Raw genomic sequence first — 115,343 nt, 5'->3', positions numbered from 1 at the left:
GCTGAAGAAGCACTGGCCGAAGATCAAGGATGCGGATCGTCGCAACCTTGTCGGCCGGTATTCGGCGCTTCTTATCCAGTTCAGGGATGGCAGAGAGTGGTTCGAACCTGTCGATCGTGTTGTTGTCGCCAGGAAGAAAGAAAAAGCCATTGTTAAGCTCATTCCTGCCTGGGAATCTCAGGTAAAGCCGGGAAACTTCGACACCGACACGCTTTCAGAAACCTACGGCCAGCCTGTTTCGTACAACTTCAACGAACAGCCGGTCGGCGATGACGGTACCTACGGCCCGGTGCGCGGAGTTACCGTTCACCCCGATCGGATCATCATCCTCTGCGAAGGATCAGAGGATGAAAATATGCTCTCAGGCGTGCCTTTCCTGCGCGCGGGTTATAACAAACTGCTCGACCTTGAGAAGGTTTCCGGCGGCAGCGCCGAGGGCTTCCTTAAGAACGCAAGTCGCCAGCTTGGTATTGCATTTGATAAAGAGACCAACATGGCAGCGCTCAAACAGGCTGCTACGGATGCTGGCTTCAAAGATTTAGGCGATGCGTTAAACGACAAAGTATCCCGGATGAATCGCGGTACCGACGCGGCGCTCGTAATGCAGGCCGGTACGCCGTCCGTCCTCTCTGTTGCCCCGGCCGACCCCAAACCAACATGGGAAGTCACCGCCAACGAATTCGCCGCATCAATCCAGTGTCCGTTCACCATTCTGTTCGGTCAGCAGACGGGGCGCCTTGCCTCCGATGAGGATAAAACAGACTGGGCTAAGCGTTGCAATGGTCGACGCTGGGGGTTCATGACGTCGGTAATCGAGACGTTGCTGGAGCGCTTCTGGATATTTGGCGTCATTGATGCTCCATCCTCCGGTGAGGTAACTCTGGCATGGTCTGATCTGCTCGCTCCGAGCGAGAAAGAGAAGGTTGCCAACATGCAGGCCATGGCTACTGTGGCTAAAGACACTCAGCAGGCATTCGGTACACCAGCTGTAGAACCCAATGAGGTGCGCGCTGTTGGTGAACTTGAGCCTCTGCCTGATGTTGAAACGCCAGACCCAAACGCAAAGGTGACTACCGTTGATCCTCTCAACCCAACAGAAGAGAATCGGGACGCCGATCGTACCGCGCAACAAGTCTGACCCCACTCAATCCGCCAGGCAGGTTAGCCGGATGTTCAGGGATATCGAAGAGCGGTATCTAACCATCAAGCGCCAGCTCAAAGAGGTATTCGATCAGCGCCTGACCGGGCGACAGCGCGAGACTAATGGCGAAAAGTCATGGATGTTGTGCAACAACGATTCCGGTGAGCCTTCTCTTTACCGTGTGAATGCCGGCACGTACATCTATGACATGACGGCGGCGCAACTCGCTGACCTTTTCCAGATAGTGCAGGCGATACTGGATGGCTCTCTGCTTGATGGCGGGAGCCAAAACCTTTGGGCGCTTGGTTATGTCACCGCAGAGTATGAGCGCGGCACGCTTAACGCCTTCACCAACCTGTCCGTGCAGTCACCGGCTTACGCCAGCCAGACGACGCTGCCTCAACTGCTGTCGAGCCCGGCCTATCAGAACCAGATCGCAGCCGCATACGTCTCTACCTACAGCGACTGGAAAGGCATAAGCGACACCGCCCGCGCCGACCTCGCTAACGTCATAGCCGACTCGATAGGTCGGGGCGTTAACCCGAGAGAAACCGCTCAGATCGTCAGCAAGCGACTCGATGTCAGCATGGCAAAGGCGAAGAACATCGCTCAGACCGAGCAAGTCGGCGCGCTGCGTGAGGCTCAGTGGAATGAGACAGAGTGGACGCAAGAACGCCTGGGGCTCAATACCGCGATATTGTGGATATCAGCTCTCAAGCCAACAACGAGAGCATCGCATGCAGCGCGGCACGGAAAAACTTTCTCGCCCCAGGAGGTGAGAGATTTTTACTCCAGAGACGGCAACAGGTATCACTGCTACTGCGGAAACATACCGTGCTTGTTGAACGATGAAGGTAGTCTATTCAATAACGGGCTGGCGGATAAGTTGGCACAGAAGAGAAGAGGCTGGGCTGGTAATAGATAAGTTAACTTAAAGAAATTGCAACTTGATACTCTAAAAGTTAAGTGGTAAGTTTTGTTAATCAGCTGATTGGTCGCGCTGGTAAAACCTATTTAACTCATTAGAGGATTAAAAAAATGCCCAGAATTCGCATCTCTCCAGAAGGCACCGCAAAGCTCATCGTTTTGAACCTTGATGAATATGCAAAAGAAAAAAATAAGGTTATTACTCGCTACAAAATCTCTAAAGAAACGATGAGGAAAATATCTAACCGATCAAACATTCATCCCGGCTTCATTCGTGAAGTAGGAAATTCACTGGGTGAAATTGGATGGGTTTTAATCGAAAGTAATGATGATCATTATTGTTTTTTAAAGCAGGACGCCATGAATAACTGGGCCAAGTTGACAGCCAAAAGGATTAAAGGACTGAGAATGCAGGGAGAGGAAGCCATCACAGACGCATACTCTAAGGCCTACCCTGGCGATGAGTTAGATATCGACTACGAAGAATGAACAAAAACCCGCTTCGGCGGGTTTTTTATTTCCTAAATCCACCAATGAGGACCCAGCATGAAACGCAACCGCGTTAACGTGCTGACCGTCGTCAACTCCGCTTCAAACATCACCACTGAAACCATCGACGGCAAGCCACATATCGTGGTTCGCGGCATCACGCCTGTCGTGGACGATATCGTGATGAACCGGAAGTTGTACCCGGCAGCCGAAATCGAAAAGGCCTACAACACGCTTGAGCGTAACCCGATGCCGCTGGGCCACCCTAAAGTGGACGGTAAGCACGTTTCGGCGCGCGATGTCCGTGCGGTGAACAACTACCACGTCGGTGCATGGCTGCAAAACGTCAGCCATGCAGACGGCAAGGTCAGTGGTGACATGTATGTTGACCGCCAGTACGCCGAATCCAGCGAGAAGGGTAAGCGCCTGATCAACCGGCTGGATGAGATGGTGGCTGGCACCAATACCGAGGCCATCCACATCTCTACCGGGCTGCTGTATTCCGGTATCGCCGCCAATGGCGAGTCGAAAGGCAAGAAGTACAACGAAATCGCCACCAACATGATGTTTGACCATGTGGCGGTGCTGCTTGATGAGCCCGGCGCCGGTACGCCGGATGAGGGCGTGGGAATCTTCGTTAATGCCGAAGGTGATGAGACTGAAATTGAGGTCTGTAACCTTCACGACGCAATTGTTAGCGACAACCGTAAAGACGGATGGCTGAACAAAATAAAGTTCTTTGTCGCTAATGACGGCGGGATGTCCTTCGACGAGATCGCCGCATCGCTGCGTGAAGCAATTCGCGCAAACATTCCTGATTCTTGGCGCTATGTCGTCAGCATTTACCCGGACTATCTGATTTTCGAAGAAGAGAAGAAGAACGATTCTGGCCGGTCCCTCTTCAAACAGAAGTACCTCATCTCTGACGGGGCAGTATCGCTCGTCGGCGAACCTGTAGAAGTCGTGCGCAAACCAACTGAGTACGAGATTAAAACTAACGGAGAGAACGATCCGATGAAAGAACTGATTATCAATGCGCTGCAAGCCGCTGGTAAGCCGACTGAAGGCAAGTCCGACGCCGAGCTGATGGACGCATACAACCAGATGAAGGCCGAAGAAGCCACCGCCAAGAAAAAAGGCGATGAAGAAATCGACCCGGAAACCGGCAAGCCAAAGAAAAAAGAGCAGGCCACCAACAGCGAGCAAGCCCCCGCGTGGTTCGCGCCATTTGCCGACAAGCTTAACGCCATCGAAAGCGGTCTTGCTGTGAACGCCGACAAAGAGAAAGGCGAAAAGCGCGCCGCAGTTAAAGCTAAGTTCCAGCTCGACGATCTGGCAGTCAACGCGCTTGATGGGGCCGCGCTCGATGGCCTGTATGCGCAGTGCCACACCTCCACCGGCCTGAATGGTGCATTCCGCCAGGCTAATAACACTCAATCTGTCAGCGAAATGCCGGAGTAAATAATGGCTAAAGATGGAAAGCATGTGATCCACGCGGGCGGCGTATTCCCTAATCCGCTGCTCAACCGTGAAGGTGGCGCTGCCGCGTCAACTCTGCCCGGCACTATCGGCTTTTTTAGTGCGACCGACAAATTTACAGCCTCTGTGGCAGGCAACGAAGCTGCCATTCTCTACGTGGCTAACAAAGACTATCTGCGCTGCCTGGGCGTTGACGACGCTATCGCTGCTAATGAGCTTGTGATCGGCATCCAGCCGCTGCCTGGAATGTTTCTGAACGTGCGTGCCGCCGCAGGCACCTACACAAAAGGCCAGGCGCTGTCTATTGCAAATGGTCGCGTCAAAGTTGCCGCTGGCGATGAGTCTGTTCGTTGCTACGTGGAAGAAGAAAAACCATACACCGCAGCTGCAGGCGACCTGCTGCGCGTTGTAATCAAGTAAGGGAAGGCTATGTTTGTATTCTCGAAGTCTATCGGCGAAAAGACCGGTAATTTTGCAATTAACCAGGCTCAGTGGCGCGCCCTGGACGCTGAGCGTAATGCCAGTTCGCAAGCTGCAGCTGATTTCCTGGCACGTACACAGTTCCGTGGCGCCGCAGAAGATACGCCGTACCTTGATGCGACTAACGCCGTTGACGATATCCGCCGCCTGTACCGTGCTTTCGATACCACCGTTCTGCAACAGTTCGAGCCTAATACCGAGTTTACACTGCTCAACGACCTGATGCCGCTGTCGCGCTCAGTTCGCATCGAGCAGTCCCGTTACGATTATGCTCGTACCGGCGGTCGCGGCTGGGCACACACATCCATGTCTGGTCAGGTCGGCGCGGCGCTTGATGCCCGCAGCTACACCTTCGACGGAACCATGGTTCCGATCCATGATTCGGGCTTCAAGTTCGAATGGCGCGACCCGATCTTCAACAGCCCCTCCGCTCTTCAGTCTCAGGCTGATGCCCAGCGCGGATCGGTTGAAGACGTGCAGCGCCGCTACGTCGACTACATCTTCAACGGCTTCCGCGATAAAGCGGGTAACTTTGCCGTGTTCGATGACCTGACCTGGAAAGGCCTGAAAGATGATGAGCGTGTGGCGCAGATTGACCTTGGCGCTTCCGGTCTGAACATCGACTTCACGTCGCCGACTGCAACCTCTCAGCAGATGCGCGCTGGCGCAATCGCGCTGCGTGACCAGATGCGACGCATCAACAGCCAGTATGCAAATCAGACCTGGTATGTGTCTGGCGAAATCATCTCTAACTGGGAGCGCTTCTTCTCCGATAACTACCAGTCCGGCACCGTGATGGATGAAATCCTGAAGCTGACCGGCGTGGAGGCGATCAAAGAAGACAGCCAGCTGTCTGGTAACGAAATCGTCATTGTGCCGCTTGGCGCAGGCGTTATCGCTCCGATCGTAGGCCAGGCTATCGGCACCGTTGCATCTCCCCGCCCGGAGTACAACAGCGACTACATCTGGCGCACCTGGGGCGCAATGGGGTTGATGGTCAAGCAGGACATCAACAACAAATATTCCGTCATTCACGCATCGAGCTAAGGATAAATCATGGCACTGGTAGAAATCGTGGCAACCAACCTGCACGCCGGTGCCGACCTCCGCAAGCTGGGGGTTGGCTCGGTAGTTGATGTTGACGACGCAACAGCAGAGCGCTGGTTACAGACCGGCAAGGCGAAGAAGACTGACCAGAAGAAAGGCGAAAAGCTTTCCTTCGAAGTGGCTACTCCGTCCGCGCAGACCGCTGATCTGTCTGGACTGCAAATGCAATACGCCGACGCGCTGGCGCAGATCGACAAGCTGACCGCTGACGCTGAAGCGAAAGGCAAAGCGCACGCCGACGCGCTGGCAGCAGAAAAGAAACGCGCTGATGATGCAGAAGCCGCGCTGGAAGAATTGAAGAAGAAGGTGAAATAACAATGGCGACCCCGGTTACGGCTGACGACGTGAAAGGCTTCCTCTCCGAAGTGGGGTTTGCCATCCCTGACGCTTTGCTTACTCCAATCCTCTGCGTGGTGAACAAAATCATTCCGTGCCTTGAAGGTGCGGGATATGACGAGTGCACCGCGCAGCTCATTCTTATCTACGCTGCGGCGCTGATGGCCACTTCATCCGGCGCGCGACGTATCAAATCGCAGTCAGCACCATCTGGTGCGTCACGCTCGTTTGAGTATGGCGACGACGGTGTTACATGGCTGCGCGACACGCTATCCCGCCTCGATACCAGCGGCTGCACCGGCGAGTTGCCGATCACTGCCGGTAATAGCGTAGGGTTTTTCGATGTTGTCGGGGGCTGCTGATGGCCTGGGTGCCTGTAGAGGTAAAACTGCCGGCGACATTCACGCGCGTATGGGTGAAGACCGACACCGGGCGGGAGACCACCGGCCACGTCAAATCGGATGGCGAGTGGTTCATCAACTGCGCGAGCATACGGGCTACTGGCGCGAAGGTGCTCAAGTGGAAGGAGTGAGAATTGGTGTATAAAAAGCCAGCAAATGGTAAAATTAACGAGCCGGGGAATGCGTCAACATTGCCACCGGCTCTAACCATCATTACCTATTGCGGAGGTAACTCATGGCTCATCAAATCTTAAGCCATCAGCACCATAATGCGCCATCTTATAATGGCGTTGCAGGCGTATATCAGATTACCAACACCATCACTGGTGAGGCATATATCGGATCCACGGTTAACATTTCAGGACGGTGGGCGAGTCATCGCTATAAGCTGCGGAAAGGCACGCATGGGAACAGAAACCTTCAGGAGTCATGGAATAAACATGGCAAAGGTGTCTTTGATTTCTCCGTTCTGGAAGTAGTGAGTAATAAGTCAGAGCTTATTGCCGCCGAGCAGCGATTCTTTCGCGAATTAAACCCGACTTTCAATATCGCGCCAAACGCTGGGAGCTGTCTCGGAGTTATTCACACCGAAGAATCAAAGGCGAATATGGCGGAAAGTCGGCGCGGAGATAAAAACTGCTGGTTCGGCAAAGTGCCGGCCTGCGCAGGTATGAGTAGCCTGCCTGAAGTCAAAGCTAAAATATCAGCCAAGAATTCAGGCGCTGGTAACCCTATGTTCGGTGTTACCCCGTCACACGCCAAGTTTACCGATGAGCAGGTGCGCGAAATTCGTCGCGCCATTTCAGATGGTGATTCTCTTACCACTATCGCCAAAAGATATGGCGTCTCAAAGGCTAACATTGCCCATATCCGGCAGGGTCGATCATATGCGAGGGTAGTCTAATGTCGGCAACAGCTTCGTGGTCTTACACCGCCACGGCGACAATCTGGCGCAATCTTGGCAAAGATCAATACGGCGACCCTCTCGGGTATTCTGCGCCTGAGCAAATCCTCTGTGACTATGAGGGTGGGCTATCAAAGCGACTGTCGAGTCTTGGTGTTGAGCTCGTCGTTAAAAACACATTCTGGACGGAGTTCGCGCTGGCAGCAGCCGGTGATTACCTGCTGATTGGCTTGTCGACAGAAGCCGACCCGGTTGTGGCTGGCGCTGATGAGGTGCGGCAGGTTATCCGCTATGCCGACACGTTCGAGCGCCTGGCAGATGATTACGCCATCCTGACTGGAGTTTAGATATGGGCGTCAAGGTTAAGGGCGTGAGTCAGGCCGTCAAAACCATTAATCGTATAGCGAACACGATAGATGGCAAGAAGGCTCTGCGTGCCGTTTATTCGGCGCTGTATATCGTAGGTGCTGAGTCCGCAACTATGGTGCCGATCGATACCAGCACGCTACTCAATTCTCAGTTCCGCGATGTTAACGTTAATGGCACCCGCATCACAGGCAAGGTTGGCTACTCAGCGAAGTATGCCGCTTCAGTTCATGAGGCACCCGGCAAACACCTCGGTAAGAAAACGCCTCGCCCGGTTGATAAAGGGCAGGCGCCCGGTTCAAGAGGGAACATATGGGACAGGACTGGCGAGCCTGAGTTCCTGAAGAAAGCTGGCGAACGCACAACAATTCAGGTCGATACCGTCGTTAAAAAGGAAATGTCGCTATGACGCCTTTAATGTTCCAACGCGTTAGTGACTTGTTTGTTGATGCCGGGCTCACCAATGGATTTAAAGTTCAGCAGTTGATGTACGACGATCCTGGTAATTTATCGACGGCTGTCATTGTTTTCCGTCCAGACGGTGGCTCTGCAATTCGCAATGAACTCGGTTCAACATATTACGTTATGGTGGACGTTGTCGGCGCGAAGGATAAGCGCAAAGAAGCCCTGAATGCTGTACAGCGCATTATTGAGTATGTTCAGGAAAATCCGATCAGCCACCCTTGCGTTGGTCACATTGAAAACATTGGCGGCATACCGCCACCGCAACTAACGGAAGAGGGGAGGATCGTTTTTCGTCTTTCCTTCGCTTGCCTCTACGGGGAGTAAGCAAAAACACCAGGCTGCCATCAGGCGGCCTTTTTTATTTATTGAGAGGAGTTTCCCCATGGCAGCAAATTGCCCTACGGACAACACAAAGCTTTTTGGCCGCGCAATTGTCCTTGAAGTGGCTGATGGTTGTGCCGACACACTTCCTTCCGAATCCGAATGGAAATCGCTGGCAGCTGGTACCAGTAAAGGTTTCGACTTTTCGCCGAACAGCGTGACATCCGATGCGGATGATACCAAGGGTTATGTCGAAAACATCGTCACCAACGCAGACTTCACCATTTCGTTTGAGGGTGAAGTGCGCCGCAATGACAAACTGGATCAGTACGGTGTAGGTCGCCTTATTAAGTACTTCAACAACGAGATACAGGCCACTCGTCAGCCGACGTTGTGGGTGCGCATGGAATTCGGCCCGGTAACTTTCATCGGCTACATGCTGATCAACGCTCTGAGCTCAGACGGGGGCACTAACGACATCGTAACGTTCAGCACCGAATTCAAGGTGGCGGATGCCGACACCATCCAGGTAATTGATACCGATGAAACGGTACCAGCCACTGGCGTAACGGTAACCCCTGCGACCACTTCCCTGGTTGTCGGTGCAACTCGCCAGCTTACTGGTGCAGTACAGCCGTCTGATGCTACGGATAAATCGGGAACCTGGACAACCTCTGATGCTACCAAGGCAACAGTGAGCTCTACAGGACTGGTCACAGCGGTAGCCGCTGGCTCCGCAACCATCACGTTTAAATCTAACGATGGCAACTTTACCGGCACCTGCGCTGTTACGGTCACAGCTTCGTAACCATTACAAAGGGCTGGCAACCAGCCCTTGATAATGCTTATGGAGGAATTATGAAATCACGGCCGCCATTGAAAGAAATAGGCGAGATTCTTATCGATGCCGAAGGAAAAGAATACTTTTTCAGACCATCACTCATAAACATGACGCGCATAGGCGATCCGTCTGAAATCGTCGCCGCGTTCTATGACCTGCATCACGACGAAGTGGCGTCGCTTATTCAGTCTGCACACCAGGCATTCGGGATGATTCCTTCGTGGCTTATTGAGCATATAAAATCCAGCAGTTATGGAAGAAAAGCTCTCATGGCAGCGATGGAAGTTATGACCGCATGTTGTGATGAGGATGTAACGCCGCTGATTGGGGAGATGCGGCAGGCCAAAGCGTCAGGCAAGGCATTTAAAATGAAGAGCGGCGCGATGGATGCATTCGAAATAATCGTCATCGCCCAGTCACTTATAAGCCACGGCGTTATCGGCAAGGCAAAGGTGAGAAAGCTCCAGCGACATGAAAATAATCAGGCCACATCTGAATTTAATGCTTTCGAGTATATCAGTGCTGCGCGCAACCACTTTAGCATGAGCCGGGCAGAGGCAGAGCAACTCACCATGACTGAGTTTCAGCTACTGATTTCAGCAAAATACCCCGATCAGAAAGGATTCACCAAAGAAGAGTATGAATCTGTCACCGATAATCATTTCGCCAAGAAAGCGCGCAGACTTGAGAGAGAAAAGCAGAATAAAAAACAAGCAGTTCCTGGCTGATAAACGGTATAATAGTGGAAATATTTTCTTGCCGAGGGCGTCATGCGCAAAGGTGCTATTTTTCTGATTATCTGCCTGCCGTTTGCCAGTATTGCTGGAGAAAACACTTCAACAAAATGGGCTCAGACGTCCGAGGCTATTTGCTACAACCATCCTGATAAGCAACTATGTCTCGATGGTATCAAAGCTTTAATGCGAAGCGTCAAAGCCGCCAGTGATGTGAATTATTCATGCCTTCAGGTGAAGAAGGCGGGCGGTGAAATGAGCGAGATATGCCAGAACGCCGAATCCTCTCTATCCACGCTTGAATAAAAAATACTAACTTCAAAAACAAACCCGCTCCGGCGGGTTTTTTATTGCCCTGAGGATGCTTAAATGGCAGGAATTCTTAACGCTGGTAAGGTAATTTATGAAGTCGATATGGACACGGCTGGCATCCTTCGAGGCAGGCGAGAAATTGAAGCCGCACTGGCTGGTCTTGGCGGCAACCTTGGAAGAATTGAATCCAGCGTAAACCGCACTGAGCGCTCAATCGCGTCTATGGAGCGTACGCTGTCGAGCCTTGGAAGCATTGCTAAAGGTGTCATCGCGGCTCTATCAATCCAGCAGGTCGCGAATTATGCCGATGCCTGGACAGAGCTGAATAACAAGGTATCAAACAGCATCCGCACCGGCGAGACGCAGGCTGAGGTGATGCAGCGCATCTTTGATATTTCTCAGGCGACTCAATCATCCCTTAATGGCACCGCCACTCTGTATGCTCGCCTGGAGCGAGGCACCCGCATCTACAATACCAGCGCCGCCGATCTTGTGCGGCTAACCACAATCATCAACCAGGGCTTCGCGGTATCTGGCGCAACTGCACAGGAAGCGGAAAACGCGATTATCCAGTTATCCCAGGGCCTTGCTGCCGGCGCGCTGCGTGGCGAGGAATACAACTCAGTTGCGGAACAGGGCAGCCGCCTGACAAACGCACTGGCTGATTCCCTCGGAGTCTCAATTGGTCAACTTCGCGCAATGGCTGCGGAAGGAAAACTGACAACCGATGTAGTTGTAAAAGGTCTGCTTTCGCAGGGCGAAGCCATTGGCAGCGAGTTCGCCAAAACAACAGTTTCTATTTCGAAAGGCCTGCAGGTTGCGGGCAATAATGTCACTAAGTTCTTTGGCGAGAATGCGACCGTCAAATCCTTCGCCGCTGGGTTCCGCGATTCTGTAATAAGCCTGAGTGAAAATCTGGAAGGCCTTGGTACCGCATTGATTGGCGCGGCTGCAATCATGGGTGGTCGTTTTGCTGGCGCTCTTGCTATGGCAACTGTTGCTCAGGCTCAGCGAGTGCAAGGTACGTTGACATCGATATCCGCGACGCGGCAGGCAGCTATTCAGGAAGCAGAGGCTGCAGCGGTAACAGTGAGAAAAACGCAGGCAGACAAAGGCGCAGCAATGTCGGCGCTAAACCTCGCGCTCGCTGAGTTTCAGGTAGCCAAAAATACAGCGGCAGAAGCATTCGCAATGGAAAACGTTGTGCGCCTGCGTAGTGCATACATTGCAACCGCTGCCGAAGCTGCCGTTGCAGAGAATGCCCTTGCCGGTGCTCAGGCGCGAGTTGCGGCCACTGGTTTCACCATGGCTAACACCATGAAGGTGATCAGCACCGTAACCGGACCTCTTGGCGGCCCTCTCGGTGTTATAGCGATTGTGGCTGCTGGCTGGTATCTGTATGCGCAGCGACAGGCTGAAGCGCGCAAAGAGGCGATCGCTTTTGCTGACACCATCCCCGACGTGATTAAGCGCCTCAATGATATGAACCTCGCGCAGGCTCAGGGGGTCAGGGCAGACACCGTTGATTCCATAAAAGCGCAGAAAGAATCTATCGCTGATCTGAAGGGTGAAATTTCAGGTCTTGAGGCTGAATATGAAAGATATTACACGCTTGCAAAACAGTATGGTGTAACGGAGGACGAGAATAACGGGTACGTAATCAAGGCGCGCGAAGCAGCTAATGAGCTCGCGAAAAAACGCCGTGATCTAGATGGTCAAACGGCAAAGCTGTCGCAGACTGAAGATGCTTATCGCTTGATGAACATTCAGGTAAATAAAGGCATCGTAGATCAAATGAAGGCGGCCAGAGATAACGCCCTTGCACTCGCTGAAGCGGAGAAAAAAGCTTCCCTCCTTGGCGGTTCACAGGCATTCCTGGCGCAGAAGCTCGGGCAGTCGACCGAAGCGTTAAAGGCCTTCAACTCGGAAACCCTCAAGATTAACTGGGGGGGGAAAGAGGGCGAAAAGCTCATCAGGCAGGCTGAACGACGCCTCGCTCTTTCAAAGGTTGAGGGGGAGGCCAGGGCTAAGCTTCAGGCAACTTATGATGCTGAAGATTCTGGTGTTGTTGATCCGCGAGCAATCCAACGCCTTCAGGAGACGTATGTTGCCACGGAGAAAGCGACTCAGGCCAAAAAAGACCAGAAGAAAGAAGACAAAGAGGCAGCGTCGGAAGCAAAAAAGGCAGCAAATCAGCAGGAATCAATCGCTCAGAAGCTGAGTAATCTTAAGCAACAATCTGAGCTTGCCGCTGACTCCACCAGAGAATTAAGCCGCGAGCAGGCCATCCTCACAGCCCAGCAGTCTCTAGGCAAAGGCGCGAATCAGGAGCAAATCGATCTGGCTGGCAAATATGCCTCAGCCAAGTGGGATGCTGCCAACGCTATCAAGGCACAGGCGGCAGCTGAGAAGCTTTTGCCAGAGGCGCGCGAGAACGCAAGTTTTAAGCAGGATGTTCAGGATCTGAACACCGCTTTATCTGCGAAGAAAATTAGCCAGGAGCAGTATAACCAGACCATTGAGCGTCTGGAGGAGCAGCATCAGGCCAACCTCGCGAAAATACGGTCCGATCAGGTGGTCAGTCCTCAGCAAGAAGCTGCTGGCGGCGTTGACCCTGTGCAGCAACTGGCGAATGAGAATGCTCGTAAACTCGCGCTAATTCAGCAGTATGAGCAGCAGGGAATTATCACCCATCAGAATGCGCTGGCTCTTCGCGCTTCAGCCGACAAGGAGTATGAGCAGGCCCGCATCGCTGCTCAATGGGAAATCTGGCGTAACCAGAGCGCCGGCAATGAGGCGCTGGCAGCCTCATTCGACGCACTGTCAGGGAGTGCCTCAAACGCTCTGACAGGCATCATCACTGGCAGTATGTCAGCGCAGGATGCAATGCGTTCCATCGGCAACACAGTGCTGAATTCACTCATCAATACGTTTGTGCAAATGGGCGTTGAATGGGTGAAGTCGGCGATCATGGGCCAGGCGGCGCAGACGGCAGCGATAGGTACCGTTACGGCGGTGCAGACGGCAGCTGTTGCAACTCAAACCGCAACCAGCACCGCGGCGGCGGCCACAACCGCAGCAGCATGGACTCCGGCAGCAATCCTTTCATCTATCGCCTCTATGGGTACTGCTGCGGCTATTGGTATCGGCGCAGTTGCTGGCATAGTTGGCATGAGCCTGCTCGGTAAAAGGAAGAATGGCGGCCCGGTAACTGCTGGCGGACTGTATCAGGTAGGCGAGGGTGGTATGCCTGAAATCTACCAGGCCAGCACTGGTAAGCAGTACATGATACCGGGTGATAATGGCAAGGTGATCAGCAATAAGGATATGGCTGCTGGCGGAGGTGGTGGGGTGACGATAAACATCCAGAACTACACCAGTTCAACCGTCGACGCGCAGGCAGGAACGGATGCAAACGGTGGAGTGACGGTGGATGTGATCGTTGCTGATATCAACAATGGCGGGCCGATCAGCCAGTCAATTTCACGTAATCACCAGGCACCACGCCGGGCGACCGGCTAAGGAAATAATATGGCTATTCCGTACCCGGACTGGTTGCCGCTTGCCCAAAAATCGAAGTCTCCAAGCACTGACACCGGCTTCCGGACTGATTTACCGGAAGTCGGTGCTCCGATATTCCAGAAGCTGACGGACGATCTCAAGACGGCTTTCTCGCTCACCTGGATTTTGACCCAGGATCAGCACCGTGCTTTCTATCAATGGTTGCGTAGCCCATCGTATCTGGATAACGGCAATCAGTGGTTTGAAATGCTTGTAGGGACGGGGACCGGCGACACAGGACTGGAAAAGCAGGAGCTTCACTTCCGCTCATTCCCGACATGGTCTCAGACCGGATCAGTATTCACCTGGACTGGCGATGTAATTTGCCGGGAGATTGTGAGTGCTGATGATGACTATGCCGACATTATCGTCGAGCTACCTCCGCCGTGGGGCTCATGGCTGGATATTGTGGTGACGGGGTATCCGGATAACCGGGACCCGGAATCGTTGCCGAGGGTTAACTGATGCCAACTTATCGCGAGTTCAAGGCGCAGCGGCCTAACCGGATCATGTACGAGACGGTAACCTTCTATCATCCTTCATTTGGATATGTGCGCCTTGTGAACAATCAGGTTTTCCCAAAGTCACTCGGCGGCGCGGTTTACGACCCGTGTCGATTTGAACTGACAGAGAGCCAGCAAAGCAGCACGCCAGTGATCGACAGTACGCTCAAGTTCAGCCAGCTCGCCAGCGACTTTAAGCAGAAGTTGAAACTCTGGTCGGGCACCTCCCGCATCCAGCCGATCACCTGCACTATCAGACGATTCGATGCGGCAGATACCGCTACACCTGTTGATTCATGGGTGCTCTACGTTGCTGACTGCAATATGGATGGAACTGACGTTAACGTCAGCCTCTCAATGACCAACCCACTCAACCGCAACATAGGCCGGATATATGACCCGGCTGAATGGCCAGGCCTCGTTAACGGATAACCCATGGATAAAAGTGAATTCATTAAACGGATCGAGCGAGTTCCGTGGGCTGACCGCGCCTGTAGCTTTTCTGCCTGCGACTGCTGGGGACTGGTAGTTCTCTATTACCGCCATGTGCTTGGCATTGAGCTGCACAATCTCCCCGGTTACGAAGCGGGGAGTGATTTTGTTACCTGTTACCGGGATGAGGTCGTTTACTGGCAGCCGAGCGCGCTGCCGGTAGAGGATGGATTGTTCGTGGCCTATGTCGGCGAGCGGGCAGAGCACGTCGGCATTATCGTCGACGGGGCCGGCTTACACAGCAGAGGAGACGGCGGCGGGGTGATGCATACGCGACTGCGCGTTATCGAAAAGTTATTTACCAGGGTGGAGTATCTGTCGCATGCCGATTATCGAAATACAGCACATGCCGGGGCGGCCCAAAGAAAGGGTTAACCTCCCCGCCGGCAGCAGCTTTTATGAGTGGCTTGTCACGCGAGATTTTTTCGCGGATGTCATCATCGTGGTGAATGGCAGGGAGCTGGATGACAGCGATGAGCTGGACTTTCCTGTTACTGAACTGCACAGCATCCAGATCTTCTCACAGCCCAAAGGAGCGATCGGCAAGGTACTGAGTCCCGTCTTCAAACTCATATCGAAGGTCTTTGCCTTCCTTGCACCGAAGCAGAGTTTCAGCGCCTCCGATTACAACTCGAAGGAGTCACCGAATAATAAACTCACCGGGCAGACAAATGTGGCGCGTACGTATCAGGCGCGACCGGACATTTACGGACAGGTGAGGGCGTACCCGGACCTGATCCAACCATCGATGTACGAATTCATCAATAACATAAAGTATGTCACCGAGTGGATGAACTTCGGGATCGGCAAATATGATATTGAAAACGTCCGCTATTCAGAATCGTCAATAGGTTCTCTTGCCGGCGCGTCCTACCAGATTTATCAGCCTGGCGAGATTATCCCTCAGTCGGTTCTCGGATTCGAGTTTGACGATGTCGACGGGCAGGAGATATCAGGCCCTAATGAAAGCAATGACGTCCCTGTTTACTCAGCGTCTGCCACCACGGTAATTTCCGGTACGTTTTCTGGTGGCCAGGCATCAGTGAAGATTGTCAGGCAGGCGGCCTTTGATTATTTCGCCGGACTCGCGCTGCCGCATTCGGTGACTTTCGTTGTCAACGTAACCTATGGCACGGCGAGCGGAAACGTAACCAAGGATATTAAAGTCTCGGCGAACCTGATCAATGTCACTCAGACAGATGACGGATCAGTTACTAATCCTGTGAAATATTACACTTTTTATTTCAACAGCCTCTCCGGTACGGATGTCAATAACACACCGGCAAACGCCACCGTTAACACCACAAAGTTCATTCTCAATGACAACCAGGCGCTTGCTGCTGGTCCCTTCTTCTCGCCGCTTGCTGGTGATCAGCTGTGGATTCATTTCATGGCTCAGCTTGGGGATGGAGAGGGGGCGGATTACAAAATAACCCTCTGGAGGGTGAATGACGATAACAGCCAGGTGCCGGGCACCACACAAACCCTGACAGGCAATCTTTTTAACAGCCGCGGCAGATCTGACGTCATTTACAAGACTGTGAAGGTGACCCCCTCTGGCGGGTTTGGCCGGTACTCTGTAACCATTGTCAAAACCAACAACTCCAGCGACAGCAACAGCCTGCAGATCGCCGAAATTCACTCTGTGCGAATTCTGCAGAACCAGCTGCATGCTGAAGATACTCTCGTCCGGGTCACGGTTCAGGCGACGGAGCAGGCCACAGGCGTTCGTGACAGGAAATATAACGCGCTGGTGAAACGCCATACCATCAGCTACGACCTGGCGACAAGGACGGTGGATTATACACTGCGGCCTTCGCGCAATTTCGCTGATGCTGTCGCGCATACATGGCTGGTCATGGGAGAACAGCCTGAGGCAACGATCGATCTGTATGAGCTCTATCGAATCGCAGGTAGCATTACCCCGGCTCAACTTGGCTACTTCGACTACACATTTGACGATGAGGATGTCTCTCTCGGCGCACGCGTGGAGATGATCTGCAACGCCGCCCGCGTCATTGCCTTCTGGGATAACGGCGTTCTGACGTTCAGTCGTGACGAGAAGCGCACCACGCCAGCAGCGCTCTTCAACCGGTCAAATAAGAAGGGAGAAGAGTTCAGGCTCACATATGACATGCGTATGCCGGGCCAGTATGACGGCGTTGAGGTGGAGTATGTCAGCCCGCTAACCAATAAAAAGACCTACCTTCGTTACCGCATTACAGCAGCTGGCATCGTTGAATCTGCAGCGCAGACGCCATTGAAGGTAACGCTGAATGGATGCCGAAATGAGCCTCAGGCGCGCGACAGGGCTCTTCTGGAGGTGAGAAAGTTGCTTTTCTCCCGCCTGCGGATGTCGGGAAAGGTGCTCGCCGACGGCGATTATGTTTACCCCGGAGACATGATCATCTTCACCGATACGTACGATATCAACCAGCAGGACGGCTACATAGTCGCCCGCGACGGTAACAACTTCGATACCAGTGAGCGGATCACCTTTGAAGGTGAGATGTGGGTGGTTATCACCGACTCGTTGGGGAACACCACTGCGCGATATCCGGCTTCTCGCCGAGATGATACCGACTTCGGTTTTTCTGCCGCCATACCAGCCATTCAGCTCAATATCTTTGATGGGTATACGGTGCAGTCTCCGTCCCGTTATGTAATAGCCACCCAGGCAGAACTCGACTCCACTCAATGGACGATAGCCGAGAAAAAACCAAACTCAGACGGAACTACCTCCCTGACGCTGACTGAATACAGCGATCTGATTTACCCGTAAGTCTTTCCTCCAACCATCCAACCCGGCCTGGCGCCGGGTTTTTTTATGGAAAAAATATGGCTACCACACCGACAAATCTGCCAGTTCCGAGTGAGGCCCCGCGGGACCTGAAATTTAACGCGGGTAAAATTGACGAGTTCGTTACTTCACTCGTTAACACCTATGTCGACCGTTTCGGTAAAGAACATTACACCATTGAAGGTTTGCGTTGGCTGGCCCAGCAGGCGATTGCCGAATTCGGATGGATTCCTGTTGGAACATTTCAGGCAGGATCGACATTAACGCTGCCTAATCAACTCCTCAAAGATACAGCTGATGGTGAGTACTACAGATGGGATGGCTCTTTTCCAAAAACCGTACCGTCAGGTTCAACGCCATCATCAAGCGGAGGTGTTGGAATCGGAGCCTGGCTGAGTGTCGGTGATGCTACCGTGCGTCAGTGGGTGAAATCTAACTACGATGAATCAACCTACCAGCAGATCCAGACAGGTAACTTTGCAACTGGAACGACCATTACCAGTTCATTTCAGGCTGTGTATTACCCCACCGACAGTCACTGGTATCGTTACCTCGGAAACATTCCCTCAGGCGGTCTGGTAGTGGCCGCAAACAGTTCACCAGACACGAACTGGGAGAACGTCGATACTCAGCAAATCATCAGCCTCCGCAAGATAAATGAGCTGTCAACATCAAGCATTGCGGGCTATATCGGCGTTAATATCGACATGCCTGTAAGCGTTAAGGACAGCGATAATCAGGGCGCGCGCGTTGGTTCTGGTGTCACACTCTGCAACGACATACCTACTCAGAACGCCGTTAAAACAACAAAAATTCAATCAGCTTTTCGTCTTGACGGCGACAACATCAGCTTAATAGGGCTTCGTGGCGTAGGAAGTGCAGCTGCTGATAACAGCGCCACATCTGAGTTTATTACCTCGCGCATGGCATGGAGCCAAGGGAAGACGATTAGAAATATCACTGTCGATAATGCGAACGCCAAAAAATTCACTACCGGGATTCATTTTATAGGGGTCGACGGAGGAGCGGCAAAAAACTGTGAGTTTTCAGAGATGCAGTATTCCCCTGTAACTCTTGGAAGCGCGGGCGGATATGGTGTCCTCACAGCGGAAGCAAAAAATATAACCATAGACGGCATTAAGTTTATTGCCACATCGTATGGTCGGCATGCAGTTTATATTAGCAACACACAACCATTCGTTTCGACAACGCAAAGTGGAAGCCACAATATTATTGTTCGCAACAGCTTATTTGATTATACCGCTGCTGACCTTTCAACGAATGATTCAGCTTTTAATCCCATTCATATACGCCCAAGTACGAATGTTTTAATTCAAAATAATGTTTCCTATGGGGCAGCATCTTTTATTGCTTTCAGCAATGATCAAGGTGCTATCTCAGGTGTGCGAATAATTGGTAATAAAGCTACAGGAATGGTTTCTGCATTAAACAGAAACTGTGCCGCTATAAACATAGGAAGATCCGATGGTGGGGCTGCGGCAATATCCAACGTTGAGGTTTCTCAAAACTTTTTTCAGATAGGTCGTGGGACATCACAGGCAGCAGGCGGAGATATAGGTATAATCGCGGTAAATGTTTCTGGACTGCAAATTATCAACAACGCAATAAAAGTTGATTCTGGCGTCGCGATATCAATTGCAAATAGTTCAAATGTATTTATTGATGATCTGTTTGATACAATAGCTGACCCTGCAGCAAATGAGAGCGGAGGCTTTAGAAAGCCTGTTATTGCATTATCTGGCTGTACTGATGTGGTGATTGGAGCGCAGATAAAGACAAATCGCGGCACTCTTGATAATGAGCGGTTTCAAAATGGTGTTAGCGCAATCATCCAAGGGTTAAATACATGCACAGATGTGACGTGTATGTTTCCGCGTTATGTATCAATTACTCTAAGTAATGGCGCTGTATCATCTAGTAATGATCCATATGGGATTATTAGCGCTGGCGGTATTTCTTTTGGAAATGGGTTTATCACAATCACGCTAAGAACGCACGTAACCCAAACTGCCACTAACGGCTGCGTAGTGTCAACCCTAACCGCAAACGGTGTTACGCCAATCATATCCTCTACAACAGGTAAAGCCCTAACGATAAACTTTCTCAAACCAGACGGAACGCCACAAGCGATGAGTGCGTATACTGGAACAATCAGGATAAACTTCACAAAGTAAAAACCAGCATAAGGCCAAGGATCGGCCTCCATTTACCAGCTTCACATTTTACTTACATAATGAGATACTAAGTTAATTTTATTCATAACTAATGGTAACCAGGCATGAAAGATAGAAAAATATCCTCAATCGAAGGAGTTAGGGGGATAGCCTGTTTTATGGTCATAATGTCACACCTTTCATTAATTTTCCTGCCATATTTACACGGAGAGAATCCAAGTTTGGCACTTGGGTGGTTTGATAAGTTAATATACAGCATTCCGGCTGGTGTTCTTTATTCAGGTACGTCAGCGGTTTATATTTTTTTGTTCTTAGTGGTTATGTTCTTTCTTATGCCTGTGTAAGTAATGGCGATATCTTAAGAAATTGCTGCAATATGGCAGCAAGGAGATATATAAGGCTTTGCATACCAACTCTTTCTTCAGTAATAATTTGTTATTTTGCATTTTCTTTGTTTAAGGATAGTACTGGCAATCTCCCATGGATTAGTAGTTATGGTAAAAACGTTGATGTTACATTGGGTGGCGCAATAAGCAATGGTCTCTTTGACTCAATATTCTTAGGGGATAATAGATACAATTGGGTTACATGGACCATGAAAATTGAGTTTTATGGTTCCCTTTTGGTGTTTGCGTCATTACCATTGATTGTTAATTTAAAGAATAAAGTCCTTGCTCCTACGGTCATTGGAATATTGTTTTGTTTGTGCTCTCCTGGTAAGGATGGATACGGATATGCTTCATTTTATTTTGGTATCAGCATATTTTTTTCAAGAGGAATTAGTTACAGGGCGGTAGCTATAGCGATATTCATTATTGGTTCTTATCTTGCCGGCTATCACTACAGGCAGCCATCTTATTCACTTGTAACTTCATATATGACATTCGACATGCCTGGAGGAAGAATCCTTCACTACTATTTTTTTAATATGCTTTCTGGAGTTTTAATAGTTTATTCATCTCTTAGATCAGATTGCCTTTCTTTTATTACATCAAATAAATTATCTGTTTGGCTTGGAAAGCTTTCTTTTTCTGCCTATCTTCTCCAAATGCCTGTTTATTACGTGGTGACAAGCAATATATACATGCTCTGTGTTCATTCCGGATTTGAATATGTCTATAGTGCGATAATCTCATCAATATTCACAATAGTAACAATTTATATTTTTTCAATCGTGTTTTTTAAATTAATCGATTTCAATAGCATAAAAATTTCTAAGTATGCTCTAAATATGGTTGAAAATAATAAATCTAAGAAGGTCAATCCTTAGCCCAAAACTATAATTTTGGAGCAGATTCTCCCAAAGTTTGAGCATATTAAGTCCGTTAGTTTGAATGGTAAGAGTCTAGCCTCGGGCGGGGCATCTATCGATGAGGCAGTGGGGAAATCTTAGAAAAATAAGCCTTTGTGTAGCAAGAGAATCCTTATAGTCAGAAAAAATTTCCATCAAAATTCCGAACATCAATAGGATTCGCCTTCTTGATATAGCCTTGGGAGTCAAATACTGTATATAAAAACAGTATTCATTGAGGGCATATCATGCCACGCAGAGACGATATTGAGACAGCATTCAGGCAGGCCATAGTGATGGAGCCGAGCGGGCGGCGCACGGTTACAACGGAGAACTTCGTGAAGACGTTGCTTAGCTTTAACTGGGATTGGTCACCACGACAGGCTAATCAGTGGATTGAGGTCCACGTCAGCACGTTCAAGGATATCTCTCAGCAAGAGGGAGAACTCCGCACGTTCATGATGTACAACCCGAACGGTGGTCTGTGATGGGCTTTCCTTCGCCAGCTGCTGATTACATGGATGAAAAGATATCCCTCGACCATGAACTGATCCGCGTACCGTCCGCAACTTACTTCCTGCGCGCGGCGACTGAGTCCCGGCGTGAGGCGATAAAGAAAGGTGCTCTGCTGATCCTGGACACTTCGGCAACGCCAGTAGATGGCTCTCTGGTTATGTGTCACCTGGATGAGAAGATTCGGATGCTGCGGCTGCGCCTTCATCCGCGCCCGAGACTGGAAGAGCTGGACCGGACCGAAATAACCTACGCAATGACGGATGAGGATTATGACGGCCGCCTGGTTTTCAAAGGTGTGATCACCTACATCATCAACGACGCGCGCACCGGCGAGTTCGATGATAATCCGGTGATGTGAAGGATGGGGCATGGATGGGGCAAAAAATTAGCACAAAACAACTCAAAACCTCTGAAGGTGTCGATTCGTCTTGCGCTAATGCATTGCTTTCAACCTGCTTTTAGCTTACTTCATCTCACATCATAAAAATGGTCCCGTATAACATCATCAAGCACTGATAAAAAAATCCCCCTTACATCACGGGAAGTAAGGGGGAAAGTCGTTGATTGCTGAAAGTTTCCTGTCTGGGCAGGTATGCCGAAAATTTTAGTTAAGTATTGTGGAGGCACAATGGAGGAAAAAAGGAGACGCAGCCGCAGATGAGCAAAGGGCAAAAAAAGCCCGCTACAGAGAGCGGGCAAAAAATACTGGAAGCAATGTGAGCAATGTCGTACTGAATAGTTGAGTGGGTTACTCAACTATTCAGTAATGAGAAAGATAATCTTTATCATTTGAACATGCAACTCCTTTTTACATTTTTCCCGCAGGCCGCGTATAACGGGCGTTTACGGCAGATTTTTCCGACCATGGTCAAAAAACAGGCAGCCAATTGTGCTATAGTGCTGATGTTTTAACCAACCAAGAGGATGTTATGTCGAACCCACTCAACCCTACCGAACTGGCCATCGAATACCTGCGTCGCGACAAAAGCGCGCTCACCCCGGCTGAATACCTGAAGAGACTGAACCTGCTAAAACTTGAGTTTGAAGATCTGCTTACGCTCTCCCATAGTGAGCTGAAAGAGGAGATCGACTTTGCCTGGCGGCTTGGCATCCACTGATTGTCGCACCACGTTTAAAACGAAAGAGGCGTTATGCTGGCTTGTTTACAAGCAGCAGCGCCTGTTTAATTTTGCTATTAAATAGATCAGCGTCTGAATTGAACATATTAATATCGGCATAAAAAACTAAATCTTTAATTATTTAGATAAGCTTTATTCTGGCTAAATTAAATATGTAGTGCGTCAAAATTATCTCGCTAATTAAACCCTTTTTATATGATATATTGTTTTGCACGCAACCTGTTTTAGTGCGTTTTATGGGTGTTTATACTGGATGTATTACTGTAAAAAGGTTAATTTACATTACTTAAGTAAAATCTAAGGCGCTTTAAGGCAAACCTGGCATTGCGCTAAATTAGCCGTGTCAAAGCGGATTGCGAGTGTTATAACGAGGCTACCGTTCTCCGGTGTTCTGGCGAGTCTCATTATGTTAAGAAATCTCAGTGTTCGTACCTTTATATTTTTTTACCTTCTGGTCTCTTTTGTTATCGTTGATGCGATAGTGATCGTGCTCTCAAAAAATATCCCATTAATTGCTGCGGTAAGTATCGTATCGATTATTTCGCTGGCATTAATATGGATATATTTAACGCAGTATCTGGTGACGCCAATTAATACGGTGAAGAGAAGTATTGAGGCGGTGACGGCAGGTAATCTGTCGATTGTTATTCCGGAGTTTGGTAATAACTGTGCTGGCCGTTTAATTCCCGGTATCAATAGCTTATCCGCCAGTATTGCCGTGCTGGTCAAAGAGATACGCCTCTCCTCTGATAATGCGCTCGGGCTTTCCGCCCAGCTCGCTTCACGCAGTGCCGATTTGTCGGTGAAAACGGAAGAGCAATCCGCAGCACTGGTGCAGACCGCCTCCAGCATGGAAGAGATGGCTTCCAGCACCAAAAACAACGCCGATAACACGCGGCTTGCCAGCACCCGCGCCAATGACGCCTCTTCCTGCGCTGAACGCGGCGGCCAGTTGATGGGGCAGGTGGCGAAGAATATGCAATCCATTACCGATTGCGCGGAGCAGATGCGCGAAATTATCTCCATTATTGATGGCATCGCTTTCCAGACCAATATTCTGGCGCTGAACGCCGCGGTGGAAGCGGCGCGCGCCGGCGATCACGGCAAAGGTTTCTCGGTGGTGGCGGGCGAAGTGCGCAGCCTTGCGCACCGTAGCGCCGAGGCGGCGAAGAACATTAAATCGCTGATTGCCGTCACGACCGATAACGTCACTCAGGGCGCGACAGTGGTGAGCGAAGCCGGGCAGAACATGCAGGAGATTGTCTCCGGTGCCAGCATTGTCAGTAAGCTGATGGATGAGATTGCCGTCTCCACGCTGCAGCAGGAGAAGGGTATTGCGCAAATCACCCTTGCGCTGGCGGAGCTGGAGCAGGTTACGCAAAGCAACGTATCGGTGGTTGATGAACTTGCCGGTTCGTCGGATCTACTGAAACATCGCGTTGAAGAGTTACAGCAGCGCACCAGTAAATTTAGCCTGGCTGATGAAAAGCCTGCGCCTGCGCGTCAACGCGATGCGCAGCCAGAGAAGCCGCGGGCTCCGCTTACGGCGGCGGTCGGTGGCGGCCAGGAGAACTACTGGCACTCGTTTTGATAGCGCCCTAGTGGATAAAAAGCCCGCATTGCGGGCTTTTTTTATGGCAATCCGTCGTAATTTGTTAGCAAATTCAGCGCCATGATTGCTTAACCTTGGCGCATGGCTAGACTGTCATCAACTAAGACTGAATGTGGAGGCGCAGTGGAAGCCATTAAAGGAGCCGACCTGCAGGTGCCGGACGCGGTTTACGCGTGGCAGCTGGACGGCAAAGGCGGCGTCAAACCGCTGGCAGCGGATGATGATATCACCGCCCAGACACCCTGCTGGGTGCACCTGAATTACACCAACCAGGAGAGCGCGCAGTGGCTTGAAACGACACCCGTCTTACCGAACAGCGTGCGTAACGCGCTGGCGGGCGAGAGTTTGCGGCCCAGAGTAAGCCGCATGGGCGAGGGGACACTGATTACGCTGCGCTGCATTAATGGCAGCACCGACGAACGCCCCGATCAGCTGGTCGCCGTGCGCGTGTATATGGACGAACGGATGATCGTCTCGACGCGCCAGCGGAAAGTGCTGGCGCTGGATGATGTCGTCAGCGAGCTGGAAGAGGGCAGCGGGCCAACGGACTGCGGCGGCTGGCTGGTGGATGTCTGCGATTCGCTCACCGACCACGCCAGCGAGTTTATCGAATCACTACACGACCGGATTATCGATCTCGAGGATGATCTGCTCGACCAGCAGGTTCCACCGCGCGGCATTCTGGCACTGCTACGTAAGCAGTTAATTGTGATGCGTCGTTATATGGCACCGCAGCGCGATGTCTTTGCGCGGCTGACCAGCGAACGTTTGCCATGGATGAGCGACGATCAGCGCCGCCGCATGCAGGATATCGCCGATCGCCTCGGACGCGGGCTGGATGAGATTGATGCCTGCATTGCGCGTACCGCCGTGATGACCGACGAGATCACCCAGGTGATGCAGGAGTCACTTGCGCGGCGCTCCTATACCATGTCGCTAATGGCGATGGTTTTTCTCCCCAGCACCTTTTTAACCGGGCTGTTTGGCGTCAACCTTGGCGGCATTCCCGGCGGCGGCTGGCACTTAAGTTTTGCCATCTTCTGCGCCGCGCTAGCGCTGCTGATCGGTGGTGTGACTTGGTGGCTGCATCGCAGTAAATGGCTGTAAAATTTAACTTTTTTAACATTAATTGAACATTAAAACGCCACTTAAGTTGAGCGAGGTCAATAAACGTCGCGGCTATTCAGGGCAATATTCACGTCGCAGGTGAATGCAACGTCAAGCGATGGGCGTTGCGCTCCATATTGTCTTACTTCCTTTTTTTGAATTACTGCATAGCACAATTGATTCGTACGATGCCGACTTAATCAGTCGGCTTTTTTTTTGCCTCTGCGCCATGAGCTTCTACCTTTAAAGTAACGACAATGCTGAAGTGGAGATCACCATGGCTACTCTGACGTTACGCAACGCGCTCTATTCACTGCCGCCCGACCCCGTGCCGAATGACCCGGTACCAATCCCGGACCCGATCCCAAAACCGCAGCCGTTGCCGGATCCGCCGCCGGATGAAGAGCCGATTAAGTTGTCGCGTTAAGCGGGCAGATCTGAGAGGATACGCGCCTGCTGAACCGAAGCCTTTTATCGCGAGACTCTATTTTGACCGCTTTTTCAACACTGAATATGCTGCCCGCCGCCCAGATCGATAACCTTAACGAACTGGGCTACCTCACCATGACCCCCGTGCAGGCTGCTGCGCTCCCCCTGATTCTGGCCGGAAAAGATGTCCGCGTGCAGGCAAAAACCGGCAGCGGTAAAACAGCGGCGTTTGGTCTTGGCGTATTGCAGCATATCGATAGCAGCCGTTTTCAGACCCAGTCGCTGATTTTATGCCCGACGCGCGAACTGGCGGATCAGGTCGCCAGTGAACTGCGCCGTCTGGCGCGCTCAATGCCGAATACCAAAATTTTGACGATCTGCGGCGGCCAGCCGTTTGGCGCACAGCGCGATTCGTTGCAGCATGCGCCGCACATCATCGTCGCCACGCCGGGCCGCCTGCTGGATCATCTGCAAAAAAGCACGGTTTCGCTGGAGAACCTGCAAACGCTGGTGATGGATGAAGCCGATCGCATGCTTGATATGGGCTTTAGCGACGCCATTGATGAGGTGATCCGCTTCGCCCCGGCGCAGCGCCAGACCTTACTCTTTTCCGCCACCTGGCCGGAGGCGATTGCTGCTATCAGCGGGCGCGTACAGCGCAACCCGGAAACGGTGGAGATCGATACCGTTGACGATCTGCCGGCTATCGAGCAGCAATTTTTTGAAGTCTCCCGCCACGGCAAAATCCCGCTGTTGCAAAAACTATTGAGCGTCCACCGCCCGGCCTCCTGTGTGGTCTTCTGTAACACTAAAAAAGATTGCCAGGAAGTGTGCGATGCGCTGAACGCCGCAGGCCAGGACGCGCTGGCGCTGCATGGCGATCTGGAGCAGCGTGACCGCGACCAGACGCTGGTGCGTTTTGCTAACGGCAGCGCCCGTGTACTGGTGGCGACCGATGTCGCCGCGCGCGGTCTGGATATCAAATCCCTTGAGCTGGTCGTCAATTATGAACTGGCATGGGATCCGGAAGTGCACGTTCACCGTATCGGGCGCACCGCGCGAGCCGGGAATCAGGGGCTGGCGATTAGCCTCTGCGCACCGGAAGAGGCGCAGCGGGCGAATATTCTCTCGGAGATGCTGCACCTGAAGCTGAACTGGCTTTCTGCGCCAGCCAATGTTGCCATTGCGCCGCTGGTGGCAGAGATGACGACGCTCTGCATTGATGGCGGTAAGAAAGCCAAAATGCGTCCGGGCGATGTGCTGGGGGCGTTAACGGGTGAGATGGGGCTGGATGGGGCCGATATCGGCAAGATCACCGTCCATCCGGCGCATGTTTATGTCGCAGTGCGACAGAGCGTGGCGCGCCAGGCGTGGAAGCAGCTACAAAACGGCAAAATCAAAGGCAAAGCCTGCCGCGTGCGCTTGTTGAAATAACGCCAGCGCCATTAAAAAAGCCTCTCAGTGAGTGACCTGAGAGGCTTTTTTTTACTTCACTTCAATCACATTCAGCCGTAGCGCATCGAACTGGGCATCATCCTCTTCCGGCTGCCAGCCAACTGGCTGCGTCGGGATCTCTTCGCGATCGAATGCCAGGTCGCCGCCGTTGACCACTTCCGAACCATGTTTGATCCCTTTGAAATCGAACAGGTTGATATCGCTCAGGTGCGACGGCACCACATTCTGCATCGCGCTGAACATGGTTTCGATACGGCCCGGATAGCGTTTATCCCAGTCGCGCAGCATATCGGCAATCACCTGGCGCTGCAGGTTAGGCTGCGAACCGCAGAGGTTGCACGGAATAATCGGGAAGCCTTTGGCTTCGGAGAAGCGCTCGATATCTTTCTCGCGGCAGTAGGCCAGCGGGCGGATAACAATGTGCTTGCCATCATCGCTCATCAGCTTCGGCGGCATGCCTTTCATCTTGCCGCCGTAAAACATATTGAGGAACAGCGTTTGCAGAATATCGTCGCGGTGGTGGCCGAGGGCAATTTTCGTCGCGCCCAGTTCGGTAGCGGTGCGGTAGAGAATGCCGCGGCGCAGGCGTGAACAGAGCGAGCAGGTGGTTTTACCTTCCGGGATCTTCTCTTTCACGATGCCGTAGGTGTTCTCTTCAACGATTTTGTACTCCACGCCCTGCGCTTCAAGGTACTCAGGCAGAATATGCTCCGGAAAACCGGGCTGTTTCTGATCGAGGTTGACCGCAATCAGCGAGAAGTTGACCGGCGCGCTCTGCTGCAGGTTGCGCAAGATCTCCAGCATGGTGTAGCTATCTTTGCCGCCGGAGAGGCAAACCATAATCCGGTCGCCTTCTTCAATCATATTGAAGTCGGCAATTGCCTCGCCGACATTGCGGCGCAGACGCTTCTGCAACTTGTTGAGGTTGTACTGTTCTTTTTTGCTAATTTCTTGATTTTGCGACATGAAAAAGGCTCAATTCGGTTTTTTTGCGCCAGCGGTCCATAAACCACAGGCAGAGATACGCGATTAGGGCGGGATTGTACCAATGATTTACGCCTAAGGCAGGTATTTATCACCTGGCAAGGGCGGCTCAGGCGATGCGCTTTTCCCTATATTTGCCTTTCACCACGCCATCATAAAAGCGGCCTTTCGACACGACGGTAAGAAAAAGGGTAAAAATGCGCTCAGGCACCTCGTGATATTGAAAGGTGCGCTTATCGTGAAAACGGATCTCCAGCGTGCGGCTTTGCGGATCATACCCCACAGAGGCAATTCGTGATGATGTAACAGGGTGATGACGCATGAAGATGTCCTTGCCGCCGGGTTGAGTGGTGATTATTAGCCAGCTTGCCGCCCGTTGTCATGCAAAACAGTGACATAAAAAAGCCGCCGGGCGTCAACCGGCGGCTTTTATATGCTTTGAGCGTTATTCAGCCGCGCTTTTTTCAGCTTTCCCGGCCAGTTGCGCAAGGAAGTCGTAGCGTTTTTGCAGATCTGCCGCTGCATCTTTCCACAACTGCTCAGCCACCTCCGGCTGCTGCGCATTCAGGCGTTTAAAGCGCTGCTCATTAAGCAACGTTTCTGCCAGCGCATCCGACGGTGGGCGGGAGTCGAGCGCCAGCGGGATTTTGCCTTCCGCTTCGCGACGCGGATCGTAGCGATAGAGCGGCCAGAAGCCGGTGGCGGTAAGCTGGCGCATCTGATCGTGGCTCAGCGCCAGATCGTAGCCATGCTCTTCGCAGGGGCTGTAGGCGATAATCAGCGACGGGCCGGGGTAAGCCTCCGCTTCCTGAATCGCTTTCACCGTCTGGTTAAGCTGCGCACCGAGGGAGATCTGCGCAACGTAAACATGACCATACATCATCATGCTGACGCCGAGATCTTTACGCGCTTTGCGCTTACCGTGCTCACCAAACTTGGTGACCGCACCGAGCGGCGTCGCCTTCGAGGCCTGCCCGCCGGTGTTGGAGTAACACTGGGTATCGAGCACCAGGATATTGACGTTCTCGGTCAGGCTCATCACATGATCCAGGCCGCCAAAGCCGATATCGTAGGCCCAGCCATCGCCGCCAATTAGCCAGATCGACTTCTCGACCAGCGCATCGGCATCGGTCAGCAGCTGTTGCGCGCCTTCCACATTGGCAAGGGCGCTACGCAGGACCGCCACCTGATCGCGGCGCACCTCCGGCGTGGCATCGGCCCGCAGGGCGGCAAGCAGATCGGCGGGCAGCGCGTCAGCAAACTGCTCTACCAGGCGCATAACGCGCTGGCGATGCTGGTCGACGCTCAGACGGAAGCCAAGCCCGAATTCGGCGTTATCTTCAAACAGCGAGTTGGCCCACGCCGGCCCGCGCCCGTTGGCATCGGTGGTATAGGGCGTTGAGGGCAGGTTGCCACCATAAATCGAGGAGCAGCCGGTGGCGTTAGCAATCATCATGCGGTCGCCATAGAGCTGGGTCAGCAGCTTGATATAGGGCGTTTCGCCACAGCCGGAGCAGGCACCCGAGTACTCAAACAGCGGCGAAATAAGCTGCGAGGTACGAATATCAATGCGCTCCAGCTGGCTGCGGTCAATCTCCGGCAGGTCGAGGAAGAAGTCATAATTGGCTTTCTCCTCTTCGACATGCTCAAGGCGCGACATCATATTGATCGCCTTAATTTCCGGGTCCTGGCGATCTTTCGCCGGGCAGACCTCAACGCAGAGGTTACAGCCGGTGCAATCTTCCGGTGCCACCTGCAGAACATATTTCTGACCGCGCATATCACGCGCTTTCACATCCAGCGAATGCAGGCTTGCCGGCGCATCCTCCATCGCCTGCGGCGGCACGACTTTGGCGCGGATCGCCGAGTGAGGGCAGGCGGCAACGCAGTGGTTACACTGGGTGCACAGCTCCTCTTTCCAGATCGGGATCGCTTCGGCAATATTGCGCTTCTCCCAGCGCGTGGTGCCGACCGGCCAGGTGCCATCCGGCGGCAGCGCAGAGACAGGCAGGGCGTCGCCAAGCCCGGCCAGCATCGCTGCCGTCACGGTTTTAACAAAGTCCGGCGCGCTGTCTGAGACCACCGGCGGGCGATGCGCGCTTTGGCTATCCACTTCCTGCAGCGGCACTTCAGCCAGCGATTCGCGCGCCAGCGCCAGTGCCTGCCAGTTGCGCTCAACCAACTCCTGGCCTTTGCTGCTGTAGCTTTTGGCAATCGCGCCCTGCAACGCCGTTAACGCACTGTCGCCCGGCAGGATGGCGGTGAGGTGGAAAAAGGCCATCTGCATCACGGTGTTAATGCGCGCGCCCAGCCCGCATTCGCGGGCAATTTTTGCCGCATTAACCACATAAAAACGGGCGTTTTTCTGCCTGAGCACCGCCTGCACTTCCTGCGGCAGACGCAACCACACCTCATCCGCGCTGTAAGGCGTGTTGAGCAGGAAAATACCGCCCGGTTTCAGGCGCTCTGCCATCTGATATTTGTCGATAAACTGCAACTGGTGACAGCCGACAAAATCGGCCTGCGATACCAGATAGGCCGAGTTGATCGGCCTTTCGCTGACGCGGAGATGAGAAACCGTCAGCCCGCCCGCTTTTTTGGAGTCATAGACAAAGTAGCCCTGCGCGTACCATGGCGTCGCGTTGCCAATGATCTTGATATTGTTCTTGGTCGCCGAGACGCTGCCATCGCTGCCGAGCCCATAAAAGAGCGCTTCCAGTTTGGCGTGCGTCGGCAGGGTATTTTCCGGCAGCGGCAGGGAGAGGTGAGTAACATCATCATAAATGCCGACGGTGAAGCGCGGTTTCGGTTTATCGGCACGCAGCTCATTAAAGACGGCCAGGACACACTCCGGCCCAAACTCTTTCGACGACAACCCATAGCGGCCGCCAATCACGCGCGGCAACGTTTCGCGCTCACCGCGATTAAAGGCTTCCGCAAGCGCGGTCATCACATCGAGATAGAGCGGCTCCGCCTGCGCGCCCGGCTCTTTGGTGCGATCCAGCACCGCCACACTGCGCACGCTCTGCGGCAGTACCGCCAGCAGATGCGCGGCGCTGAAGGGGCGATAGAGCCGCACTTTCAGCACGCCGACTTTCTCGCCGCGTGTCAGCAGCTCATCAATCACCTCTTCGCAGGTGCCAATCGCCGAGCCCATCAGCACGATCACCCGCTCCGCCTGCGGGTGACCATAATACTCAAAGGGTTTGTAGTGTCGACCCGTGGCGGCGGCAAAATCATCCATCGCCTGCTCAACATGGTCGTAAACGGCGTTGTACCACGGGTTTGTCGCTTCGCGGGACTGGAAATAGGTGTCCGGGTTCGCCGAGGTGCCGCGGATCACCGGGTGTTCCGGGTTGAGCGCTCGCGCACGATGCTGCTCAATCTCCTGCTCGGGCATCAGCGCGCGCAGGGTGTTGTCCGGGAGCGGCACGATCTTGTTTATCTCGTGCGAAGTGCGAAAACCATCAAAGAAGTGAATAAATGGCACACGGCTTTTCAGCGTCGCGATATGGGAGATAAGGGCAAAATCCTGCGCTTCCTGCACGCTGCTGGCGCAGAGCAGGGCGCAGCCGGTCTGGCGCACCGCCATCACATCGGAGTGGTCGCCAAAAATCGACAGCGCATGGGTGGCGACGGTTCGCGCGGCAACGTGCAGCACAAAGGGAGTTAACTGCCCGGCCAGCTTATAGAGGGTTGGGATCATCAGCAGCAAACCCTGCGATGAGGTAAACGACGTTGAGAGCGCCCCGGTCTGCAATGCCCCGTGCACGGCGGCAATCGCCCCCGCTTCTGACTGCATCTCTACCACGCGCGGCGTGTCGCCCCAGATATTTTTCAGGCCGTTGCCTGCCCAGGCATCTGCCTGTTCAGCCATCGTTGAACTGGGGGTAATCGGGTAGATGGCGATAACTTCACTGGTGCGGTACGCAACGGATGCGACTGCGCCATTACCGTCGATTGTGATCATAAGGCACCCTTACATTGCTCAAAAGAAGGGACGCGTTTTACGGCGACGAGTCCTGTAGTTGTGCTTTGATCTTAGCAAACGCCCCGCTGAACAATTTTCGCTTTTGTGTCCTGACTCATAACGTGAATCAATGAATTGAGCGGTTGCGTTGCGCATGAAGCAGGAAAAATCGCAAAAAAGTGTTTCACCGCGCCACAAAGATGAGTTTCAGCCCTCGACGTATTGCGGCAGGCTGCCTATGATGCTTGGGTTTCGCTTTTTTGATGGGGGAGAGAAAGAGATGCGTTCAGCATTATGGATCGGGTGTGCCGCACTGTTATTGTCAGCCTGCAGCAGTGAACCTGTACAGCAGGCAACCGCCGCGCACGTTGCGCCAGGGTTAAAAGCGGCGATGTCTAATAGTGGGCAGGCCAACTGTGCGATGATCGGCGGTTCAATGTCCGTCGCACGCCAGCTTGATGGGTCAATGACAGGGATGTGTGCACTGCCAAATGGCAAACGCTGCAGCGAGCAGTCGCTTGCCACCGGCAGTTGTGGAACTTACTGAGCGTTCGCGGCGCGGGTGTAAATCAGGGTCTGCGTCGCGGTGGTCAGCGTCAGCTGATTCCCCGTCAGATCAACCTGCGCGCCCTCGGCGAGCATCGCATTAATGGTGTGGTCCAGTTCGTTACGCTGCGCGTCCGGGCACATCATCATCGTCATCGCCAGATGCTTCACGGTTAAGGCACCTTCAGAGAGTTTGCCCTGACCGGTAAAACCGTTACACATTTTGCCGGATACGCGCAGATCTTTATCAAAGCGGATCTCGGGTTTCGGCTCGTCTGGCGCAATGCCTTTGCCATTAAATGTAGTCAATACAAAGCGCTGATTTTCCAGTTGTTCTGGTTTCAGCTGTACGGCGCGGGAACTGACGCAGCCAGCAAGCACTGCGCTCAACGCGACCAAAGCGATCAATTTTTTCATCTTTTCCTCTGGGTTCGTTCCATCAAAACGGTGGGAATTGTACCCGGTCGAACAGCCGTGTCACCGGGGTTACTCTTAAAACGCTCCCCGGCGATGGGGAGCGGGTCTCATGTCAGCGCGTTCGGGCAGCTTTCGCCCTCATGCAACTGACGCAAGTTTTCCAGCGTTGTTTCCGAAATACTGGTCAACGCTTCGGCGGTCAAAAAGGCCTGATGACCGGTAAACAGCACGTTGTGGCAGGCGGATAACCGGCGGAACACGTCATCCTGAATCACATCATTGGATTTATCTTCAAAGAAGAGATCGCGCTCATTCTCATACACGTCCATTCCCAGCGCGCCAATCTTCTGCGTTTTTAATGCTTCGATCGCGGCCTGGGAATCCACCAGCCCGCCGCGGCTGGTGTTAATGATCATCACACCGTTTTTCATCTGCTCAAATGCGGTCTGGTTGAGCAGGTGGAAGTTCTCCGGCGTCAGCGGGCAGTGCAGGGAGATGACGTCCGACTGCGAAAAGAGTGTTTGCAGATCGACATACTCGACGCCCATATCCAGCGCCGCTGCGCTCGGGTAGGGATCAAACGCCAGCAGACGCATACCGAAACCTTTCAGAATACGCAGCGCGGCAACGCCGATTTTCCCGGTGCCGATCACGCCCGCGGTTTTTCCGTACATAGTGAAACCGGTCAGACCCTCAAGGGAGAAGTTGGCATCGCGGGTGCGTTGATACGCACGGTGAATGCGACGGTTAAGGGTCATCATCATGCCGATAGCATGCTCGGCCACCGCTTCCGGCGAGTAGGCCGGGACGCGCACGACGCTCAGCCCCAGCTCTTTAGCCGCGTCCAGATCGACGTTGTTAAAGCCGGCGCAGCGCAGGGCGATAAACTTCACGCCGAGCTTCTTCAGCTCTTCCAGCACCGGGCGGCTGCCGTCGTCATTGACGAAAATACAGACACCTTCGCAGCCATTGGCGGTTTTGGCGGTCTTTTCCGTCAGGAGAAAGTCGAAAAATTCAAGATCGTAGCCATAGTGCTCGTTTACCTGCTGCAAATACTTTTTATCGTATTGTTTTGTGCTGTATATCGCGAGTTTCATAAGACTTTTCTCCAATGATTTTCTGCCTCTATTATCACGTTTTAAAATTATTAAGTAAATGCTCAAATATTGTTTAGAGACAGAGGCGAGGTAAATGCTTCCAGATTGAGTATATGTCTATCCCGCGAACAGAGATCGGCGGCTCATCGGTTGAACGCCCATTAGGGGTAAACGCAGCGGCCAGTCTATGATTAACGAGGCGTGTGCGTTCAATATCGCGCCGCGACGTGGCACAATAGACGCCAGTTTCGCCTCAATTAGATGCAAAATCAGGATATTAGCCGCCCATGAAGGGTAAATACAAGGCCGCCATCGCACTGGCACTACTGTTTATACTGCTGCCGCTCACGCTGCTGCTGACGCTGGCGCAGTGGGTGCCAACGCTGGTCGGCATCTGGTTGCCCGCCGGCACACGCATCGCCATGAGCGACAGCCCGCGCCTCACCTTCCGCTCCCTGCATATACCCGATTTACGCTACATCGCCGGTGACTGTACGCTCGCTGAGCTCAGCAATGCCCGGCTGACCCATCCCAGCCGCTGGCAGCTGCATATCGATACGCTGGTGATTAACACCGCCTGCCTGAATAAACTCGCCAAAAATGAGGAAGAGAGTAGCGCGCCGCGTTCGCTGGCGCAGTGGCAGTCGCTGCTGCCTTACAGCTGGGTAACCGTCGATCGCCTGACGGTGTCGCCGTGGAAAACGTGGCAGGGCAAACTTTCGCTGGCACTGACGCCGCAGGTTCAGGCGCTCACTTATCAGGGTGAACGCGTCGAACTCAATGCGCGCCTGCAGGGCCAGAAGCTGAACGTCAATCGCATGGCGCTAAAGCTGTTTAGCGATCAGCCGCCATTTACCCTTGGCGGCGACTTTACGCTGCCTAACGATCCGGCGGGCATCCCGGTGAACGGCCATATGGAGAGCACCTTAACGCTGCCGCAGCAGCCGCACACTCTCGATGTCGATCTCGACTGGCGCGATAACCAGGGGCAACTGATTGTAATGGCGCGTGGCGAAGGGGAGCCGCTGCTGGATCTCCCCTGGCAGATGAGCGAAGAGCGCTTCACCATCAGCGACGGGCGCTGGAACTGGCCCTATCAGGGCTTTCCGTTAAGCGGCCGCGTCGGCGTGAACATCGACAACTGGCAAGATGGTCTTGAAAATGCACGTATCAGCGGCCGGTTAAATGTCTTAACTCAGGGCGATGCTGGCAAAGGTAACGCCGTGCTCAACTTCGGGCCGGGACGCCTCAGCCCCGGCAACAGCGATATGCCGTTGCAGCTGACCGGTGAGGCGAAGCAGGGCGATTTGATCTTCTACGCCGTGCTCCCCGGCCGTCTCAGCGGTAGCCTTGAGGATCCGCACCTGGCCTTCAGCCCTGGCGCGCTGCTGCGCTCACGAGGGCGCATTATTGATTCGCTAAATATTGATGAGGTGCGCTGGCCGCTGGCGGGCGTTAAGCTGACGCAGCACGGTATCGACGGGCGCTTGCAGGCCATTCTGCGCGCCCATGAGAATGCGCTCGGCGACTTCACCCTCCATCTTGACGGCCGGGCGGAGGATTTCCTGCCGGATAATGGATTGTGGCGCTGGCGTTACTGGGGCGATGGTCATTTCACGCCGATGCACGCTCGCTGGGATGTTGCCGGGCGGGGAGAGTGGCGCGACGAGGCGATCACCTTAACGGAACTCTCTACCGGCTTCGATCAGCTGCAGTATGGTGCCATGCAGATGAGTAAGCCGAGGCTGGTGCTGGATAAACCGGTGCGCTGGCTGCGTAATGCGGCTAAACCGCGCTTTACCGGCGCTCTGACGTTGGATGCGGGCAAAACCACCTTCAGCAGCGGCAGCGTTTTACCGCCCTCAACCCTGCATTTCAGCGTTGACGGCCCGGAGCCGACACGCTTCCAGTTCAAAGGCGCGCTGAATGCCGAAGCGATTGGCCCGGTGCAGGTGAATGGTCGCTGGGACGGTGAGCGCCTGCGCGGCCAGGCGTGGTGGCCACAGCAATCCCTGACCGTGTTCCAGCCGCTTGTGCCGCCGGAGTGGAAAATGAATCTGCTCGATGGCTCGCTCTACGCGCAGGTCGCCTTTTCCGCCGCAGCCGATCAGGGGTTTGAAGCGGGCGGCCACGGCGTGCTGAAAAATGGCAGCGTCTGGACGCCGGATAACGAGATCCACGGTGTCGACTTTGTGCTGTCGTTCCGCTACCGCGATGCTAGCTGGCAACTGGGCACGCGCCACCCGGTGTCGCTGCGCATCGGTGAGGTGGTCAATCAGGTGACGGCAAAAAATATCACCGCCGATTTACAGGGGACGTGGCCCTACAGCGAGCAAGATCCGCTGACCCTCAGCGATGTCAGCGTCGATGTGCTGGGTGGCAAAGTGACGCTGCAACAGCTCCGCCTGCCGCAGCACGACGCGGCGCTGCTGCGCCTGAAGCATATTGAAGCGAGTGAAGTGATAAGCGCGGTGAATCCGAAGCAGTTCGCGCTCTCCGGCCCCGTTGACGGCGCGCTGCCGCTGTGGCTCGATAACCCACGCTGGATCATCAAAGATGGCTGGCTGCATAACCCGGGGCCGATGACGCTGCGGCTCGATAAAAACACCGCCGACGCTATCGTCAACGACCATATGGCGGCGGGCGCGGCGATTAACTGGCTGCGCTATATGGAAATTTCGCGCTCGTGGACGAAGATTGATGTCGATAATCTGGGGCAGTTAACCCTGCGCGCGAAACTCTCCGGCACCAGTTATGCCGAAGGGAAAAGCGGGCGTGTTAATCTCAACTACACCCATCAGGAAAATCTGTTCACGCTATGGCGCAGTCTGCGTTTTGCTGACAACTTACAGTCATGGCTTGAGCAACATGCGGCGCTGCCCGAAACGCGCTGCAAAAAGGGCACGTCGTGCGAGGAAAAGAGATGAGAACCCTGAAAATCGTGCCAGGCCTGCTGGCGGTAACGCTGCTGGCTGGCTGTACGCCGCGAATTGAAGTGGCGGCACCAAAAGAGCCGATCACCATCAACATGAACGTCAAAATTGAGCATGAGATCCATATCAAGGTCGATAAAGATGTGGAGAGCCTGCTGAAATCCCGAAGCGATCTCTTCTGAGGCGATGATGAAAAAACGAGTCATAGGAGCACTGCTCGCGCTAAGCCTGGTCAGCGGCATCGCTCAGGCGCTCACGCTGGATGAGGCGCGCAGCCAGGGCCGCGTCGGCGAAACGCTGAACGGCTATCTCGCACCGCTGCGTCAGGATCGCGAGACGCTGGCGCTGGTTGAACGCATCAATAAAGCGCGTACCGAGAGCTACCAGCAGTTGGCAGACCGCAACAATATTCCGGTGGATGATGTCGCCAATATGGCGGGGCAGAAACTGGTCGCGCGGGCAAAGCCGGGTGAGTATGTGCGCGGCATTAACGGTAAGTGGCTACGTAAACCGGGCGAACAGGGCCAGTGAAACCTCTGAAAAGCGCGCAGATGAATAGCGCTTTTCACTACCATCAAAGGGTGCTCTTACCCGGAGATGATGCCCATGTACGCTTATAAAAAACCGGCACAGCCGACGACGCCTTCCGCTCGGCAAGAGCCGGAAGAGGAGGCGCCCGCCAGAAAACACTCTGTGCTACGCCGGGCATTTGAAAGAATTATCTCTCCCTTTAGACGTCGTTCATCTCAGGCAAAGAGCGGAGCAGGATCTGACGCACATGAACGCTATCGTAAAACGGAAAACCTGATCGCCACGGGCTCCATTGGCAGCGTCTATCACTATGATGATGAGTACGTGATGAAGGATTACAGCGGTATCGTCGATCCCGATCGCAAAGGGCGTTTGCGTAGCGCAATGAACAATGCGGCGGCGTTTAATCGTCTTTACGGCGCAGGCAGTGCAAACGTAATGATGAGAAAGACGGCCAATCCTCTGCAGAAAGCGGTCTCGGTAAAACTCAGGAGAATCAGCGGAGCGTCGCTGGCGGACATTCTGGCGCAGGGGAATATCGGGCTTGCAGAAAAAGCTGTCGCCAGATATGCAAAAGGGGATGTTGCCACGCAGTTAGCGAAAAAACTTGAACTCGCCGGGGTCGATCACAATGACATTAATCTCGGCAATATTCTCTACGATCCGCAAACAGACAGCTTTAGCCTGATCGATTTTGACGACTCACATCTCAACCCGCCTGGCGTGCCGCTCAATGAGTTTATGGTGGAGGAGTTGGTACGCAAGATTAACTACTACTTCAGAACCTTTACGCGCGAAGTGAATGCGCTAAAACAGGCTTAATACCTCTCTTCCACTGGGGGAAGAGAGGTATAAGGCTTACGCGACGACGATGCTGTCGATCGCCGCTTTCGCGTCTTCCTGCGCTTTTGCCGCCACTTCCGGACCGTAGGCGATGCCTTCAGCAAACACGAAGTTAACGTCGGTGATGCCGATAAAGCCGAGGAACAGCGTCAGGTAGGGAGCAACCAGGTCAGACGGGGTATCTTTATGAATACCGCCACGGCTGGAGACGATCACCGCACGTTTGCCAGTAACCAGACCTTCCGGACCGTTTTCGGTGTAACGGAACGTCACGCCAGCACGCGCCACCAGGTCAAAGTAGTTTTTCAGCTGCGTCGGGATGTTGAAGTTGTACATCGGGGCGTTGATCACAATCACATCATGCGCCTGCAGTTCAGCAATCAGCTCGTCAGAGAGTGACAGTGCTTCCTGCTGACGCGGTGTCAGCGGCGCATCGCTCGGGCGCAGCGCGCCAACTAATTCACCGTCCAGCACCGGAATCGGGTTTGCAGCCAGATCGCGCACGGTGATCTCGTCATCAGCGTGCTTTGCGCGCCACTGTTCAACGAAGTAGTCAGAGAGCTGCGAAGATTGAGAATACCCTGCCAGAATGCTGGATTTAAGAACTAATACTTTACCCATTGGGTTGTTTCCTTTGTTGTATTTACGCTGGGTTGCCCCGTGAATTCGTCACACTCTATTCACAATCCGCAATCATGAATAGCGCAATATATCGAAGCCCATGTTCGAATTTCTTGAACAAGAAAAGGGATGTTGCGATGTGCTATTCTACGCACATTGCAAACTGATCCAGTTTCCCGGCAGTGCTCTGCCCGATAAATCTATGACTGAACAACAAAAATTGACTATTAACGATCTCTACGCGCAGCTCGACACGCTGATGCTGCGCGATAAACAGCGCTTCGCCCGCCGTCTGCAGGGCAGCAAGAAAGTTAAAAATCCTGAATCTCACCAGGCCTTGTTACAACAGATCGCCGAAGAAGCAGCACAGGCGGCAGCGAAAGTGGCGCAGCGCGAAGCGTCTCGCCCGGTTATCGACTACCCGGAAAATCTGCCGGTCAGCCAGAAGAAACAGGCGATCCTCGAAGCGGTACGCGATAACCAGGTGGTGATTGTCGCCGGTGAAACCGGCTCCGGTAAAACCACACAGCTGCCGAAAATCTGTATGGAGCTGGGGCGCGGAATCAAAGGGCTGATTGGTCATACCCAGCCGCGCCGTCTTGCTGCACGTACCGTGGCGAACCGTATTGCTGAAGAGCTGAAGACCGAGCCGGGCGGCTGCGTTGGTTATAAAGTCCGCTTTAACGATCACGTTAGCGACAACACCCTCGTTAAGCTAATGACGGACGGCATCCTGCTGGCAGAGATTCAGCAGGATCGGCTGCTGATGCAGTACGACACCATCATTATCGATGAGGCGCACGAACGCAGCCTCAACATCGATTTTCTGCTCGGCTACCTGCGCGAGCTGCTGCCGCGCCGCCCGGATCTGAAAATCATCATCACCTCGGCGACCATCGATCCTGAGCGCTTCTCGCGCCATTTCAACAATGCGCCGATTATTGAAGTCTCCGGGCGCACCTATCCGGTGGAAGTGCGCTATCGCCCGATTGTTGAAGAAGCCGATGATACCGAGCGCGACCAGCTCCAGGCGATTTTCGATGCCGTAGATGAGCTGGGCCGTGAAAGCGCCGGCGACATTCTGATCTTTATGAGTGGCGAGCGCGAAATCCGTGATACGGCAGATGCGTTAAATAAACGCGATCTGCGCCATACAGAAGTTTTGCCGCTCTATGCGCGGCTCTCTAACAGCGAGCAGAACCGCGTCTTCCAGCCGCACAGCGGGCGGCGCATTGTGCTGGCAACCAACGTGGCGGAAACCTCGCTCACCGTGCCCGGCATTAAGTATGTGATTGATCCGGGTACCGCGCGCATCAGCCGCTACAGCTACCGCACCAAAGTGCAGCGTCTGCCGATTGAGCCGGTGTCGCAGGCCTCTGCCAACCAGCGTAAAGGGCGCTGTGGCCGTGTGTCGGAAGGGATCTGTATTCGTCTCTATTCGGAAGATGATTTCCTCTCGCGCCCGGAGTTTACCGACCCGGAGATCCTGCGTACCAACCTTGCGTCGGTCATTTTGCAGATGACCGCGCTGGGGCTGGGCGATATCGCCGCTTTTCCGTTTGTTGAAGCGCCGGATAAACGCAATATTCAGGATGGCGTGCGCCTGCTGGAAGAGCTTGGCGCAATCGCCACCGATGAGCAGCAGACCGCCTATAAACTGACGCCGCTCGGCCGCCAGTTGTCGCAACTGCCTGTCGACCCGCGCCTGGCGCGTATGGTGCTGGAAGCGCAGAAACATGGCTGCGTGCGCGAAGCGATGATCATCACCTCGGCGCTGTCGATTCAGGATCCGCGCGAGCGGCCAATGGATAAGAAACAGGCCTCGGATGAAAAGCATCAGCGCTTCCACGACAAAGAGTCCGATTTCCTCGCCTTTGTGAACCTGTGGAACTACCTCGGCGAGCAGCAGAAAGCGCTCTCCTCGAACCAGTTCCGCCGCCAGTGCCGCGTCGATTACCTCAACTACCTGCGCGTGCGCGAATGGCAGGATATCTACACCCAGCTGCGCCAGGTGGTGAAAGAGCTGGGGATCCCGGTGAACAGCGAACCGGCAGAGTACCGCGAAATTCATATTGCGCTGCTTACCGGGCTGCTGTCGCATATCGGCATGAAAGATGCCGATATGCAGGAGTTTACCGGCGCGCGCAACGCCCGTTTCTCCATCTTCCCTGGCTCCGGTTTGTTCAAAAAGCCGCCGAAGTGGACGATGGTGGCTGAACTGGTAGAAACCAGCCGCCTGTGGGGGCGCATTGCTGCGCGCATCGATCCCGAGTGGGTCGAACCGGTTGCGCAGCATCTGATTAAACGCTCCTGGAGCGAACCGCACTGGGAGCGCTCGCAGGGCGCGGTGATGGCGATGGAGAAAGTGACGCTTTACGGTCTGCCGATTGTCGCCGCGCGTAAGGTCAACTACAGCCAGATCGATCCGGCGCTGTGTCGCGAACTCTTTATTCGCCACGCGCTGGTGGAAGGGGACTGGCAAACCCGCCACGCCTTCTTCCGCGACAACCTTAAGCTGCGCGCCGAAGTGGAAGAGCTGGAGCATAAATCCCGCCGTCGCGACATTCTGGTGGATGATGAGACGCTGTTTGAGTTTTACGATCAGCGCATCAGCCATGAGGTGATCTCCGCCCGCCACTTCGACAGCTGGTGGAAGAAGGCGAGCCGTGAAACGCCGGATCTGCTCAACTTTGAAAAGAGCATGCTGATCAAAGAGGGCGCGGACAATGTCAGCAAGCTTGATTACCCGAACTTCTGGCATCAGGGCAACCTCAAGCTGCGCCTGAGCTATCAGTTTGAGCCGGGCGCGGATGCCGACGGCGTGACGGTACATATTCCGCTGCCGCTGCTCAACCAGGTGGAGGAGAGCGGTTTCGAGTGGCAGATCCCCGGCCTGCGCCGCGAGCTGGTGATTGCGCTGATCAAATCGTTGCCGAAACCGACGCGCCGCAACTTCGTCCCCGCGCCGAATTATGCCGAAGCGTTTTTAGGCCGCGTAACACCGCTGGAGATACCGCTGCTCGACGCGCTGGAGCGCGAGCTGCGCCGCATGACCGGCGTAACCGTTGACCGCGACGACTGGCACTGGGATCAGGTGCCCGATCACCTGAAAATCACCTTCCGCGTGGTGGATGACAAGAATAAGAAGCTGCTCGAAGGCCGCTCCCTGAGCGAGCTGAAAGAGCAGTTGAAGGGCAAAGTGCAGGAGACGCTCTCGGCGGTGGCCGATGACGGCATCGAGCAGAGCGGGCTGCATATCTGGAGTTTTGGTCAGCTGCCGGAGAGCTACGAGCAGAAGCGCGGCAGCTACAAAGTGAAGGCCTGGCCAGCGCTGGTTGATGAGCGCGACAGCGTGGCAATTAAGCTGTTCGATAACCCGCAGGAGCAGCAGAATGCAATGTGGGCTGGTATTCGCCGCCTGCTGCTGCTCAACATTCCGTCGCCGATTAAGTATCTGCATGAGAAGCTGCCGAACAAAGCCAAGCTGGGGCTCTACTTCAACCCCTACGGAAAAGTGCTGGAGCTGATTGACGACTGCATCGCCTGCGGTATCGATAAACTGATCGATGAAGCGGGCGGCCTGGTGTGGACGGAGGAGGGTTTTGCCGCGCTGCATGAGAAAGTGCGCGCTGAACTCAACGACACGGTGGTGGAGATCGCCAAACAGGTCGAGCAGATCCTGACGGCGGTGTTCAATATCAACAAGCGTCTGAAAGGGCGGGTTGATATGACCATGGCGCTGGGGTTATCGGATATCAAAGCGCAGATGAACGGGCTGGTGTATCGCGGTTTCGTCACCGGTAACGGCTTCCGCCGCCTGGGCGATACGCTGCGTTATCTGCAGGCGATTGAAAAGCGGCTGGAGAAGCTGGCGGTCGATCCGCACCGCGATCGCGCGCAAATGCTGAAAGTGGAGCAGGTGCAGCAAGCCTGGCAGCAGTGGCTCAACAAGCTGCCGCCTGCGCGCCGTGACGATGAAGAGGTGAAGGCGGTTCGCTGGATGATCGAGGAGCTGCGCGTCAGCTTCTTCGCCCAACAGCTCGGCACGCCGTACCCCATCTCCGACAAACGCATTCTGCAGGCGATGGAGCAGATTAGCGCCTAATGCCTTTGTAGGCCGGACACGCGATGGGTTTGTAGGCCGGATAAGGCACCAGCCGCCATCCGGCAGTTAACCACGGCTTAGCAAACGGAACAGTTCGCCATCCGCGCAGGATCGCCGGATGGCGCTATGCTTATCCGGCCTACGGTATCGAATTTATCCGCACGCGATGGGTTTGTAGGCCGGATAAGGCGTCAGCCGCCATCCGGCAGTTCACCACGGCTTAGCAAACGGAACAGTTCGCCATCCGCGCAGGATCGCCGGATGGCGCTACGCTTATCCGGCCTACGGTTTAATCCAACCAACGGTTTTCGAATTCATCCGCACGCGATGGGTTTGTAGGCCGGATAAGGCGTCAGCCGCCATCCGGCAGTTCACCACGGCTTAGCAAACGGAACAGTTCGCCATCTGCGCAGGATTGCCGGATGGCGCTTCGCTTATCCGGCCTACGATTTTTACGAATTCACCCATGCCAGCGTAAAGCCATCCCATCCTTTGGTGCCGACGGTCTGCATTGCCGTCGCCGTCAGGCGCGGGTTGTCGCCAATCATCTCAATAAATTTACGCACCCCCTGTACCCGGTCATCGGTGGAGGATGGATTAGTGACTTCGCCGTCGCGCACCACGTTATCGCCAATAATCAGCGTGCCGGGACGCGAATAGTGCAGCGCCCACTTCAGGTAGTTCGGGTTATTGGGTTTATCGGCATCAATAAAGATCAGATCGAACGGCGGGCGCTCGCCGAGAGATTCCAGAGTCTCCAGCGCCGGGCCTTCTTTAACTTTCACCTGGCGGGTTAAACCGGCAAATTCGACGTTCTCACGGGCAATCGCGGCATGTAACGCATCGAACTCCAGCGTTAATAATTCGCCATCGGAGGGCAACTCTCGCGCCATCCATACCGTGCTGTACGCGCCCAGCGTGCCGATCTCAAGAATGCGTTTTGCGTGCGTCATCCGCACCAGCAGCGCCAGCAACTGCCCCTGCATTGGCGAGACATCAATTTCAGGTAAGCCGGCGCGCCGGTTATTGGCGAGGATCTGCGTCAGAACCTCATCTTCAGGGAGAAGCTGTTGTGCTAAGTACTCATCTACCGCGGACCATTTCTGCTGCATAGCATAACTCCTGGTTTCGTTGAGAATTACTGCATACCGGACCAGCCTCCACCCAGCGCTCGATAGAGATCCACCTGCGCCAGTAACAGATTATTTTTCACCTGCACGGCATTGAGCTGCGCGCTAAAGAGCGTGCGCTGCGCATCAAGCACCGTCAGGTAGGAGGAGTAGCCGTTCTGGTAACGATTTTGTGCAATGCGTAGCGTCTCTTCCGCCACCTGCTGCTGGCCTTCCAGCTCGCTCAGCTGCTCGCCGAGGCGAGTGATAGCATCGAGACTGTCATTCACCTCTCTGAACGCATTGCGCACGGTGCTTTCATAGCCATAGAGCGCCTGATTGCGCTGCGACATGGAGACATCCACCTGCGCATTCAGCGCCTGGCGGTTTAGCAGCGGCGCCAGAATGCTGCCGCCAATGTTCCACAGCCGCAGCGGGTTATCGAGCAGGCCGGGCAGGGTGTCGTCCTGCATACTGCCGCTGGCGGTCAGATTGAGCGACGGCAGCAGTTTCGCCTGCGATACCGCAAGACCCGCGTCGGCGGCAACCAGCTGGCGCTGGGCCTGCACGATATCCGGCCGCCGGTTAAGCAGCGTTGACGGTAACTGCGCAGGCAGCGACAGCGGCGTCAGCGCCGAAAAATCGCCGCGCTGGATTGCGCCCGGGTTGCTGCCAAGCAGCACGCTGAGCGCATTCTCCTGCTGGCTAATCTGGTGCACCAGCTGCGGGATCTGCGCCCGCGTTGCGCGTAGTTCCGAATCCGACTGCATCAGCTCCAGCCGCGAGGTATAGCCAGTTTCATACTGACGCCGGGCGAGCCGCCACGCATCTTCCCGCGCTTTTAGCGTCGAGCGCGTGACGCGCAACTGCTCATCCAGTGATAACAGGGTGAGATAACCGGAGGCGACATTGGTGGCGACGGTTAAATCCGCCGCCGCAGCGGCGGCTTTTTGCGCCTCCAGCGAGGCTTCTGCCGCCCGCGATGCGCTGCGGCTCGCCCCCCAGATATCGACATCGTAACTGGCAGTTAAATTGCCCTTATAGAGCGTGCTGTGCACCGGTTGACCGGTGGCGGCAGATTGCGAACGGGCGCGGGTGCCGGATAAACCGATATCCACTTCAGGAAATAGCGCGCCGTTGGCAGCATAGACGCGCGCCTGGTACTCGTTAACCCGCTCGCGAGCGACCAGCATATCGCTGTTATAGCGCAGGGCCTGATCAACATAGCGGTTGAGCTGGCTGTCGTGAAAGTTGCGCCACCAGACGCTGTCGACTTTGCCCAGCGGCCCGCTTTCGCTGCGCCACGCCGCCGGGATCTGTAACGAAGGCTGTGCGCGTTCCACATCCACCGACTGGCAGCCCGCCAGCAGCAGGCTGAGCGCGATAAGTGTCGGATAGCGCCTCATTGCTGCGCCTCCCGCGTATCAATATGCACCTGCACGGACATGCCGGGGCGCAGACGGGCGATCTCATCGGCTTTGCCCTCCACCTGAATGCGCACCGGAATACGCTGGGCGATTTTGACAAAGTTACCGGTGGCGTTGTCCGGGCTGATAGCGCTGAACTCCACGCCCGTTGCCGGGGAAATGCTCTCGACACGACCATTAAAGCTGCGGCCATCAAGGGCATCAACACTAAAGGTCACCGGCTGACCGACAACGACATCGGCCAGCTGCGTCTCTTTCAGGTTGGCAATCACCCAGCGCTGGGCAGGCACCAGCGAGGTGAGATGCGTCCCGGCAGTCACATACGCGCCGAGGCGCACGCTGATCTGCCCAAGCTGCCCGTCGCGCGGGGCGACGATGCGCGTATTTTGCAGATCGATCTGCGCCAGCTCCAGCGCTGCCTGGGCATTTTCCACATCCGCCTGAAGCGAAGCGCGATTGACGATGGTGGTTTGCAGATCCTGACGCGACATCTCAAGCGTCGCCTGCGCCTGGGCGATATTGGCGCTGTTTTGCGCGGCGGTTGCCAGCGCGGCATCGCGCTCGCGAACAGAGAGGGAACCATCCGCCGTCAGCGCTTTAACGCGTTTTAAATCCGCCTGCGCCTGCAGGTTCTGCGCTTTGGCGCTGGCGAGCGCCGCTTCATTTCGGGCGATTACCGCCTGCGCGCTTTTGCGCTGTTGCAGGTTGTTTTCCAGCGCGGCGCGCTTCATCGCCAGCGTCGCCTTCGCCTGATCGACGCGCTGACGATAGATGCGGTCGTCAATCTGCATAATCAGGTCGCCCTTTTTCACATTAACGAAATCCTGCACCGGCACTTCGGTGATATAACCATTCACCTGCGGGCTGATAAAGGTCGTCTGCCCGCGCACATAGGCGTTATCCGTCGACTGCGTATGGCGCGTAAACGGCGGCAGCTGCCAGGCGTAAAGGATCACCAGCACGCCGACGATGACGATCGCCGCGGCGGTAAAAAGGGACACCACGCGCACGTTGCTGCGGGTACTTGCCTGCTCTTTAGCGGCGTCCTGCTGGCTCATAGTAAGAACTCCAGTAATGTCATCATTATTATTTGTTACCCGTTGCCCGTTTCAGGGCCAGACGAGCGGTAATACGCAGGCGCAGCAAGCGCCATACAATCCATAATAGCGTGGCGGCAGCGACGCTCGCCGTCAGCATATAAGTGTCGTTATAAGCCAGTATCGTCGCCTGCAGCGTCGAGGCGGTCTGCAACTGTGTGACTGCCTGCACGCTGAGCAGGCTGCTGTCGCCGATCATGCTCTGGTACATCTGGCTATAGAGTTGCAGGCGCTCATTGACCAGCGGGTTAAGGGTGGTGAGCTGATCCGCCAGCATGCTCGAGTGGTACTTTTCGCGCCACGTCTGAAAGGTGCCGAGGATCGCCGAACCCATCAGCCCGCCGATATTCTGGCTCATGCCAAACAGCACCGAGAAGCTGACGAGGTTGCGCGGTTCGGCAATGACGCCGCCAATCCCGGCCAGCATCGCAGGGGCGATAAAAAAGGCGCTGGCAAAGCCGAAGAGGAACTGGCTAATCATCAGCTGATCCGGGCGCGTCAGGCTGGTTGACTGGCTATCCATCAGCGAGGCGATAATCATCAGCGCCAGCGCGGTCAGGATCGGCCAGCCGAGGCGCTGCGGTTTAATGGTCAGGCAGCTGGCGACAATCCCGCAGATAATCCCGGCCAGAATCGACCACGCCAGCCGGGTCATCTGCTCGTTTTGCAGGCCAACATACTGCAACCAGCCAAAAACCCCGGTGTTCTGCTCGGCAAGCACAATGCGGATCAGCAGCATAATCAGGCCGAGGCGCACAATACTGCCGCTGGAGAGCCAGCGGGTGTTGAGCAGCGGGTTCTTCCGGTTGTGCTCAAACACAATCGCCGAGACGATTAATACCAGCGCACCGGCCAGCGCCCAGCCAAGCCACGGCGTTTCAAACCACCAGTCGAGACGCCCGAGGGAGAGCACCGCGCAGAGCAGTGCCATGCCGGGTGCCAGCAGAAAGAAGGTGATGAAATCCTTCTTCTCAAACACCTTTTTACGGTCGCCCGGCGGCAGCTTCAGTGCTATCACGCAGCCCAGCGAGATAAGCGCCAGCCCAAGCTCGAAGAGATAGAGTCCGCGCCACTCGTCGAGTTGCAGCAGTTCGGTAGAGAAGAGGCGGGCAATCGGGATCGCCAGCGTCGAACCGGTAATGCCGATGGTCAGCGCTTTCAGCCGGTGCTTCGCCGGCCAGGCCTGAATTTGATAGTAGATCCCAAGCGAGCTGAGCGCGGCGGCCACCATGCCATGAGCACCGCGCACAAACAGCGCGGAGCTGAGGTCATTAATAAAGAGGTGGAAAAAGGTGACCAGCACATAGAGCACCAGAAACCCTTCGGTAAATGCCCGCAGGCCATACTGCTGGCGAAACTTTACCAGCAGCAGGTTGATGGAGACGTTGGTCATCACGTACACCGCCGGGAGCCAGGCGATCTCCGTTGACCAGGCGGCAAAGGTGCCCTGCAAATTTTGCAGGTTCGCCGTCACCATCGCATTACCCAGTGCGCCGGTCATGGAGACCAGCAAACCGACGATGCCATAGGCGATGCGCCGCGGCGTGCTGTGCCAGGGCGTTGAGGGTGAGCCGAGCAGCATCGGCTTTTCATGAGCGGCCCATTCACGCGGCGCGTAGGGGTCGCGTTTGGGTTCAGACATTACTTTTTGACCTCATGGGTAACGATAGACGGCACAGAAAAAGAGCGAGTGTGGTTATGCATGAAGACCTAAAGATTATCTTACTGAATAGTTAGGGGGCTAACGATTCTACGTGCGCCCATAAATGCAATGCAAGTGCATAAGAAAAATATAGATTACGCGCTGCATCGCAGCAGGGGAAGGGAGTAAAAATAGTCATTTAACGTGTGACGTTGTCACGAAAAGTGTTCTTTTTGTGCGGTGCAGAGGCGGTGAAAACGCGATTAGGAGAGATCCTCTGTTCAGCTTCCGGCGTGCGGTTAGGCTTGAGACAGCAATGTGAAGGAGGTTTCCATGCTTAAAACAAGATTTCCCGCTCTGCCTGAGCCGATGCTTGCTGCCGTTAATACGCTCGGTGAATGGCTGGCGCAAAATGACTTCACCGGCAAACCGTCGCCGGTGCGGGCAGATGTGGTGATCCTGGCAGGTAATGCCGTTATTCCGACCATTGAAGCGGCCTGCGGGCTGGCGGCGGCGCAAAAAACACCGCTGCTGATTAGCGGCGGTTTGGGCCATTCAACGACATTCCTCTATTCAGCCATTGCCCGCCATCCACGCTATAACGTGATTCGTACTACCGGGCGCGGCGAAGCGGCTATTCTCGCCGACATCGCCCGACAGTTCTGGAAGATTGATGAGAGCCAGCTACTGATTGAAGACCGCTCAACCAACAGCGGCGAGAATGCCCGTTTCAGCCTCGATATGTTGATAAGCCAGCACATCGCGCCGAAAACGGCGGTGATCGTTCAGGACCCGACCATGCAGCGGCGCACGATGGCGACCTTTGCCCGCGCCAGCCAGCAGTGTACTAACGCCCCCCACTGGTTCAGCTGGCCCGGCTTTACGCCACGGTTGATCAATACGCCGGATGGGCTGGCTTTCCAGCCTCGCGTACGCGGGTTATGGCCCGTTGAGCGTTATCTTTCGCTGGTGATGGGAGAAGTGCCGCGCCTGCGGGATGACGCGAACGGTTATGGCCCTAACGGGCGCGATTACCTGGCGCATATCGAGTTCCCGCCGGAGATTGAGCAGGCCTGGCAAACCCTACAGGCTGATTCTCAGCTCACCCACGCCTTATCCCAGCGCGCGCTGTAGACCAATGCCCGTTTGCGTCAGCTGTGTCGCAAACGGGCAGCGCCATCCTTTAAACGCATAATTTTTTGTTCGCTTTTCCCGCCGCTTTTTTGCGTTCCCTCACAAAAGTTGCTCCTGAGCCTCGGCATCGCCCGCTGCGGCGATAGATTTTTAACAACACGTTAGCTTTTTAAAAACAATGCCATTACAGGAGCAGATCATGACAGCACCCGTACAACACCCGATGTTTATTGATGGGCAATTTGTCAGCTGGCAGGGCGAAGGCTGGCTTGATGTGATCAACCCGGCAACGGAAGAGGTTCTCGCGCGTATTCCCGACGGACGCGCCGAAGATGCACGTAAAGCCATCGAGGCCGCCGAGCGGGCACAGCCCGGCTGGGAAGCGCTGCCCGCCATTGAGCGTGCCGGCTGGCTGCGTAAAATCGCCGCTGGCATTCGTGATAAAGCCAGCGAGATCAGCGCACTGATTGTCGCCGAAGGGGGCAAAATCCAGCAGCTCGCCGATGTCGAAGTCTCTTTCACCGCCGATTACATCGACTATATGGCCGAGTGGGCGCGCCGTTACGAAGGCGAAATCCTGCAGAGCGATCGCCCGAATGAGAATATCTTTGTCTTCAAGCGCGCGCTGGGCGTGACCACCGGTATTCTGCCGTGGAACTTCCCGTTCTTCCTTATCGCCCGCAAAATGGCCCCCGCGCTTATCACCGGCAACACCATTGTCATCAAACCCAGCGAATTTACTCCGAGTAACGCTATTGCATTTGCCAAAATCGTTGAGCAGGTTGGCTTACCGAAAGGGGTCTTCAACCTGGTGCTCGGGCGCGGCGAAACCGTCGGTCAGGAGCTTGCGGGTAACCCAAAGGTGGCGATGGTCAGCATGACCGGCAGCGTCGGCGCGGGGGAGAAGATCATGGTGGCGGCGGCGAAAAATATTACCAAAGTGTGCCTGGAGCTGGGCGGTAAAGCGCCAGCGATTGTGCTCGACGATGCCGACCTTGAGCTGGCGGTGAAAGCAATTGTTGATTCAAGAGTGATCAATACCGGGCAGGTGTGTAACTGTGCCGAGCGTGTCTATGTGCAGAAGGGGATTTACGACCGTTTCGTCAACCGCCTCGGCGAAGCGATGAAAGCGGTGCAGTTTGGCGACCCGGCGCAACGCAGCGATATCGCCATGGGGCCGCTTATCAATGCTGCGGCTTTGCAGCGGGTGGAGGAGAAGGTGGCGCGCGCCGTCGCGGAAGGGGCGCGGGTTGCCCTTGGCGGTGAAAAAGTTGAAGGAAAAGGGTACTTCTATCCGCCGACGCTGCTGCTGGATGTGCAGCAAGAGATGGCGATTATGCACGAGGAGACCTTTGGCCCGGTGCTGCCGGTAGTCGCATTCGACACGCTTGATGAAGCGCTGGCGATGGCCAATGACAGCGACTATGGCCTCACTTCTTCGATCTACACCCGCGATCTCAACCAGGCGATGAAAGCGGTGCGCGGGCTGAAGTTTGGCGAAACCTACATCAACCGCGAGAACTTTGAAGCGATGCAGGGTTTCCACGCCGGCTGGCGCAAATCCGGCATTGGCGGCGCGGATGGCCGCCACGGCCTGAATGAATATCTGCAAACCCAGGTGGTTTACCTGCAATCCTGATAAGCCTGCCCCCGCAGTCGCGGGGGCGTTTTCACACCTTGGTTTCGATCCACGCCATCATCAACTCCGGCCAGACGGCAACCGGCAAGCCCAGCGCATCGCGAATACCAAACCCGTGTTTTCCCTGCTCAAACAGATGCATCTCCACCGGCACGCCGAGGCGGCGCAGTGCGGAGAACATCACCACGCTGTTTTCCACTTTTACCGCCGGGTCGTCGACCGCATGCAGCAAAAAGGTCGGCGGCGTCTGGCTGTTGACCTGCTCCTCGGCGGAGTAGCGGCGGATCTGCGCCTCATCGGGCGTATCGCCAATCAGCTGCTGGCGCGACATCGGATGATCAATATCGGCATGCATAGTGATCACCGGGTAGACCAGTGCCATAAACGCTGGGCGGGCGCTCTGCTCATCAATAGCATCCAGCGGCGTATAGACTGAATCACTGTAACGTGTGCCGAGACTCGCCGCCGCATGGCCGCCAGCGGAAAAGCCCATCACGCCAAGTTTGTCGCCGTCAAGCTGCCAGCGATCCGCCTGGGCGCGGATAAGGCGCATTGCCCGCTGCACATCTGCCAGCGGCGCGTCTGCTCCCTCGGCATGGCCATCGCCAGGGAAGCGGTAGGTCATCACAAACAGAGTATAACCGCGTGCATTAAAGAAAGGGGCGAGGGCGCTGCCCTCTTTATCCAGCACCACGCGGCGATAAGAGCCGCCGGGCGTGACCAGAATGCCAATGCCGTTAGGGTGCTGTGGCGCATAAACGGTGATTTCCGGTGCCCGCACGCCCGTCACCGAGCGATCGAACGGCGAGGGGCCGGTATGCTCTGTTTCCAGCTGAAATTGGACCGGGCTGACCTTCGCACCGGGCGCTTCGCCCTGCGGCCAGACGGGAAACGTGATGGCGCGCGCGACGGCGCCCTCCATCAAACTCAGTAGTGTTTGCGGCGTCAGATTATCCACACAGGCTCCTTATGTTTTGTACTTATTCACTATTCGTTGTCGGGTTTTACTGCGCAAACCACACGCGCTGCGTAAGCGCTAAGTGGCTGAAAAGTGATACAGAAAAGTTAATGAATTTTTAAGGAAACCCCGTTATGTTGAAGGCCGGTTCGTTCTTTCAGGGGTTTCTTATGCGTAGCAACTATTCCGGCCCGCAGATCGCCATCCACTGGTTGGTGGTGCTGCTGGTCGTCGGCGCATACTGCGCCATGGAGTTTCGCGGATTTGCGCCGCGTAGCTACCGGCCTTATTTCAATATCGTCCATGTCTCATGCGGTATCTCTGTTCTCGTACTGATGGTTGCGCGGCTGCTGGTAAGACTAAAACATCCGGCACCGCCTATTACGCCCAAACCCTCCGCAATGATGACCGGGCTGGCGCACCTCGGGCATCTGGCGATTTATCTGCTGTTTATCGCCTTGCCGCTGCTGGGCCTGCTGATGATGTACAACCGCGGCGGCCCGTGGATCGCCTTCGGCCTGCCGATGCCCCACGCCGCCGAGGCTAATTTCGATCTGGTCGACACGCTCAAGGAGTACCATGAGCTTCTCGCCACGCTCGGTTACTTTATTGTTGGCCTGCATGCCGCTGCCGCACTGCTGCACCATTACTTTTTCAAGGACAATACGCTGCTGCGTATGATGCCGAAAAAGCGCGAACGATAACGCCTTCTGCCCGGTGACATCCGTGACCGGGCTGCACATCCTGCGAGATTCCTTACCCGTTTTTGCGTAACTTGCCCCAGAATGCTGTGATCCCGCCTGATTTTTGTAAGAAAAAGCTGGGGAGAAATCACATTTTCTATCATCGCCTGTGGGCGAAATTCGAACAAGCAGTGTAGATAGTATATCTATTATAGAAACACTATCGAGAGCGGGAGAGGCAAATGACACAGCCAGTACAGGAATCACTCGACCGGGTGGCTGCCGATGCGCAGGCCGGCGGATCGCGCAAATTACGTAAAGTTCTGCTTGCCACCGGCATCGGGCATTTTGTGGAGTGGTTCGATTTCGGTCTTTACGGCACGCTGGCGGCAATTATCGGTCTGCAATTTTTTCAATCCTCCAGCCCCAGCGTTGCGCTGCTCTCATCTTTCGCGGTGTTTGGCGCCGGGTTTATCATGCGCCCGCTCGGTGGGCTATTCTTCGGCTCGCTGGGCGATCGCAAAGGGCGGCAGAAGGTGCTGGCGACGGTGATTTTGCTCACCTCGGGGGCAACTTTTGTGATGGGATTGCTGCCGACCTATCACCAGATTGGGATCACCGCCACGGTACTGCTGGTCATTACCCGCCTGGTGCAGGGCTTTGCCGCAGGCGGTGAAAGCTCGGGCGCCACAACGTATCTGGCAGAGTACGCCCCGACCGCCAGACGCGGCTATTTCACCTGCTGGATCGACAACTTTGGTTTTATGGCATTCGTCGTCGGCTCCGGGCTGGTGTTTCTGCTCACCGCGGCGCTCGGCGAGAGCACCATGAACGACTGGGGCTGGCGCATCCCTTTCCTGATCGCCGGGCCGCTCGGCTGGGTCGGTCTCTATCTGCGCAGGCATCTGGAAGATTCGCCGGAATTTCTTGAGGCGATGAAAAGCGGGCAGATTGAGACCGCGCCGCTGCGCAAAGCGGTAACCACCGCCTGGCGCGCGCTGCTCTTCTGTGTCGGGTTTGTGGTGATCAAAGCGGTGGGGCACTGGACGCTACAAACGTTTATGCCGAGCTATCTCGCCACGGAGCTTCATTTCAGTAAATTAAACGCTTACGCCATCACCACCATTGGCCTCTTCTCCGTTGCGGTGCTGGTGCCGTTTATGGGTTATCTCTCTGACAAGTACGGCCGTAAGCCGTTGATGCTGGCGGGTTGTGCGGGGTTTATTCTGCTGAGCTACCCGGCGATGATGATCATGGCCAATGGCGATGTCCTCTCAGCGGTGCTGGCGATGGTGATGCTCGGCGCGTTTATCGCGGCCTTTGACGGCGCATGCACGGCGGCGATGGCGGAGCTTTTTCCAACCAACGTGCGCTACGGCGGCCTGTCGATTGCCTATAACTTTGCCGTCGCCTTCTTTGGCGGCATCACGCCGTGGTTCTCCGCGTGGCTTATCACGTCGACAGGCGATAAGTTTTCGCCTGCCTTCTACGTCATGGGGGCTGCGTTAATCACCTTCATCACAGTGATGCGCGCCCGTGAAACGGCCGGACAACCTTTAAAACGTTAAAATAATGCCCGGTGGGGATTATCTCGCCGGGTTATAAAATGATCGATATATTCTCGCTGTGAAATATAATATATCCGCTGCGAAAGCGCCTAGGTGGAAAGTTTTATCCCATAGGGGCACAGCGGAAATAAGCATTCGTTTTGTTTATCACATTCGCGTAAAGAAATATTATCACTCCCTGGACATGAGCAACTATTTTTTAAAGTTTTCCAGATGGTTGGGAAATAGGGCATGGTATGGATAACTTTGAATTCATGCATTCTGCCGTCTATGATAATCCCTTTTGAATCAGTAACTAATATATTTCCCGGGCGCAGGAAATAGTGGCCCCGGTACCAGACGATCACCGCTTTGTCCTGCTGTGTCCTGGCTAAAGCAAATGCCGTACCTGTGGCAGGGGAAACTAACATATCCGTAATATTCCAGCGCATACATCTTCCTTACATAATATCTACTCATTCGCCAGGAAGAATCTTAGCAAACAATATAGAAAGAACCTAAGCGAAACGTTAATTTAAGTTCAATATGCTAAACGAGAATAATATTTAAAAATTTTTACGCTAATTTGTGCGCTGAAACATGCTAACGGGAACAGTGTTCTGTGAAATTAATAACCTGAGTTAATATATGGTTATTTTTACTGGCAGGCGAAAAGTCACTTTTAACTATTATCTTTTGTGATGCTAGCGAGGTATCAATTCATAATTAATCCCTCAGTGCATCCACCGACGAGCAGGATAATTAACACCATTTACCGCTCTGGCGCTTTTACAGCCATACTCGTTTTCTCGCCTTAAACGTTCGTTTGCATGACCATCGCCACTACGTTACCATACCCCCCTATAGTATCCAGGAGGTTCTATGCCCCATTCACCTGAAGATAAAAAACGCGTGCTGACGCGGGTGCGGCGTATTCGCGGCCAGGTTGACGCGCTGGAGCGGGCGCTGGAAAACGGCGAACCCTGCATCGCAATTTTGCAACAAATCGCCGCCGTGCGCGGCGCAGCCAATGGGCTGATGGGCGAAATGGTTGAAATTCACCTGAAAGATGAGCTGGTCGCTGGTGAGACTACCGCCGACCAACGTGCAGTGCGGATGGCAGAAGTCGGCCATCTTCTGCGCTCTTATCTAAAATAAGCAACACCGTATATATAAAAAGGAAAGCGAGATGAAATCACGTGCAGCTGTAGCCTTCGGGCCAGGCCAACCCCTCAAGATTGTCGAAATCGACGTTGCGCCACCCAAAAAAGGGGAAGTGCTGGTACGCATTACTCACACCGGTGTTTGCCATACCGATGCCTTTACCCTCTCAGGTGACGATCCGGAAGGCGTTTTCCCGGCGGTGCTCGGCCATGAAGGCGGCGGTATCGTTGTGGAAGTGGGCGAGGGCGTCACCAGCCTGAAACCGGGCGACCATGTTATTCCGCTGTACACCGCCGAGTGCGGCGAGTGCAAATTCTGTAAATCGGGCAAAACCAACCTTTGCCAGGCCGTGCGCGCCACGCAGGGTAAAGGTCTAATGCCGGACGGCACCACCCGTTTCTCCTATAACGGTGAGCCGATTTATCACTACATGGGTACCAGCACCTTCAGCGAATATACCGTCTGTGCAGAGATCTCTCTGGCGAAGGTCAATGAAGAAGCGCCATTGGATAAGGTCTGCCTGCTGGGTTGCGGCGTCACCACCGGTATTGGCGCGGTGCACAATACGGCGAAAGTGAAAGAGGGCGATACGGTTGCCATCTTTGGTCTCGGCGGTATCGGGCTTGCGGCCATTCAGGGCGCGGTACAGGCAAAAGCGGGCCGCATCCTGGCAATTGATACCAACCCGGATAAATTCGCGCTGGCGAAAGAGATGGGCGCGACCGACTTTATCAACCCGAAAGATCACGATCGCCCGATTCAGGAAGTGATTGTGGAAATGACCGATGGCGGCGTTGACTACAGCTTTGAATGTATCGGCAACGTCAACGTTATGCGCGCAGCGCTTGAGTGCTGCCATAAAGGCTGGGGCGAAAGCGTCATTATCGGTGTGGCGGGCGCAGGTCAGGAGATCAGCACCCGTCCGTTCCAGCTGGTCACCGGTCGCGTATGGCGCGGTTCCGCATTTGGCGGCGTTAAAGGCCGCAGCCAGCTGCCGGGCATGGTGGAAGATGCAATGGCGGGCAAAATCCGTCTCGACCCATTCATCACTCATCGTCTGCCGCTGGACAAAATTAACGAAGCCTTCGATCTGATGCATGAAGGCAAATCGATCCGCACCGTGATCCATTTCGGCGAAAAGTAATCTCCCTTCGCGCCAGCGGGCCCTCCGCTGGCGCAACCAAACTCCAAATCTGTGACCGCCGTTGCGCTTTTCACCATAAGAAAAATCCAATTATTGCCGATGCCTATATATCATTCCTTTGTACTTAGCAGACTAATACGAGAGTCGACGCCATGGATAACAAAGCAGCAATGCAACAAACACAAGGCATTGGTTTTATGCACAATATTCGCCTGGTTCCCCTATTTTCCTTTATCCTCTCCGGCATTTTGGTGCTATTTGCCTTAAGTTCCGGTTTAGCGGGTTACTTCCTGATGCAAGCCGACCGCGACCAGCAGGATGTGACGCAGGAAATCCAGGTGCGCATGGGATTATCTAACAGCTCCAACAACCTTCGCGTCGCCCGAATTAAATTGATTCACGCAGGTGCTGCAAGCCGTATCGCCGAAATGGAGGATGTGAAAACCAATATCGCCGAAGCGGAAAAACGCATTAAACAGTCGCAGGAAAACTTTAAACAATATATGGATCGCCCGGTGAAAACCGAGGCCGACCTGACGCTGGATAACGATCTCACTGCCCGTTTTGACGCCTACACCGCCGGGCTGCAGCCGATGCTGAAATATGCCAAAAACGGCATGTTTGAAGCGATTATCAACCATGAAAGCGAGCAGGCGCGCCAGCTGGATGATGCCTACAACGCCGTATTGTTGAAAGCGATTGAGATCCGCACCGAACGCGCGCAGCACCTGAAAGAGGAAGCCCACAGCCGCACGCAGCTTGGCCTGATCTTTATGGCCGCCGCGTTTGCTTTTGCGCTGGTGCTGACCATCATCACCTTTACCGTACTGCGTCGTGTGGTCATTAATCCGTTGCAGCGCGCCGCCCAGCGTATTTCACGTATCGCCTCCGGCGATCTGACGCTGCCGGACGAACCGACAGGCCGCAGCGAGATTGGGCGTCTGAGCCACGATCTTCAGGCGATGCAGCACTCTCTGGTTACTACCGTCGCCACCGTGCGCCAGGGTGCTGAAGAGATCTACCGCGGGACCAGCGAAATCTCTGCCGGTAACACCGATCTCTCTTCGCGTACCGAGCAGCAAGCGGCAGCGATTGAAGAGACCGCCGCCAGCATGGAGCAGCTCACCGCGACCGTGAAACAGAATGCGGATAACGCACATCACGCCAGCGGTCTGGCGCGCGACGCGTCGGGCAAAGCGACGAAAGGTGGCCAGATTGTCTCCGGGGTCGTGCAGACCATGGGCAATATCACCACCAGTTCGCGCAAAATCTCAGAAATTACCGCCGTGATTAACAGCATCGCCTTCCAGACCAATATTCTGGCGCTCAACGCCGCAGTGGAAGCTGCGCGTGCCGGTGAGCAGGGTCGCGGCTTTGCCGTCGTTGCCAGCGAAGTGCGTACTTTGGCAAGCCGCAGTGCTCAGGCGGCGAAAGAGATCGAAGCGTTGATCAGCGAGTCCGTAAGCCTGATTGAGCAGGGCTCCGGCGAAGTGGTTTCCGCCGGGGAAACGATGGATGAGATCGTGACCGCCGTTAAACGCGTCACCGATATCATGCTGGAGATTGCCGCCGCATCGGATGAGCAGAGCAAAGGCATCACGCAGGTAAGCCAGGCGATCACCGAAATGGATAATGTGACGCAACAGAACGCCTCGCTGGTTGAAGAAGCTACCGCCGCAGCCACCTCGCTGGAAGAGCAGGCGGCACGTCTGACCCAGGCGGTCGGGGCATTCCGGCTGAACGGCGTCGAGGCGCAGCGCCAGAGTAGCGCCACGCCGACGGCAAAACCTTTTACCCCGCAGCGCCCGGCACTGGCGAGCGGCGATAACTGGGAAACTTTCTGACGTTGAGATAGACGTTGAGATAAAAAAAGAGGCCGGATAATCCGGCCTCTTTTATTTTGTCGTTAAGGCACGCAGTAACTTAGCAGGTGCCGATATTGATCGCGTTGATGACGTTGTTGTAATGCTGCATCAGATCGCGAACATCATTTCCCTGTGTAGATTGCATCATGTGGAACTGCTTCGGCTCATTCGCCTCTTTTTCGTAGGTGCCATCTTCGGTATGACTAATGACATCACGACCAGTAGAGAGATAGGAGTTAGCGGTGAAGATCAGGCTTGAACACCCTTTTTTATTGCTCTCACGCATTTTGGCATCATACGCAGTCAGCGCGTCGTTGAACTGATCGAGGGATTTCTTAAAGGCGTCTTTCTTATCGCCTAAACCTTCGCCATTGATAAAGCCACTGGCGGCATCCATGCTCTCTTTCAGGTAGTAGATAGAGCCGATGCGGTAGTAAGCAGCGGTATCTTTCGGTGTTTTCTCGTATTCGGCCTTAATACGCTCGCGGTCTTTTTATCAATGGCATTTAGGAAATCTGCCTGCGCAACAACCAGCTTCTCCATGGCGCTAATAAACTTCGGCTGCAGCTCGCGGCCTTTGTCACCGTTGTCGCTTTTATAGGTTTTGGAGTTGATGTAGTTGTAGAGTTCGCGGTTAACCGGTTCAGCCTGCCCCAGCGCTTCGCTGTAGCGAGTGGCCGAGTCATCAAGATCTTTCATCGCTGGCTCCATCGCGTGGGCTTTATCTAACAGGTCCTTGACGCGAGGGATGGTGGTGTCAGAACCGGGGAAGAAGAGATCGCTCCGCGACTTTTCACCGGAGAAGGCAGGAGCAATGTATTTTTTATACTGCTCCAGCTGCTCACCAAATGAGGAGGAGGACATATTAGCCGCCTCAATATAAGAGTTATATTTTGTGATCTCAGCTTGTTCTGCCGAGCTTTGCGAGGCTTGTTGAGGCTCATCTGCTTTTTTATCGTCACACGCCGACAGCGCAAACAAGCAGGCGGCAACCGCCAGCGATCGAGCAATTGTTTTTGCGAACATTCCCTTCTCCATATTCAGCATATGATGGTGTTTTTTTGAACCCACATGGTGCGAGTGCTGCGTAGCGTAGCATCAATATATGATGCAATTTGCGCAGACTACCGGATCTGGTAGGGAGAGGGAATGTTCGCTCGCGGTGCTTAAGATTCAGTTTTAATCGAGGATCGACCCGCGATCTTGCGACCAACTTTTATCACGATGTTATAAGCAATGATGGCTGATATTAATGACAAACCGACATCGGTAAAAAACCATAAATCATCATAATTTTCCTGACTCGCGCTTCCATGAAGCCAGGCAGCAAAAGCATTAGCAGTATCGAGGCTGATAAATGCAGATGAATTAATCAACCGCGCAAAAACACAAAACAGCACAATAAAAAAGACCGTTTTAGCGGCCCGTCGGACAAACTTCGTTATAACCATTACTTTTAACCTCAATTGAGCCGCGGGCTTTAAGATATCTCATGCAGGGAACGTCCATCAACGGAGTCTCAAGCAACCTTTTGCGGAGCGTTGCAAAATCACTGCTGTTTTTCAACGTAATACAACCTTCTGAGATAACGCCTGGATGCAGGCGAAAATTTCCACGCTGAACACCTTTAACCCACGTCCAGTCATCAATTCCGATATCGTCATAATAGAGCGCAAACCAATCGGAATGACCAAACTCAGCGCCGCGAAACATTTTGTTATAGAGATCTTTCGAGGCAGCCAAGCTTCTTGAAAAAATTCCTCCCTGCTCACGATCAACGATCCAATATTTACCGACAGGCAGAGGTCCTACTGTAGGAACATTTGTGCAGCCAGCCTGGTTACGGTTAGAACCGCTTCCAGAAAAGGCCATAAACGTACCAATGCCAGAGAAAGTAAGCGGAGCATAGTCCGCTCCATTAAGAACAAATGTCCCGTGTAATGCCATGTTATCCCTTACAAATTACTCATAAATGACAGGTATGTTAGCGAAGCGCATTATCTTGACCAAACAGATATTTCCGCTTTTTACCATTCAGGTGACATGTAAACAGCACAAAACCAAACACCGCCAACATTGTCCAGGAGCGATTATAAACTCGTTATATTCAATGCATGAATCCCCTAAAAAGGCGGTTTTTCAGGATTGTTACATCGTGCCGCTTATCAACGATCGTGATGTGGCGCAGCGAAAAATCGCTGTAGAAGATGATTATTTGAGGGCAGCGCCAGAAATCTAAGAGCCGGATAACGCGGTGCTATCCGGCTCAGGAAGTGATTTAAGGGTTAAATAAAACTGTCGTCATCGTTACTGAAATCGTCACTGCCGAAATCATCATTTTGATAATCGCTAACGCTGTCAGACTGGTAAGGATCGCTGTTGTCGAGAAAATGCGTGTCGGAAGCGTTGTTAAATGCATCGGAATTAAAGGCATCGTTTTGCGTGGCGTCGCCTGCGGCAGCCGCGGGCTCCTCGATGATATTCACGATCTCTTGCGGCTGGGAGTGGTGAAACATACTGGTCAGCATATCGGCGATCACCACACCGCCCGCCACGCCCGCGGCGGTTTGCAGTGCACCCGCCATAAACCCGCTGCCGCGCGACGCGGTGGGTGCCGGGGAGGCATACTGCTGCGGTTGCTGCTGGACCGGGGGCGCGCCCCAGTTTTGCGCGGGCTGAACAGGCTGGTTTTTATTACCGCCAAACAGACCGCTGAGGAAGCTCCCGCCGCCAGATGGCTGCTGGCTCTGCTGCTGCTGTGCCAGTTGGTTTTCCAGCTCCTGCACGCGCGCCTGCATGCGTTTTAATGCCGCTTCCTGGATCAGCATCGATTGCGCCATATAGTAGGGCGCAGCCGGCTGCTGTTTGACCAGTTCGGCGATCTGGCGCTCAGCTTGCGCATCGCGCTGGCCGTTTTGTTGTTCAGCCTGTTTCAGGCGCTGAAAAAGCCCATTGATAAGCTGCTGTTCATCATATTGCATAACAATGATCTTCCTCTTGCTGTCGTGAGTACCTTTGAGTCTATCAGCGCCTTTCGCTGGCGTCCTCGTGCTGAAATGTTTGTTTAAGATTGGTTTCAGGTAAAGGTAAACAAGGCTGTCACACAGCAGATTCGAAACAGTGAAGCATCAATCGGGCAGCGTTTTACGGATATAGCTGATTAAGGTGAGCACCGCCGGAGAGAGCGGGGCGTCGACGCGGGTGATAATACCAATCGGATCGCCGATGCCCAGCGGCGGAATAGGCAGCGCAACGAGGGAGCCGAGGCGCAGATCGTCTTTCACCGCCCCGGATGGAACAAACCAGACATAGTCATACTCGACGGTCAGCTGTCGCGAAAGAGAGGCTGAAAGGGTTTCAATACAGCCGGTCGGCAACGTGCAGTTCTGGCTGGCGAGCAGTTCTTCGGCGTTCTGTCGCGGCACCGTGCCCTGCGGCAGCACGACTACTGGCCACTCCAGAACCCGGCTCAGGGTGACGGTGCTCTGCAACAGCGGGTGACGCGGGCGCACCACCAGTTTAAGCGACTCCAGGAACAGCAGCTCATAGTGTAAGCCGCACATCAGGTCCGGATCGGACATGCGCCCGATACCGACATCCAGCTCGCCGGTCTTCAACCCGGCAAGCAGCATCGGGTTATTGGCGGTCGCCACCTGAATAGTGATATCCGGCTGCTGCTTGTGCAGCTGGCCAATCACCGCCGGTAAAATACCCAGCGCCGCTGTCGGCAGCGCGCCGACGCGAATCAACTCACAATTTTTCTCTTCCTGATCGCTTAACGACTGCCCGGCAATATTGACCGCGTCCAGCACCCGCACCGCATGGCTTAAAAACTGCTCACCAACGTGGGTAAGCTGCGCGCCCATGCGTCCACGCTCAAACAGCCGTTTGCCGGTAAGCTGTTCAAGTTCATTTAAGGTCTTTGAGAGAGCAGGCTGGCTCAGGTTAAGGGTTTCGGCAGCGCGACCCAATGTTCCTTGTTGCGCGACCGCGACGAAAGTATGCAGGTGGCGCAGTCGGATGCGCTGTGAAAAGAGAGCGTTTTTTTCCATAAGATAATGTTAAAACCGAGTGGCGATGGTGGCTCGCAGGTTTGTTTAATTTTGATAACTAGTTTGCAAAATATTATTAACATCCAATCCTTTTGAGTTACAAACACATTCTGCCCGCAATGTGACGAAACCAGCATGTTTCCAGGGATTAGTCGGCGCTGCGTTCCATAATCTTTCGTTATGTTCGATTACGAGCGGAACAGGCGCGTTTTTTGCCACGATCACACTTTGTAAATTTCCCCGCACGGGCGCGGGCAGCCTTCTCTACACTCCAGAGATAACAGCGTGGAGAGAGAAGACTATGACGTACAGCATCACGGCAGATGAGATCAGGGAACAATTTTCGCAGGCGATGTCGGCCATGTACCAGCAGGAAGTCCCGCAGTATGGCACCTTGCTGGAGCTTGTGGCTGATGTGAACCTGGCTGTACTGGAACACAATCCACGTCTTCACGAACAGCTGGTGAATGCCGATGAGCTTGCCAGGCTGAACGTTGAACGCCACGGCGCGATCCGCGTCGGTAGCGCGGAGGAGCTCTCAACCCTGCGGCGCATGTTTGCCATTATGGGGATGTTCCCGGTCAGCTATTACGACCTCTCCCAGGCCGGCGTGCCTGTTCACTCCACCGCCTTTCGCCCAATCGATGATGAAGCGCTATCACGCAATCCGTTTCGCATCTTCACCTCACTGTTACGCCTGGAGTTGATTGAAAACCAGACGTTACGCGACCGGGCGGCAGCGATTCTGGCGAAGCGCGATATCTTCACGCCAGCCTGTCGGCAACTTATTGAAGTGCATGAGCTGAACGGTGGCTTTACCGCCCAGCAGGCTGAGCTGTTTGTCAAAGAGGCGCTGGAGACGTTTCGCTGGCACCGCCATGCCACCGTCGATGAAAAAACCTATCAGGCGCTGCATGACGAACATCGCTTAATTGCCGATGTGGTCTGTTTCCCTGGCTGCCATATCAACCACTTAACCCCGCGCACGCTCGATATCGACCGGGTGCAGGCGCTGATGCCGGAGTATGGCATTGAGCCAAAAATCCTGATTGAAGGGCCGCCGCGCCGCGAAGTGCCGATTCTGCTGCGCCAGACCAGTTTTAAAGCCCTTGATGAGCCGGTGCTGTTCAGCGGCGAGCATCACGGCACCCACACGGCGCGCTTTGGCGAGATTGAACAGCGCGGCGTCGCGCTGACACCGAAAGGGCGTGAACTGTACGACCGGCTGCTGAACAGTGCAGGGACAGGCAAAGATAACCTCACGCATCAGCTCCATTTGCAGGAGGTGTTTAAAGCGTTTCCTGACAGCGAGATGCTGCTGCGCAAGCAGGGGCTGGCGTGGTTCCGCTACCGCCTGACGCCGACCGGGGAGGCGCACCGCCAGGCAATTCGCCCCGGTGACGATCCGCAGCCGCTGATTGAGCGCGGTTGGGTCGTCGCGCAGCCCATCATCTATGAAGATTTCCTTCCCGTCAGCGCCGCCGGGATTTTTCAGTCCAATCTCGGGAATGCCACCCAGGCGCGCAGCCACGGCAATGCCAGCCAGCAGCAGTTTGAAGCCGCACTCGGCTGCCCGGTGCTCGATGAGTTTGCCCTCTATCAACAGGCTGAAGAGCGCAGCAAACGCCGTTGCGGTCTGCTGTAACAAGGCAAAGTCAGATTTTACGCTTTCTTTTGCATAAAAATGCATGCGCATACAGCTACGCTGTCAGGCTCTTTTCACGCCTAATAATCTTTCACAAAAGGCCGCCAGCCGGGCGGCTTTAACCTCTGATTCATATTGCCCTGGCCGGTAACTGCCCCCGTTTTAACGCTCAGTACAAAAGGGCGCAGAAAGCACCCGGCGCGGAAATCCTCTTTTAGGAAGTCTAATCGGCGATAGCCATCGCTAAGCCTTGTACATCACAAGCGTTCACGCTTTCCCTCTTCAGTGCCAAAAAACACTATGCTTAAAAATCAACCTTCTTCCATTTATGCGGAGTAACCTATGTTTGCGTACATGGCAAAAAGAAATCTGCACGCGCAGCGTTCAGAGGATGTTAATGAAGATCAAGGGGATAGTCACCTGACCGCTGGCAGGCATACAACCTTAACCGATTTACTCTACGCCGATGCGTTTAAGCGTGTGGCGATGAAATACAATGTGGTGCTCGGGATCAGAATGCCCAATCCGTTGGGTAGGACGCTATTAAGTGAAGGTTATCCATCAAAAAATTTTCATATGAAAGCGAAGTCAAGTCAGACTGGACCGACAGCAGGATTTATTGCGGAAAAGCCAATTTATTCCAAAATATCGCCGTCTTCTTACCATAAACAGAGTGATTATATCGCCTCTGCGGTTAAAAAAGGCGCTATAGCCATTGATTTAAAAATCAGCAAATACCGTATAAATGAGCTCATCAGCACCGGAAACTTAACGGAGATGGGTAATGGTCGTTATTACGCTGAATATCCCAGTGGACGCCAGGAGTTTATTATCAACAGCGATGGACAGGTGTTTGATGATAAATCCAATCCTGTGCGGGTTATGACCAACCCACCTGAATCTGGTAGTGATTATGCTGACTCCAGGCCCATCACCGCAGATTATGATTTATTTTCTATCATTCCAAATCTTAACCAATCGGTTAATGTCCGGCCATTAACATCATCACCAAAAGCCCTGCGGGGGAATTTCAAACAGGATTTTCTCAAACCAAAAGCCTTACCCGGCCAGGATGAGGATGCCAACATGGGCAACTTGCATTTTTTTGGTATGACTATTGTTCAGGCATTAAACAGAGAAATAGCGAATGAGGGATATAAGGGGGGAAAACTCGTTTGGCACAATGATGAAACGGGTAATCCTTTCAGCCCTGGTTTTGACATTGCTGATAAACCCATATTTATTCATCCTGCCGGATATGTTATTCAGATTAACTCGAAAGCCGAGTTGCTGGATTTCTATGCGCAACTCAGAAGAGAAAAATATGCGCCTGAATACAGTCCGATTTTTGGCTTTTAACTCTCTCGCCTCCGGTATGGCGTAACGACACTGTTGCGCCTAATTACCCTGAAGATATTGCAATAAAATGGGAAGTTGCATCCTGTCACGAGTAGCTGTGCCAGGGATGAGAACACCCAAGGGGAGTGTTTAGTTTTAGTGACGGACAAATCTTTACATAGTTTTCAGGCTGCTCCTAAAGCCTGGGAAAATTTCACGATTTGCTCAGATAATCAACGGCCAACAATTGGATTCTCAATGAATTTTGTCTAGAGTGGTGCCTTCATCAGTCATACGCTTTTGCCGCTGTTTCGCGATATCGCGAAATGCCATTTTACGACCAGAAGGACGTGTTACCAGGCATGAACCGCAGACGATTTATTCAAGCATCCATGGCCCTCGCGGCAACTTACGGCACCACTGGCGTTGCCTCGCTCTTTTCGCGAGCGGCATCTGCAGCGCAGACCGATATTGCCGATGGTCAAAGCCGCCGTTTCGACTTCTCCGTGCTGCAATCCATGGCGCACGATCTGGCCGAACAGCCATGGGGAGGCGCGCCGAAAGCGCTGCCGCCGACGCTGGCTAACCTGACGCCGCAAGCCTATAACAGTATTCAGTATGATGCGCAGCACTCGTTATGGAATAACGTTGAAGGCCGCCAGCTGGATGTACAGTTCTTCCATGTCGGCATGGGTTTTCGCCGCCGCGTACGCATGTTCTCGCTGGATCAGGGGACTCATCAGGCGCGTGAAATTCACTTCCGCCCGGAGTTGTTCAACTACCACGACGCCGGCGTTGACACCAAACAGCTTGAAGGGCAGAGCGATCTCGGCTTTGCCGGTTTCCGTGCCTTTAAAGCCCCGGAACTGGCACGCCGCGACGTTGTCTCGTTCCTCGGCGCGAGCTATTTCCGCGCGGTAGATGACACCTTCCAGTACGGCCTCTCCGCGCGCGGCGTGGCGATTGATACCTTTACCGATACGCCGGAAGAGTTCCCGGACTTCACCTCCTTCTGGTTCGAAACGGCAAAGCCGGGCGACACCACCTTTACCGTCTATGCGCTGCTCGACAGCGCCAGCCTGACCGGCGCGTATAAGTTCGTCATCCACTGCGAGAAGAGCCAGGTGATCATGGAGGTGGACAACCGCCTCTATGCCCGTAAGGCGATCAAGCAGCTGGGCATCGCGCCGATGACCAGCATGTTCAGCTGCGGCAATAACGAGCGCCGCGTCTGCGACACCATCCATCCGCAGATCCACGACTCCGACCGCCTGGCGATGTGGCGCGGCAACGGCGAGTGGATCTGCCGCCCGCTGAATAACCCGCAGAAGCTGCAATTCAATGCTTTCCAGGATGAGAACCCGAAAGGCTTCGGCCTGCTGCAGCTCGACCGGGATTTCAGCCATTATCAGGATGTGATGGGCTGGTACAACAAACGGCCGAGCCTGTGGGTGGAGCCGCGCAATAAGTGGGGCAAAGGCGCGGTCAGCCTGATGGAGATCCCGACCACCGGCGAAACGCTGGATAACGTGGTCTGCTTCTGGCAGCCGGAAAAACCGATCAAAGCCGGAGACGAGCTTGCCTTTGAGTATCGCCTCTACTGGAGCGCGCAGCCGCCGGTACGCTCACCTCTGGCAAACGTCTATGCGACGCGGACCGGCATGGGCGGTTTCCCGGAAGGTTGGGCGCCGGGCGAGCACTATCCGGAGAAGTGGGCGCGTCGTTTCGCCATCGATTTTGTCGGCGGCGATCTGAAAGCCGCCGCGCCGAAAGGGATTGAGCCGGTGATTACGCTCTCAAACGGGGAAGCGAAACAGGTGGAGATCCTCTACGTCGAGCCGTTTGACGGTTATCGCATTCAGTTCGACTGGTATCCAACCAATGCGTCGACCGACCCGGTAGAGATGCGCATGTTCCTGCGCTGCCAGGGCGAGGCGATCAGCGAAACCTGGCTCTATCAATACTTCCCACCCGCGCCGGAGAAGCGGAACTACGTAGATGACCGCATCATGCGCTAAGCTTTTTAATCGCCCCCGAATGGGGGCGATGTTTTTCAGGAGGAACGATGTTACAGGAACCGACTTGCCCGGATACGGTGATTAAGGTTGACGAGCAACTCACGCTCGAAATGATTGATGAGTGCTTTGTTCACGATCTTCACCAGTTGATTGTCAAAAACCGCGACAGCTTACAGCGCTATCTCGACTGGCCGCAGTATGTCACATCCATTGAGACCACCCGTAAAACCGCCCAGAGCAACCGGCTGTTACATCAGCGCGGCTACGCGAAGATGTTCCTGATCCTGCGCGATCACGTGCTGGTCGGCGTGCTCTCTCTCAACGCTATCGAGCCGACCAACAAAGCGGCCTACATCGGCTACTGGCTGGATGAAGCGGCGCAGGGGCAGGGTATCTTGTCCCGCGCGATGCAGGCGATGATGCGCTTTTACGCCGAACGCGGCGATATCCGCCGCTTTGTTATCAAATGCCGGGTCGACAACGAGGCCAGTAACCGCGTCGCGGAGCGTAACGGCTTCACCCTCGAAGGCTGCCAGAGAGAGGCGGAGTTCCTCAATGGCCGCTTCGACGATCAGAATATCTGGGGCAAAATCGTCACGCTCAATGATGAATAAGCCTTAGCTGTTCGCCTGCGAAACCGCTTTTCTAAGCCCGTTGACCGCCGGGGAGTTCAGCGGCGTAACCAGCGCATAGTTATAGTGGTCGTCGCTCCAGTACTGCGTCATCACATCTTCGGCCTTACGCTCGCCGTGGGGTAATTTCCCCGGGCTTAAGGGGCGGATATACCAGCCAACCCGCGTGCCGCGCGGATCCTGATACATAATCAGCGCCGCCGGGCCTTGCGCCGTGGCAACAAGCCGTGCGCCGACCAGCGTAAAGCCATACTGCTCCAGATTTGGCGGCTGGTTGCCGTTGATAAAGTAGCGCCCGACCCAGTGAGTCAGCTCCGTTTGCTGCGTCGTCGCCACATCCATCGGGGTGATAGCGGTGTTATCAAACAGTTTGTAGGCCTGCACCGCGTCCTCCATCGGCGCGTGGGTCAGCACCATCTGAGACTCTTTCAGCTGCCAGCCGGTAAAACCGCCAACACCGAGCGCCATTACCAGCGCGAAGGCCGTTGCCAGTTTCCATTGCCGCAATTGGCGCTGCTGGCGCCGCAGCGCGCGGGGTTCCGGCATCTCAAGCGTAGCGGTATGGCGATCCATTGCCTGGCGCAGGCGCTGCGCATCCTGCCGCCAGCCTGCAACCTCGCGGGCGGCCTGCGGGTTTTGCGCCAGATAGTGTTCAATGCGCGCTGAGGTCGCCTCATCGGTCTCGCCATCAAGCCAGGCGTGCAGATCGTGTTCATCTGGTGGCAACGTCATTTCAATCTCCTTAACGCTAACGGCGTTGGCTGGCCTTCCAGTTTTTCATGCAGCATTTTGCGCGCCCGTGACAGGCGTGACATCACCGTGCCGGGCGGAATGTCGAGGGTGTGCGCCACCTCTTTATAACTCAGCCCTTCAACGCTCACCAGCAGCAGCACGGCGCGATACTCCGTCGGCAGCGTGGCAAAGAGGGCAAGCGTATCATCGGCGATAGCCAGCGACTCGGCGGTAAAACCGCCAGGCTCTTCGCCGGTGAAAAAGGCGAGCACTTTCAGGTAGCGTTTGCGCCGCCGCTCACCATCGACAAACTGACGATAGAGAATGGTGAAGAGCCAGGCGCGCAGGCTCTGCTCGCTATCACGCTGCCGCGTCAGGGCTTTCGCCAGGCAGCTTTGCACCAGATCCTCCGCGGTGTGCGGGTTACGCGCCAGCCACAGGGCAAAGCGGTAGAGATGCGGCATCACCTCGCGGATTTCATCATCGTTCATCGTCTGCGGCTTCCCGACATGCTCTCAAACACCCCATCGCGCAGCACCAGTGCATGCAGCAGTGCGGCGGCGAGGTGCGCCATTACGGTGACAAACAGCGCCAGCGCCACCACAGAATGCAACGGACGCAGCAGCGCATACCAGTCATTATTCACCGGGACTATCGGTGGCAGCACGAATCCACCGCCGAGCGTCACCGGATAACCGGCCGCCGAGAGCATCGCCCAGCCAATTAACGGTTGTGCCAGCATCATCGCATAGAGCGCCCAGTGCGAAAGATGCGCCATCGCGCGTTGCCAGACCGGCAGGGAGGCAGGCAACGGTGGCGTGGCGGTATAGAAGCGTAACCACAAACGCACCAGCGCCAGCACAAGGATCATCAAACCCAGCGGTTTATGGATCGTCACCAGCAGGCTGTGCAGGGAGGAGACGGTGGAAACCATCACGACGCCGATAAACAGCATTGCAATAATGGCGGCGGCCATCAGCCAGTGAACCGCGCGCAGCAGCGGGTGGAAATAAGCGACCTGTTTCATCAGTGGGCTCCGGCTTGTTCGCGGGTGCGAAGGTTGTAGGATTTGGCATACGCGGATGAACGGGCATTCAGCAGCGGGTCGTTCGAGGCGGCAATACCGTCCGGCAGGATCAGCGGATCGTAATTGATGTCATTGCAGTCACCCTGCGCCTGCTCAACGGCGCGGTTCAGCACCAGCGTACCGGCATTGATCGTTTGCCGCCCGGCAGGCCAGGCCCGCGAGGCATCGCTGCCGTCATCCTGCGCGCTGGCGACGGTAATGACCAAATCCCACTTCAGCGGGGCCTGATCGAGGCGCTGGCGCAGATCGTACTGTAAAAAGTTTTTATCCTGCTTCTGCTCTGCGCTGATGGGTTGATAAGGCGTCTGCGGCACCATGCTCCAGCGCACCAGCTGCTCGTTGCCAGTTTTGTCGATCATGCGAAAGGAATTTAGGCTGTTAAAGCGGTCGCTGGCCCAGCTGCTGGAGGGCACGTTCGCTTTTGCCCATGCGAGAAAAGGCGCGGCTTCCGGGTGCTTCTCAAGAAACGCTTTTACCTTTGCCGGGTCCGGTTTGCCGGTGGCGGGATCGGGACGCGTTGCCAGCTGCATATCATAAAAACCGTCGACGCCGCGCACCGGGAAAAAGGGCATCGCGTTCATGCCGGTGCGCCACTGCTCGCCGTCCGGGAGTTCAAAGGCCAGCGCCAGGCTACGTACCGGCACGGCGTAATCTGGCGCGGCGGGGTTGCCGCCCGCAATGGCAAAACGACCAATCACCGGCGTGCTTCCCGGCGCAAACAGCGCGGCGCGCGAAAGCGTGCTGGCCTTGCCGCTGGAGATAAACTCGCCGCTGACGCAGATCCCTTTGGCGTGGTTGCGGCGAAAACCGGGATGCTCACCGCCGGACTGCTGTAGCACGTTAACGAGTTTGTCTGAGGTGAGCCGCTCGGGCGTCAGCCAGCCGCCGCCCCAAAGAAACAGCAGCATAACCAGAAGCGGCAGCAGGCCAACCAGCGCGAGGCGCACCGTTAGCTGCGTGGAGGTTAAAGGAGTGTTGTTCATCATTCGCTCATCCTGCTGATAGTGAGCAGATAAGACGAAGAGCGCGGCGCTTTATTCCCGGCGGATGAAAATAAATTTATGGATGCCCGTCAGAGCGAGCCGACCAGCGGCGTGCGGGTGATGTGTTGATCGCCGTTGACCACTTTCGGGCCGCGCAGCAGCAGGCTGCCACTCTCAGCGGCGATGATCACAGCATTGTCGGCAATCTCCACCTCGTGGGCGATAAGCACATTCCCTTCAATACGCGCATTGCCCTGAATCACCACCTTTTCATCGAGCTGTAGTGGCCCGCCGCGCAGTTGCGCATTGCCGCCAACTAATACGTGATGTTTCAACACACAATTGCCTTCGACGCGGGCATTTTCCGCCACCTGGGCGCTGTAGCGAAGGGTGGGGATCTCATCCTCTTGTCGTCCGGCAATCACCCGGGCGTGACCGTAGACTTTGGCGCAGTCGCACACCCAGACATCATTAATTTCATTCCCGTCGAGGAGGGCAAAATCGAACACCTCGGCGCGGTGCTCAATAAAGGCGTAACTGACGGTCGCATCGCCATAGATTTGCGCCTGATGAACCACCCGCGAGTGGCTGACCGTCGCGCGATCGTAAATCTGCAGCACCTGTTCGCGCTCCTGGGTTAATCCGCGCGCGGCGATGATATCGCAACCGCTTAGAATGCGCGCCTCACCGCGTAGCTGGCAGACGCCGCGCACGGTGGAGGATTGCACCGTGACGTTGTCACGTAAAATCGCGCCATGGCTTAGCTCGCAGCCATCTACCCAGGCGTTATCACTGATTTCTACATTCAGGCAGATGACGCACGATCCCGTAATACGCGCGTTACCGCGGATGCGGCAACCATCGAACACCATGCTGTTTTCGTCGTATATCCAGCAATTCCCTGCCTGATCGAGCACCTGTTCATCATCAACCCAGCCGCCCGCGCTGCCGGCGGTGACATCATTAAAATCGCGCAGGGCGATTATCTGGCGCAGCGCGACGCTCTTTTTCTCGCCGCCGAGCGGGTAACTGAAGAGGCGCGTCTCATCACTGAGGCGGTATTTGCTCATGCTTATCTTCTCCGGATGTTCTTACTTAACCGTAGCAAATATTTGGACGCTGGCTATCAACGGGTGAAATTCATAAAATGCATGCAAAATACCCATTAAAGGCTGTGAATAATGACTATGCGTGATGAGAACTATTTTACTGAAAAATATGGGATGACCCCGACACACTCGGAAGTGCTGAACGCGATGAACTACATCACGCCTGGCAAGGTGCTCGATCTCGGCTGTGGTAACGGACGCAACAGCCTCTACCTGGCGAATAAAGGCTTTGATGTCACGGCCTGGGATAAAAACCCCAACAGCCTGAGCAATGTGCAGCGCATTCGTGACGCGGAAGGGCTTAATAACCTGCATATCGACAGCGTTGATTTAAACAGCCTGAGCTTTGAGGGCGAATATGATTTTATTCTCTCCACCGTGGTGATGATGTTCCTCGAGGCGAAAACCATTCCGGGGCTGATAGCCAATATGCAGCGCTGCACCAAACCGGGCGGCCACAATCTGATTGTCGCGGCAATGGATACCGCCGATTACCCGTGCAACGTCGGCTTTCCGTTTGCCTTCGAAGAGGGTGAGCTGCGTAACTACTACGCGGGCTGGGAGCTGCTGAAATATAACGAAGAGGTGGGGGAACTGCACCGCACCGATGAGCAGGGCAACCGCATCAAACTGCGCTTCGCCACGCTGCTGGCGCATAAACCGGCGTGATAAAAAAAGCAGCCCGTTGCCGGGCTGCATTATCTTAACGGGCCGCCAGCAGGCAGAGCTGCAACGCCACGTTGTAGGAGGCTTCAAACGCGCGCAGGGGTAAAAACTCAAAGCGCGAGTGGAAGTTGTGCGCGCCGGTAAAGAAGTTTGGCGTTAACAAACCCTTAGCCGAGAGCGCCGCACCGTCCGTACCGCCGCGCATCGGCGTCGGTTTCGGCGTAATGCCGAGCGTCTCCATCGCCTCGAACATCAGATCGATGGCGCGGCGGTCTTCACCAATCGCATTACTGATATTGCTGTAGATATCGCTAACGCTGTACTCTACTTTTGCCGTCGGGTATTGCGCGGCAATCATCTCAGCGACGTCGCCAATCTGCGCTTTGCGGCGGGCGAAACTCTCTTTATCGAAATCACGAATGCTGGCGCTCAGACTGGCATGTCCCTGTACGGCTTCCATGCCGTTAAACCAGATATAGCCTTCACGGCCTTCGGTATTTTCCGGCGTCTGTTGGCGGTCAAAATGGCTGATGTAATCCATCGCCATCAGCAGCGGGTTAACCAGCACGCCTTTGGCCGACATCGGGTGCGCGGTGACCCCGGTAAAGTGGATCTGCGCGCTGGCGCCATTGAAGTTCTCGTAAACAATCTCGCCCAGCTCGCAACAGTCGATAGTCCACGCGAAATCGACGTCAAAACGCGCCAGATCCAGCGCTTTCGCGCCGCGCAATCCAACCTCTTCATCGGGAACAAAGGCCACCACAATATCGCCGTGGCGCTGTTCGGTCGTCAGGTTCTCCAGCAGCGTCACCACCACCGTTACTGCGGCTTTGTTATCCGCGCCGAGCACGCTGGTGCCGTCACTAAAAATAATCTCTTCGCCGGGATAGGCGAGGATCTCCGGGTGCTCCTGCACGCGCAGCCAGATATCTTCTTTGGCATTCAGGCAGAGATCTTCACCCTCAAAACGCAGGATTTGCGGATGAATATGCGGCGACAAACCAACATCAACGGTATCGATATGGGTGATAAAACCGATGCGCGGCGCGCCGTCAACGTTGCCTTTTTTCACCGCCGTAACCGTGGCGCGATCGTCGATAACAATCTCCTCAAGACCGAGGGATTTCAACTCGTTGGCCAGCTCGCGGGCCATATCAAACTGGCCGGGCGTGGTGGGAAGGGTGGTGGCATTTGCGTCGCTTTGACTGGTGATACTCAGGTAGCGAAAGAAGCGCTGCGTTAATTGACTGGCTAGCGGCGAGGGCATAGTGATTCCTTCTTTATTCGTATTATCAGGTGTTTGCAATTTCACTTTAATGTTATTTATGAGCAGGCAAACAACAAGCATTAAAAATAAAACAACAGGAAACACTATGATTAGCAAACCGACAACACTTGCTCTGGCGTTGACCACGTTGATAGGCACTTCTTCTGTGGCGGCGAAAACACTGGTTTATTGCTCTGAAGGCTCACCGGAAAACTTTAACCCGCAGCTTTACACCTCCGGCACCAGTGTGGATGCCAGCGCGGTTCCGGTCTATAACCGGCTGGTCGATTTCAAAGCTGGCACTACCGAGTTACAGCCGAGCCTGGCTGAGCGCTGGGACGTTAGCGAAGATGGCAAGGTCTACACCTTTCATCTGCGAAAAGATGTGAAGTTTCAGAGCAATAAATACTTCAAGCCGACGCGGGACTTTAATGCTGATGATGTGATTTTCTCGTTTATGCGGCAAAAAGATCCGAAAAACCCCTACCACAACGTCTCTAACGGTACCTACTCCAACTTTGAAAGCCTCGAATTTGGCTCACTGATTACCGCCATCGATAAAGTGGACGAGCACACAGTGCGCTTTACGCTGGCGCACCCTGAAGCGCCATTTGTCGCCGATCTGGCGTGGTATTTCGCCTCGATTCTCTCCGCCGAATATGCCGATGCGATGTTAAAAGCCGGTACGCCGCAGCGCGTCGACAGCGACCCGGTCGGTACCGGGCCGTTCCGTCTGGCGCAGTACCAGAAAGATTCCCGCATTCTCTTTACTGCCTTCGATGATTACTGGCAGGGGCGTTCGAAAATCGACCGGCTGGTGTTCAGCATCACGCCGGATGCCTCGGTGCGCGTAGCGAAGCTGGAGAAAAATGAGTGCCAGGTGATGCCGTTCCCGAACCCGGCGGATCTGCCGCGCCTGAAAGAGAACAAAGAAATTACGTTGATGAGCAAAGCGGGGCTGAACACCGGCTTCCTCGCCTTCAATACGCAGAAAGCACCGCTGGATAATGTGAAAGTGCGCCAAGCGTTGGCGATGGCGATTAACAAACCGGCGATCATCAAAGCGGTCTTTCAGGGCACCGGCACGGCGGCGAAAAATCTGCTGCCGCCGGGCGTCTGGAGCGCGGACAGCGAGCTGAAAGATTACGACTACGATCCGGAAAAAGCGAAGGCGCTGCTGAAAGAGGCCGGGCTGCCGCCGGGCACCACCATCGATCTCTGGGCGATGCCGGTTCAGCGCCCCTATAACCCGAACGCCAAGCGCATGGCGGAGATGATCCAGGCGGACTGGGCAAAAGTGGGCGTGCAGGCGAAAGTGGTGACCTATGAGTGGGGCGAATACCTGAAACGGGTGAAGAGCGGCGAACACCAGGCGGCATTAATGGGCTGGACCACTGCCACCGGCGACCCGGATAACTTCTTCGGCCCGCTTTTCACCTGTACCGCGGCTAACGGTGGCTCTAACTCGGCGAAGTGGTGTTACAAACCGTTCGATCAGCTGATTGCCGAGGCGAAGGCGACCACCGATCACGACAAACGCGTCGCGCTCTACAAACAGGCGCAGCAGATGATGCACGACCAGATGCCGGCGGTGATGATTGCTCACTCGACGATTTTCGAGCCGGTGCGCAAAGAGGTGCAGGGCTATGAGGTCGACCCGTTTGGCAAACACCTCTTCTGGCAGGTGGATCTGAAAAAGTAAACGTTTTGCCGCCTGTTCCGCAGGCGGCATTCGCTTAACAGAGTGACGGTTTGCGCCGCACAAACCACGTCTCCGGGCGGGTAAACATCACCAGGTTGCCCGTCAGGATCAGCCCCAGCCCCAGCACGCCCTGCGCATGCCACTGATAGCCTTCATAAAAGGTTGAAACGGTCAGCGCCACCAGGGGAAAGAGCAGGGTGCTGTATGCCGCTTTGCCGGGGCCGATGCGCCCAACCAGCGTAAAGTAGGCACCGAAGCCAATCACCGAGCCAAACAGGGCAAGATAGACCAGCGCGCCAAGATAGCTGACGCTCCACAGCGGCGTGAAATCCTCTCCGCGCAGCAGCGCAACCGCCCCCATAATCAGCGTGCCGTAGAGCATCGCCCAGCTATTGGTGGTGGCGATCTCAAGCCCGTTACGCTGATGGCGCAGGCTGATCATATTGCCAAACGAGAAGCCGAGCGTGCCGAGCGCCGACAGCGCAATGCCCAGTAATACACTGCTGCTCCAGCCGCTGGCCACCAGATCCTGCCAGAAGAGGGTGACGATCCCGGCCAGCCCCATTAGCGCGGCGGCAAAAAAGCGCGCGGGCGGTTTCTGCCCGAAGAAAAGGAAGCTGTTAACGGCGTTGAACAGCACCGCCATCGAAAAGATCACCGACTCCAGCCCGGTGTTAATCCACGCCGCAGCGGTATAAAAGCACCAGAAGTTGAAGCCAAAGACGCACGCGCCCTGTAACAGGCAGAAGAGGTGGTCGCGCCGCGACAGCGCGCGCAGTTTGCGCCGTGCCAGCAGCACCAGCATCATCACCGTGGTCGCCAGCGCGAAGCGCCAGAAGATCGACACCGGCGCCGCCACCGGCCCCTGCTGCAGAAAAATGGCAATCCACGTTGTGCCCCAAATCACCACCACCAGACTATAAAGTAATGCGTTCATATCGCTTCCCGTTCCCTTTCATGAACGCCCATTGTCATCTGGCGCGGCAAGGCTGGCTTGCACCTGCTTGCGGACAACTTGCATATTCTTGCGCTTTTCTTTACACAACGCTGGCTTCTGCGATTCGCTCTTCATAGACTGGGGATCTGATTGAGAAAGGATAAGTACCGCGAATGTCTGATAGCTATGACGCCTTTGAAAACCTGCGCAAACACAACGCCGTGTTGCATAACTCGGTGGCGCTGCACGACGGGATTCAGCTGGCGGCGTGGTCCAACAAACGCGATACCATCACCCAGTATTGCAACCACCATACCCTCAGCCTTTATATTGCCGACGGTTATGAGAGCTACCACAAAACCGCCTCCGGCTGGAAAAACGGCGGCGGGCCGGATCGCTTCTGTTTGATGCCAAAAGAGAGCGAATCGGTGTGGGATATTCGCGATAATCTCGCCTTTGTGCACCTCTACTGCACCGATGAGCATCTGCGTGAGGTGGGGGAGAAAGTGTGGGATCGCAGCCCGGCAAACTTCACCCTCGATGAAAAGACCTTCTCCCAGGATGCGAGCATCACCGCGCTCTACCGCCAGTTTCTGCTCGGCTGCGACTGGCAGCAAAACGCCAACCAGCTGACGCTCAGCACCGCCTCGACGCTGTTGCTGACGCACCTCGTTCAGCACTACAGCAATGTGCAGTGGCAACTGCCGACGATTACCGGCGGACTGGCGCCCGTCGCGCAGCGCAATGTGCTGGAGTATATCGAGGCGCATCTTGGCGAGCCGCTGCTGCTCTGCGATCTCGCCGCGCAGGTTTCGCTCAGCGAGTACCACTTCGCGCGGATGTTTCGCCAGTCAATGGGCGTGGCACCGCACCAGTTTGTGATGCAGCGCCGCATGGCCCGCGCGAAAGCGCTGCTGCTGAGCAGCAACCGGTCGCTGACTGATATCGCGCTGGCCTGCGGTTTCAACTCCGCCAGCCACTTCAGCAACCGCTTTAAAGCGGCGAAGGGCATCACCCCCTCGCAGCTTCGCGCGACGCAAAAACGTTAATTCGCCGCCTGCGCCGCAGGCGTTAACCCGCGCCCCGGCAGCGTGCGGCAGGCCCCACCTTGCGCCGAGGGTGCCGCATCCGGATAGATCTCATCCGGTGTGATATAGACCTGGCTTGTCGCCACAAATCCATCGCTGAAGGTCGCTTCCACAAATGTCGCCTGCCAGCCATTTTCCGGTGGCGTCAGCGCCACGCTGAGGGTATTGCCTGACATCGCGGGCGGCGGCGAGGCTTCATATCTCACGCCGCAGGCATAACGGAAATCCCGTGCCAGCGGGTTGCTCGCGCGCCAGACCACCACTTTTTCCGGCTGCGCGGAGAAATGGAGCACCAGGTTATTTGCACCCTGGCGACGCTCGGCGATGGCGGGCAGGGCTTTACGCGCCTGGAAACGGTTAACGAAGGCAATCAACGATGGCTCAGCGACGGAAAGCACCGCCTCATGGGATGCGTTCGCCACGACCCGTAGCGACTTCTCGCCCGGCAAGCGCGGGTAGTAGAAGCGGCTGTTGTCCGGCGTGTAAAAATCATCTCCGCTGGCATTAATCACATACTTCTTTATTTTCAGCCGCTCGCCCGCTTTGCTGCGCAAATAGGCCATCGGATCCAGCACGCGCATCAGCCGGGCAAAATTATCGGTGGCGATCTGCTGGTCGATCTGCTGGCGATAGTAGGGGTAAAAGGCGACAGGCCAGTTGTTGCCATAAGAGCGATACATATGATCCAGCGCGGCGCGGGTGCTGAGCAGATCCACCGCAAACGGCACCACGGCGACGACGTCCGGGTCGGCTATCGCCGCAAGCCACGCAGCCCAGCCGCGCTTTGACGCGCCGGTGACGATAAACTTTGCGATTTTCTGTTGCGAAAGCTCCCGTTTCACCAGCCGGAACGCCTGCGATACCGACGCAGCCATCGGGAGCTGCAATGGCGCATCGCCACTCTCCAGAAACCGTTTCCAGCTGTAGGCAACGCTGTCATCTTCCGTCAGCGGCGTTGAATTGCCCTGATAGTGCAGCGGCTGGTTCGGCACATTGCTGATCGAGACCACTACGGTGTGGGTGGCAAGCGCAATGCGCGCCAGCGATGCTTCATTGAAACTGGTCGCTCTGCCAGCATCATTATTCACCACCATCAGCGCAACGGTCGGTTTGGCGGCATCAGGAAGATAGATATCCACCTGGTGCTCCCAGCGTATCGGGCGCACCGCATCTTGCGGTGACCAATTTTGCGAATGGAGCACATAACGCTGCACCTTGGTGCCGGGCAGTTCGCGGGTGTCCAGCCGCACATAATTGACCGGGTGCGACGCAAGTGACTGACGATACTCAGCAAGGGTGTCGGCGAGCGACGAGGGAAGTGGCGCCGTAAGCGCGATCATAAAAAACAGGTAGGTGGCACTTTTCACCGGAAGACTCCTTTCATTAATTCATTACAGATCCGCTGTAGGGTGAGGTCATCCCATAACTAAACGGAATGCCTCTGTACGAATTATGATCAGGAGTGACGAAAAAGTCACCTGTTTCATTGCTCAGATTTTACGCGCACGGCTGAAGGTGAAATAGCAGAGACCGCCGATAACCAGCCCCCAGAAAGCCGATCCCAGCCCGAGCAAGGTAATGCCGCTGGCAGTGACTAAAAAGGTGACAATCGCCGCATCGCGTTCGCGCGGAGCGTTCAGCGCCTGGTGCAAACTGCCGCTGATGGTGCCGAGCAGCGCAAGGCCCGCCAGCATCTGCAACCAGCTTGCGGGCAACGCCGCCAGCAGCCCGGTGATCGAGCCGCCAAATACTCCGGCCAGCAGATAGAACACACCGGCAGCCGCGGCGGCTAACCAGCGCTTGCTGGCATCGGGATGCGCATCCGGGCTTTGGCAGATCGCCGCGGTAATGGCGGCAATCGACACCGAAAAGACGCCAAACGGCGAGAGCAGCAGAGCCAGCACGCCGATAAAGATCATCAACGGCGACACCGAGGGCCTGAAGCCTGCGGCCTGCATCGTGGCGAAACCGGGTGCATTTTGCGAGGCCATGGTGACCAGAAAGAGGGGTAGGCCAATACTGACCAGCGACGCCCAGTGAAACACCGGCGCGGTAAACTGTGGCGCAACGGGAGCAAGGCTGATGGCCTGCGGCATCACGTCCCCGCTTAGCCAGGCAACCAGTGCGCCAATCAGCAGCGTGGCGACAATCGCGTAGCGCGGCGCAATGGCTTTGGCGATAAGCCACGCCAGCAGCATCGATCCGCCAAGCACAATATCTCCCTGAAGGTGAGAAAATGCCTGCAAACCAAAACGTAGCAGGATGCCCGCCAGCATGGCGGCGGCAAGCGTCGGCGGAATGATTTTCATCAGGCGGGCGAACAGGCCAGTCACGCCACACAGCACAATCAGCCCATTGGCGAAGATAAAGGTGCCAACTGCCTCATTAAGTGAAACGCCCTGCAAACTGGTTGCCAGCAGCGCTGCGCCCGGCGTCGACCATGCGGTTAATACCGGCATGCGATACCAGACGCTCAGCGCCAGTGTGCTGACGCCCATTGCCACGCCGAGGGCGGTCATCCAACCAGCGATCTGCTCAGGCGTTGCCCCGGCAGCGGAGGCCGCCTGCCAGATGATCGCTGCCGAGCTGGCATAACCGACCAGCACGGCGACAAATCCCGCCAGTACCGTGTTAAAGGGAAGAGAGGAGGAGAGTGAGAGTGTGGCCGGGCGCATTTGGGTGCCTTGTGCGTTATAACATCCGCACAAGGTAGCACCGTGCGCTATAGCGCACAAGATGGTGGGCAGGATTTTGTCTATGCGCCAGAGGTAAAAATGTGAGCCATCTCCGCTCCTGATGGCGATAGCAGATTTCTCAATGTTGCTAGCAGCTAATTTCATCCGGCCCGGAATTTTCTGCGTTATGTTTCCGGTAACAATGAGGAGAAGCTGATGGATAAATTACTGTTTGGTGCCGCCTATTACCGCGAATATTTGCCGATGGAACGCCTGCACGAAGATATTAAATTGATGAAAGAGGCGGGTATTAATTATGTGCGCATCGCCGAGAGCACCTGGAGCACGTTTGAGCCGCAGGAAGGGGAATTTGATTTCAGTTCGGTGCTTACGGTACTGGATGAAATGTATAAAAACGGTATTGCCGTGATTATCGGCACGCCAACCTATGCGTTACCGGCGTGGCTGGCAAAAAAATATCCGGATGTGATGGCCACCACCAGTAGCGGGAAAAATGTCTACGGTCACCGGCAAAAGATGGATATTACCCATCCCGCTTTTTTATGGTACGCCGAGCGCATTATTCGCGCCTTATTGGCGGCAACGGCCAGCCATCCGGCAGTCATTGGTTTTCAAATCGACAACGAAACGAAATATTACGACACCTGCTCAGCCGGGGCGCAAATCGAGTTTGTGAAATACCTCAAAAAAGAGTTCAACAACAGTACGCAGAAGATGAATCACGCCTTTGGGCTGGATTACTGGAGTAACCGCATTGATGCCTGGGAAGATTTCCCGCCGATTGAAGGGACAATTAATGCCAGCCTCGGCTGCGCCTTTAAACAATTTCAGCGTTCGCTGGTGACGCGTTTTCTCGGCTGGCAGGCAGAGATTGTGAAAGGCTATAAAAACGATACGCAGTTTATTACTCATAACTTTGATTTTGACTGGCGCAACTGGTCGTATGGTATTCGCGCCGAGGTCGACCATTTTAAAACCGCCAGCGTGCTGGATATTACCGGCGTCGATATCTACCACCCGAGCCAGTTTCAGCTCACCGGCGCGGAAATTTCTTTTACCGGCGATCTTGCGAGAGTGACAAAAGATCAGCCCTATTTTGTGCTGGAAACCCAGGCGCAGGCCTTTAAAGAGTGGACGCCTTTCCCGGGGCAGCTGCGCCAGCAGGCCTGGAGCCATGTTGCCAGCGGCGCAAGACTGCTGGGTTACTGGCACTGGCACTCGATTCACAACTCGTACGAAACGTACTGGAAAGGGTTGCTCAGCCACGATCTGCAACCCAATCCGGTCTACCATGAGGCTTGCACGATTGGCGCCGAATTCAACCAGCACGCGGCAACCGTAACGCGTTTCTCACGCCGCAGCCGGGTGGCGCTGGTGATCAGTAACGACTGTTTAACCGCTATCGACTGGCACCCATACCACGGCCATCAGTTTAGCCGCGATGCGCTGCACCAATATAATGACCTGTTCCGCGACTATTACGACACGCTCTATAAGATGAATATCGAAGTGGATATTATCGCCGTCGACGATCCGCGCCTGTTCCGTTATGAAATGCTGATCTTCCCGCTGCTCTATAGCGTCAGCGACGAGCGCTTACAGGAGATTAATCGTTATATTGCGCAGGGCGGCCATGCCATTTTCTCCTTTAAATCTGCTTTTGCCGACGAGCATATGAAAGTGCGCACCTGCGCACAGCCGGGAATTATCAGCGAAGCGATCGGCGCCCACTATCAACTCTTTGTTGATCCGGACCGCACCTTATTGCATTCAGAATCCCTCGACCTTTCTGCCGACGAGGTGCAAATCAGCAACTGGATGGAATTAATCATCCCTGATGAAAACACCGAGGTGCTGGCGCGTTACGACCATCGTTACTGGCAACAGTATGCGGCAATCACACACAACCGCTACGGGCAGGGAACCGCCAGCTATATTGGCTGCCATATCACCCCCGCAGCACTGGAAAAAGTGTATCGCCATCTCCTGCGCAATACCCTCTATCAACACGACACGATGCCGACAGAAACCTTCCCGGTGATTATTAAGCGCGGCGTTGATAAAGATGAAAATATCCTCCTCTACTACTTCAACTACAGTAGTGAGCCGCAAACCGTCACGTTTACTGAGCCCGGCGGGCGACTGCTGTTTAGCGGTAAAACCCTCAGGCAGAGTGAGGTAATAACGCTCAAGGATTGGGATGTGCAAATTATTCTCGTGGAGAGTACAAAATGAGTGCATTAACGATTGAAGAGCAGCAAAGCAAAACCAGCACGCCCGGTTTTCGCGAGCGTTTTGCCTTTGGCCTGGGTGATTACGGTACGAATTTAACCTATACCCTGATGGTGACGTTTCTGGCCTATTTTTATACCGACGTGGTCGGTATTTCAGCGGTGCTGGTCGGGTCGCTGATGTTTTTCGCCCGCGTTATCGATGGCGTTATTTGTGTCTTTGTCGGGATCCGCATCGATAAAACCGATACCCGGCTGGGTAAAGCGCGCCCGTGGGTGTTGTGGACCGCCGTACCATTTGGGTTGTCAGCATTTTTAATGGCGACGGTGCCCGGCATTAGCGATAGCGGCAAGATTATCTATGTTTGCGTCACCTATTTACTGGCAAACATCTTTTTCACCGCCAACAATATTGCCTATGGCTCACTGCTGGCGCTGATAACGCGCGATACCTATCAGCGCGGTATTTTGAGCGTCTTCCGTAAAGGCTTATCAACCTGCGGTTCCCTGACGGTAGGCGCATTTACGCTGCCGCTGGTCGCCGCCTTTGGAAATAGCCACACCTCATGGGTAATTGTGTTCGCTATTTTTGGTTTCTTTACTGCGTTGTGCCTGTTATTAACCGCCGCCTGGACACGGGAGCGCATCAAACCGGTCAATAAGGAGAATCGCAACAATATCCGTGCGGGGGTCGTCGCCGCCTCGATGCTGAAAAACCGCTACTGGCTGATGATCTTCTTTTATCTGCTCATCACCTTTACCAGCTTAACGGCGCTCTCGACCACCAGCGTCTACTACTCGCGCTATATTTTGCAGGATGTCTCAATGATGTCGTGGATTAGCGTGGCGCAATATCTGCCGGGGTTGATCACGCTATTAGTTATTCCTTATCTCATCAAGCGGCTGGGTAAACGCAATTTAGCGCTGCTCGGGCTGACCATTTGCAGCATTGCCTATTTACTGCCGTTAATTGATAAAACCAGCTCGCTGTTTGTCATTCTTGCCACCGTGGTGCGCAGTATCGGTTTTTGCGGCATCGGTGCCACGATGTTCGCCTTTCTTGCTGACACCATTGATTACGGCGAGTGGAAAACCGGGCTGCGCATCGAGGGGATCTTATTCAGCGCCGGAACGTTAGGCCAGACGCTCGGCATGGGCCTGGGCAGTGCAAGCGTAGGCTGGATCCTTGGCGCGGCCGGTTTTGTCAGCGGCGGCAACGCCCAGCAGTCAAAGCATGTGCTTGATATGATTGAGTTCTTGTTTATTTTCTTCCCGTTTATCCTCGCCATGCTGAATATGGTGCTGATCTGGTTTTATAAACTGGATGGTTTTTATGACCGCGTGGCGGCCGATCTCTCGCGTGGTGTATTCGCCAAATAAATGACTCGCCGCAGGCGGCTGCGGCTTTTCCTCTTTGCCTGTGCTAGCGTAAGGACGCTCAATAATGTGGCCGCAAACACTTCCCATGAATGACGTCGATGATGAATTGCTGATCTACTCGCCTTTAATGCGCAGCTTTACCTTTAACGCCTATCTGGTGGCGGGTTATACGCCTATCGTCAAAGGCAATAAGCTGGACTTTTTTATTAACCGCCAGCAGGGGATGAAAGGCTATATTTTAAATATTACCCTGCGTGGCGCAGGGGTAATTCACCGTAATAACGAGACGTTTATCTGCCGGGAGAACGATATTTTGCTTTTCCCTCCCGGTTGCCCGCATCACTATGGCCGTGAAGCGCAAAGTACTTACTGGGATCATTTGTGGATCTATTTTATTCCACGACATTACTGGATTGATTGGCTGAAATGGGATCGTAACTGGCATCAGATTGGCCTGACGCAAAGCGCCGATGTGGTTTTCGTCGAGCAGCTAAAAACAGCGGTGAAAGAGGTGATTCGGCTTAATTCCTCGCCAGACCGCGTGGATAAGATCCTCGCCATGAATAGCCTGGAGAAAGCGCTGCTTTACTGTTTCAAACAGCAACCGGCGAGTAATCGCGCCTCGGTCGACCCGCGCATCAACGCTATTTGCCAATATCTTGATGAGAATCTGGCGGCTAAACTGACGATTAGCGAGCTTGCGGCGAAAGCCTATCTTTCATCCTCGCGGCTGGCGCATCTTTTTCGTCAGGAAATTGGCATGACGATTTGGGGCTGGCGAGAAAAGCAGCGCATGAGCCGGGCAGCGATGTTATTACAGCATACGCAGCTGACTATTTCGCAAATCGCCCAGGTCGTGGGCTATGACGACGCGCTCTATTTTTCGCGTCTCTTTCATCAGCAATACCATGTCGGGCCGCGGGAATACCGCAAACGGTATGAGCAGTTACATTCGCTTTAGTTTCGCTCTCTAAAATAGAAACGCTGCGCTATACTCGCTGCGTTTTAATTTCCCGGAGACGGTATGAATATCGCGGATTATCTGGCAAAAACCCTGAAAATGCTGCGTCAGGCGCGGGGCTGGAGCCTTTCAAAACTCGCAGAAGAGACCGGCGTATCAAAAGCGATGCTCGGGCAGATCGAACGCAACGAGTCGAGCCCGACGGTGGCGACGCTGTGGAAAATCGCCACCGGCTTGAATGTCCCGTTCTCAACCTTTATTGCGCCGCCGCAGAGCGACACGCCGCACGCTTACGATCCCGATCGGCAGGCGATGGTGATCACACCGCTTTTCCCGTGGGATGAACAGCTCCATTTTGATCTCTTCTCCATCACCCTCGCGCCGGGCGCGCTGAGTGAATCAACGCCTCACGAAAAAGGGGTGATTGAACATGTGGTGGTTATCAATGGGGTGCTGGATATGCAGCTTAACGGTGAGTGGCAGACGCTGGAGGCGGGGAGTGGGGTGCGTTTCGCGGCCGACCGGGCGCATGCCTATCGCAACAGCACCGCGCAGACCGTACATTTCCACTCGTTAATCCACTATCCAAAAGAAAAAGCCGCGAGCGAACCCGCGGCAAAAAACGACGACGATTAATACCCCATAACATCCACAACGTGACGATTTCTATTCCTGTCACCACACTATCGCGCCAGCGCCGCCGGGGGAAATAGCGATTTCGGCATAGCATTGTCGCCTGGCGCAAATTCCCGGCACGACAGGTGGTGTAACGCCCCGGTTCTGACTACAATAGCCGCCATTTTGCACATAATGGATAACGACGATTGTATGCGCCTGCACCCTCATCATCTTGAACTGCTCAGTCCGGCACGCGACACCGCCATCGCCCGTGAAGCGATCCTTCACGGCGCGGACGCGGTCTATATTGGTGGCCCCGGCTTCGGCGCCCGCCATAACGCCGGCAACAGCCTGCGCGATATTGCCGAACTGGTGCCGTTCGCCCATCGCTATGGCGCGAAGGTGTTTATCACCCTCAATACCATTCTTCATGATGATGAACTGGAACCGGCGCAGAAACTGATCGGCGATCTCTACCAGGCCGGTGTTGATGCACTGATTGTGCAGGATATGGGCGTGCTGGAGATGGATATCCCACCGATTGAGCTGCATGCCAGTACCCAGTGCGATATCCGCAGCGTTGAAAAAGCCAAATTCCTCTCCGACGTCGGCTTCAGCCAGATTGTGCTGGCCCGCGAGCTGAATCTGGAGCAGATCCGCGCCATTCACCAGGCGACGGACGCGACCATTGAGTTCTTTATTCACGGCGCGCTATGCGTGGCCTACTCCGGGCAGTGCAACATCTCCCATGCACAAACCGGGCGCAGCGCCAACCGTGGCGACTGCTCGCAGGCCTGCCGTCTGCCTTACACTCTGAAAGACGATCAGGGCCGCGTCGTGGCCTATGAAAAGCACTTGCTGTCGATGAAAGATAACGATCAGACCGCTAACCTGGCAGCGCTGATCGATGCGGGCGTGCGCTCCTTCAAAATTGAGGGGCGTTACAAAGATATGAGCTACGTGAAAAACATCACCGCTCACTATCGCCAGATGCTCGATGCGATTATCGACGATCGCCCGGAGCTGGCGCGCGCTTCCGCCGGACGCACCGAACACTTCTTTATTCCCTCAACGGATAAAACCTTCCATCGCGGCAGCACCGACTACTTTGTTAACGCGCGCAAAATCGATATCGGCGCGTTTGACTCACCAAAATTTGTCGGCCTGCCGGTGGGTGAAGTGCTGAAAGTGGGCAAGGATCATCTCGACGTGGAAGTGACCGAACCGCTGGCCAACGGCGACGGGCTGAACGTGCTGGTGAAGCGCGAAGTGGTTGGTTTCCGTGTTAACGTCGCGGAGAAAACCGCCGAAAACCGTTACCGCGTCTTCCCGAACGAGATGCCGGATGCGCTGAAAACCCTGCGTCCGCACCATGCGCTCAACCGCAACCTCGATCACAACTGGCAGCAGGCGCTGCTGAAAACCTCCAGCGAGCGGCGCATCGGCGTTGATATTGAGCTGGGCGGCTGGCAGGAGCAACTGGTGCTGACGCTGACCAGCGAAGATGGCGTCAGCGTGACTCATACGCTGGATGGCCAGTTTGATGAAGCCAATAACGCGGAAAAAGCGCTCGATAACCTGAAAGATGGCCTGGCGAAGCTGGGCACACCCGTTACTACGCGCAGAAGGTCGACATCAACCTGCCGGGGGCGCTGTTTGTGCCGAACAGCCTGCTAAACCAGCTGCGCCGCGAAACGGTGGAGATGCTGGAAGAGGCGCGTCTGGCGAGCTATCAGCGCGGCAGCCGTAAAGCGGTGGCGACGCCTGCGCCGGTCTACCCGGAAACCCATCTCTCGTTCCTCGCCAACGTTTACAACCATAAAGCGCGTGAATTCTATCACCGCTACGGCGTGCAGCTGATTGACGCGGCGTATGAAGCCCACGAAGAGAAGGGCGAAGTACCGGTGATGATCACCAAACACTGCCTGCGCTTTGCCTTTAACCTCTGCCCAAAACAGGCGAAGGGCAATATCAAAAGCTGGCGCGCGACGCCGATGCAACTGGTACACGGCGATGAGGTGTTAACCCTGCGCTTCGATTGCCGCCCGTGTGAAATGCACGTGATCGGCAAAATGAAAAATCACATCCTCAAGATGCCGCTGCCGGGCAGCGTGGTGGCCTCAATCAGCCCCGATGATTTGCTGAAAACCCTACCGAAAAACAGATAACCCGCAGGGTGGCGCAATGCCACCCTGTTTTGTTTATGGCGTTGCGGTGTAGCGCCAGTAGGGCGGCGAGCCGAAACTCGCCAGCAGAAAGTCGATCACCGTGCGTGTATTCAGCGACGGGTATTTCCCGCCCGGATAGAGCATCCACAGCGACTGTTCGCCCGGCGAATAGGAGGCGGTGAACTCCGGCAGCAGGGCAACCAGCTCGCCTCGATTAAGCAACTCGCCCACCTGCCAGTCCGGAAAGAGCAGCATCCCCGCGTCGTTGCGCGCTGCCTGCAACAGCAGCTCCGCATTATCCGAGAGAATTTTCGCCTGCGGCGAGAAGGCGTAATCATGCTCGCCGCGCTGAAAGCGCCAGCGCTGCAAGCCTGTTTTCCCGCGATAGGCCAGCAGGCGGTGGGTCAGCAGATCTTCGGGCGAGGTGGGCGCGCCGTAGCGGCGGATATAGTTGGGCGTTGCCACCAGGTGGCAAGTCTGCTTTGCAATCAGCCGCCCGTGCAGCTCCGAGTTTTTCAGCGAGGCGATACGCACCAGCAGATCGGTGCCGTCGGCAAAGGGGTCAATATAGTCATCGTTAAGATTGAGCTCAATCTGCAGGGCGGCGTAGCGCTCACTCAGTTCGCTGATGCGTGGCCCGATATGGTTCAGACCAAAGGAGATGGGGGCATTAATGCGGATACGCCCGCCCGGTTCGCCGCGCCGCTCGCCGACCTGCGTCTGCGCATCGCTTAGCTGCTGTAACATCGTGCGGAAGGTCTGGGCATAAATATGCCCGGCATCGGTGGCGATTACCGCGCGAGTGTTGCGATAGAGCAGTTGGGTTTCCAGCGCCTGCTCAAGTTGCTGCACCACGCGCGATAAGGACGAGGCGGCAAGCCCCTCGTTGCGGGCCACTTCCGAGAGATTGCCTTCGCGTACGATGGCAAGAAAGAGGTGCATCGATCGGGCGCTAATCTGGCTGAGGTTTTTCATCTGTGCGTAATCCGCAAAGGTCCATGGCGCATTGTAGTGTTTTTACGCACGAAGTTCATCGTTAAGATACGCCGACACTCAGCACGGAGACTATTTATGAGTACGCCTGTTTTAGCTTTCGATGAAACCGTCCGCCAGCGCACCTCGGTACGCGCCTTTTTGCCCACGCCGTTGACGGATGAGCAGATCCACGCCGTTCTGCAGGATGCGCAATACGCGCCCTCCAACTGCAACACCCAGCCCTGGCATGTGCACGTGGTTTCCGGCGAAACCAAGGATCGCCTTGCGCAGCTGATGATCGAGAATGATATTGCCGGCAAACAGACGCCGGACTTCACCTTCGCCTATGAGGATTTCCACGGCGACTATTTTGACCGCAGCCAGCAGCAGGCGAAGCTCTATTACGAAGCGCTGGGCATTGCGCGGGATGATAAAGAGAAGCGCCGTGAATACTACCTGCGCAACTACCGCTTTTTCGATGCGCCACACGCGGCGTTTCTGTTTATGCCGAGCTTTGGCGATAACGTTCGCGTGGCGTCGGATATGGGCATGTACGGGCAGACCTTTTTGCTCTCCTTAGCCGCCCGCGGCTTTGCCGGTATTCCGCAGACGCTGCTCGGTTTTCATGCCGATTTGGTGCGTGAAGCGCTGGGGGTATCAGATGAGTACCGTCTGCTGTTTGGTATCTCGTTTGGTTACGCCGACACCAGCAATATCGCCGCGACGCTGCGCATGCCGCGCATTCCGGTGGAAAGCAGTGTGGTGATGCACAAATAGCGGTTATTTGCCGGATGGCGCTTGCGCTTATCCGGCCTACAACATCGCTCGGTCTGCGTATGCCGGAATAGGTAGAGCCGCCATCCGGCAAAAAACCATAAAAATGGCCGGAAACAATCTGCCGGATGGCGCTTGCGCTTATCCGGCCTACAACACCGCTCGGTCTGCGTAGGCCGGATAAGGCGGAGCCGCTGTCCGGAAAAAAACATAAAAAAGGCCGGAAACAATCTGTCGGATGGCGCTTGCGCTTATCTGGCCTACAACATCTCTCGGTCCGCGTAGGCCGGATAAGGCGGAGCCGCCATCAGGCAAAAAAACCATAAAAAAGGCCGGAAACATTAACGTGTTTCCGGCCTTTGATCTTAATGGGATTTAAACCCGGCGGCTGACATCAACAGCCGGAACACCATGCTGACGGCAGCCAGCGCCAGTACGCTTCCGCCCCAGATGACGACCAGCCACATCAGCCGTTTCCATAGCGGTTGTTTCATCAATGATACCCCTCGCCATGCTGGATTTTGCCGCGGAACACGTAGTAGCTCCAGAAGGTGTAAACCAGAATGATGGGGATTATCAGCAGCGCGCCGACCAGCATAAAGCCCTGGCTTTGCGGCGGTGCAGCCGCCTGCCAGAAGCTGATATCCGGCGGGATAATGTTGGGCCAGATACTGATCCCAAGGCCGCTAAAGCCGAGGAAAATTAACCCCAGCGTCAGCAGGAAGGGGCGTCTGTGTACCTCTTCATTGCCGAGGCAACGCCAGAGCCAGATGCTGAGCGCAATCACCAGCAGCGGCACCGGCGAGAAGAAGAGCAGGTTCGGCATGCTGAACCAGCGATCGGCAATCGCACCGTGGGAGAGCGGCGTCCACAGGCTGATAACGCCCATCACCACCAGTAACGCCAGCAGCAGTTTTTTCGCCGCCGCACGCATTTTGCCCTGCAACGGTTCGCCGCTCTTCATCACCAGCCAGCTTGCACCCAGCAACGCATAAGCGATCACCAGACCAAGGCCGCAGAAGAGGTTAAACGGCGTCAGCCAGTCGAGCGCGCCGCCGCTGAAAGTGCGTCCAGTCACTTTAAAGCCATTGATAAACGCGCCAACCACCACGCCCTGCGAGAAGGTCGCCAGCAGCGAGCCGGACAAAAAGGCTTTATCCCAGAAGGGACGGTGCGCTTCAGTCGCTTTAAAGCGAAACTCAAAGGCCACGCCGCGGAAGATCAGGCCAATCAGCATCAGCGTCAGCGGAATGGTCAGCGCGTCGGTAATTACCGCATAGGCCAGCGGAAAAGCGCCAAACAGCCCCGCACCGCCCAGCACTAACCACGTTTCGTTCCCATCCCACACCGGCGCGACGCTGTTGACCATCACATCGCGATCGTGGCCGTCGCGCGTCACCGGAAAGAGGATGCCGATGCCCAGGTCAAAACCATCCATCACGATATACATCAGGGTCGCGAAGACGATAATGACAAACCAAATTAACGGAAGATCGATACCCATTATTTATCCTCATCAGCCGGAAGATGTTCACCTGCCGCTGAAAGCGGACGTGCCGGAGTGCCCTGCGTGGTGTTTTCATCGTGCGGCTGCGGCCCTTTGGTGATCAAACGCACCATATAGAGATAGCCGACGCCAAACACCGAGCAGTAGACGATAAAGAAGGCCAGCAGGCTGAGGCTCATCTGCAAATCGCCGTGACCGGAAACCGCATCGGCAGTACGCAGCAGGCCATAAACCACCCACGGCTGGCGGCCCACTTCGGTGGTCACCCACCCGGCGAGAATGGCGATCAGCCCCGCAGGCCCCATCCAGAGGGCAAAGTGCAGGAACGGCCGCGACTCATACAGCCGCTTGCGATAACGCAGCCACAGCGCCATCACGCCAAGACCAATCATCAGCATGCCCAGCGCTACCATAATGCGGAATGACCAGAAGACGATCGGCGAGTAGGGGCGCTCATCTTTGGGGAACTCTTTCAGCGCCGGGACCTGCTTATCGAGGCTGTGGGTGAGAATCAGGCTGCCGAGCGCCGGGATCTCTACCGCGTAGCGGGTGCGCTCCTGCTCCATATCCGGCAGGCCAAACAGCAGCAGCGGCGTTGCTTCACCCGGCGGGTTCTCCCAGTGGCCTTCAATGGCGGCAATCTTCGCTGGCTGATGCTCAAGCGTATTCAGGCCGTGCATATCACCGACCATCGCCTGAATGGGTGCCACAACCAGCGCCATCCACATTGCCATGGAGAACATTTTGCGGATCGCCGGCGTATTGTTGCCGCGCAGCAGGTGCCAGGCCGCAGAAGCACCGACAAACAGCGCGCTACTGAGGAAGGCGGCAATCGACATATGGAACAGGCGATACGGGAAGGAGGGGTTAAAGACTACCTTAAACCAGTCCACCGGGATCACCTGGCCATTTTCAATGGCAAAGCCCTGCGGGGTATGCATCCAGCTGTTGGACGCGAGGATCCAGAAGGTCGACATCAGCGTGCCGAGCGCCACCATGCAGGTGGAGAAAAAGTGCAGCCCTGGGCCGACTTTATTCCAGCCAAACAGCATTACGCCAAGGAAGCCTGCTTCAAGGAAGAAGGCGGTTAACACCTCATAGGTGAGCAGCGGGCCGGTAATGCTGCCCGCAAATTGCGAAAATCCGCTCCAGTTGGTGCCGAACTGATAGGCCATCACCAGACCAGAAACTACCCCCATGCCGAAGTTAACGGCAAAGATCTTCGACCAGAAGTGGTAAAGGGTTTTCCAGTCCGGGTTCCGGGTTTTCAGCCACAGACCTTCCAGCACCGCGAGATAACTGGCAAGGCCAATGGTTATCGCCGGAAAGATGATGTGGAACGAAACGGTGAAGGCGAACTGTATCCTCGCCAGGTAAAACGCATCTAAACCAAACATGCACATCCTCAGAATCAATGGTGTGGCGTCAATGTTAATGACTACGCCCGCCGACTTGCAGAGACAGTTGACAGCAATTTACATATAACAGTCCTTTACAAGGGTACGGCAGGTTGCAGGATAGTCCAGGCGAAACGGGAAATATTCACCAGAAAGTCATGGTTGTAACTGTCTATAACAGTTCGGCGCATTGCGCACTTTTTCTAAACTGATATAGCGAGATCGCCATTAGCGTGCCATCATGACGTACTCTTCGGTCACGTGAACAACCATGAAAAAATATCAGCGCCTGGCGCAGCAAATCGTTGAACAAATTGAACTTGGCGTCTGGCGACCGGGTGAAAAGCTGCCGTCGCTGCGCGAACAGGTGGCGAGCAGCGGGCTGAGTTTTATGACCGTCGGGCATGCGTATCAGCTGCTGGAGAGCCAGGGGCGGGTGATTGCGCGCCCGCAGTCGGGCTATTTTGTCGCACCGACGCCGGGGTTGACGCGCGCACCTGCGCCGCAGGTGATGCGTGACGAAGCGGTTGATATCAACACCTATATATTTGATGTATTGCAGGCAAGCTGTGACGCCTCGGTATTGCCGTTTGGCTCCGCGTTCCCCGATCCGAAACTCTTTCCGATGCCGCAGCTTAACCGCTCGCTGGCAAAGGTAAGCAAGAGTGCAGGGGCGATGAGCGTGATTGAGAACCTGCCGCCGGGCAACAGCCAGTTACGCCATGCTATCGCCCGGCGTTACGCCCGCCAGGGAATGAATATCTCGCCGGACGAGATTGTGATTACCGCCGGTGCCCTCGAGGCACTGAACCTCAGCCTGCAGGCCGTTACCGAGCCGGGCGACTGGGTGATCATTGAAAGCCCCTGTTTTTATGGCGCGCTACAGGCGCTGGAGCGGCTGAAACTGAAAGCGCTCTCGGTACCGACGGATGTGAAAGCCGGCATCGATCTCGACGCGCTTGAGCAGGCGCTGACCGAATACCCGGTGAAAGCCTGCTGGCTGATGACCAACAGCCAGAACCCGCTCGGCTTTACCCTCAGCCCGGAGAAAAAGGCGCGACTGGTCGAGTTGCTGACCGCGCACAATGTCACGCTGATTGAAGATGATGTCTACAGCGAGCTCTATTATGGCCGCGAACAGCCGCTGCCCGCCAAAGCCTGGGATAAAGAGGATATGACCCTGCACTGTTCCTCCTTTTCAAAATGCCTTGTCGCCGGCTTTCGCGTCGGCTGGGTAGCGGCTGGGCGTCACGCGCGGCGCATTCAGCAGCTGCAATTAATGAGCACCTTATCCACCAGTTCGCCGCTACAGCTGGCGCTGGTTGATTATCTCTCCACCCATCACTACGACGCACACCTGCGCCGCTTGCGCCGCCAGCTGGCGGAGCGCAAGCATCTCGCCTGGCAGGCGTTACTGCGCCATCTGCCACCGGAGGTGAAAATCTACCGCAACGAGAGCGGCTATTTTTTATGGCTTGAGTTGCCGAACGGCCTGGATGCGGGCGTGCTCAGCCAGCAGGCGCTGGCGCACCACATCAGCATTGCGCCGGGCAAGATGTTTTCCACCTCCGATAACTGGATCTCCTTCTTTCGCTTTAACTGCGCCTGGGCGTGGGGCGAGAAAGAGGAGCGGGCGGCGATGCGCCTCGGCGAGCTGATCCGCCAGATGATGCAATAACCTTTTGCCGCTGCGCTGACCGCTATTCATAGGAAATGTGAATAGCAACACAGTTCAGCACTGGCTGCCCACCCGTTCTCTCTGCGCGCCGTCTATTTTTAATAGAGTGGGGGCCTTGCGGCTAATCCGTAAACAGACTTATTGACCGGGCAGAGGGAGCGCGATGCAACATCAACTGTTTATTAATGGCGAACTGGTTAACGGCGAAGGTGAAGAGCAGGCGGTCTACAATCCCGCCACCGGCGAGGTGCTGCTGTCGATCGCCGAAGCGTCACATGCGCAGGTCGACGCGGCCGTCGAGGCAGCAGACCGGGCCTTTGTCGAGTGGGGCAGACTACGCCGAAAGCGCGCGCCGACGCGCTGCTGCAACTGGCGCAGGTGATTGAGGATAATGCGGAGATGTTTGCGCGCCTCGAGTCGCTCAACTGCGGCAAGCCGCTGCACTGCGTATTAAATGATGAACTTCCGGCGGTGGTGGATGTTTTCCGCTTCTTCGCCGGTGCCGCGCGCTGCCTGAACGGGCTGGCGGCGGGCGAATATCTGGAGGGGCACACCTCAATGATTCGCCGCGATCCATTAGGCGTGGTGGCCTCTATTGCGCCGTGGAACTACCCGCTAATGATGGCGGCATGGAAACTCGCCCCGGCGCTGGCGGCGGGAAACTGCGTGGTGATCAAACCCTCCGAAATTACACCGCTGACCCTGCTGAAGCTGGCGGAGTTAGCGCAAGGCATCTTCCCGCCGGGCGTGCTGAATGTGCTGTTTGGTCGCGGGCAGAGCGTCGGCGATCGTTTAACCGGCCATCAAAAGGTGCGCATGGTTTCGCTGACCGGATCGATTGCCACCGGTGAGCACATCATTTCCCATACCGCTTCCTCTATTAAGCGCACCCATATGGAACTCGGCGGCAAAGCGCCGGTGATTGTGTTTGATGATGCCGATCTCGACGCGGTGGTCGAAGGGGTGCGCACCTTTGGTTTCTACAATGCCGGGCAGGATTGCACCGCTGCTTGCCGCATCTATGCGCAAAAGGGCATCTATGATGCGCTGGTTGAGAAGCTCGGCGCCGCCGTCGCCAGCCTGAAGATGGGCGAGCCAAACGATGAGTCCACCGAGCTTGGGCCGCTCAGCTCCCAAGCGCACCTTGATCGCGTAGCGCGCGCCGTCGACGAGGCGAAGGCGCTCGGGCATATCAGGGTGGTGACCGGCGGCAATAAACAGCCGGGCGCAGGTTATTACTACCAGCCAACCTTGCTGGCAGGCGCAAAGCAGGAAGACGCGATCGTGCAGCGCGAAGTGTTTGGCCCGGTGGTCAGCGTTACAGAGTTTGATGACGAAGCGCAGGTGCTCGGCTGGGCCAACGATTCGAACTATGGCCTCGCCTCATCGGTATGGACCAAAGATGTCGGACGCGCGCACCGCATCAGCGCACGGCTGCAGTATGGCTGCACCTGGGTCAACACCCACTTTATGCTGGTCAGCGAAATGCCGCACGGCGGACAAAAACACTCCGGCTACGGCAAAGATATGTCGATTTACGGGCTGGAGGATTACACGGTAGTTCGGCATGTGATGATAAAACACTGAGGAAGCTTTAAGTGGCTGTAATACAAGGTTATTGTGTTGCAGCCACTATCTTCTGGGGCACGGGTGGGGCAGTGAAGTCAAGATTACTGTTGGGATAGGGAAAGGTGGCAGCGGCCGGGTTAGACAAAAAATCGGGCATGAAAATGCCGTAGCCGATGCGCTTGTTTCAGGCTCCCATAAAACGTTTCAAAGTGTCTCCGTGTCACAAAAGCGTCAATTTACAGGACTAGCGTCATGCGCAGGCAAGGTTATTGTTTGAATAAAAGGATAAAAAATGAAAGCCCGTATGACGCTGTTCACCGCTTCCCTGCTGCTTGCTCATCAGGCGATGGCGAAAGATCTCCCTTTGACTGCTGCACGCGACATCGCAAATACCACTACCCCGGCGTCGGTAAGCCAGGCATTTGATGGCCTGGAAAGCCAGTCTCTGTCCGCGCTGCGTGACGCGCTGAAAGGCGACAGTGCAAAAGTGGAGCGCGGACAACTGGAGAAAGCGGCGCAAAGCGCAAAACAGGCCGATACCGCCTGGCTGAAAGCCAGCGGCTATGACTTCAAAGTGAAAGACAACCAAAAAGCGGGCATTGAGCTGCTCTCCGCGTTCAGCAAGCTTCCTGCACCGGTGCTGGACCAGAACCTGAAAACCGTTGAGACGATTAACCTCGATGCCACCCAAGGGCTGCGCCATCAGGCGCTGGCGGATGCAGAAGGTATCAGCTACCTCTATTTTCTCTCTGACGCGCTCGGTCCTCGTCTGGGTAAAGCGTTTATCGCCGCCTATGATAAAGGCGAATTAAGCAAAGCCGCCGCGCTGATCAAAACCAGCGAAGTCAGCACCGGCGCGGCGAAGAAGCACTTTGACTACAAACGTCCGTTTCTGATTCAGGGCAATACCATTCACCAGGTCCCGGATGATGTGGTAGTGAAAGATAACAAACCATACTCGGCCGACGGCGGCTCCTTCCCGAGCGGCCATACCAATACCGGTTACACTGATTCTCTGCTGATGGCGGAGATGATCCCGGAACGCTTTGACTCACTAGTGGAGCGCGGTGCGCGCTATGGCTATTCACGCATCGTACTGGGCGTGCACTATCCGCTGGATGTGATGGGTTCAAGAATGGTGGCCCAGCGTAACGTGGCGCATTACCTCAATGATCCGGCTTATCGTAAGCTGTTTAACGAAGCGCGCGATCAACTGCGTACGGCACTGGAAAAAGAGTGCGGCACCTCCCTTGCAGAGTGCGCGAGAACGGCTGGCAAAGACGATCCATATCGTAACCCGGCGATGAAAGAGTTTTACCGCTTCACCATGACCTACGACCTTCCGCAGCAAAAAGGCAACGTGCAGCCGGTGAAAGTACCGGAAGGGGCGGAAGTGCTGCTGGAGGCGGCGTTACCGAATCTGTCGGCGTCCGCACGCCGTGATTTGATGGTGAAAACGGCACTGCCGGGTGGTTATCCGCTGTCTGGCGAAACCGCCGATCAGAACTTCTGGCAACGTCTGAACCTGCCAGAAGCTTATGCGATGGCGCATAAAGCGAAGTAAGTTTTCACAACGGTTCGGGCACGGCCAGCACAGTATTTGTTGTCAGAAGCTAAACGCGTCTGATAATCAAAAATTAATATTTAGCGTCACCAGGGACGGCAGGAAATTACTTACAAATAATGTCATTACCCCGTCACAAAAAGCGGTAATAATAGCTAGCTTTTGAATAATCAGGCAGGGGAATTAAATCATAATGAGTAAAATCGTAGTCGTACTGATTCCCGGGCGTGCTGCCGAGTTTTTGACAGTGGATGACGGCGACACAACTATCTCTTCAACACTCTCATATGGCGCAATGCCGATTGAAAGTTACTGGTGTGAAGGAGAGGAGTTTTATTTTGCCCGTGCGCCGCTCGCGCTAACAATGGAGTGTAGCGTAGCGGCACAGTAATAAAAAAAGGGGCTCAGTTGAGCCCCTTTTTTATCACACAGCTTAACGGCGCAGGAACACCTCGTTTTCGCGCGGTGCCCAATCTTTCTCTGAGAAATCGTAGGTGGGCAGCGCCTCATCTTTAATGCCCTGCGAGCGCAGTACGGCGCGGACTTCTGTCGGTAAGTTTTCGTCGCGGAACAGCTCGGCCAGCACAAACAGCGTGTCGATAAAAGAGAGCTGTTTCACTTCAAACGGCTTCCAGCCGGTACGTTTGAAGATGAGATGGTAGAGCGCCTCCTCACCGGCGAGGGGAACAAAGTTACTGGCATACTTTTCACGATGGCGCGCCAGCAGGACTTCGAGGATAAATATTTGCGCAATGCGCTGCCTCGCAGCATGGCCCCGCACGCTATCCGTGGTCCAATCGTTAAGCGTGATGTCATTATTTTCACGCACCCGAACTTCAATGGCTTGCCACAGATCGTCATATTTCTGCATAAACTTACCTTGTTTCACCTTTTCTTTGCCTGATAAAAACAATAACAGAGAAGATTCTGGCTCGCCAAATATAGCAGCACTTAATTACTGGCTTTCGCTATTAATAATCAGACTTAAGTTAAATCTCATACAGAAATGCATCTAAATAAGCTGAGTTGTTTTTAATCAATATTGAGCAGGAATAATAAGAATAGTTTTATGATTCATACCTTCACGGGATAAAAAAATGAAAATAGCGACATGGTTAGCAGGCGTTATTGTGGCTGCCAGTGTGATGGTGGCACCGCAAGGGGTGGCAAAAGGGCAGGCGCTGAGTGATGCGCAGGTCAAACAGGCAATTATTGAAGAGTCAATTGCCGAGTATCCGGGCACCTGTGCTTGCCCGTTTAATCGCGCGCGGAACGGCAGTTCGTGCGGGCGCCGTAGCGCCTGGAGCAAAGCAGGGGGTTATGCACCCATCTGTTATGCCAATGAAGTGACAAAGGAGATGATTAACGCGTGGCGCGAGCGCCAACAATAATCAGAAAAGAGACGTCCGCTGACGCTGTGTTTACCCTCCCCATCAAGGATTACTCCCGGCGGACGTTTATGAATAGATTCAGCTCGTTAGATCAAAATTGCGGCATACGGCCTGTTTTGAGAAACTATTTAAACTTGATAAAGGTCAATTAAAAGAGCATATTGCGCACGTTTTGTTACTTCTGGGTTAATGCTTGTTATGTCGTTATACCAAAAAATGTTGGTGTTCTATTGTGTCATGGCGTTGATCTGCGCCTTTATCACCTGGTTTCTGTCGCACGATCGTAAACGCATCCGCCTGCTGAGTGCTTTTCTGGTCGGTTCCACCTGGCCGATGAGCTTTCCGGTCGCGCTGCTGTTCTCCATTTTCTGATCTCTGCCTGGCTGCTAAGCAAAGCGTGACCGCCCCGACAGCATGCGGGCAAGAAAGAGAGCAGCATAGGCACTGCACGTTGGCCTATGGACAGGAGAAAGCGGATGGATCTCTACACAAAACTGCTGATTTTTTACGGGGTAATGGCGACGATTTGCGCGCTTGTCACCTGGTTTCTCACCAAAGAGAGGCGCACCATGCGCTTATTGAGTGCACTATTAGTCGGTGCAACATGGCCGATCAGCTTCCCGGTGGCGCTCCTTATTTCACTCTTTTGAAATCGCTCGCAATCTTGCGCTGAAATGCTGTATAAAATACCAGTATCACGCAAGAGGGAGAGCAAATGGACGAACTCAATTCACACCACGCGCAGTGCCGCGTTCGCTGGCACGCCTTACCGGGCGAAGGCGACCCAGTGGTCTTTATTCACGGCCTGGGCTGCGCATCATCCTTTGAATATCCGCGCATTATTACCGACCCGGCACTCGCCGGACGACGCGCCATACTTATCGATCTGCCCGGCAGTGGCTACAGTGAACGACCCGCCAGCTACGCCTATCGCACCACCGATCAGGCAAACGTCGTAGTGGAAGTGCTCGATCATCTTGGCCTGGATGCCTTCTGGCTCTACGGTCACAGCATGGGCGGCAGCATTGCCATTGAGGTCGCCTCACAAGTTAATTCACGTCTTAATGGTCTTGCCGTTTCCGAGCCTAATTTTTACCCCGGCGGTGGGCAGTTCAGCCGCGAGGTGGCGAGCATGGACGAAGGGGATTTTGTCACCTGCGGCTATGCGGCGATGCTGGCGCGGGAGACCTCGCCGTGGGCGGGCAGTTTGCAGAGCACGGCGCCCTGGGCGATGTGGCGGGAAGCGAAAAGCCTGGTTGAGGGCATCACGCCCGGCTGGATGAACCTGTTTGTCGACCTGCCGCGCCCGAAGACGCTGATTTTCGGCGCGCACTCGCTGCCGGACAGTGACGCCGATGAGGTCCGCCAGCAGGGGATCGATCTGCGCATTATCGCCGACGCCGGTCACTCCATGTCATGGGAGCAGCCATCGGCACTGGCGCAGGCGATCGGGTCGTTTATCGCGCAGCACGAATAAAAAACCCGGCGAGAGTGCCGGGTTGCGGGTTAAGGCAGCAGCGCTTTTAGCGCCGCGCGCGCCTCAGGGCTGACATCGAGCGGGTGGCGGTAGCCGATATTCTCAATCGCCCGGTTGTAGAGCGCGACCAGCCAGTCGTAGACGTAGCGGGTTGCGGCGTGTACCGGCTGCTCCCCGAGACGCGTTAACCGCTCGCCGCCCACGTCAATCACCGCGGTAGCAAAAATGGTGCTGCCTTTCTGCACGCGGCTGGCCGGGCGGCTCTCCGGCGGGAGATCGGCATAGCCGAGCCAGGCGACAAAGTTGCCGATGGCGGCATGAAGCTGCGCTGCGCAGGCGGTATCGCGCTGCATAATCTTCTGCAGGGTTTCCGGCAGACGCAGGCGGTAGCTGCTGATAATCACAATCTCGGCCATCTGGCGCAGCGTCGCCGGGCTGACGCCGAGGCGCACAGCATTGTCATCATTGCGGCTCCACTGGCGCACGTGGTTGACCCACAGAGCATGCGCCTGCTGACCGACATCTTTCGCCATTGCCTGCGGCTCGGCGCTCTCAGCCGATTCAGCAAACAGGTCGATTGACTCGTTAAACAGGCCGCTCACTTTCTCTTCACGCGGCTGCTGTACCTTCCAGAGCGTATCGAACTGCTGCATATCCGGCATCAATCCTTCCAGCAGTTCACCGTGGCGTGAAGCCTGAACCTGCAGTTCGCGCACCACGGACTCCGCCCGTTTACGCTGCTCATCCGCATCCTGTTCCGGGCTGACGACCCATGCCTGCAACAAATCACGCAGGGCGCGCTGCTGGCGGTCGCTCAGCGCTTTCAGCCGCTGCTGGCGCAGGGCGGGCGCGGTGGCTTGCGCCAGCCACTCAAGCAGACGCTGCAAACTGCTGGCATCCAGCGCCTGCAATGTGCCCCAGTGCTGGCCCGGTTTGCCAATCAGCTGCTGGACGGTTTCATCCAGATTTTGCGCCAGCGTAAAACGCGCATCCTGCGGCGTGATCGCCCAGACCAGCCCCGGTAGCGCCGACTCCTGGCCCGACTGCGTCTCTTTCACCCAGTTCAGCAGCGCGCGTGCGGTGGTGGCGGTTTCCGCGCGATCGAGCGTGGCGTTGCAGATCATCAACACATCCGGTTGCAGGCGCTGGCGGTAGTTCTCCAGCAGCCAGCGGCATTTACTGCGCCACAGCGGCTGGCCTTCACGCGGGCCGGGGGCGGGAATATCCAGAATATCGACGCCCGGTAGCAGGCTGTTTTCCACCGGCAGCACCAGCTCGCGGGTGATCAGCGCCAGCGTTGCCAGCGGAATGCTGACCGCATTTTGCAACTGCTCGTTGGCCCACGGGTGCACCACCACTTCATCCTGGATCGCCTCCTCCTGCTCAACCGCCGGGGTTAAAAAACCGTCGGTCGGCAGCGCGAAGGTATCCACCAGAATGCTCAGCGGTGCTGCGATCTCGGTGGCGTTACCGGTCTGATGCAGGGTGTGCGCAAGGGCAAACCACTGCTGGGTCAACTCTTGCTGTTCGCCCCACAGTAGCGACCAGGCGCTGGCGCGTGCGCTCAGATCAAGGGAGGGCAGTAGGGTGGCGAACTGATACCAGAGCGCATCATCCATCTGCTGCTGCGCGGCGGGCACGACAGCGCGCCAGAAGCGGGCAATAGCGCCAATCTCCTCGGCGGTGATCCCCGGCACAGCGTTAGGCTGGCGCAGCGCGCGCCATTTCGCGACCCGATCTTCAATTACCGCTTTATCAACCGCGCGCAGGTCTGGCTGCTGATGCGCATGGGCGATAAACAGCTGGACCAGCTCCGCTTCACTGAGAATGCGCAGGCAGAGCGGGAAACCCTCATCCATAAACGGCAGGCGCTGGCTAAAACGCAGCGCCATGCTGGTGAGGGCGTGACCGGGGTTGATGTGGCTGAAGTAATCCAGCGTCTTTTCGCCGGGGCGCACATGCATGCGGCCATTGCCGCTGCCGCACAGGGCGGCGAGCAGATGCGCTTTTGCCGCCTGCGAGCGACCATACAGCCCGACGGTGCAGGGAGCGTCAGCCACCTCCGCCAGCGCCTGTTCATCGGCCGCGGCAGCGGTAACGCGCGCCAGCAGGGCATCGGCGTCATCATCGAGCAGCGGTGAGTGCTGACGGTTGTTAGTGATCCATGCAGTTAAGGCTTGGGTGGTTTTTACGCTCGCACTCATTTCAGGTACACACTCCCGCTGTCGATCCAGTAATGGCTTCCGCTGTGTCGGCGGTCGGCCAGCGTATTCAATTTAAACGTTAACGCATCGGCAGGAACCGGGGTGCCATCCTGCAACCAGGCTTCACTCAGGGTAAACGCCTCCGGGCCGTGGTGTTTATTGCCGCCGCTAAACTGTAGCCGCACATTCAACACCCCGTCACCGGCGATGGTTTTCGCCAGCTCCTGCGAGTTAATACTCAGCGTGTAGAGCGGCGTGGCCGGCCAGCGGGCATTTGCCAGCTGACGGAAACCGAGCGTCACATTGCCGCGCAGCGGGAAGTGCAGCCGCGCATCCAGCTTGGCACCGGGTTTATCCAGATCGATATCGTGATACCAGATGTTCTCATCACGCAGGGTATTAACCACGTTATCCAGTACGCCGAGGTAGCGCACCGTCGAGTAGGCGCCTATATCCGCCGCTTTAAAGTTAAAGCGCGGCAGGCGCAGATCGAGCGCCAGGCTGCACAGCATCGCGCCAACGGCGGCAGTCGATTTCGGGTTACCGATTTTGCCCTGTTGGCTGAAGGGGTACCACTCATGCACGCGGTACTTATCCAGCCACACCATGCGGTTGACCGGCACCGGTTGCAGGTGGCGAATCAGCGCCTGCACGCCCGGCAGACAGCCCGGACGACCGGTAATCAGCAGTACGTCGCAGCTGTAGTGGCTGATCGCTTCACACACCGCGTGCAGCGGGGCGGTGAGGGTAAACTGCCCGGCCAGCATCGCCTCTTGCAGATCACGGAAGGTGATTTGCAGCGGTACCGACAGCACATCAAACTCCGCCGAACCGGCAGGCAGGGCGTGGTCGATCGCCTGCTTCAGGTAGTTCATCACGTTGCGCGTCGGCGTCTGCTTCAGCAGTTCGCCAAAGGTCGCATAAAGGCCAGCCAGCGGATCGTTAATGTCGCTCTCTTCCCAGGCCGCCAGAATCGCATGGCCAACCGGCATAAAGAGTTGCAGGGTGGTTTGCTGGCGCAGCACCGCCTGGGTGTCGATACGCCCGGAGTCGCCAAACAGCGTTGCCATGATCGCCGCCGCGTCGGTAATGCCCGCTTTCTGCATATGTGTTTGCAGCGCAGGCAGCACGCAGCGCTGGATCACATCTAACAGAATGTCATCGCCCGCCACTTTAAACCCTTCACGGAAGAGCAGTTGTGGGGTGATTTTGACATTACTGCCGGTGCCATCATCCAGCTGATAATGGGTGATCGCCATATCGGTGGTGCCGCCGCCGATATCGACGGAGGCCACGCGCAGCGAGCGCCCCGGCACCGCGCCCGGCGCTTCGGTGCGATCCGGGCGGGCGAGGGAGGCAAAAAAGGTTTCGGTCTGCCCGGCAAAGCGGGAGATCGCTTCGTTATAGAGCCATACCAGCTGGCCGCAGCTTGCTTCGTCCCACTCCATCTGGATATAGGGCACCGGCACCACGCTCTTTTCCTGCTGCTTACGCTGGGCAAAATCCTCATCCTGCGGATGCCAGCCCATCGCTTTCCACACCAGGGCAATTGCTTCAAACATGCGGCGGCGGAAGATCTCGCGCTCCTGCTTCGGCATCGCCGACGGCAGGGTCAGAATAATGGTGCGCAGCTGGCGCGGCGAGGCCGGGAAGCCAAGGCGCAGGCGGGTCGCAACGCTGTTGATCTGCCCGAGCGCCTGCGAAAGCAGCTCGCACAGCATATGGGTCATCAGCGTGCTGCGGCTATACTGCGGCGAGAAGACTGGCAGACGCTCATCCAGCGGCAGGCTGTAGAGCGGCTGGCCTTCGTCATTCATCAGGTTCATCAACGGGAAGGCGGTCGCCAGCGGTTCACGCTGCGTTTTGCTGTTCATCTGGCTGAAACGCCAGTCCTGCAATACCGGGGTTTCATCCCACAGATAGCGACGCGGGCTGGAGATACCGCTGTTTCCTTCGGTACCGATACGCTGCATCGCCAGCTTGCGTGCTTCATCGCCGACGCGGACGATCGACGGCCAGATAAAGGCATCTTCACGCCCGCTCTCGACCGAAAAATGCTGCTTGCCGAAGCGCGCTTCAGAAAACTCAAGCCGGCTGGTAAACAGCGGCTCGTTAAGAAATTGTGGCTCGCTGAGCGAGCGCACCTGCAACTCAGCGGTCTGGCGCAGGCCATCGTTGGCGTCGCCATGATCTTCAATAATCACGCCGCAGGTGTGCGTATTGCCGACATCAAGGATCAGATCGACCGGAATAGCAGGGGTGCTGAGCGTATGGGTGACGATTTTTACTTCCGGCACCTGAATCTGCATGCCGAGCAGCGACATCACGTTCAGCCAGTGCGCCTGGTACTCAAAACCGCGCAGGGCCTGATGAATTTCGCGCTCGCTGCGGCTTTCATGCTGGGTAATAAAGTGCAAAAACGCTTCGCGCAGCCAGCCATCAACCCACGTCTGGTCGAGAAAATCGGCCACTTCATCATCGCGCCAGGCGAGCGAAAAGCGGGTGCCGTTGAGAATGTCATTCTCCTGCGGCGCAAGGGCGGCAGGCGAGTTGCCGTTGATCTGGCTGTCGAGGGCCAGCGCCACGCGGTGCGTGTTTCCGGCGCTGTCCGGCTCGGGAAGTTTGCGGATCTGCACGCGCGCCCAGTTATCCGGGCCTTCAACGAAGGTGCGCGGCGGGTTAAAGCGCAGAAACGGGATCGGCAACCAGACGCCGTCGAGGATCGACAGGGAGTATTGCAGCGGGTGAGTGCTCTCGGGTTTGACCACTTCCGGCTGACCGCCGTCGCGGTTGGGCAGGGTATAACGCTCATTCACCACGTCGAAATCGAGGCGCAGCAGCGGCCCGTTCGCGGTTTTACGCACAAAACGGCCGCTGTTCGCCGAGTCCTGCGGCGTCAGACCGAAATCGAGAAACTGCACGCCGCTATTGGCGATCAGCGTGACGCTCTGTTTGTAGTCGCAAAGATTAACCAACATAAATCAATCACCTGTGTTTCTGAACGTCACCGGAACGGTGGTTTTTGCGTCAAAACGCGCGCTGCACTCCGCCACGTCGTTGGTGCCTGCTTTACAGGAAATATCCGGCATCGGGTAGCGCGTCCCGTCGCTGCAACGCGCATTACCGCGGCTCTTGATCAGCAACTCGCCCGTCTGATGCAGGCCGGAGAAGAGATCGGCGCGACAGGTGACGTTCTTGCCCATCACAATGCGGGCGCTGCCTTTATTATTCTGAATCTGATAACGCACGTTCGGCGCTTTGCCAGTGACCGGATCTTTAATATCCATCGCCAGTCGCCAGGTGCCGTTGAGGAATTTGGTCGAGCCCATTTTGACCTGCTGGGCATCCATTACCATTGCCCCTTTCGGGATTGGCATAATCACCACCGGCTCGTTTTCCGCCGGTTTCTCTGCCGGGGCTTTCTCTTCAGCCGGTAATACCGCGGCCTGGTGCAGCGGCAGATTGGCTGACAGGGCCGGGATCGGTTCCGCCTCAATCGGCTTCGGTGCAATGGCGACCGGTTTTGTCGGCTCGGCAACCGGCGCAGAAGCGGTTTCTACTTTCTGCTGCTGTTGTTTGAGCACAACCGGCACGGCAACGGCGGCGGCAACAGCGGCGGCTAACGGCAGCAGCCACAGCGCGGTGCGGCGACGTTTTTTCGTTTTCGGTGCGGGCGCGGCGGCGGCGGGCTCTTTCGCCGGAGCAGGCTCCTGATCGGCATCCTGCACCGCCTGATAGATCGGCGCGACATTCATCGGCTGCGGTTTAACCGGCGGCGGGGTAGTTAAGAGCGGGGCATCGGCCTGGCTGAAGCTCGCTTCCGCTGCAGGTTCACTCTGCGCTTCTTTTTCCGGCTCTGGCTCAGGTTGCGGCTCGGGCTCCGGTTCCGGCTCGATCACAATCTCCGGCACTTCCGGCTCAGGCTCGTAGAGACACTCAAGCACATTTTCGCGCGCGCTTTCATTAAGGTTAACGAAGCCCCAGAAGGTGATGACCGGTTTGCCATCAACGAGGAAAACATGGTTTTCGCCGGGGAATTGCAGCGCTTTTTCCAGCAGCGAACCGAAGAGTTGCTGTGCGGTTTTTGGCGACTGCATACATTTACGGCTCAGGGCGGCCGCGCTATCAAGCGTGCTTTCGAGGAAGCGCAATGCGCGGGCGCGGGCCTCCGGCTCAGCCGCTTTCCACGAGCGGGATTGACCGTCGATGGGCGAGTACCAGTCGACACGATCGCCTTCATCATTAACCTGCGGTATTGCCAGGCAATCCACTAACGCCTGCTGTTTACGCAGACGCAGCGCTTCCCGAATTTGTAGTGCCGAATCGAATACGGCCTGACCGCCGCCGCCAACGGCCTGGAAATCATCCAGATCGCCGCTGCGCAAGAGTGTTTTTGCCACGTTTTCATCCCATAGACTTCTTCACGCGTCTACTATACGCGTTCCCGTCGCCAGTAAAAGGCAGAGGAAAGCGCAAAACCATTGAATTCTCGACGCATTGAGCGCATCGAGACCTTATGACGGTCAAAATACGCCCTACAGTAAATTTTCTTATTAAGCATGGTGGATATTTCAGCAAAAACAACCGCTTTAGCATAACTTGATAGAGATTGGTTATTTGCCAGTTCGCCCGGCCTGTGCTGAGATTAGAACTCCATATAAAAAAAGAAGGCTCCTGCACATGACCACAGGGAAAACACTGCTCGCGCTGGCGTTGAGCACACTCTTACCGGCAAGCGCCGCATTTGCGGCTTCCAACGACACACTGATCTACTGCTCCGAAGCCTCGCCGGAGTCTTTCAACCCGCAAATTGCCAGCTCCGGCCCGTCGTTTGTCGCCAGCTCGCAGGTGCTTTACAACCGCCTTGTCACCTTCGATCCGGTGAAAAATACCCCGGTGCCGTCGCTGGCGACGGAGTGGAAAGTCTCCGACGATGGCAAAACCTGGACCTTTACGCTGCGCCAGGGCGTTAAATTCAACAGCAACAAATATTTCAAACCGACGCGCGACTTTAATGCCGATGACGTGATCTTCTCCGTTATGCGCCAGATGGATGCCAAGCATCCGTACCACAACGTCTCAAAAGGCAATTACGAATACTTCACCGATGTCGGGCTGGATAAGCTGATTAAAGAGGTGAAGAAGGTCGATGATTACCACGTTCAGTTTGTGCTCAATGAACCGAACGCCGCTTTCCTTGCCGACTGGGGCATGGATTTTGCCTCGATTCTTTCGGCCGAGTATGCCGACGCGATGCTGAAAAAAGGCACGCCGGAGAATGTTGATAACTGGCCAATCGGAACCGGCCCCTACGCGTTACAGCAGTACAAAACCGATGCGCTGATCCGCTATATCGCTAACCCGAACTACTGGGATGGCCCGGTGCCGACTAAGCACCTGATCTTCTCCATCACCCCGGATGTGCAGACGCGTCTGGCAAAATTGCAAACCAATGAGTGCCAGATTATTCCTGCCCCGGCACCGGTGCAGTTTGAGCAGATCAAAAAGAATAAAGAGTTAACTCTTCACACGGTTGAAGCGCTGAACGTCGGCTATCTGGCGTTTAACACCGAGAAAAAACCGTTTGATAACGTGCTGGTGCGCCAGGCGCTGAACTACGCCACCGATAAAAAAGCGATTGTGAATGCGGTGTTCCTGGGCTCCGCCAGCGTGGCGAAATCGCCGCTGCCGCCAAATATGCTCGGCTACAACAAAGATCTGCCGGAGTACAGCTACGATCCGGAGAAAGCGAAAGCGCTGCTGAAACAGGCGGGGCTGGAGAAGGGCTTTGAAGCGACGCTCTGGTCAATGCCGGTGCAGCGCCCCTATAACCCGAACTCGCGCCGTATCGCCGAGATGATCCAGAGCGACTGGGCGAAAGTGGGCGTGAAAGCGAAGATTGTCTCCTACGAGTGGGGCGAGTACCTTTCCGGCATGCGTAAAGGCGAGCACGACACCGCGCTGTTTGGCTGGATGTCCGATAACGGCGATCCGGATAACTTCGCCGATACGCTGCTCGGCTGCGACAGCGTGAAGACCGGCGCCAACGCCGCGCGCTGGTGTGATAAGCCTTACGACGAGCTGGTGAAAAAAGCGAAGCTGGTGAGCGATCCGGCCGAGCGTGCGAAACTCTACGGCCAGGCGCAGGATATTTTCTATAAGCAGGCACCGTGGATCCCGCTGGCAAACGGCAAAACCTTCTACGCGACGCGCAGCAAAGTCACCGGCTACAGCGTCAGCCTGATGGGCAGTGATTTTTCCAAAGCGAAGCTGAATTAAGGAGAGGGTATGTCACATCTTGATGAGGTTACCGCCCGCGTCGACGCCGCCATTGCCGACGGGGCAATTATCGGCATGAACGAACTGCTGGTTATCCTGAGCGATGATGGCGAACTGAGCCGCGAAGCGCGTTACGAGCAGCAGCAGCGCCTGCGTAACGCCATCGCCCATCATGGACGCCAGCATAAAGAGGATGCGGAAGCGCGACGCGAGCAGCTCACCAAAGGTGGCGAGATTCTCTGATAGTGCACTGACAAAACGGGCCAAGTGGCCCGTTTTTTTATTCCTCAAAACTGTCGCCGGGCGACCAGCCAGGCCCCGATCACCAGTAACACCGCGCCGCATACCGGGCCAACCAGTGCCCGCAGCGCCACGCCTTCGCTCTTCACCACATCCATCACCAGTCCGCCAATAAGCTGGCTGGCGATCAGCACGGCGATAGTGGTTGCCGCACCGACATTTTGATAGCCGCTGATGCTAGCGAAAACAAAAAAGGAGCCGAGCAGGCCGGGGATCAGCGTCCACCATTTGACGCTGCCAACCAACTCCTGAAAGCCGCCGACGCCCTGTTTGATCAAAAGAATAGAGACAAACAGCACAATGCCGACCAGCGAGTTGAGCAGCATGGCGATCAGAATGGTAGAGGAGGCCTGGGTAATGCGCACCATCAGCGTGTTCTGGATAACCAGCCCGATACCGGCGGCAACCAGAAAAGCGAGGGTCAGGGACTGGTTCATGCCGGCGCGTCCGGATCGCTGCGGTTATCGAGCTGAAGCTGCATAAAGGTGAGATCCAGCCAGCGGCCAAACTTGGTGCCGACCTGCGGCATCTGCCCGGTAATGGTAAAGCCGAGCTTCTGGTGCAGATGAATCGACCCCTGATTTTGCGCTTCGATACCGGCGACCATCACATGTTTGCCGATGCGCTTCGCTTCCTCAATCAGCCGCACCATCAGCGCCAGGCCAAGGCCTTTGCCCTGGTGTTTCGGATGGACATAGACCGAGTGTTCAACCGTGTGGCGAAAGCCGTCGAACGCGCGCCAGTCGCCGAAAGAGGCATAGCCCGTGACAACGCCATTTTCTTCGCTCACAATCACCGGATAGCCGAGCAGGGCGCGCGCCTCAAACCACGCAATGCGGTTATCGGCATCCACCGTTTGATCATTCCAGATCGCCGCCGTGTTAATCACGGCGTGGTTATAAATAGCGGCAATCGCCGCGCAATCCTCTTTCACGGCATAACGAATCGACATGGTTGAACCCCTGATCTGTACACTATAGTATGACGTTATGAATACTATCTCAGACAATATAAATCAACGGATCAGTGCGCGAATTCGCCTTGAGCGCGAGTCGCGCGGCTGGTCGCTGACGGAACTCGCCGAACGCGCGGGTGTGTCGCGGGCAATGATCCACAAAATCGAGCGGGCAGAGAGCAGCCCAACGGCAACGCTGCTGGCGCGCATCTGCGGCGCGTTTGCCATTAGTATGTCGACGTTGATTGCCCGCGCAGAGATGCAGGAGGGCAAACTGCTGCGCTTCGCCAGCCAGCCGGTGTGGCGCGATCCGCAAACCCACTATCTGCGCCGCCATGTTTCGCCGCGCAGCGACCTGCCAATCGATCTGGTGCAGATTGAGCTGCCGCCCGGCAGCGATATCCCGATGCCTGCCTCCTCTTATGCGCTGGCGCGCCAGCTTATCTGGTTACAGGAAGGCAGCCTGGTGTTTCTCGAAGGCGAAACGCGCCATGAGATGCAGCCTGGGGATTGTCTGGAATTGGGCCCGCCAAACGACTGCCGATTTATCAACGAAACCCTTGCGCCGTGCCGCTATCTGGTGGTGCGCCTCAATCATGCCGCCACGTAATGCCAACGCGCGGGCGGCGTTAACCGTCTACTATCATTAGTCAGTCCACACTGCACAGGAGAGCAAAATGAACCAACATTCACACCGCAACCGCCGCTGGGTACTGGCTTCGCGTCCGCATGGCGCGCCAACCACAGAGAATTTCCGGCTGGAGGAGGATGAGGTCGCCTCACCGGGCGAAGGCCAGGTGCTGCTGCGCACGGTCTATCTCTCCCTCGACCCCTATATGCGCGGACGCATGAGCGACGCGCCATCTTACTCGCCGCCGGTAAAAATCGGTGAAGTGATGTGCGGCGGTACCGTCAGCCGCGTCGTTAAATCGCAGCACCCGGACTTCGCCGAGGGCGACTGGGTTCTCGCCGGCAGCGGCTGGCAGGATTACGACATCGCCAGCGGCGATGATCTGGTGAAACTCGATAGCACCATTCCGCACCCCTCCTGGGCGCTGGGGATCCTTGGCATGCCGGGCTTTACCGCCTATATGGGCTTGCTGGATATCGGCCAGCCGAAAGAGGGCGAAACGCTGGTCGTCGCCGCAGCAACCGGGCCGGTTGGCGCAACGGTTGGTCAGATTGGCAAAATCAAAGGCTGTCGCGTGGTAGGTGTTGCGGGCGGCAGCGAGAAGTGTCGTCATGCCGTGGAAGTGCTCGGTTTTGATGAGTGTATCGATCACCATGCCGACGATTTTAGCGAGCGTCTGGCGAAGGCCTGCCCGCAGGGCATCGATATCTATTATGAGAACGTCGGCGGCAAAGTATTCGATGCCGTCCTGCCGTTATTAAATACCTCAGCGCGCATTCCGCTCTGTGGTCTGGTGAGCGGTTATAACGCCACCGACCTTCCGGAAGGCCCGGATCGCGTTCCATTATTAATGGCGACGATTCTGAAGAAGCGTATTCGATTGCAGGGGTTTATTATCATGCAGGATTATGGTCACCGGCTGCATGAATTCCAGCAGGAGATGGCAAGCTGGCTGAAACAGGATCGCATTCATTACCGCGAGCAGGTAACGGAGGGTCTTGAGCAGGCGCCAGAGGCGTTTATCGGCTTACTGGAAGGGAAAAACTTCGGCAAAGTTGTAGTAAAAGTAGCCTCAGAAAACTAAATAAAAAAATGGCGGTAAAAACCGCCATTTTAAATTGGGCATTTCTGTGAAAAACAGCTTTAATTATACATGCATAAGGAATTGTTGACCTTGTGGAGGCAGTTCCTGGTGGTCGTGCATAATAAATAACTTTTTGTTCTAACTTTACGCAATCATCCAATACCAGGCATGCACTTATAAAATATATCTTTAGGCATAACCATATGGACACGCTACCAGGCTGAGAAAATAAAGAATTTATACAGGATGCAAACATGCTTGATTTGGAGAAAGCGCAGCGAACGAGTCTCACCATGCAGGTCGAGGCAAGTTTAAAGAGTGCGCTTATTGTCGGAGCCCTGAGACCCGGCGCCCGGCTTATCACGAAGGAAATCGCCGATCAGCTGGGTACGAGCATTACACCGGTTCGTGAAGCGTTACTGCGATTGGTTTCCGCAGGCGCGCTGCACGCCACACCGGCGCAGGCTTTTCTCGTGCCGGAGGTCAGTGCGGAACGCTATAACGAAATCAATCAGATTCGTAAAAACCTCGAAGGCATGGCCGCGCGAGCCGCCAGCCAGAACATGACCAGCGATAAGCTGCGTGAGCTGCGCACGCTGGCGATTAATGTTGATGAAGCGATGAAAAGCGGCAACACCGAGCAGGCGTTACAGGCCAATCGCGCGTTTCGTTTTAGCGTCTATGCCCACGCCGGCATGCCGACGCTCACCGCTTTAATTGAGCAGCTATGGGTGCGAATTGGCCCTTGCTATAACTACTTATATCCATCATCTGAACATCTGATGCGCGTGCAGCATTATCATGACCTGCTCTGTGCATTAGAAGAGGGTGATGCTTTTGCCAGTGAGCGCGCCGTCTGGCGAGCAATTGACGAAGGCTCAACTATCGTGCACAGACAGTTTGAACGCTAAGTGATAATTCACTGGCTCGATAATTCATGAAAAATATTGATGCACCCCGGTAATAATTTGCGAATGGGGCGCATCAATATCACACTTTTAATCTATAACCTCCCCGCAACCTGAATCTGCTTATTTTCCTGCCGATAACTTGTCGCGTGCGTAGTCGGGCACTCACTATGGACGTTAGACAAGGGGAAAAAATGTCAATTAGCCAACGGGTAAGCAATATAAAAATTAGTCGAAAGCTGTCGGTCGGATTTGGTGTGGTTCTTTTTCTGGTCGCTTTTGCCACCATTCTCAGCGTGCTGCGTTTTAAAGAAATTCGCGACGTCTATGTAAAAACAAATTTGATGTACAACATCAATATTGAAGTATTCCAGGCAAAAATTAACCGCCTTAAATATTTTTATGGCGATGATAAATCAGGCCAGGTGATGGCTAACTATGTTCGTCACGCCTCCGAACTGACCGCCAGCGCCGACGCGCTCAGCTGGTCAAGCAACGAACGTAAAATCATTGATGATGTCGCCCGCAATTTAGCGACCTTTCAGGCCAGCATTGGCGAGATGCAAAAAGCGACCGGCGATCTGCGCGCCCTGCGTGAAAGCCTCGATAAACTGAGCACGGAAGATCTTTCCGCTCGCTATACCACGCTGGTACGTACCCCGGTGGCCGACCCGGCGGTGATGGCACAAATCTATGAGCAGCTCTTTGCCATCAGCGGCGTGCGCGATGCGGCGCTGGTCGTACGTTATAGCCCTGATGCAGCCACGCGCGATCGCCTTGAGCAGCAGTTCGCCGCTACCGCAAGCCACGTGCAGGCGCTGAACAGCCAGTTGCCGGGCGAACTGCAAGCCCCGTTACAGGCCATCTGGGAGAACACCGTCAGCTATCGCACCCAGGCGCTGAACTACTTTACCGCCTGGCAGGCGCTGAAAGTGGCGGAAGATAAAGTCAAAGTGGGCGGCGACGCCAGCAGCGCCTCACTGCGCGACATTATCGCGCTGGTGAAAGCGCATAACGAAGAGCTGGCCTACACCTCCAGTTCAATTGCCGCCATTACCGGCGCGATTGCCATTCTGCTCGGCATGCTGGTCTCCTGGTGGGTGATTCGCCAGATCACCCGGCCAGTGCACCGCAACCTGGCGCTGGCGGAACGCATTGCCAGCGGCGATCTGAGCGCGCACATCCGCGCGCAAAGCCGCGACGAGCTGGGGCAGTTAACCGGCGCGATGGGGCGGATGAATGACCGGCTGCGCGATATGATCCATGAAGTGCGCAACAGCGTCACTCAGCTCTCCCACGCGGCAACCGAGATTGCCGATGGCAACACCGATCTCTCGTCACGCACCGAACAGCAGGCCGCCGCTGTGGTGCAAACTGCGGCCAGTATGGAGCAGTTAACCGCGACGGTGAAAAACAACGCCGATAACGCGCGCAACGCCAGCAGCCTGGCAGCGCAGGCGTCGAAAACGGCCAGCGAAGGCGGCACGGTGATGCGCCAGGTGGTGGATACCATGGGCGATATCAACACCAGTTCTAACAAAATTGCTGACATTACCGCGGTGATTAATAGCATTGCGTTTCAGACCAATATTCTGGCGCTGAACGCGGCGGTGGAAGCGGCAAGGGCGGGCGAGCAGGGGCGCGGCTTTGCGGTGGTTGCCGGTGAAGTCCGCAGCCTGTCGCAGCGCAGTTCGCAGGCGGCAAAAGATATTGAACAGCTGATCAACGAATCGGTTTCGCGCATAAATATCGGCAGCAAACTGGTGGTTAAAGCGGGCGAGACGATGGATCAGGTGGTGCAGTCCGTCACGCGCGTCAACGATATTATGGGCGAGATCTCCTCCGCTTCCGAAGAGCAGAGCCGCGGTATTGAGCAGATTGCCCGCGCGGTCGGCGAGCTTGACAGCACCACCCAGCAGAACGCCTCGCTGGTAAGCGAATCCTCCTCCGCCGCGGGTTCGCTGGAGGAGCAGGCGCGCCTGCTGGAAGAGCTGGTTGCCGCCTTCCGTCTCGCCAGTGATGAGGTAAAACCGGCGAAGGTTCAGGGCGGTAAAAGCACGCTTACCCCGCCAACGACTCGTACAGCGGCGCTCGCCGAAGAGGGCTGGACCACCTTTTAATGGCCTGAAGAGATAAAAAAGCCCGGCGCATGATGGCCGGGCTTTTTGTTGCCTGCGGTGTAGATTAATTAAACTGGTAGGCCACCGATAAGCCAACGCCGTAGTTACGCTCCGGAGCCGGTTCGTAGTAACGGTTATTGGATTCGTTGACGATCACCGACCCGACATAGTTACGGTCGAAGAGGTTATCGACGCGGCCAAAGAGATCCATCATCCAGTTGCCGTAGTTGAACTTATACCCGGTATTCAGCCCGGCGACGGTGTAAGAGGGCGCTTTGGCGCTGTTCTCATCATTGGCCATGATATTGCTCATATAACGCACGTCCGCGCCGGCATACCAGCCTTCCTCCGGCATCCAGCC

Annotated in this window: 107 protein-coding genes and 3 pseudogenes (2 of these 110 running past the window's edge); 72 read left to right on the top strand and 38 right to left on the bottom strand. The window is 55.4% G+C overall.

Annotated elements, in window-relative coordinates; genetic code table 11:
• The 30 genes from BWI95_RS17050 to dbpA form a co-directional block, all read left to right on the top strand.
• Positions 1-1,138: the 3' portion of a DUF1073 domain-containing protein gene (locus tag BWI95_RS17050; protein WP_076769905.1), read on the top strand. It extends 308 nt beyond the left edge of the window; the window shows 1,138 of its 1,446 coding nt (coding positions 309-1,446); its start codon lies beyond the left edge, outside the window; the stop codon is at positions 1,136-1,138.
• A gap of 31 nt (positions 1,139-1,169) precedes the next feature.
• Entirely contained in the window at positions 1,170-2,066 is an 897-nt protein-coding gene (locus tag BWI95_RS17045) for a phage minor head protein (protein WP_083699406.1), read from the top strand.
• Positions 2,067-2,179: 113 nt separating this feature from the next.
• Entirely contained in the window at positions 2,180-2,557 is a 378-nt protein-coding gene (locus BWI95_RS17040; RefSeq protein ID WP_076769903.1) for a hypothetical protein, read from the top strand.
• A gap of 57 nt (positions 2,558-2,614) precedes the next feature.
• Complete coding sequence (locus BWI95_RS17035; RefSeq protein ID WP_076769902.1) at positions 2,615-4,018, top strand: DUF2213 domain-containing protein; 1,404 nt, start codon at positions 2,615-2,617, stop codon at positions 4,016-4,018.
• A gap of 3 nt (positions 4,019-4,021) precedes the next feature.
• Positions 4,022-4,456 (top strand): hypothetical protein, encoded by a 435-nt coding sequence (locus BWI95_RS17030; protein WP_054803781.1) that lies wholly within the window; start codon positions 4,022-4,024, stop codon positions 4,454-4,456.
• A gap of 9 nt (positions 4,457-4,465) precedes the next feature.
• A complete protein-coding gene (locus BWI95_RS17025; RefSeq protein ID WP_054803780.1) occupies positions 4,466-5,563 on the top strand; it encodes a major capsid protein in 1,098 nt (365 codons plus the stop codon).
• 9 nt (positions 5,564-5,572) lie between these two features.
• On the top strand, positions 5,573-5,938 hold the full coding sequence (locus BWI95_RS17020) for a hypothetical protein (protein WP_054803779.1): 366 nt from the start codon (positions 5,573-5,575) through the stop codon (positions 5,936-5,938).
• 2 nt (positions 5,939-5,940) lie between these two features.
• The gene (locus BWI95_RS17015; protein WP_054803778.1) at positions 5,941-6,321 is read left to right on the top strand and encodes a DUF7370 family protein; all 381 of its coding nucleotides are present in this window, start codon (positions 5,941-5,943) and stop codon (positions 6,319-6,321) included.
• Positions 6,321-6,491 carry a hypothetical protein gene (locus tag BWI95_RS17010; protein ID WP_054803777.1) on the top strand — a complete coding sequence of 57 codons (171 nt, stop codon included), beginning with the start codon at positions 6,321-6,323 and terminating at the stop codon, positions 6,489-6,491. The genes BWI95_RS17015 and BWI95_RS17010 overlap by 1 nt, the downstream gene beginning before the upstream one ends.
• Positions 6,492-6,595: 104 nt before the next feature.
• The gene (locus BWI95_RS17005; protein ID WP_050595166.1) at positions 6,596-7,264 is read left to right on the top strand and encodes a GIY-YIG nuclease family protein; all 669 of its coding nucleotides are present in this window, start codon (positions 6,596-6,598) and stop codon (positions 7,262-7,264) included.
• On the top strand, positions 7,264-7,611 hold the full coding sequence (locus BWI95_RS17000; protein ID WP_054803776.1) for a hypothetical protein: 348 nt from the start codon (positions 7,264-7,266) through the stop codon (positions 7,609-7,611). The genes BWI95_RS17005 and BWI95_RS17000 overlap by 1 nt, the downstream gene beginning before the upstream one ends.
• Before the next feature lie 2 nt (positions 7,612-7,613).
• Complete coding sequence (locus tag BWI95_RS16995) at positions 7,614-8,039, top strand: hypothetical protein (protein WP_076769901.1); 426 nt, start codon at positions 7,614-7,616, stop codon at positions 8,037-8,039.
• Positions 8,036-8,419: a phage tail termination protein gene (locus BWI95_RS16990; protein ID WP_054803775.1), complete on the top strand. Its 384-nt coding sequence runs from the start codon at positions 8,036-8,038 to the stop codon at positions 8,417-8,419. The genes BWI95_RS16995 and BWI95_RS16990 overlap by 4 nt, the downstream gene beginning before the upstream one ends.
• Before the next feature lie 58 nt (positions 8,420-8,477).
• Positions 8,478-9,224 (top strand): Ig-like domain-containing protein, encoded by a 747-nt coding sequence (locus BWI95_RS16985; RefSeq protein ID WP_054803774.1) that lies wholly within the window; start codon positions 8,478-8,480, stop codon positions 9,222-9,224.
• Positions 9,225-9,274: 50 nt separating this feature from the next.
• Positions 9,275-9,985 carry a DUF6246 family protein gene (locus BWI95_RS16980; RefSeq protein WP_076769900.1) on the top strand — a complete coding sequence of 237 codons (711 nt, stop codon included), beginning with the start codon at positions 9,275-9,277 and terminating at the stop codon, positions 9,983-9,985.
• A gap of 42 nt (positions 9,986-10,027) precedes the next feature.
• Positions 10,028-10,297 (top strand): hypothetical protein, encoded by a 270-nt coding sequence (locus tag BWI95_RS16975; protein ID WP_076769899.1) that lies wholly within the window; start codon positions 10,028-10,030, stop codon positions 10,295-10,297.
• A gap of 63 nt (positions 10,298-10,360) precedes the next feature.
• On the top strand, positions 10,361-13,825 hold the full coding sequence (locus tag BWI95_RS16970; RefSeq protein WP_076769898.1) for a tape measure protein: 3,465 nt from the start codon (positions 10,361-10,363) through the stop codon (positions 13,823-13,825).
• Between the two features lie 9 nt (positions 13,826-13,834).
• Positions 13,835-14,329, top strand: coding sequence for a hypothetical protein (locus tag BWI95_RS16965; RefSeq protein WP_076769897.1), 495 nt, complete (start codon positions 13,835-13,837; stop codon positions 14,327-14,329).
• The gene (locus tag BWI95_RS16960) at positions 14,329-14,799 is read left to right on the top strand and encodes a hypothetical protein (RefSeq protein WP_054803773.1); all 471 of its coding nucleotides are present in this window, start codon (positions 14,329-14,331) and stop codon (positions 14,797-14,799) included. The genes BWI95_RS16965 and BWI95_RS16960 overlap by 1 nt, the downstream gene beginning before the upstream one ends.
• 3 nt (positions 14,800-14,802) lie before the next feature.
• The gene (locus BWI95_RS16955) at positions 14,803-15,234 is read left to right on the top strand and encodes an NlpC/P60 family protein (RefSeq protein WP_076769896.1); all 432 of its coding nucleotides are present in this window, start codon (positions 14,803-14,805) and stop codon (positions 15,232-15,234) included.
• Positions 15,182-17,641, top strand: a complete 2,460-nt coding sequence (locus BWI95_RS16950) for a host specificity factor TipJ family phage tail protein (protein WP_076769895.1) — start codon at positions 15,182-15,184, stop codon at positions 17,639-17,641. Before BWI95_RS16955 ends, BWI95_RS16950 begins: the two co-directional genes overlap by 53 nt.
• A gap of 56 nt (positions 17,642-17,697) precedes the next feature.
• A complete protein-coding gene (locus BWI95_RS23545) occupies positions 17,698-19,854 on the top strand; it encodes a tail fiber/spike domain-containing protein (RefSeq protein ID WP_076769894.1) in 2,157 nt (718 codons plus the stop codon).
• 250 nt (positions 19,855-20,104) lie between these two features.
• Positions 20,105-21,124: an acyltransferase family protein gene (locus BWI95_RS16940; protein ID WP_083699404.1), complete on the top strand. Its 1,020-nt coding sequence runs from the start codon at positions 20,105-20,107 to the stop codon at positions 21,122-21,124.
• Positions 21,125-21,393: 269 nt separating this feature from the next.
• Complete coding sequence (locus BWI95_RS23775) at positions 21,394-21,633, top strand: hypothetical protein (protein WP_054803771.1); 240 nt, start codon at positions 21,394-21,396, stop codon at positions 21,631-21,633.
• On the top strand, positions 21,633-22,019 hold the full coding sequence (locus tag BWI95_RS16930; protein ID WP_076769892.1) for a HumD family translesion DNA polymerase: 387 nt from the start codon (positions 21,633-21,635) through the stop codon (positions 22,017-22,019). Before BWI95_RS23775 ends, BWI95_RS16930 begins: the two co-directional genes overlap by 1 nt.
• A gap of 571 nt (positions 22,020-22,590) precedes the next feature.
• On the top strand, positions 22,591-22,779 hold the full coding sequence (locus tag BWI95_RS16925; RefSeq protein ID WP_023478583.1) for a YdiH family protein: 189 nt from the start codon (positions 22,591-22,593) through the stop codon (positions 22,777-22,779).
• A 427-nt stretch (positions 22,780-23,206) separates the two neighbouring features.
• Positions 23,207-24,391 (top strand): methyl-accepting chemotaxis protein, encoded by a 1,185-nt coding sequence (locus BWI95_RS16920; protein ID WP_076769890.1) that lies wholly within the window; start codon positions 23,207-23,209, stop codon positions 24,389-24,391.
• Positions 24,392-24,535: 144 nt separating this feature from the next.
• Positions 24,536-25,519 carry a zinc transporter ZntB gene (gene zntB / locus BWI95_RS16915; protein WP_054803768.1) on the top strand — a complete coding sequence of 328 codons (984 nt, stop codon included), beginning with the start codon at positions 24,536-24,538 and terminating at the stop codon, positions 25,517-25,519.
• A 277-nt stretch (positions 25,520-25,796) separates the two neighbouring features.
• Entirely contained in the window at positions 25,797-25,946 is a 150-nt protein-coding gene (gene ynaL, locus BWI95_RS23540) for a proline-rich small protein YnaL (RefSeq protein ID WP_164896942.1), read from the top strand.
• Positions 25,947-26,008: 62 nt separating this feature from the next.
• Positions 26,009-27,382, top strand: a complete 1,374-nt coding sequence (dbpA, locus tag BWI95_RS16910) for an ATP-dependent RNA helicase DbpA (protein WP_076769889.1) — start codon at positions 26,009-26,011, stop codon at positions 27,380-27,382.
• Between the two features lie 51 nt (positions 27,383-27,433).
• Here the strand turns inward: dbpA and ttcA are convergent, their stop codons facing one another.
• From ttcA to nifJ, 3 genes are all read right to left on the bottom strand, one after another.
• Positions 27,434-28,369: a tRNA 2-thiocytidine(32) synthetase TtcA gene (gene ttcA, locus BWI95_RS16905; RefSeq protein WP_076769888.1), complete on the bottom strand. Its 936-nt coding sequence runs from the start codon at positions 28,367-28,369 to the stop codon at positions 27,434-27,436.
• Between the two features lie 127 nt (positions 28,370-28,496).
• The gene (locus BWI95_RS16900; RefSeq protein WP_054803766.1) at positions 28,497-28,709 is read right to left on the bottom strand and encodes a KTSC domain-containing protein; all 213 of its coding nucleotides are present in this window, start codon (positions 28,707-28,709) and stop codon (positions 28,497-28,499) included.
• Positions 28,710-28,832: 123 nt separating this feature from the next.
• Complete coding sequence (gene nifJ / locus BWI95_RS16895; protein WP_076769887.1) at positions 28,833-32,357, bottom strand: pyruvate:ferredoxin (flavodoxin) oxidoreductase; 3,525 nt, start codon at positions 32,355-32,357, stop codon at positions 28,833-28,835.
• Between the two features lie 280 nt (positions 32,358-32,637).
• Between nifJ and BWI95_RS16890 the strand changes: the two genes are divergently transcribed.
• Positions 32,638-32,904, top strand: coding sequence for a putative hemolysin (locus BWI95_RS16890; protein WP_076770329.1), 267 nt, complete (start codon positions 32,638-32,640; stop codon positions 32,902-32,904).
• Here BWI95_RS16890 and hslJ read toward each other — a convergent pair.
• Positions 32,898-33,320 (bottom strand): heat shock protein HslJ, encoded by a 423-nt coding sequence (gene hslJ, locus BWI95_RS16885; protein ID WP_054803765.1) that lies wholly within the window; start codon positions 33,318-33,320, stop codon positions 32,898-32,900. The two genes, BWI95_RS16890 and hslJ, sit on opposite strands and share 7 nt — an antisense overlap.
• A 107-nt stretch (positions 33,321-33,427) precedes the next feature.
• Positions 33,428-34,417 (bottom strand): 2-hydroxyacid dehydrogenase, encoded by a 990-nt coding sequence (locus BWI95_RS16880; protein WP_076769886.1) that lies wholly within the window; start codon positions 34,415-34,417, stop codon positions 33,428-33,430.
• A 287-nt stretch (positions 34,418-34,704) separates the two neighbouring features.
• Between BWI95_RS16880 and BWI95_RS16875 the strand changes: the two genes are divergently transcribed.
• From BWI95_RS16875 to BWI95_RS16860, 4 genes are all read left to right on the top strand, one after another.
• Positions 34,705-37,344: a YdbH family protein gene (locus BWI95_RS16875; RefSeq protein ID WP_076769885.1), complete on the top strand. Its 2,640-nt coding sequence runs from the start codon at positions 34,705-34,707 to the stop codon at positions 37,342-37,344.
• Positions 37,341-37,532, top strand: coding sequence for a YnbE family lipoprotein (locus tag BWI95_RS16870; RefSeq protein WP_054803764.1), 192 nt, complete (start codon positions 37,341-37,343; stop codon positions 37,530-37,532). The genes BWI95_RS16875 and BWI95_RS16870 overlap by 4 nt, the downstream gene beginning before the upstream one ends.
• A 7-nt stretch (positions 37,533-37,539) precedes the next feature.
• Positions 37,540-37,881, top strand: a complete 342-nt coding sequence (locus BWI95_RS16865; protein ID WP_054803763.1) for a YdbL family probable chaperone protein — start codon at positions 37,540-37,542, stop codon at positions 37,879-37,881.
• A gap of 75 nt (positions 37,882-37,956) precedes the next feature.
• A complete protein-coding gene (locus BWI95_RS16860) occupies positions 37,957-38,703 on the top strand; it encodes an OspG family effector kinase (RefSeq protein WP_076769884.1) in 747 nt (248 codons plus the stop codon).
• A 36-nt stretch (positions 38,704-38,739) separates the two neighbouring features.
• Here BWI95_RS16860 and azoR read toward each other — a convergent pair whose 3' ends face one another.
• Positions 38,740-39,345, bottom strand: coding sequence for an FMN-dependent NADH-azoreductase (gene azoR, locus BWI95_RS16855; protein WP_042711570.1), 606 nt, complete (start codon positions 39,343-39,345; stop codon positions 38,740-38,742).
• Positions 39,346-39,547: 202 nt separating this feature from the next.
• On the opposite strand from azoR, the gene hrpA reads away from it, so the two are divergent.
• Positions 39,548-43,450: an ATP-dependent RNA helicase HrpA gene (hrpA, locus tag BWI95_RS16850; RefSeq protein WP_076770328.1), complete on the top strand. Its 3,903-nt coding sequence runs from the start codon at positions 39,548-39,550 to the stop codon at positions 43,448-43,450.
• A gap of 452 nt (positions 43,451-43,902) precedes the next feature.
• On the opposite strand, the gene BWI95_RS16845 is transcribed toward hrpA, so the two are convergent.
• The 4 genes from BWI95_RS16845 to BWI95_RS16830 are packed head-to-tail and all read right to left on the bottom strand — an operon-like array spanning position 43,903 to position 48,725.
• Positions 43,903-44,562: an O-methyltransferase gene (locus BWI95_RS16845; RefSeq protein WP_054803630.1), complete on the bottom strand. Its 660-nt coding sequence runs from the start codon at positions 44,560-44,562 to the stop codon at positions 43,903-43,905.
• Positions 44,563-44,588: 26 nt separating this feature from the next.
• Positions 44,589-45,965: an efflux transporter outer membrane subunit gene (locus BWI95_RS16840; RefSeq protein WP_076769883.1), complete on the bottom strand. Its 1,377-nt coding sequence runs from the start codon at positions 45,963-45,965 to the stop codon at positions 44,589-44,591.
• A complete protein-coding gene (locus BWI95_RS16835; protein WP_054803629.1) occupies positions 45,962-47,044 on the bottom strand; it encodes an HlyD family secretion protein in 1,083 nt (360 codons plus the stop codon). The genes BWI95_RS16840 and BWI95_RS16835 overlap by 4 nt, the downstream gene beginning before the upstream one ends.
• 28 nt (positions 47,045-47,072) lie before the next feature.
• A complete protein-coding gene (locus BWI95_RS16830) occupies positions 47,073-48,725 on the bottom strand; it encodes an MFS transporter (protein ID WP_076769882.1) in 1,653 nt (550 codons plus the stop codon).
• A gap of 333 nt (positions 48,726-49,058) precedes the next feature.
• Here BWI95_RS16830 and BWI95_RS16825 point away from each other — a divergent pair, with 333 nt between their 5' ends.
• Entirely contained in the window at positions 49,059-49,859 is an 801-nt protein-coding gene (locus BWI95_RS16825; RefSeq protein ID WP_076769881.1) for a YdcF family protein, read from the top strand.
• Between the two features lie 199 nt (positions 49,860-50,058).
• Positions 50,059-51,498, top strand: coding sequence for an aldehyde dehydrogenase (aldA, locus tag BWI95_RS16820; RefSeq protein WP_054803628.1), 1,440 nt, complete (start codon positions 50,059-50,061; stop codon positions 51,496-51,498).
• A 31-nt stretch (positions 51,499-51,529) separates the two neighbouring features.
• Here the strand turns inward: aldA and BWI95_RS16815 are convergent, their stop codons facing one another.
• A complete protein-coding gene (locus BWI95_RS16815; protein ID WP_054803627.1) occupies positions 51,530-52,456 on the bottom strand; it encodes an alpha/beta hydrolase in 927 nt (308 codons plus the stop codon).
• 170 nt (positions 52,457-52,626) lie between these two features.
• Here BWI95_RS16815 and cybB point away from each other — a divergent pair, with 170 nt between their 5' ends.
• Both cybB and BWI95_RS16805 read left to right on the top strand, forming a co-directional pair.
• A complete protein-coding gene (cybB, locus tag BWI95_RS16810; RefSeq protein ID WP_054803634.1) occupies positions 52,627-53,160 on the top strand; it encodes a cytochrome b561 in 534 nt (177 codons plus the stop codon).
• A gap of 221 nt (positions 53,161-53,381) precedes the next feature.
• Positions 53,382-54,707 (top strand): MFS transporter, encoded by a 1,326-nt coding sequence (locus tag BWI95_RS16805; protein WP_076769880.1) that lies wholly within the window; start codon positions 53,382-53,384, stop codon positions 54,705-54,707.
• A gap of 89 nt (positions 54,708-54,796) precedes the next feature.
• On the opposite strand, the gene BWI95_RS23360 is transcribed toward BWI95_RS16805, so the two are convergent.
• A complete protein-coding gene (locus BWI95_RS23360; RefSeq protein WP_156884920.1) occupies positions 54,797-55,138 on the bottom strand; it encodes a hypothetical protein in 342 nt (113 codons plus the stop codon).
• 430 nt (positions 55,139-55,568) lie between these two features.
• On the opposite strand from BWI95_RS23360, the gene BWI95_RS16800 reads away from it, so the two are divergent.
• The 3 genes from BWI95_RS16800 (at position 55,569) to BWI95_RS16790 (ending at position 58,838) form a co-directional block, all read left to right on the top strand.
• On the top strand, positions 55,569-55,844 hold the full coding sequence (locus tag BWI95_RS16800) for a metal/formaldehyde-sensitive transcriptional repressor (protein WP_023478742.1): 276 nt from the start codon (positions 55,569-55,571) through the stop codon (positions 55,842-55,844).
• A gap of 31 nt (positions 55,845-55,875) precedes the next feature.
• A complete protein-coding gene (locus BWI95_RS16795; protein ID WP_023478640.1) occupies positions 55,876-56,994 on the top strand; it encodes an S-(hydroxymethyl)glutathione dehydrogenase/class III alcohol dehydrogenase in 1,119 nt (372 codons plus the stop codon).
• A gap of 152 nt (positions 56,995-57,146) precedes the next feature.
• Complete coding sequence (locus BWI95_RS16790) at positions 57,147-58,838, top strand: methyl-accepting chemotaxis protein (protein ID WP_054803625.1); 1,692 nt, start codon at positions 57,147-57,149, stop codon at positions 58,836-58,838.
• A 79-nt stretch (positions 58,839-58,917) separates the two neighbouring features.
• Here the strand turns inward: BWI95_RS16790 and BWI95_RS23935 are convergent, their stop codons facing one another.
• The 4 genes from BWI95_RS23935 to BWI95_RS16775 all read right to left on the bottom strand — a co-directional run bounded on the left by BWI95_RS23935 (position 58,918) and on the right by BWI95_RS16775 (position 60,806).
• Positions 58,918-59,286, bottom strand: a complete 369-nt coding sequence (locus tag BWI95_RS23935; protein WP_332308568.1) for a DUF3829 domain-containing protein — start codon at positions 59,284-59,286, stop codon at positions 58,918-58,920.
• The gene (locus BWI95_RS23930; protein WP_332308512.1) at positions 59,265-59,885 is read right to left on the bottom strand and encodes a DUF3829 domain-containing protein; all 621 of its coding nucleotides are present in this window, start codon (positions 59,883-59,885) and stop codon (positions 59,265-59,267) included. Before BWI95_RS23930 ends, BWI95_RS23935 begins: the two co-directional genes overlap by 22 nt.
• 140 nt (positions 59,886-60,025) lie before the next feature.
• Positions 60,026-60,310, bottom strand: coding sequence for a hypothetical protein (locus BWI95_RS16780; RefSeq protein ID WP_076769879.1), 285 nt, complete (start codon positions 60,308-60,310; stop codon positions 60,026-60,028).
• A complete protein-coding gene (locus BWI95_RS16775; RefSeq protein WP_076769878.1) occupies positions 60,276-60,806 on the bottom strand; it encodes a DUF2778 domain-containing protein in 531 nt (176 codons plus the stop codon). The genes BWI95_RS16780 and BWI95_RS16775 overlap by 35 nt, the downstream gene beginning before the upstream one ends.
• A 34-nt stretch (positions 60,807-60,840) precedes the next feature.
• Here BWI95_RS16775 and BWI95_RS23355 point away from each other — a divergent pair, with 34 nt between their 5' ends.
• Entirely contained in the window at positions 60,841-61,098 is a 258-nt protein-coding gene (locus BWI95_RS23355) for a hypothetical protein (RefSeq protein WP_156884919.1), read from the top strand.
• A 46-nt stretch (positions 61,099-61,144) separates the two neighbouring features.
• Here BWI95_RS23355 and BWI95_RS16770 read toward each other — a convergent pair whose 3' ends face one another.
• Positions 61,145-61,840: a DUF2076 domain-containing protein gene (locus BWI95_RS16770; RefSeq protein ID WP_054803624.1), complete on the bottom strand. Its 696-nt coding sequence runs from the start codon at positions 61,838-61,840 to the stop codon at positions 61,145-61,147.
• 147 nt (positions 61,841-61,987) lie between these two features.
• A complete protein-coding gene (locus BWI95_RS16765; protein ID WP_042713059.1) occupies positions 61,988-62,911 on the bottom strand; it encodes a LysR substrate-binding domain-containing protein in 924 nt (307 codons plus the stop codon).
• A gap of 301 nt (positions 62,912-63,212) precedes the next feature.
• On the opposite strand from BWI95_RS16765, the gene hglS reads away from it, so the two are divergent.
• The 5 genes and pseudogenes from hglS to rimL all read left to right on the top strand — a co-directional run bounded on the left by hglS (position 63,213) and on the right by rimL (position 68,526).
• Positions 63,213-64,556 carry a 2-oxoadipate dioxygenase/decarboxylase HglS gene (gene hglS, locus BWI95_RS16760; protein ID WP_076769877.1) on the top strand — a complete coding sequence of 448 codons (1,344 nt, stop codon included), beginning with the start codon at positions 63,213-63,215 and terminating at the stop codon, positions 64,554-64,556.
• Between the two features lie 342 nt (positions 64,557-64,898).
• Positions 64,899-65,387 (top strand): annotated as a pseudogene (locus tag BWI95_RS23925) (anthrax toxin-like adenylyl cyclase domain-containing protein); the annotation flags it as partial.
• Between the two features lie 255 nt (positions 65,388-65,642).
• On the top strand, positions 65,643-65,915 hold the full coding sequence (locus tag BWI95_RS23920; protein ID WP_308810494.1) for a DNA gyrase: 273 nt from the start codon (positions 65,643-65,645) through the stop codon (positions 65,913-65,915).
• Positions 65,916-66,256: 341 nt separating this feature from the next.
• Positions 66,257-67,912, top strand: a complete 1,656-nt coding sequence (locus BWI95_RS16750) for a glucan biosynthesis protein D (RefSeq protein ID WP_054803623.1) — start codon at positions 66,257-66,259, stop codon at positions 67,910-67,912.
• Between the two features lie 47 nt (positions 67,913-67,959).
• Positions 67,960-68,526 carry a 50S ribosomal protein L7/L12-serine acetyltransferase gene (rimL, locus tag BWI95_RS16745; RefSeq protein ID WP_054803622.1) on the top strand — a complete coding sequence of 189 codons (567 nt, stop codon included), beginning with the start codon at positions 67,960-67,962 and terminating at the stop codon, positions 68,524-68,526.
• 3 nt (positions 68,527-68,529) lie between these two features.
• Here rimL and BWI95_RS16740 read toward each other — a convergent pair whose 3' ends face one another.
• From BWI95_RS16740 to ydcK, 5 genes are all read right to left on the bottom strand, one after another.
• On the bottom strand, positions 68,530-69,276 hold the full coding sequence (locus tag BWI95_RS16740; protein WP_054803621.1) for an anti-sigma factor family protein: 747 nt from the start codon (positions 69,274-69,276) through the stop codon (positions 68,530-68,532).
• Positions 69,273-69,767, bottom strand: a complete 495-nt coding sequence (locus tag BWI95_RS16735; protein ID WP_054803620.1) for an RNA polymerase sigma factor — start codon at positions 69,765-69,767, stop codon at positions 69,273-69,275. Before BWI95_RS16735 ends, BWI95_RS16740 begins: the two co-directional genes overlap by 4 nt.
• A complete protein-coding gene (locus BWI95_RS16730; protein WP_054803619.1) occupies positions 69,764-70,303 on the bottom strand; it encodes a cytochrome b in 540 nt (179 codons plus the stop codon). Before BWI95_RS16730 ends, BWI95_RS16735 begins: the two co-directional genes overlap by 4 nt.
• A complete protein-coding gene (locus tag BWI95_RS16725) occupies positions 70,303-71,346 on the bottom strand; it encodes a catalase family peroxidase (protein ID WP_076770326.1) in 1,044 nt (347 codons plus the stop codon). The genes BWI95_RS16730 and BWI95_RS16725 overlap by 1 nt, the downstream gene beginning before the upstream one ends.
• An 89-nt stretch (positions 71,347-71,435) precedes the next feature.
• The gene (ydcK, locus tag BWI95_RS16720) at positions 71,436-72,416 is read right to left on the bottom strand and encodes a YdcK family protein (RefSeq protein ID WP_076769876.1); all 981 of its coding nucleotides are present in this window, start codon (positions 72,414-72,416) and stop codon (positions 71,436-71,438) included.
• 111 nt (positions 72,417-72,527) lie between these two features.
• Here ydcK and tehB point away from each other — a divergent pair, with 111 nt between their 5' ends.
• Complete coding sequence (gene tehB, locus BWI95_RS16715; protein WP_054803618.1) at positions 72,528-73,124, top strand: tellurite resistance methyltransferase TehB; 597 nt, start codon at positions 72,528-72,530, stop codon at positions 73,122-73,124.
• Between the two features lie 34 nt (positions 73,125-73,158).
• On the opposite strand, the gene pepT is transcribed toward tehB, so the two are convergent.
• Positions 73,159-74,388 (bottom strand): peptidase T, encoded by a 1,230-nt coding sequence (gene pepT, locus BWI95_RS16710; RefSeq protein ID WP_076769875.1) that lies wholly within the window; start codon positions 74,386-74,388, stop codon positions 73,159-73,161.
• 106 nt (positions 74,389-74,494) lie between these two features.
• Here pepT and BWI95_RS16705 point away from each other — a divergent pair, with 106 nt between their 5' ends.
• Positions 74,495-76,090: an ABC transporter substrate-binding protein gene (locus BWI95_RS16705; protein ID WP_076769874.1), complete on the top strand. Its 1,596-nt coding sequence runs from the start codon at positions 74,495-74,497 to the stop codon at positions 76,088-76,090.
• A 34-nt stretch (positions 76,091-76,124) separates the two neighbouring features.
• On the opposite strand, the gene BWI95_RS16700 is transcribed toward BWI95_RS16705, so the two are convergent.
• A complete protein-coding gene (locus BWI95_RS16700) occupies positions 76,125-77,027 on the bottom strand; it encodes a DMT family transporter (RefSeq protein WP_076769873.1) in 903 nt (300 codons plus the stop codon).
• 173 nt (positions 77,028-77,200) lie between these two features.
• On the opposite strand from BWI95_RS16700, the gene BWI95_RS16695 reads away from it, so the two are divergent.
• Complete coding sequence (locus BWI95_RS16695) at positions 77,201-78,076, top strand: helix-turn-helix domain-containing protein (protein WP_054803617.1); 876 nt, start codon at positions 77,201-77,203, stop codon at positions 78,074-78,076.
• Here the strand turns inward: BWI95_RS16695 and BWI95_RS16690 are convergent.
• Complete coding sequence (locus tag BWI95_RS16690; protein ID WP_232374382.1) at positions 78,073-79,482, bottom strand: PhoPQ-activated pathogenicity-related family protein; 1,410 nt, start codon at positions 79,480-79,482, stop codon at positions 78,073-78,075. The genes BWI95_RS16695 and BWI95_RS16690 overlap by 4 nt on opposite strands.
• Positions 79,483-79,605: 123 nt before the next feature.
• On the bottom strand, positions 79,606-80,790 hold the full coding sequence (locus BWI95_RS16685) for a benzoate/H(+) symporter BenE family transporter (RefSeq protein WP_076769872.1): 1,185 nt from the start codon (positions 80,788-80,790) through the stop codon (positions 79,606-79,608).
• Between the two features lie 216 nt (positions 80,791-81,006).
• Between BWI95_RS16685 and BWI95_RS16680 the strand changes: the two genes are divergently transcribed.
• From BWI95_RS16680 to BWI95_RS16660, 5 genes and pseudogenes are all read left to right on the top strand, one after another.
• The gene (locus BWI95_RS16680; protein WP_076769871.1) at positions 81,007-83,046 is read left to right on the top strand and encodes a beta-galactosidase; all 2,040 of its coding nucleotides are present in this window, start codon (positions 81,007-81,009) and stop codon (positions 83,044-83,046) included.
• Positions 83,043-84,422, top strand: coding sequence for an MFS transporter (locus BWI95_RS16675; RefSeq protein ID WP_054803615.1), 1,380 nt, complete (start codon positions 83,043-83,045; stop codon positions 84,420-84,422). The genes BWI95_RS16680 and BWI95_RS16675 overlap by 4 nt, the downstream gene beginning before the upstream one ends.
• Positions 84,423-84,486: 64 nt before the next feature.
• Entirely contained in the window at positions 84,487-85,383 is an 897-nt protein-coding gene (gene araC / locus BWI95_RS16670; RefSeq protein ID WP_232374380.1) for an arabinose operon transcriptional regulator AraC, read from the top strand.
• A 63-nt stretch (positions 85,384-85,446) separates the two neighbouring features.
• Entirely contained in the window at positions 85,447-86,019 is a 573-nt protein-coding gene (locus BWI95_RS16665) for a helix-turn-helix domain-containing protein (RefSeq protein ID WP_076769869.1), read from the top strand.
• A gap of 192 nt (positions 86,020-86,211) precedes the next feature.
• Positions 86,212-88,169, top strand: a pseudogene (locus BWI95_RS16660) (peptidase U32 family protein).
• Between the two features lie 33 nt (positions 88,170-88,202).
• On the opposite strand, the gene BWI95_RS16655 reads toward BWI95_RS16660, so the two are convergent.
• Entirely contained in the window at positions 88,203-89,144 is a 942-nt protein-coding gene (locus BWI95_RS16655) for a LysR family transcriptional regulator (protein ID WP_054803613.1), read from the bottom strand.
• 96 nt (positions 89,145-89,240) lie between these two features.
• Here BWI95_RS16655 and BWI95_RS16650 point away from each other — a divergent pair, with 96 nt between their 5' ends.
• A complete protein-coding gene (locus BWI95_RS16650) occupies positions 89,241-89,921 on the top strand; it encodes a nitroreductase (RefSeq protein ID WP_054803612.1) in 681 nt (226 codons plus the stop codon).
• 362 nt (positions 89,922-90,283) lie between these two features.
• Here the strand turns inward: BWI95_RS16650 and BWI95_RS16645 are convergent, their stop codons facing one another.
• Genes BWI95_RS16645 through BWI95_RS16635 form a run of 3 tightly spaced genes read right to left on the bottom strand, consistent with a single transcriptional unit; the run spans position 90,284 to position 92,822 of the window.
• Positions 90,284-90,412 carry a DUF2474 domain-containing protein gene (locus BWI95_RS16645; protein WP_023478887.1) on the bottom strand — a complete coding sequence of 43 codons (129 nt, stop codon included), beginning with the start codon at positions 90,410-90,412 and terminating at the stop codon, positions 90,284-90,286.
• Entirely contained in the window at positions 90,412-91,422 is a 1,011-nt protein-coding gene (cydB, locus tag BWI95_RS16640) for a cytochrome d ubiquinol oxidase subunit II (RefSeq protein WP_042718231.1), read from the bottom strand. Before cydB ends, BWI95_RS16645 begins: the two co-directional genes overlap by 1 nt.
• Positions 91,422-92,822, bottom strand: coding sequence for a cytochrome ubiquinol oxidase subunit I (locus tag BWI95_RS16635; protein WP_023478676.1), 1,401 nt, complete (start codon positions 92,820-92,822; stop codon positions 91,422-91,424). The genes cydB and BWI95_RS16635 overlap by 1 nt, the downstream gene beginning before the upstream one ends.
• Before the next feature lie 271 nt (positions 92,823-93,093).
• Between BWI95_RS16635 and BWI95_RS16630 the strand changes: the two genes are divergently transcribed.
• From BWI95_RS16630 to BWI95_RS16615, 4 genes and pseudogenes are all read left to right on the top strand, one after another.
• On the top strand, positions 93,094-94,500 hold the full coding sequence (locus tag BWI95_RS16630; protein WP_076769868.1) for an aminotransferase-like domain-containing protein: 1,407 nt from the start codon (positions 93,094-93,096) through the stop codon (positions 94,498-94,500).
• Between the two features lie 163 nt (positions 94,501-94,663).
• A pseudogene (patD, locus tag BWI95_RS16625) lies at positions 94,664-96,087 on the top strand (aminobutyraldehyde dehydrogenase).
• A gap of 274 nt (positions 96,088-96,361) precedes the next feature.
• A complete protein-coding gene (locus BWI95_RS16620) occupies positions 96,362-97,633 on the top strand; it encodes an acid phosphatase (RefSeq protein WP_054803610.1) in 1,272 nt (423 codons plus the stop codon).
• A gap of 193 nt (positions 97,634-97,826) precedes the next feature.
• Positions 97,827-98,024, top strand: a complete 198-nt coding sequence (locus BWI95_RS16615) for a hypothetical protein (protein ID WP_054803609.1) — start codon at positions 97,827-97,829, stop codon at positions 98,022-98,024.
• Positions 98,025-98,066: 42 nt separating this feature from the next.
• On the opposite strand, the gene BWI95_RS16610 is transcribed toward BWI95_RS16615, so the two are convergent.
• Positions 98,067-98,522, bottom strand: a complete 456-nt coding sequence (locus BWI95_RS16610; protein ID WP_050019375.1) for an ECs1072 family phage-associated protein — start codon at positions 98,520-98,522, stop codon at positions 98,067-98,069.
• Positions 98,523-98,778: 256 nt separating this feature from the next.
• On the opposite strand from BWI95_RS16610, the gene BWI95_RS16605 reads away from it, so the two are divergent.
• From BWI95_RS16605 to BWI95_RS16590, 4 genes are all read left to right on the top strand, one after another.
• Positions 98,779-99,024 (top strand): hypothetical protein, encoded by a 246-nt coding sequence (locus BWI95_RS16605; RefSeq protein WP_083699473.1) that lies wholly within the window; start codon positions 98,779-98,781, stop codon positions 99,022-99,024.
• 198 nt (positions 99,025-99,222) lie between these two features.
• On the top strand, positions 99,223-99,396 hold the full coding sequence (locus BWI95_RS16600) for a GhoT/OrtT family toxin (protein WP_071789450.1): 174 nt from the start codon (positions 99,223-99,225) through the stop codon (positions 99,394-99,396).
• A 104-nt stretch (positions 99,397-99,500) separates the two neighbouring features.
• Positions 99,501-99,674 carry a GhoT/OrtT family toxin gene (locus BWI95_RS16595; protein ID WP_076769866.1) on the top strand — a complete coding sequence of 58 codons (174 nt, stop codon included), beginning with the start codon at positions 99,501-99,503 and terminating at the stop codon, positions 99,672-99,674.
• 65 nt (positions 99,675-99,739) lie between these two features.
• Positions 99,740-100,501: an alpha/beta fold hydrolase gene (locus BWI95_RS16590; protein ID WP_076769865.1), complete on the top strand. Its 762-nt coding sequence runs from the start codon at positions 99,740-99,742 to the stop codon at positions 100,499-100,501.
• Between the two features lie 29 nt (positions 100,502-100,530).
• Here BWI95_RS16590 and BWI95_RS16585 read toward each other — a convergent pair whose 3' ends face one another.
• From BWI95_RS16585 to BWI95_RS16575, 3 genes are read right to left on the bottom strand one after another with little or no spacing between them, the layout of a single operon-like run.
• On the bottom strand, positions 100,531-102,705 hold the full coding sequence (locus BWI95_RS16585) for a virulence factor SrfC family protein (protein ID WP_076769864.1): 2,175 nt from the start codon (positions 102,703-102,705) through the stop codon (positions 100,531-100,533).
• A complete protein-coding gene (locus tag BWI95_RS16580) occupies positions 102,702-105,683 on the bottom strand; it encodes a virulence factor SrfB (RefSeq protein ID WP_076769863.1) in 2,982 nt (993 codons plus the stop codon). Before BWI95_RS16580 ends, BWI95_RS16585 begins: the two co-directional genes overlap by 4 nt.
• A 3-nt stretch (positions 105,684-105,686) precedes the next feature.
• Positions 105,687-107,105, bottom strand: coding sequence for an SrfA family protein (locus tag BWI95_RS16575; protein WP_076769862.1), 1,419 nt, complete (start codon positions 107,103-107,105; stop codon positions 105,687-105,689).
• Positions 107,106-107,385: 280 nt separating this feature from the next.
• Between BWI95_RS16575 and BWI95_RS16570 the strand changes: the two genes are divergently transcribed.
• A complete protein-coding gene (locus tag BWI95_RS16570) occupies positions 107,386-108,984 on the top strand; it encodes an ABC transporter substrate-binding protein (protein ID WP_076769861.1) in 1,599 nt (532 codons plus the stop codon).
• Positions 108,985-108,993: 9 nt separating this feature from the next.
• Complete coding sequence (locus tag BWI95_RS16565; RefSeq protein ID WP_023478778.1) at positions 108,994-109,227, top strand: YdcY family protein; 234 nt, start codon at positions 108,994-108,996, stop codon at positions 109,225-109,227.
• A gap of 44 nt (positions 109,228-109,271) precedes the next feature.
• Here the strand turns inward: BWI95_RS16565 and BWI95_RS16560 are convergent, their stop codons facing one another.
• Both BWI95_RS16560 and BWI95_RS16555 read right to left on the bottom strand, forming a co-directional pair.
• Positions 109,272-109,721, bottom strand: coding sequence for a DMT family transporter (locus BWI95_RS16560; RefSeq protein ID WP_076769860.1), 450 nt, complete (start codon positions 109,719-109,721; stop codon positions 109,272-109,274).
• Positions 109,718-110,236 (bottom strand): GNAT family N-acetyltransferase, encoded by a 519-nt coding sequence (locus BWI95_RS16555; protein WP_076769859.1) that lies wholly within the window; start codon positions 110,234-110,236, stop codon positions 109,718-109,720. Before BWI95_RS16555 ends, BWI95_RS16560 begins: the two co-directional genes overlap by 4 nt.
• A gap of 37 nt (positions 110,237-110,273) precedes the next feature.
• Between BWI95_RS16555 and BWI95_RS16550 the strand changes: the two genes are divergently transcribed.
• From BWI95_RS16550 to BWI95_RS16535, 4 genes are all read left to right on the top strand, one after another.
• Positions 110,274-110,849 (top strand): helix-turn-helix domain-containing protein, encoded by a 576-nt coding sequence (locus BWI95_RS16550; protein ID WP_023478637.1) that lies wholly within the window; start codon positions 110,274-110,276, stop codon positions 110,847-110,849.
• Between the two features lie 67 nt (positions 110,850-110,916).
• Positions 110,917-111,954 (top strand): NADP-dependent oxidoreductase, encoded by a 1,038-nt coding sequence (locus BWI95_RS16545; protein ID WP_054803606.1) that lies wholly within the window; start codon positions 110,917-110,919, stop codon positions 111,952-111,954.
• A 254-nt stretch (positions 111,955-112,208) separates the two neighbouring features.
• Complete coding sequence (locus tag BWI95_RS16540; protein WP_054803605.1) at positions 112,209-112,865, top strand: GntR family transcriptional regulator; 657 nt, start codon at positions 112,209-112,211, stop codon at positions 112,863-112,865.
• A gap of 191 nt (positions 112,866-113,056) precedes the next feature.
• Entirely contained in the window at positions 113,057-114,982 is a 1,926-nt protein-coding gene (locus BWI95_RS16535) for a methyl-accepting chemotaxis protein (RefSeq protein ID WP_076769858.1), read from the top strand.
• Between the two features lie 64 nt (positions 114,983-115,046).
• On the opposite strand, the gene pqqU is transcribed toward BWI95_RS16535, so the two are convergent.
• Positions 115,047-115,343, bottom strand: partial view of a TonB-dependent receptor PqqU gene (pqqU, locus tag BWI95_RS16530; RefSeq protein ID WP_054803604.1) — the 3' end only. Its footprint extends 1,818 nt past the window's final position; only the last 297 of its 2,115 coding nucleotides appear in the window; the start codon falls outside the window, past its right edge; it ends in the stop codon at positions 115,047-115,049.

The sequence above is a fragment of the Kosakonia cowanii JCM 10956 = DSM 18146 genome (assembly GCF_001975225.1).
In the GTDB taxonomy this organism is placed as follows: Bacteria; Pseudomonadota; Gammaproteobacteria; order Enterobacterales; family Enterobacteriaceae; genus Kosakonia; species Kosakonia cowanii.
Note: the sequence above shows the minus strand (reverse complement) of the source record. Positions and strands in the feature narration are given on the sequence as shown.

Coding starts and splice junctions, on each gene's coding strand:
- BWI95_RS16800 (WP_023478742.1), top strand. CDS start 55,569: ATGCCCCATTCACCTGAAGATAAAAAACGCGTGCTGACGCGGGTGCGG.
- BWI95_RS16570 (WP_076769861.1), top strand. CDS start 107,386: ATGACCACAGGGAAAACACTGCTCGCGCTGGCGTTGAGCACACTCTTA.
- BWI95_RS16580 (WP_076769863.1), bottom strand. CDS start 105,683: ATGTTGGTTAATCTTTGCGACTACAAACAGAGCGTCACGCTGATCGCC.
- BWI95_RS16925 (WP_023478583.1), top strand. CDS start 22,591: ATGTCGAACCCACTCAACCCTACCGAACTGGCCATCGAATACCTGCGT.
- BWI95_RS16590 (WP_076769865.1), top strand. CDS start 99,740: ATGGACGAACTCAATTCACACCACGCGCAGTGCCGCGTTCGCTGGCAC.
- BWI95_RS16550 (WP_023478637.1), top strand. CDS start 110,274: ATGAATACTATCTCAGACAATATAAATCAACGGATCAGTGCGCGAATT.
- hglS (WP_076769877.1), top strand. CDS start 63,213: ATGACGTACAGCATCACGGCAGATGAGATCAGGGAACAATTTTCGCAG.
- BWI95_RS16650 (WP_054803612.1), top strand. CDS start 89,241: ATGAGTACGCCTGTTTTAGCTTTCGATGAAACCGTCCGCCAGCGCACC.
- araC (WP_232374380.1), top strand. CDS start 84,487: ATGTGGCCGCAAACACTTCCCATGAATGACGTCGATGATGAATTGCTG.
- BWI95_RS16600 (WP_071789450.1), top strand. CDS start 99,223: ATGTCGTTATACCAAAAAATGTTGGTGTTCTATTGTGTCATGGCGTTG.
- BWI95_RS16555 (WP_076769859.1), bottom strand. CDS start 110,236: ATGTCGATTCGTTATGCCGTGAAAGAGGATTGCGCGGCGATTGCCGCT.
- BWI95_RS16975 (WP_076769899.1), top strand. CDS start 10,028: ATGCGCAAAGGTGCTATTTTTCTGATTATCTGCCTGCCGTTTGCCAGT.
- BWI95_RS16665 (WP_076769869.1), top strand. CDS start 85,447: ATGAATATCGCGGATTATCTGGCAAAAACCCTGAAAATGCTGCGTCAG.
- BWI95_RS16655 (WP_054803613.1), bottom strand. CDS start 89,144: ATGAAAAACCTCAGCCAGATTAGCGCCCGATCGATGCACCTCTTTCTT.
- BWI95_RS16985 (WP_054803774.1), top strand. CDS start 8,478: ATGGCAGCAAATTGCCCTACGGACAACACAAAGCTTTTTGGCCGCGCA.
- BWI95_RS16725 (WP_076770326.1), bottom strand. CDS start 71,346: ATGAACAACACTCCTTTAACCTCCACGCAGCTAACGGTGCGCCTCGCG.
- hrpA (WP_076770328.1), top strand. CDS start 39,548: ATGACTGAACAACAAAAATTGACTATTAACGATCTCTACGCGCAGCTC.
- nifJ (WP_076769887.1), bottom strand. CDS start 32,357: ATGATCACAATCGACGGTAATGGCGCAGTCGCATCCGTTGCGTACCGC.
- BWI95_RS17015 (WP_054803778.1), top strand. CDS start 5,941: ATGGCGACCCCGGTTACGGCTGACGACGTGAAAGGCTTCCTCTCCGAA.
- BWI95_RS16795 (WP_023478640.1), top strand. CDS start 55,876: ATGAAATCACGTGCAGCTGTAGCCTTCGGGCCAGGCCAACCCCTCAAG.
- BWI95_RS16645 (WP_023478887.1), bottom strand. CDS start 90,412: ATGAAACAACCGCTATGGAAACGGCTGATGTGGCTGGTCGTCATCTGG.
- BWI95_RS16595 (WP_076769866.1), top strand. CDS start 99,501: ATGGATCTCTACACAAAACTGCTGATTTTTTACGGGGTAATGGCGACG.
- BWI95_RS16880 (WP_076769886.1), bottom strand. CDS start 34,417: ATGAAACTCGCGATATACAGCACAAAACAATACGATAAAAAGTATTTG.
- BWI95_RS16775 (WP_076769878.1), bottom strand. CDS start 60,806: ATGGCATTACACGGGACATTTGTTCTTAATGGAGCGGACTATGCTCCG.
- BWI95_RS16970 (WP_076769898.1), top strand. CDS start 10,361: ATGGCAGGAATTCTTAACGCTGGTAAGGTAATTTATGAAGTCGATATG.
- BWI95_RS16700 (WP_076769873.1), bottom strand. CDS start 77,027: ATGAACGCATTACTTTATAGTCTGGTGGTGGTGATTTGGGGCACAACG.
- BWI95_RS16540 (WP_054803605.1), top strand. CDS start 112,209: ATGCTTGATTTGGAGAAAGCGCAGCGAACGAGTCTCACCATGCAGGTC.
- BWI95_RS16605 (WP_083699473.1), top strand. CDS start 98,779: ATGGTGGCACCGCAAGGGGTGGCAAAAGGGCAGGCGCTGAGTGATGCG.
- BWI95_RS16835 (WP_054803629.1), bottom strand. CDS start 47,044: ATGAGCCAGCAGGACGCCGCTAAAGAGCAGGCAAGTACCCGCAGCAAC.
- BWI95_RS16630 (WP_076769868.1), top strand. CDS start 93,094: ATGAAAAAATATCAGCGCCTGGCGCAGCAAATCGTTGAACAAATTGAA.
- BWI95_RS16565 (WP_023478778.1), top strand. CDS start 108,994: ATGTCACATCTTGATGAGGTTACCGCCCGCGTCGACGCCGCCATTGCC.
- BWI95_RS16780 (WP_076769879.1), bottom strand. CDS start 60,310: ATGGTTATAACGAAGTTTGTCCGACGGGCCGCTAAAACGGTCTTTTTT.
- BWI95_RS16950 (WP_076769895.1), top strand. CDS start 15,182: ATGCCGATTATCGAAATACAGCACATGCCGGGGCGGCCCAAAGAAAGG.
- BWI95_RS16955 (WP_076769896.1), top strand. CDS start 14,803: ATGGATAAAAGTGAATTCATTAAACGGATCGAGCGAGTTCCGTGGGCT.
- BWI95_RS16960 (WP_054803773.1), top strand. CDS start 14,329: ATGCCAACTTATCGCGAGTTCAAGGCGCAGCGGCCTAACCGGATCATG.
- BWI95_RS16695 (WP_054803617.1), top strand. CDS start 77,201: ATGTCTGATAGCTATGACGCCTTTGAAAACCTGCGCAAACACAACGCC.
- BWI95_RS16680 (WP_076769871.1), top strand. CDS start 81,007: ATGGATAAATTACTGTTTGGTGCCGCCTATTACCGCGAATATTTGCCG.
- BWI95_RS16900 (WP_054803766.1), bottom strand. CDS start 28,709: ATGCGTCATCACCCTGTTACATCATCACGAATTGCCTCTGTGGGGTAT.
- BWI95_RS23930 (WP_332308512.1), bottom strand. CDS start 59,885: ATGTTCGCAAAAACAATTGCTCGATCGCTGGCGGTTGCCGCCTGCTTG.
- BWI95_RS16635 (WP_023478676.1), bottom strand. CDS start 92,822: ATGTTTGGTTTAGATGCGTTTTACCTGGCGAGGATACAGTTCGCCTTC.
- cydB (WP_042718231.1), bottom strand. CDS start 91,422: ATGGGTATCGATCTTCCGTTAATTTGGTTTGTCATTATCGTCTTCGCG.
- BWI95_RS16995 (WP_076769901.1), top strand. CDS start 7,614: ATGGGCGTCAAGGTTAAGGGCGTGAGTCAGGCCGTCAAAACCATTAAT.
- cybB (WP_054803634.1), top strand. CDS start 52,627: ATGCGTAGCAACTATTCCGGCCCGCAGATCGCCATCCACTGGTTGGTG.
- BWI95_RS16620 (WP_054803610.1), top strand. CDS start 96,362: ATGAAAGCCCGTATGACGCTGTTCACCGCTTCCCTGCTGCTTGCTCAT.
- BWI95_RS16735 (WP_054803620.1), bottom strand. CDS start 69,767: ATGAACGATGATGAAATCCGCGAGGTGATGCCGCATCTCTACCGCTTT.
- BWI95_RS16705 (WP_076769874.1), top strand. CDS start 74,495: ATGATTAGCAAACCGACAACACTTGCTCTGGCGTTGACCACGTTGATA.
- BWI95_RS16585 (WP_076769864.1), bottom strand. CDS start 102,705: ATGAGTGCGAGCGTAAAAACCACCCAAGCCTTAACTGCATGGATCACT.
- ydcK (WP_076769876.1), bottom strand. CDS start 72,416: ATGAGCAAATACCGCCTCAGTGATGAGACGCGCCTCTTCAGTTACCCG.
- BWI95_RS16840 (WP_076769883.1), bottom strand. CDS start 45,965: ATGAGGCGCTATCCGACACTTATCGCGCTCAGCCTGCTGCTGGCGGGC.
- BWI95_RS17020 (WP_054803779.1), top strand. CDS start 5,573: ATGGCACTGGTAGAAATCGTGGCAACCAACCTGCACGCCGGTGCCGAC.
- BWI95_RS17040 (WP_076769903.1), top strand. CDS start 2,180: ATGCCCAGAATTCGCATCTCTCCAGAAGGCACCGCAAAGCTCATCGTT.
- BWI95_RS17030 (WP_054803781.1), top strand. CDS start 4,022: ATGGCTAAAGATGGAAAGCATGTGATCCACGCGGGCGGCGTATTCCCT.
- BWI95_RS16830 (WP_076769882.1), bottom strand. CDS start 48,725: ATGTCTGAACCCAAACGCGACCCCTACGCGCCGCGTGAATGGGCCGCT.
- BWI95_RS23360 (WP_156884920.1), bottom strand. CDS start 55,138: ATGCGCTGGAATATTACGGATATGTTAGTTTCCCCTGCCACAGGTACG.
- ynaL (WP_164896942.1), top strand. CDS start 25,797: ATGGCTACTCTGACGTTACGCAACGCGCTCTATTCACTGCCGCCCGAC.
- BWI95_RS16845 (WP_054803630.1), bottom strand. CDS start 44,562: ATGCAGCAGAAATGGTCCGCGGTAGATGAGTACTTAGCACAACAGCTT.
- azoR (WP_042711570.1), bottom strand. CDS start 39,345: ATGGGTAAAGTATTAGTTCTTAAATCCAGCATTCTGGCAGGGTATTCT.
- BWI95_RS16930 (WP_076769892.1), top strand. CDS start 21,633: ATGGGCTTTCCTTCGCCAGCTGCTGATTACATGGATGAAAAGATATCC.
- BWI95_RS17000 (WP_054803776.1), top strand. CDS start 7,264: ATGTCGGCAACAGCTTCGTGGTCTTACACCGCCACGGCGACAATCTGG.
- rimL (WP_054803622.1), top strand. CDS start 67,960: ATGTTACAGGAACCGACTTGCCCGGATACGGTGATTAAGGTTGACGAG.
- BWI95_RS23775 (WP_054803771.1), top strand. CDS start 21,394: ATGCCACGCAGAGACGATATTGAGACAGCATTCAGGCAGGCCATAGTG.
- ttcA (WP_076769888.1), bottom strand. CDS start 28,369: ATGTCGCAAAATCAAGAAATTAGCAAAAAAGAACAGTACAACCTCAAC.
- BWI95_RS16615 (WP_054803609.1), top strand. CDS start 97,827: ATGAGTAAAATCGTAGTCGTACTGATTCCCGGGCGTGCTGCCGAGTTT.
- BWI95_RS16890 (WP_076770329.1), top strand. CDS start 32,638: ATGCGTTCAGCATTATGGATCGGGTGTGCCGCACTGTTATTGTCAGCC.
- BWI95_RS16560 (WP_076769860.1), bottom strand. CDS start 109,721: ATGAACCAGTCCCTGACCCTCGCTTTTCTGGTTGCCGCCGGTATCGGG.
- BWI95_RS17005 (WP_050595166.1), top strand. CDS start 6,596: ATGGCTCATCAAATCTTAAGCCATCAGCACCATAATGCGCCATCTTAT.
- BWI95_RS17035 (WP_076769902.1), top strand. CDS start 2,615: ATGAAACGCAACCGCGTTAACGTGCTGACCGTCGTCAACTCCGCTTCA.
- hslJ (WP_054803765.1), bottom strand. CDS start 33,320: ATGAAAAAATTGATCGCTTTGGTCGCGTTGAGCGCAGTGCTTGCTGGC.
- pepT (WP_076769875.1), bottom strand. CDS start 74,388: ATGCCCTCGCCGCTAGCCAGTCAATTAACGCAGCGCTTCTTTCGCTAC.
- BWI95_RS16685 (WP_076769872.1), bottom strand. CDS start 80,790: ATGCGCCCGGCCACACTCTCACTCTCCTCCTCTCTTCCCTTTAACACG.
- BWI95_RS16730 (WP_054803619.1), bottom strand. CDS start 70,303: ATGAAACAGGTCGCTTATTTCCACCCGCTGCTGCGCGCGGTTCACTGG.
- BWI95_RS16965 (WP_076769897.1), top strand. CDS start 13,835: ATGGCTATTCCGTACCCGGACTGGTTGCCGCTTGCCCAAAAATCGAAG.
- BWI95_RS17045 (WP_083699406.1), top strand. CDS start 1,170: ATGTTCAGGGATATCGAAGAGCGGTATCTAACCATCAAGCGCCAGCTC.
- BWI95_RS23545 (WP_076769894.1), top strand. CDS start 17,698: ATGGCTACCACACCGACAAATCTGCCAGTTCCGAGTGAGGCCCCGCGG.
- BWI95_RS17010 (WP_054803777.1), top strand. CDS start 6,321: ATGGCCTGGGTGCCTGTAGAGGTAAAACTGCCGGCGACATTCACGCGC.
- BWI95_RS17025 (WP_054803780.1), top strand. CDS start 4,466: ATGTTTGTATTCTCGAAGTCTATCGGCGAAAAGACCGGTAATTTTGCA.
- BWI95_RS16765 (WP_042713059.1), bottom strand. CDS start 62,911: ATGGAAAAAAACGCTCTCTTTTCACAGCGCATCCGACTGCGCCACCTG.
- BWI95_RS16545 (WP_054803606.1), top strand. CDS start 110,917: ATGAACCAACATTCACACCGCAACCGCCGCTGGGTACTGGCTTCGCGT.
- BWI95_RS23920 (WP_308810494.1), top strand. CDS start 65,643: ATGGGCAACTTGCATTTTTTTGGTATGACTATTGTTCAGGCATTAAAC.
- aldA (WP_054803628.1), top strand. CDS start 50,059: ATGACAGCACCCGTACAACACCCGATGTTTATTGATGGGCAATTTGTC.
- BWI95_RS16990 (WP_054803775.1), top strand. CDS start 8,036: ATGACGCCTTTAATGTTCCAACGCGTTAGTGACTTGTTTGTTGATGCC.
- BWI95_RS16860 (WP_076769884.1), top strand. CDS start 37,957: ATGTACGCTTATAAAAAACCGGCACAGCCGACGACGCCTTCCGCTCGG.
- tehB (WP_054803618.1), top strand. CDS start 72,528: ATGACTATGCGTGATGAGAACTATTTTACTGAAAAATATGGGATGACC.
- BWI95_RS16870 (WP_054803764.1), top strand. CDS start 37,341: ATGAGAACCCTGAAAATCGTGCCAGGCCTGCTGGCGGTAACGCTGCTG.
- BWI95_RS16875 (WP_076769885.1), top strand. CDS start 34,705: ATGAAGGGTAAATACAAGGCCGCCATCGCACTGGCACTACTGTTTATA.
- BWI95_RS16865 (WP_054803763.1), top strand. CDS start 37,540: ATGAAAAAACGAGTCATAGGAGCACTGCTCGCGCTAAGCCTGGTCAGC.
- BWI95_RS16980 (WP_076769900.1), top strand. CDS start 9,275: ATGAAATCACGGCCGCCATTGAAAGAAATAGGCGAGATTCTTATCGAT.
- BWI95_RS16805 (WP_076769880.1), top strand. CDS start 53,382: ATGACACAGCCAGTACAGGAATCACTCGACCGGGTGGCTGCCGATGCG.
- BWI95_RS16535 (WP_076769858.1), top strand. CDS start 113,057: ATGTCAATTAGCCAACGGGTAAGCAATATAAAAATTAGTCGAAAGCTG.
- BWI95_RS16825 (WP_076769881.1), top strand. CDS start 49,059: ATGCTTAAAACAAGATTTCCCGCTCTGCCTGAGCCGATGCTTGCTGCC.
- BWI95_RS16920 (WP_076769890.1), top strand. CDS start 23,207: ATGTTAAGAAATCTCAGTGTTCGTACCTTTATATTTTTTTACCTTCTG.
- BWI95_RS16770 (WP_054803624.1), bottom strand. CDS start 61,840: ATGCAATATGATGAACAGCAGCTTATCAATGGGCTTTTTCAGCGCCTG.
- BWI95_RS16740 (WP_054803621.1), bottom strand. CDS start 69,276: ATGACGTTGCCACCAGATGAACACGATCTGCACGCCTGGCTTGATGGC.
- BWI95_RS16675 (WP_054803615.1), top strand. CDS start 83,043: ATGAGTGCATTAACGATTGAAGAGCAGCAAAGCAAAACCAGCACGCCC.
- BWI95_RS16750 (WP_054803623.1), top strand. CDS start 66,257: ATGAACCGCAGACGATTTATTCAAGCATCCATGGCCCTCGCGGCAACT.
- BWI95_RS16790 (WP_054803625.1), top strand. CDS start 57,147: ATGGATAACAAAGCAGCAATGCAACAAACACAAGGCATTGGTTTTATG.
- BWI95_RS23355 (WP_156884919.1), top strand. CDS start 60,841: ATGTTAGCGAAGCGCATTATCTTGACCAAACAGATATTTCCGCTTTTT.